The sequence below is a fragment of the Salipaludibacillus agaradhaerens genome (assembly GCF_002019735.1).
Taxonomy (GTDB): Bacteria; Bacillota; Bacilli; order Bacillales; family Salisediminibacteriaceae; genus Salipaludibacillus; species Salipaludibacillus agaradhaerens.
In genome coordinates, this window is sequence record NZ_KV917378.1 from 731,212 (window position 1) to 846,554 (window position 115,343).

Annotated in this window: 124 protein-coding genes, 1 pseudogene and 3 riboswitches (2 of these 128 only partly in view); of the genes and pseudogenes, 17 read left to right on the plus strand and 108 right to left on the minus strand. The window is 38.3% G+C overall.

Annotation, left to right across the window (positions count from 1 at the left end):
* The 7 genes from BK581_RS03385 to BK581_RS03415 form a co-directional block, all read right to left on the minus strand.
* Positions 1-627, minus strand: partial view of a biotin--[acetyl-CoA-carboxylase] ligase gene (locus BK581_RS03385; protein WP_078576840.1) — the 5' portion only. It extends 336 nt beyond the left edge of the window; 627 of the gene's 963 nt are visible here — the first part of the coding sequence; its start codon is at positions 625-627; the stop codon falls past the left edge of the window.
* Positions 624-1,766 (minus strand): hypothetical protein, encoded by a 1,143-nt coding sequence (locus tag BK581_RS03390; RefSeq protein WP_078576841.1) that lies wholly within the window; start codon positions 1,764-1,766, stop codon positions 624-626. The genes BK581_RS03385 and BK581_RS03390 overlap by 4 nt, the downstream gene beginning before the upstream one ends.
* A gap of 1 nt (position 1,767) precedes the next feature.
* Positions 1,768-2,901, minus strand: coding sequence for an N-acetyl-alpha-D-glucosaminyl L-malate synthase BshA (gene bshA / locus BK581_RS03395; protein ID WP_078576842.1), 1,134 nt, complete (start codon positions 2,899-2,901; stop codon positions 1,768-1,770).
* Positions 2,898-3,617, minus strand: coding sequence for a bacillithiol biosynthesis deacetylase BshB1 (bshB1, locus tag BK581_RS03400; RefSeq protein ID WP_078576843.1), 720 nt, complete (start codon positions 3,615-3,617; stop codon positions 2,898-2,900). The genes bshA and bshB1 overlap by 4 nt, the downstream gene beginning before the upstream one ends.
* Positions 3,604-4,023, minus strand: coding sequence for a methylglyoxal synthase (locus BK581_RS03405; protein ID WP_078576844.1), 420 nt, complete (start codon positions 4,021-4,023; stop codon positions 3,604-3,606). Before BK581_RS03405 ends, bshB1 begins: the two co-directional genes overlap by 14 nt.
* Positions 4,024-4,149: 126 nt before the next feature.
* The gene (gene dapB, locus BK581_RS03410; protein WP_078576845.1) at positions 4,150-4,944 is read right to left on the minus strand and encodes a 4-hydroxy-tetrahydrodipicolinate reductase; all 795 of its coding nucleotides are present in this window, start codon (positions 4,942-4,944) and stop codon (positions 4,150-4,152) included.
* Entirely contained in the window at positions 4,941-5,285 is a 345-nt protein-coding gene (locus tag BK581_RS03415; protein WP_078576846.1) for a nucleotide pyrophosphohydrolase, read from the minus strand. The genes dapB and BK581_RS03415 overlap by 4 nt, the downstream gene beginning before the upstream one ends.
* Before the next feature lie 151 nt (positions 5,286-5,436).
* Here BK581_RS03415 and BK581_RS03420 point away from each other — a divergent pair, with 151 nt between their 5' ends.
* Positions 5,437-6,309, plus strand: a complete 873-nt coding sequence (locus tag BK581_RS03420; protein ID WP_078576847.1) for a YitT family protein — start codon at positions 5,437-5,439, stop codon at positions 6,307-6,309.
* 175 nt (positions 6,310-6,484) lie between these two features.
* On the opposite strand, the gene BK581_RS03425 is transcribed toward BK581_RS03420, so the two are convergent.
* The 49 genes from BK581_RS03425 to prsW form a co-directional block, all read right to left on the minus strand.
* Complete coding sequence (locus tag BK581_RS03425; RefSeq protein WP_078576848.1) at positions 6,485-7,174, minus strand: zinc metallopeptidase; 690 nt, start codon at positions 7,172-7,174, stop codon at positions 6,485-6,487.
* Positions 7,175-7,257: 83 nt separating this feature from the next.
* The gene (locus BK581_RS03430; protein WP_078576849.1) at positions 7,258-8,070 is read right to left on the minus strand and encodes a sporulation protein YpjB; all 813 of its coding nucleotides are present in this window, start codon (positions 8,068-8,070) and stop codon (positions 7,258-7,260) included.
* Positions 8,071-8,148: 78 nt separating this feature from the next.
* On the minus strand, positions 8,149-8,754 hold the full coding sequence (lhaT, locus tag BK581_RS03435) for a lipoprotein heptaprenylglyceryl N-acetyltransferase LhaT (protein WP_095995586.1): 606 nt from the start codon (positions 8,752-8,754) through the stop codon (positions 8,149-8,151).
* 238 nt (positions 8,755-8,992) lie between these two features.
* The gene (locus BK581_RS03440; protein WP_078576851.1) at positions 8,993-9,814 is read right to left on the minus strand and encodes a menaquinol-cytochrome c reductase cytochrome b/c subunit; all 822 of its coding nucleotides are present in this window, start codon (positions 9,812-9,814) and stop codon (positions 8,993-8,995) included.
* A 32-nt stretch (positions 9,815-9,846) separates the two neighbouring features.
* Entirely contained in the window at positions 9,847-10,518 is a 672-nt protein-coding gene (qcrB, locus tag BK581_RS03445; protein WP_078576852.1) for a menaquinol-cytochrome c reductase cytochrome b subunit, read from the minus strand.
* A gap of 13 nt (positions 10,519-10,531) precedes the next feature.
* Positions 10,532-11,041 (minus strand): QcrA and Rieske domain-containing protein, encoded by a 510-nt coding sequence (locus BK581_RS03450; protein WP_372898149.1) that lies wholly within the window; start codon positions 11,039-11,041, stop codon positions 10,532-10,534.
* A gap of 132 nt (positions 11,042-11,173) precedes the next feature.
* Positions 11,174-11,653 carry a YpiF family protein gene (locus tag BK581_RS03455; RefSeq protein ID WP_095995525.1) on the minus strand — a complete coding sequence of 160 codons (480 nt, stop codon included), beginning with the start codon at positions 11,651-11,653 and terminating at the stop codon, positions 11,174-11,176.
* Between the two features lie 151 nt (positions 11,654-11,804).
* A complete protein-coding gene (locus tag BK581_RS03460) occupies positions 11,805-12,353 on the minus strand; it encodes a ReoY family proteolytic degradation factor (RefSeq protein ID WP_078576855.1) in 549 nt (182 codons plus the stop codon).
* 346 nt (positions 12,354-12,699) lie between these two features.
* The gene (locus tag BK581_RS03465) at positions 12,700-13,965 is read right to left on the minus strand and encodes a tetratricopeptide repeat protein (RefSeq protein WP_078576856.1); all 1,266 of its coding nucleotides are present in this window, start codon (positions 13,963-13,965) and stop codon (positions 12,700-12,702) included.
* A gap of 91 nt (positions 13,966-14,056) precedes the next feature.
* A complete protein-coding gene (locus tag BK581_RS03470; RefSeq protein WP_078576857.1) occupies positions 14,057-14,965 on the minus strand; it encodes a hypothetical protein in 909 nt (302 codons plus the stop codon).
* Positions 14,966-15,319: 354 nt separating this feature from the next.
* A complete protein-coding gene (gene aroA / locus BK581_RS03475) occupies positions 15,320-16,612 on the minus strand; it encodes a 3-phosphoshikimate 1-carboxyvinyltransferase (RefSeq protein ID WP_245828865.1) in 1,293 nt (430 codons plus the stop codon).
* A gap of 13 nt (positions 16,613-16,625) precedes the next feature.
* Positions 16,626-17,729 carry a prephenate dehydrogenase gene (locus tag BK581_RS03480; protein WP_078576859.1) on the minus strand — a complete coding sequence of 368 codons (1,104 nt, stop codon included), beginning with the start codon at positions 17,727-17,729 and terminating at the stop codon, positions 16,626-16,628.
* A gap of 10 nt (positions 17,730-17,739) precedes the next feature.
* Positions 17,740-18,822 carry a histidinol-phosphate transaminase gene (gene hisC, locus BK581_RS03485; protein WP_078576860.1) on the minus strand — a complete coding sequence of 361 codons (1,083 nt, stop codon included), beginning with the start codon at positions 18,820-18,822 and terminating at the stop codon, positions 17,740-17,742.
* A gap of 43 nt (positions 18,823-18,865) precedes the next feature.
* Positions 18,866-19,663 carry a tryptophan synthase subunit alpha gene (gene trpA / locus BK581_RS03490; protein WP_078576861.1) on the minus strand — a complete coding sequence of 266 codons (798 nt, stop codon included), beginning with the start codon at positions 19,661-19,663 and terminating at the stop codon, positions 18,866-18,868.
* Entirely contained in the window at positions 19,660-21,489 is a 1,830-nt protein-coding gene (trpB, locus tag BK581_RS03495; protein WP_078576862.1) for a tryptophan synthase subunit beta, read from the minus strand. Before trpB ends, trpA begins: the two co-directional genes overlap by 4 nt.
* A complete protein-coding gene (gene trpC, locus BK581_RS03500) occupies positions 21,489-22,265 on the minus strand; it encodes an indole-3-glycerol phosphate synthase TrpC (protein ID WP_078576863.1) in 777 nt (258 codons plus the stop codon). Before trpC ends, trpB begins: the two co-directional genes overlap by 1 nt.
* Complete coding sequence (gene trpD, locus BK581_RS03505; protein ID WP_078576864.1) at positions 22,262-23,278, minus strand: anthranilate phosphoribosyltransferase; 1,017 nt, start codon at positions 23,276-23,278, stop codon at positions 22,262-22,264. The genes trpC and trpD overlap by 4 nt, the downstream gene beginning before the upstream one ends.
* Positions 23,271-24,788, minus strand: coding sequence for an anthranilate synthase component I (gene trpE, locus BK581_RS03510; protein ID WP_078576865.1), 1,518 nt, complete (start codon positions 24,786-24,788; stop codon positions 23,271-23,273). The genes trpD and trpE overlap by 8 nt, the downstream gene beginning before the upstream one ends.
* Before the next feature lie 294 nt (positions 24,789-25,082).
* Complete coding sequence (aroH, locus tag BK581_RS03515; protein WP_078576866.1) at positions 25,083-25,460, minus strand: chorismate mutase; 378 nt, start codon at positions 25,458-25,460, stop codon at positions 25,083-25,085.
* On the minus strand, positions 25,457-26,551 hold the full coding sequence (gene aroB, locus BK581_RS03520) for a 3-dehydroquinate synthase (RefSeq protein WP_078576867.1): 1,095 nt from the start codon (positions 26,549-26,551) through the stop codon (positions 25,457-25,459). The genes aroH and aroB overlap by 4 nt, the downstream gene beginning before the upstream one ends.
* A complete protein-coding gene (gene aroC / locus BK581_RS03525) occupies positions 26,551-27,723 on the minus strand; it encodes a chorismate synthase (protein WP_078576868.1) in 1,173 nt (390 codons plus the stop codon). Before aroC ends, aroB begins: the two co-directional genes overlap by 1 nt.
* Before the next feature lie 139 nt (positions 27,724-27,862).
* Positions 27,863-28,636 (minus strand): CheR family methyltransferase, encoded by a 774-nt coding sequence (locus BK581_RS03530; protein WP_078576869.1) that lies wholly within the window; start codon positions 28,634-28,636, stop codon positions 27,863-27,865.
* 188 nt (positions 28,637-28,824) lie between these two features.
* Positions 28,825-29,268 (minus strand): nucleoside-diphosphate kinase, encoded by a 444-nt coding sequence (gene ndk / locus BK581_RS03535; RefSeq protein ID WP_078576870.1) that lies wholly within the window; start codon positions 29,266-29,268, stop codon positions 28,825-28,827.
* Between the two features lie 114 nt (positions 29,269-29,382).
* On the minus strand, positions 29,383-30,354 hold the full coding sequence (hepT, locus tag BK581_RS03540) for a heptaprenyl diphosphate synthase component II (RefSeq protein ID WP_078576871.1): 972 nt from the start codon (positions 30,352-30,354) through the stop codon (positions 29,383-29,385).
* Positions 30,355-30,369: 15 nt separating this feature from the next.
* Positions 30,370-31,227, minus strand: coding sequence for a menaquinone biosynthesis protein (locus BK581_RS03545; RefSeq protein ID WP_078576872.1), 858 nt, complete (start codon positions 31,225-31,227; stop codon positions 30,370-30,372).
* The gene (locus tag BK581_RS03550; RefSeq protein ID WP_078576873.1) at positions 31,224-31,835 is read right to left on the minus strand and encodes a UbiX family flavin prenyltransferase; all 612 of its coding nucleotides are present in this window, start codon (positions 31,833-31,835) and stop codon (positions 31,224-31,226) included. Before BK581_RS03550 ends, BK581_RS03545 begins: the two co-directional genes overlap by 4 nt.
* Entirely contained in the window at positions 31,832-32,692 is an 861-nt protein-coding gene (locus BK581_RS03555) for a UbiA-like polyprenyltransferase (RefSeq protein WP_078576874.1), read from the minus strand. Before BK581_RS03555 ends, BK581_RS03550 begins: the two co-directional genes overlap by 4 nt.
* A 264-nt stretch (positions 32,693-32,956) precedes the next feature.
* Positions 32,957-33,658 carry a demethylmenaquinone methyltransferase gene (locus tag BK581_RS03560; RefSeq protein WP_078576875.1) on the minus strand — a complete coding sequence of 234 codons (702 nt, stop codon included), beginning with the start codon at positions 33,656-33,658 and terminating at the stop codon, positions 32,957-32,959.
* A gap of 2 nt (positions 33,659-33,660) precedes the next feature.
* A complete protein-coding gene (locus BK581_RS03565; protein WP_078576876.1) occupies positions 33,661-34,461 on the minus strand; it encodes a heptaprenyl diphosphate synthase component 1 in 801 nt (266 codons plus the stop codon).
* Positions 34,462-34,842: 381 nt separating this feature from the next.
* Positions 34,843-35,061: a trp RNA-binding attenuation protein MtrB gene (mtrB, locus tag BK581_RS03570; RefSeq protein ID WP_078576877.1), complete on the minus strand. Its 219-nt coding sequence runs from the start codon at positions 35,059-35,061 to the stop codon at positions 34,843-34,845.
* A gap of 146 nt (positions 35,062-35,207) precedes the next feature.
* Positions 35,208-35,774 (minus strand): GTP cyclohydrolase I FolE, encoded by a 567-nt coding sequence (gene folE, locus BK581_RS03575; RefSeq protein WP_078576878.1) that lies wholly within the window; start codon positions 35,772-35,774, stop codon positions 35,208-35,210.
* Positions 35,775-36,012: 238 nt separating this feature from the next.
* Complete coding sequence (locus BK581_RS03580; protein WP_078576879.1) at positions 36,013-36,285, minus strand: HU family DNA-binding protein; 273 nt, start codon at positions 36,283-36,285, stop codon at positions 36,013-36,015.
* Between the two features lie 460 nt (positions 36,286-36,745).
* Positions 36,746-38,224, minus strand: a complete 1,479-nt coding sequence (spoIVA, locus tag BK581_RS03585; RefSeq protein ID WP_078576880.1) for a stage IV sporulation protein A — start codon at positions 38,222-38,224, stop codon at positions 36,746-36,748.
* Between the two features lie 581 nt (positions 38,225-38,805).
* Entirely contained in the window at positions 38,806-39,525 is a 720-nt protein-coding gene (locus BK581_RS03590) for a hypothetical protein (protein ID WP_095995526.1), read from the minus strand.
* A gap of 29 nt (positions 39,526-39,554) precedes the next feature.
* Positions 39,555-39,758: a DUF2768 domain-containing protein gene (locus BK581_RS03595; RefSeq protein ID WP_078576882.1), complete on the minus strand. Its 204-nt coding sequence runs from the start codon at positions 39,756-39,758 to the stop codon at positions 39,555-39,557.
* A 523-nt stretch (positions 39,759-40,281) separates the two neighbouring features.
* Positions 40,282-40,551, minus strand: a complete 270-nt coding sequence (locus BK581_RS03600) for a stage VI sporulation protein F (protein ID WP_078576883.1) — start codon at positions 40,549-40,551, stop codon at positions 40,282-40,284.
* Between the two features lie 83 nt (positions 40,552-40,634).
* Positions 40,635-41,684, minus strand: a complete 1,050-nt coding sequence (locus BK581_RS03605; RefSeq protein WP_078576884.1) for an NAD(P)H-dependent glycerol-3-phosphate dehydrogenase — start codon at positions 41,682-41,684, stop codon at positions 40,635-40,637.
* A 14-nt stretch (positions 41,685-41,698) separates the two neighbouring features.
* Positions 41,699-42,310 (minus strand): glycerol-3-phosphate 1-O-acyltransferase PlsY, encoded by a 612-nt coding sequence (gene plsY / locus BK581_RS03610; RefSeq protein ID WP_078576885.1) that lies wholly within the window; start codon positions 42,308-42,310, stop codon positions 41,699-41,701.
* A 17-nt stretch (positions 42,311-42,327) separates the two neighbouring features.
* Positions 42,328-43,644 carry a ribosome biogenesis GTPase Der gene (gene der, locus BK581_RS03615; RefSeq protein ID WP_078576886.1) on the minus strand — a complete coding sequence of 439 codons (1,317 nt, stop codon included), beginning with the start codon at positions 43,642-43,644 and terminating at the stop codon, positions 42,328-42,330.
* Positions 43,645-43,801: 157 nt separating this feature from the next.
* Positions 43,802-44,437, minus strand: coding sequence for a YphA family membrane protein (locus tag BK581_RS03620; protein WP_078576887.1), 636 nt, complete (start codon positions 44,435-44,437; stop codon positions 43,802-43,804).
* A gap of 296 nt (positions 44,438-44,733) precedes the next feature.
* A complete protein-coding gene (gene fni / locus BK581_RS03625) occupies positions 44,734-45,795 on the minus strand; it encodes a type 2 isopentenyl-diphosphate Delta-isomerase (RefSeq protein ID WP_078579837.1) in 1,062 nt (353 codons plus the stop codon).
* Between the two features lie 39 nt (positions 45,796-45,834).
* The gene (gene rpsA / locus BK581_RS03630; protein ID WP_078576888.1) at positions 45,835-46,992 is read right to left on the minus strand and encodes a 30S ribosomal protein S1; all 1,158 of its coding nucleotides are present in this window, start codon (positions 46,990-46,992) and stop codon (positions 45,835-45,837) included.
* 102 nt (positions 46,993-47,094) lie between these two features.
* The gene (locus BK581_RS03635) at positions 47,095-47,688 is read right to left on the minus strand and encodes a lysophospholipid acyltransferase family protein (RefSeq protein ID WP_245828866.1); all 594 of its coding nucleotides are present in this window, start codon (positions 47,686-47,688) and stop codon (positions 47,095-47,097) included.
* Positions 47,678-48,364: a (d)CMP kinase gene (gene cmk / locus BK581_RS03640; protein ID WP_078576889.1), complete on the minus strand. Its 687-nt coding sequence runs from the start codon at positions 48,362-48,364 to the stop codon at positions 47,678-47,680. The genes BK581_RS03635 and cmk overlap by 11 nt, the downstream gene beginning before the upstream one ends.
* Before the next feature lie 225 nt (positions 48,365-48,589).
* Positions 48,590-49,249, minus strand: a complete 660-nt coding sequence (locus BK581_RS03645; protein ID WP_078576890.1) for a flagellar brake protein — start codon at positions 49,247-49,249, stop codon at positions 48,590-48,592.
* A 124-nt stretch (positions 49,250-49,373) separates the two neighbouring features.
* The gene (ypeB, locus tag BK581_RS03650; RefSeq protein WP_078576891.1) at positions 49,374-50,720 is read right to left on the minus strand and encodes a germination protein YpeB; all 1,347 of its coding nucleotides are present in this window, start codon (positions 50,718-50,720) and stop codon (positions 49,374-49,376) included.
* Positions 50,721-50,738: 18 nt separating this feature from the next.
* Entirely contained in the window at positions 50,739-51,878 is a 1,140-nt protein-coding gene (locus BK581_RS03655; RefSeq protein WP_078576892.1) for a cell wall hydrolase, read from the minus strand.
* A 311-nt stretch (positions 51,879-52,189) separates the two neighbouring features.
* The gene (locus tag BK581_RS20015) at positions 52,190-52,357 is read right to left on the minus strand and encodes a hypothetical protein (protein WP_169837522.1); all 168 of its coding nucleotides are present in this window, start codon (positions 52,355-52,357) and stop codon (positions 52,190-52,192) included.
* An 89-nt stretch (positions 52,358-52,446) separates the two neighbouring features.
* Positions 52,447-53,118 (minus strand): glutamic-type intramembrane protease PrsW, encoded by a 672-nt coding sequence (gene prsW, locus BK581_RS03660; protein WP_078576893.1) that lies wholly within the window; start codon positions 53,116-53,118, stop codon positions 52,447-52,449.
* 114 nt (positions 53,119-53,232) lie between these two features.
* On the opposite strand from prsW, the gene BK581_RS03665 reads away from it, so the two are divergent.
* Entirely contained in the window at positions 53,233-54,201 is a 969-nt protein-coding gene (locus BK581_RS03665) for an asparaginase (protein ID WP_078576894.1), read from the plus strand.
* Between the two features lie 211 nt (positions 54,202-54,412).
* Here the strand turns inward: BK581_RS03665 and BK581_RS03670 are convergent, their stop codons facing one another.
* From BK581_RS03670 to BK581_RS03720, 11 genes and pseudogenes are all read right to left on the minus strand, one after another.
* Entirely contained in the window at positions 54,413-55,393 is a 981-nt protein-coding gene (locus BK581_RS03670) for a YpdA family putative bacillithiol disulfide reductase (RefSeq protein ID WP_078576895.1), read from the minus strand.
* Positions 55,394-55,703: 310 nt separating this feature from the next.
* Positions 55,704-56,288 (minus strand): adaptor protein MecA, encoded by a 585-nt coding sequence (locus BK581_RS03675; RefSeq protein ID WP_078576896.1) that lies wholly within the window; start codon positions 56,286-56,288, stop codon positions 55,704-55,706.
* A 128-nt stretch (positions 56,289-56,416) separates the two neighbouring features.
* The gene (locus BK581_RS03680) at positions 56,417-57,319 is read right to left on the minus strand and encodes a MerR family transcriptional regulator (RefSeq protein WP_078576897.1); all 903 of its coding nucleotides are present in this window, start codon (positions 57,317-57,319) and stop codon (positions 56,417-56,419) included.
* Positions 57,320-57,397: 78 nt separating this feature from the next.
* Entirely contained in the window at positions 57,398-58,147 is a 750-nt protein-coding gene (locus BK581_RS03685; RefSeq protein ID WP_078576898.1) for a metallophosphoesterase, read from the minus strand.
* Between the two features lie 372 nt (positions 58,148-58,519).
* Positions 58,520-60,211 (minus strand): annotated as a pseudogene (locus tag BK581_RS03690) (formate--tetrahydrofolate ligase).
* Between the two features lie 327 nt (positions 60,212-60,538).
* Positions 60,539-60,820, minus strand: coding sequence for a hypothetical protein (locus BK581_RS03695; protein WP_245828867.1), 282 nt, complete (start codon positions 60,818-60,820; stop codon positions 60,539-60,541).
* A 27-nt stretch (positions 60,821-60,847) separates the two neighbouring features.
* Positions 60,848-60,994: a hypothetical protein gene (locus BK581_RS20020; protein WP_169837524.1), complete on the minus strand. Its 147-nt coding sequence runs from the start codon at positions 60,992-60,994 to the stop codon at positions 60,848-60,850.
* A gap of 121 nt (positions 60,995-61,115) precedes the next feature.
* Complete coding sequence (locus tag BK581_RS03700; RefSeq protein WP_078576899.1) at positions 61,116-61,556, minus strand: DUF2663 family protein; 441 nt, start codon at positions 61,554-61,556, stop codon at positions 61,116-61,118.
* A 421-nt stretch (positions 61,557-61,977) separates the two neighbouring features.
* Positions 61,978-62,553, minus strand: a complete 576-nt coding sequence (locus BK581_RS03710) for a CPBP family intramembrane glutamic endopeptidase (RefSeq protein WP_095995527.1) — start codon at positions 62,551-62,553, stop codon at positions 61,978-61,980.
* A complete protein-coding gene (locus BK581_RS03715; protein ID WP_078576902.1) occupies positions 62,550-64,079 on the minus strand; it encodes a RecQ family ATP-dependent DNA helicase in 1,530 nt (509 codons plus the stop codon). Before BK581_RS03715 ends, BK581_RS03710 begins: the two co-directional genes overlap by 4 nt.
* Complete coding sequence (locus tag BK581_RS03720) at positions 64,063-65,130, minus strand: YpbB family protein (RefSeq protein WP_078576903.1); 1,068 nt, start codon at positions 65,128-65,130, stop codon at positions 64,063-64,065. Before BK581_RS03720 ends, BK581_RS03715 begins: the two co-directional genes overlap by 17 nt.
* Positions 65,131-65,474: 344 nt before the next feature.
* Here BK581_RS03720 and BK581_RS03725 point away from each other — a divergent pair, with 344 nt between their 5' ends.
* Positions 65,475-65,723 carry a ferredoxin gene (locus BK581_RS03725; RefSeq protein WP_078576904.1) on the plus strand — a complete coding sequence of 83 codons (249 nt, stop codon included), beginning with the start codon at positions 65,475-65,477 and terminating at the stop codon, positions 65,721-65,723.
* A 60-nt stretch (positions 65,724-65,783) separates the two neighbouring features.
* Here BK581_RS03725 and BK581_RS03730 read toward each other — a convergent pair whose 3' ends face one another.
* Complete coding sequence (locus BK581_RS03730; protein ID WP_078576905.1) at positions 65,784-66,422, minus strand: Crp/Fnr family transcriptional regulator; 639 nt, start codon at positions 66,420-66,422, stop codon at positions 65,784-65,786.
* 209 nt (positions 66,423-66,631) lie between these two features.
* Between BK581_RS03730 and serA the strand changes: the two genes are divergently transcribed.
* On the plus strand, positions 66,632-68,245 hold the full coding sequence (gene serA / locus BK581_RS03735; RefSeq protein ID WP_078576906.1) for a phosphoglycerate dehydrogenase: 1,614 nt from the start codon (positions 66,632-66,634) through the stop codon (positions 68,243-68,245).
* A gap of 187 nt (positions 68,246-68,432) precedes the next feature.
* Entirely contained in the window at positions 68,433-69,194 is a 762-nt protein-coding gene (locus BK581_RS03740) for a SurA N-terminal domain-containing protein (protein ID WP_169837526.1), read from the plus strand.
* Between the two features lie 332 nt (positions 69,195-69,526).
* Here BK581_RS03740 and BK581_RS03745 read toward each other — a convergent pair whose 3' ends face one another.
* The gene (locus tag BK581_RS03745; protein ID WP_078576908.1) at positions 69,527-70,072 is read right to left on the minus strand and encodes a cob(I)yrinic acid a,c-diamide adenosyltransferase; all 546 of its coding nucleotides are present in this window, start codon (positions 70,070-70,072) and stop codon (positions 69,527-69,529) included.
* Between the two features lie 114 nt (positions 70,073-70,186).
* Here BK581_RS03745 and BK581_RS03750 point away from each other — a divergent pair, with 114 nt between their 5' ends.
* Entirely contained in the window at positions 70,187-70,702 is a 516-nt protein-coding gene (locus BK581_RS03750; RefSeq protein ID WP_078576909.1) for a MogA/MoaB family molybdenum cofactor biosynthesis protein, read from the plus strand.
* A 191-nt stretch (positions 70,703-70,893) separates the two neighbouring features.
* Here BK581_RS03750 and BK581_RS03755 read toward each other — a convergent pair whose 3' ends face one another.
* The 9 genes from BK581_RS03755 to BK581_RS03795 all read right to left on the minus strand — a co-directional run bounded on the left by BK581_RS03755 (position 70,894) and on the right by BK581_RS03795 (position 80,207).
* Positions 70,894-72,684 carry an ATP-binding protein gene (locus tag BK581_RS03755; RefSeq protein ID WP_078576910.1) on the minus strand — a complete coding sequence of 597 codons (1,791 nt, stop codon included), beginning with the start codon at positions 72,682-72,684 and terminating at the stop codon, positions 70,894-70,896.
* Positions 72,684-73,400 (minus strand): response regulator transcription factor, encoded by a 717-nt coding sequence (locus tag BK581_RS03760; protein ID WP_078576911.1) that lies wholly within the window; start codon positions 73,398-73,400, stop codon positions 72,684-72,686. Before BK581_RS03760 ends, BK581_RS03755 begins: the two co-directional genes overlap by 1 nt.
* Positions 73,401-73,576: 176 nt before the next feature.
* Positions 73,577-74,761 (minus strand): c-type cytochrome biogenesis protein CcsB, encoded by a 1,185-nt coding sequence (ccsB, locus tag BK581_RS03765; RefSeq protein WP_078576912.1) that lies wholly within the window; start codon positions 74,759-74,761, stop codon positions 73,577-73,579.
* Positions 74,762-74,765: 4 nt separating this feature from the next.
* Entirely contained in the window at positions 74,766-76,442 is a 1,677-nt protein-coding gene (resB, locus tag BK581_RS03770; protein WP_078576913.1) for a cytochrome c biogenesis protein ResB, read from the minus strand.
* Between the two features lie 15 nt (positions 76,443-76,457).
* Positions 76,458-76,985 carry a thiol-disulfide oxidoreductase ResA gene (resA, locus tag BK581_RS03775; protein WP_078576914.1) on the minus strand — a complete coding sequence of 176 codons (528 nt, stop codon included), beginning with the start codon at positions 76,983-76,985 and terminating at the stop codon, positions 76,458-76,460.
* 89 nt (positions 76,986-77,074) lie between these two features.
* Positions 77,075-77,794, minus strand: a complete 720-nt coding sequence (locus tag BK581_RS03780) for a pseudouridine synthase (RefSeq protein ID WP_078576915.1) — start codon at positions 77,792-77,794, stop codon at positions 77,075-77,077.
* A 145-nt stretch (positions 77,795-77,939) separates the two neighbouring features.
* Positions 77,940-78,470 carry a spore maturation protein gene (locus BK581_RS03785; RefSeq protein WP_078576916.1) on the minus strand — a complete coding sequence of 177 codons (531 nt, stop codon included), beginning with the start codon at positions 78,468-78,470 and terminating at the stop codon, positions 77,940-77,942.
* The gene (locus tag BK581_RS03790) at positions 78,467-79,066 is read right to left on the minus strand and encodes a nucleoside recognition domain-containing protein (RefSeq protein WP_078576917.1); all 600 of its coding nucleotides are present in this window, start codon (positions 79,064-79,066) and stop codon (positions 78,467-78,469) included. Before BK581_RS03790 ends, BK581_RS03785 begins: the two co-directional genes overlap by 4 nt.
* Positions 79,059-80,207, minus strand: coding sequence for a D-alanyl-D-alanine carboxypeptidase family protein (locus BK581_RS03795; protein WP_078576918.1), 1,149 nt, complete (start codon positions 80,205-80,207; stop codon positions 79,059-79,061). Before BK581_RS03795 ends, BK581_RS03790 begins: the two co-directional genes overlap by 8 nt.
* 192 nt (positions 80,208-80,399) lie before the next feature.
* On the opposite strand from BK581_RS03795, the gene BK581_RS03800 reads away from it, so the two are divergent.
* Entirely contained in the window at positions 80,400-81,119 is a 720-nt protein-coding gene (locus BK581_RS03800) for a DUF421 domain-containing protein (protein WP_245828868.1), read from the plus strand.
* On the opposite strand, the gene spoVAE is transcribed toward BK581_RS03800, so the two are convergent.
* Genes spoVAE through BK581_RS03820 form a run of 4 tightly spaced genes read right to left on the minus strand, consistent with a single transcriptional unit; the run spans position 81,120 to position 83,402 of the window.
* Positions 81,120-81,470 carry a stage V sporulation protein AE gene (gene spoVAE, locus BK581_RS03805; RefSeq protein ID WP_078576919.1) on the minus strand — a complete coding sequence of 117 codons (351 nt, stop codon included), beginning with the start codon at positions 81,468-81,470 and terminating at the stop codon, positions 81,120-81,122.
* A complete protein-coding gene (gene spoVAD / locus BK581_RS03810) occupies positions 81,467-82,486 on the minus strand; it encodes a stage V sporulation protein AD (RefSeq protein WP_078576920.1) in 1,020 nt (339 codons plus the stop codon). Before spoVAD ends, spoVAE begins: the two co-directional genes overlap by 4 nt.
* Before the next feature lie 12 nt (positions 82,487-82,498).
* Positions 82,499-82,963, minus strand: a complete 465-nt coding sequence (spoVAC, locus tag BK581_RS03815) for a stage V sporulation protein AC (protein WP_078576921.1) — start codon at positions 82,961-82,963, stop codon at positions 82,499-82,501.
* Between the two features lie 13 nt (positions 82,964-82,976).
* On the minus strand, positions 82,977-83,402 hold the full coding sequence (locus tag BK581_RS03820; protein ID WP_078576922.1) for a hypothetical protein: 426 nt from the start codon (positions 83,400-83,402) through the stop codon (positions 82,977-82,979).
* Positions 83,403-83,613: 211 nt separating this feature from the next.
* Here BK581_RS03820 and BK581_RS03825 point away from each other — a divergent pair, with 211 nt between their 5' ends.
* Both BK581_RS03825 and BK581_RS03830 read left to right on the plus strand, forming a co-directional pair.
* The gene (locus BK581_RS03825; protein ID WP_078576923.1) at positions 83,614-84,132 is read left to right on the plus strand and encodes a hypothetical protein; all 519 of its coding nucleotides are present in this window, start codon (positions 83,614-83,616) and stop codon (positions 84,130-84,132) included.
* Between the two features lie 56 nt (positions 84,133-84,188).
* Positions 84,189-84,899 (plus strand): DUF421 domain-containing protein, encoded by a 711-nt coding sequence (locus tag BK581_RS03830; RefSeq protein ID WP_078576924.1) that lies wholly within the window; start codon positions 84,189-84,191, stop codon positions 84,897-84,899.
* Between the two features lie 42 nt (positions 84,900-84,941).
* Here the strand turns inward: BK581_RS03830 and BK581_RS03835 are convergent, their stop codons facing one another.
* Genes BK581_RS03835 through BK581_RS03845 form a run of 3 tightly spaced genes read right to left on the minus strand, consistent with a single transcriptional unit; the run spans position 84,942 to position 86,811 of the window.
* Positions 84,942-85,436: a DUF3907 family protein gene (locus tag BK581_RS03835; protein WP_078576925.1), complete on the minus strand. Its 495-nt coding sequence runs from the start codon at positions 85,434-85,436 to the stop codon at positions 84,942-84,944.
* Positions 85,426-86,061, minus strand: a complete 636-nt coding sequence (gene scpB / locus BK581_RS03840; protein ID WP_078576926.1) for an SMC-Scp complex subunit ScpB — start codon at positions 86,059-86,061, stop codon at positions 85,426-85,428. Before scpB ends, BK581_RS03835 begins: the two co-directional genes overlap by 11 nt.
* The gene (locus tag BK581_RS03845) at positions 86,062-86,811 is read right to left on the minus strand and encodes a segregation/condensation protein A (RefSeq protein WP_078579841.1); all 750 of its coding nucleotides are present in this window, start codon (positions 86,809-86,811) and stop codon (positions 86,062-86,064) included.
* Positions 86,812-86,946: 135 nt separating this feature from the next.
* On the opposite strand from BK581_RS03845, the gene BK581_RS03850 reads away from it, so the two are divergent.
* Entirely contained in the window at positions 86,947-87,474 is a 528-nt protein-coding gene (locus BK581_RS03850) for a DUF309 domain-containing protein (protein ID WP_169837528.1), read from the plus strand.
* 22 nt (positions 87,475-87,496) lie between these two features.
* On the opposite strand, the gene BK581_RS03855 is transcribed toward BK581_RS03850, so the two are convergent.
* The 17 genes from BK581_RS03855 to BK581_RS03935 form a co-directional block, all read right to left on the minus strand.
* Positions 87,497-87,850 (minus strand): GNAT family N-acetyltransferase, encoded by a 354-nt coding sequence (locus tag BK581_RS03855; RefSeq protein WP_078576928.1) that lies wholly within the window; start codon positions 87,848-87,850, stop codon positions 87,497-87,499.
* Positions 87,851-87,860: 10 nt separating this feature from the next.
* Positions 87,861-88,331: a 6,7-dimethyl-8-ribityllumazine synthase gene (gene ribH / locus BK581_RS03860; protein ID WP_078576929.1), complete on the minus strand. Its 471-nt coding sequence runs from the start codon at positions 88,329-88,331 to the stop codon at positions 87,861-87,863.
* Between the two features lie 16 nt (positions 88,332-88,347).
* Entirely contained in the window at positions 88,348-89,547 is a 1,200-nt protein-coding gene (locus BK581_RS03865) for a bifunctional 3,4-dihydroxy-2-butanone-4-phosphate synthase/GTP cyclohydrolase II (RefSeq protein ID WP_078576930.1), read from the minus strand.
* A 14-nt stretch (positions 89,548-89,561) separates the two neighbouring features.
* Entirely contained in the window at positions 89,562-90,221 is a 660-nt protein-coding gene (gene ribE / locus BK581_RS03870; RefSeq protein WP_078576931.1) for a riboflavin synthase, read from the minus strand.
* A gap of 2 nt (positions 90,222-90,223) precedes the next feature.
* Positions 90,224-91,309: a bifunctional diaminohydroxyphosphoribosylaminopyrimidine deaminase/5-amino-6-(5-phosphoribosylamino)uracil reductase RibD gene (gene ribD, locus BK581_RS03875; protein ID WP_322788416.1), complete on the minus strand. Its 1,086-nt coding sequence runs from the start codon at positions 91,307-91,309 to the stop codon at positions 90,224-90,226.
* 390 nt (positions 91,310-91,699) lie between these two features.
* Positions 91,700-91,849: riboswitch (FMN riboswitch) on the minus strand.
* Between the two features lie 102 nt (positions 91,850-91,951).
* Positions 91,952-92,386, minus strand: a complete 435-nt coding sequence (locus BK581_RS03880; RefSeq protein WP_078576932.1) for a peptidylprolyl isomerase — start codon at positions 92,384-92,386, stop codon at positions 91,952-91,954.
* Positions 92,387-92,486: 100 nt separating this feature from the next.
* The gene (gene lysA / locus BK581_RS03885; RefSeq protein WP_078576933.1) at positions 92,487-93,833 is read right to left on the minus strand and encodes a diaminopimelate decarboxylase; all 1,347 of its coding nucleotides are present in this window, start codon (positions 93,831-93,833) and stop codon (positions 92,487-92,489) included.
* 109 nt (positions 93,834-93,942) lie between these two features.
* Positions 93,943-94,123, minus strand: a riboswitch (Lysine riboswitch).
* A gap of 75 nt (positions 94,124-94,198) precedes the next feature.
* Positions 94,199-95,686 (minus strand): spore germination protein, encoded by a 1,488-nt coding sequence (locus BK581_RS03890; RefSeq protein ID WP_245828870.1) that lies wholly within the window; start codon positions 95,684-95,686, stop codon positions 94,199-94,201.
* An 80-nt stretch (positions 95,687-95,766) separates the two neighbouring features.
* On the minus strand, positions 95,767-96,522 hold the full coding sequence (sigF, locus tag BK581_RS03895) for an RNA polymerase sporulation sigma factor SigF (RefSeq protein WP_078579844.1): 756 nt from the start codon (positions 96,520-96,522) through the stop codon (positions 95,767-95,769).
* Between the two features lie 14 nt (positions 96,523-96,536).
* Positions 96,537-96,977, minus strand: a complete 441-nt coding sequence (gene spoIIAB, locus BK581_RS03900) for an anti-sigma F factor (RefSeq protein ID WP_078576934.1) — start codon at positions 96,975-96,977, stop codon at positions 96,537-96,539.
* Positions 96,974-97,327, minus strand: coding sequence for an anti-sigma F factor antagonist (gene spoIIAA, locus BK581_RS03905; RefSeq protein WP_078579845.1), 354 nt, complete (start codon positions 97,325-97,327; stop codon positions 96,974-96,976). Before spoIIAA ends, spoIIAB begins: the two co-directional genes overlap by 4 nt.
* 151 nt (positions 97,328-97,478) lie before the next feature.
* The gene (locus BK581_RS03910) at positions 97,479-98,642 is read right to left on the minus strand and encodes a D-alanyl-D-alanine carboxypeptidase family protein (protein ID WP_078576935.1); all 1,164 of its coding nucleotides are present in this window, start codon (positions 98,640-98,642) and stop codon (positions 97,479-97,481) included.
* A gap of 554 nt (positions 98,643-99,196) precedes the next feature.
* Positions 99,197-100,498, minus strand: a complete 1,302-nt coding sequence (locus BK581_RS03915) for a pyrimidine-nucleoside phosphorylase (protein WP_078576936.1) — start codon at positions 100,496-100,498, stop codon at positions 99,197-99,199.
* Between the two features lie 96 nt (positions 100,499-100,594).
* The gene (locus BK581_RS03920) at positions 100,595-101,416 is read right to left on the minus strand and encodes a purine-nucleoside phosphorylase (RefSeq protein WP_245828872.1); all 822 of its coding nucleotides are present in this window, start codon (positions 101,414-101,416) and stop codon (positions 100,595-100,597) included.
* Between the two features lie 12 nt (positions 101,417-101,428).
* Positions 101,429-102,613, minus strand: coding sequence for a phosphopentomutase (deoB, locus tag BK581_RS03925; protein ID WP_078576938.1), 1,185 nt, complete (start codon positions 102,611-102,613; stop codon positions 101,429-101,431).
* Positions 102,614-102,721: 108 nt separating this feature from the next.
* A complete protein-coding gene (xerD, locus tag BK581_RS03930; RefSeq protein ID WP_078576939.1) occupies positions 102,722-103,612 on the minus strand; it encodes a site-specific tyrosine recombinase XerD in 891 nt (296 codons plus the stop codon).
* Between the two features lie 31 nt (positions 103,613-103,643).
* Positions 103,644-103,880 (minus strand): YqzK family protein, encoded by a 237-nt coding sequence (locus tag BK581_RS03935; protein WP_407690329.1) that lies wholly within the window; start codon positions 103,878-103,880, stop codon positions 103,644-103,646.
* Positions 103,881-104,101: 221 nt separating this feature from the next.
* Here BK581_RS03935 and BK581_RS20025 point away from each other — a divergent pair, with 221 nt between their 5' ends.
* Entirely contained in the window at positions 104,102-104,239 is a 138-nt protein-coding gene (locus BK581_RS20025) for a hypothetical protein (RefSeq protein WP_169837531.1), read from the plus strand.
* Here the strand turns inward: BK581_RS20025 and fur are convergent.
* The 4 genes from fur to BK581_RS03955 form a co-directional block, all read right to left on the minus strand.
* Positions 104,236-104,673 carry a ferric iron uptake transcriptional regulator gene (fur, locus tag BK581_RS03940; RefSeq protein WP_078576941.1) on the minus strand — a complete coding sequence of 146 codons (438 nt, stop codon included), beginning with the start codon at positions 104,671-104,673 and terminating at the stop codon, positions 104,236-104,238. The two genes, BK581_RS20025 and fur, sit on opposite strands and share 4 nt — an antisense overlap.
* A gap of 198 nt (positions 104,674-104,871) precedes the next feature.
* The gene (gene spoIIM / locus BK581_RS03945) at positions 104,872-105,513 is read right to left on the minus strand and encodes a stage II sporulation protein M (RefSeq protein WP_078576942.1); all 642 of its coding nucleotides are present in this window, start codon (positions 105,511-105,513) and stop codon (positions 104,872-104,874) included.
* A gap of 78 nt (positions 105,514-105,591) precedes the next feature.
* Entirely contained in the window at positions 105,592-106,800 is a 1,209-nt protein-coding gene (locus tag BK581_RS03950; protein ID WP_078576943.1) for an endonuclease Q family protein, read from the minus strand.
* Positions 106,793-107,353 (minus strand): NUDIX hydrolase, encoded by a 561-nt coding sequence (locus tag BK581_RS03955; protein WP_078576944.1) that lies wholly within the window; start codon positions 107,351-107,353, stop codon positions 106,793-106,795. Before BK581_RS03955 ends, BK581_RS03950 begins: the two co-directional genes overlap by 8 nt.
* A gap of 289 nt (positions 107,354-107,642) precedes the next feature.
* Here BK581_RS03955 and BK581_RS03960 point away from each other — a divergent pair, with 289 nt between their 5' ends.
* Entirely contained in the window at positions 107,643-108,557 is a 915-nt protein-coding gene (locus BK581_RS03960; protein WP_078576945.1) for an aldo/keto reductase, read from the plus strand.
* A 132-nt stretch (positions 108,558-108,689) separates the two neighbouring features.
* Here the strand turns inward: BK581_RS03960 and BK581_RS03965 are convergent, their stop codons facing one another.
* Positions 108,690-109,301 carry a TlpA disulfide reductase family protein gene (locus BK581_RS03965; protein WP_078576946.1) on the minus strand — a complete coding sequence of 204 codons (612 nt, stop codon included), beginning with the start codon at positions 109,299-109,301 and terminating at the stop codon, positions 108,690-108,692.
* A gap of 252 nt (positions 109,302-109,553) precedes the next feature.
* Here BK581_RS03965 and BK581_RS03970 point away from each other — a divergent pair, with 252 nt between their 5' ends.
* The 3 genes from BK581_RS03970 to BK581_RS03980 all read left to right on the plus strand — a co-directional run bounded on the left by BK581_RS03970 (position 109,554) and on the right by BK581_RS03980 (position 112,600).
* The gene (locus BK581_RS03970) at positions 109,554-110,384 is read left to right on the plus strand and encodes an undecaprenyl-diphosphate phosphatase (RefSeq protein ID WP_078576947.1); all 831 of its coding nucleotides are present in this window, start codon (positions 109,554-109,556) and stop codon (positions 110,382-110,384) included.
* A gap of 180 nt (positions 110,385-110,564) precedes the next feature.
* Complete coding sequence (locus BK581_RS03975; protein ID WP_078576948.1) at positions 110,565-111,617, plus strand: permease; 1,053 nt, start codon at positions 110,565-110,567, stop codon at positions 111,615-111,617.
* 14 nt (positions 111,618-111,631) lie between these two features.
* Positions 111,632-112,600 carry a TIGR03943 family putative permease subunit gene (locus BK581_RS03980; RefSeq protein ID WP_078576949.1) on the plus strand — a complete coding sequence of 323 codons (969 nt, stop codon included), beginning with the start codon at positions 111,632-111,634 and terminating at the stop codon, positions 112,598-112,600.
* A gap of 86 nt (positions 112,601-112,686) precedes the next feature.
* Here BK581_RS03980 and BK581_RS03985 read toward each other — a convergent pair whose 3' ends face one another.
* Entirely contained in the window at positions 112,687-113,214 is a 528-nt protein-coding gene (locus BK581_RS03985; RefSeq protein WP_078579846.1) for a PTS sugar transporter subunit IIA, read from the minus strand.
* A gap of 331 nt (positions 113,215-113,545) precedes the next feature.
* Positions 113,546-113,647: riboswitch (purine riboswitch) on the plus strand.
* Between the two features lie 155 nt (positions 113,648-113,802).
* On the opposite strand from BK581_RS03985, the gene BK581_RS03990 reads away from it, so the two are divergent.
* Positions 113,803-114,387 carry a xanthine phosphoribosyltransferase gene (locus BK581_RS03990; protein ID WP_078576950.1) on the plus strand — a complete coding sequence of 195 codons (585 nt, stop codon included), beginning with the start codon at positions 113,803-113,805 and terminating at the stop codon, positions 114,385-114,387.
* 147 nt (positions 114,388-114,534) lie between these two features.
* Positions 114,535-115,343: the 5' portion of a uracil permease gene (locus tag BK581_RS03995; RefSeq protein ID WP_078576951.1), read on the plus strand. It continues 709 nt past the right edge of the window; the window shows 809 of its 1,518 coding nt (coding positions 1-809); it begins with the start codon at positions 114,535-114,537; its stop codon lies off the right edge, out of view.

The window sequence follows — 115,343 nt, forward strand, 5'->3', positions numbered from 1 at the left end:
TAAACCAATGCCAATAATAACCGATAATAACCGATCAGTATCTGCCTGCATTTCTGTCAGAATTCCACACACTTTCTTTCCATTGATTAAAAGGTCATTAGGCCATTTAATCGTTACGTTGACCTTTGACAGCTTTTCAATAGCACGTGTTACAGAAACCGCAGTTAGCAGTGTAAGTTGTGGCGCTTGTTCAAAAGCAATGTCTGGTTTGACGATTAAGCTCATCCACACACCTGAGTCCTTTTCAGAATGCCATGTCCTCCCCAGTCTCCCTTTTCCATTTGTTTGTTCATCAGCAACAACTAAAGTACCGTGAGTCATACCATCACTCACCTGCTTTTGTGCAGCCATCTGAGTTGAATTAATTGATCGGTAAAAGATGACATTTGTAAATAGAGAATCATTAGGCAAATATGACAAGATTTCATGTTCACTTAACATTGGGTACGTGTCTCTAAGTTGATAGCCCTTATTTTGACTAGCAACAATATCATAGCCTTCCTTACGTAACGCATCTATATGTTTCCAAATAGCCGTTCTACTGCACCCTATCACTTGACTCATCTTTTCGCCAGAGAGAAAAGTTGTATTATGTTCTCTGAGTAACTTAAGTACTTGCCCTTTCATTTATTCAACACCTCTTCAACTCTATCTAACAAAGCTTTTTCATGATTTTTTAAAACACCAGCTACGACATCTCTTTCTAACTGGTCTAATACTCTACCTAACTCCCGACCAGACAAGTCTGCGTAGTGAGAAAGGATGATTTTCCCATTTATGTACATATCCTCTTTCTTTTTTATCGGCAACATGAGAAATTTTCTTTGCCAAAATGTCGCGTCAAAGTTTCCTTTTGTTAAATCATTAAGAAGAGACATAGCAATATGAAGACGTTCCTCACCTAACCGATATACATCCCAGTCTTGCCAACCATGCTCAAAATAATCATTAACCGACTGTTGAATCATTAACACATTTTTAGAAAGCTCTTTAGATCGCTTATAAAAATTAAGAGCCTCTCGCATTTTATCATGAGATGGCTGATATAACACATATACCCACCAAGCTAAAGGACTATTAAAAAGAGTCGCCTCTTTATAGTTCTTTAATATATTTGAAATTTGTTCATCACTAAAAACGAACGGCAATTCTGCTATGAGTGGTTGAGAGAATAGCCTTTTCCAATCCCTTCTCAGCATAACTGGTTTAGTCATTTTCTCAATTTCATTAGCTATTCTTTCCACTGCCGTATTATGAATTAATTTCGCGTGATGATTAATATGGATTTGGGTCGTATGATCAATTATGAGGTTAAACGTCAACGCAAACCTTAAAGCTCTTAATAAGCGAAGAGGATCCTCAATAAACGGTGTGTCACTATTATGAATCGTTCTTAAAACACTTTTACTCACATCTTGCTGTCCGCCAAATGGGTCAATCAAGTGTCCATCTTTCCCAATAGCCATGGCATTTATAGTAAAGTCTCTCTTTGATAAATCTTCTTCAATTGTCTGACCTTTAAACGTACTTACTTCCACAGGTATTCCCATAATAGGAATGACGAGCGTACCGTGCTTTATCCCCACATCAATTGTTTTCGTAAAAAGAGTTTGGATGTCCTCCACGTTTGCTGAGGTAGCCACATCTATGTCTCGGTTTGTAACACCTCTACAATAATCTCTAACAGCCCCACCTACTAAGTATGCAGAGTAGCCCGCTGCTTCTAATGTCGTTATGACGTATCGGCCAGCCTTTTCCCCGTTCATATTACCTCAACTCTTTCAATGCATTATGATAAATTTGTTCATAATCAGCTACAATTCGATTTTGATGAAATGTGACGGTCGCTCGCTTTAATGCTTCCTGTGACATTTGTTTTCTTACCATCGGATTTTTAAGTAAATAAAGTGTTCGAGCTGCAATACTCTCAATATCCCCCACTTCGCAAATAAAACCGCTTTTCCCATCCTCGATAACTTCCGGTATTCCACCTATATTTGTCCCTATGACAGGGACACCGCATGCCATCGCTTCTAAAATGACAAGTCCAAAACTCTCTTTTTCAGAAAGCAGTAATTTTACATCACTCATTGAAACGATTTCTGCAACTCTCTTTTGATTACCAAGGAAAAAGACAAGGTGAGAGAGTTTTAAGTTTTTCACAAGGTCTTTAATGACTGGTAACTCTGGTCCTTCGCCAATCAACATTAAAACAGCTCTCGTTTTTTGTTGTACTTTTTCAAAAACACGTACCACATCTTGTACTCGTTTAACTTTACGAAAATTAGAGACATGTGAAATGATATGAACATCTGAGTCTATTTCAAAAGATTTTCTCAACTCGTCAGTTTCCCTAGGATAATAGATTCGTTCATCAACAAAATTATAGACTGGTGAAATTGATCGTTGAATATGTAAAAGAGATTTTGTTTGGTGAATTAAGTCACGGGAAACAGCTGTAACTGCATCAGATTTTTCGATTCCAAACTTAATCATATCGGACAACGAAGGGTCATAACCTAGCACTGTAATATCAGTCCCATGAAGTGTCGTGACTATTTTCACATCTCGATCGACCATCTCTTTTGCTAAATAAGCACTTATAGCATGTGGAATAGCGTAGTGAACATGTAAGATATCAAGTTCTTCACACTTTATTATTTCAGCCATTTTACTTGCTAAAGCAAGATCATATGGAGGGTAGCGAAAGACAGAATATTGATTAACAACTACTTCATGAAAATAAATATTTGCCTTTTGTTCGTCAAGTCTAAAAGGTAAACTAGACGTAATAAAATGAATCTGATGTCCCTTTTCAGCCAGTGCTTTGCCTAATTCAGTTGCTACTACTCCAGAACCACCTACGGTAGGATAGCATGTAATCCCAATTTTATAGGTCATTTTATTGAGTCTCCTAACAGATCATGTATAAGTGGTGGTTTTTCGCAAAAAAAACCTTCTGCTGCAGAAGTACCTGCTTCAGCACCTAACAGTTTTTCTCTTGCTTGCAATAAGTCTATATATCCAGAATTCAAAGGTGTTTTGAGTGAATTAGTCTCTTGATTAAATTGGCTCTTAAAGCATGCTAATGCCTTGTATTTCGTTTCTTGATCACCACTAATATCGATAAGAAAATCTGGTTGTGAGGTGCCGTTAATTTGATAGTAGTATAAAGCTTGTACGTAAAAACGCTTACTAGATTCAAGTGGTAAATAGTTTTTTATAGTAGCAGAGAAAACAGCTTCTCGACATATATCACCACAATGTCCGTGGTCAGGGTGACGATCTTTATGGAAAGGGGCAAACACGAGTCGTGGCCTATATTGCCTTATTAATGTCACGAGCTCATCAGTCGCCTGCTGGCGAGATGCTAGAAGGCCTCTATCAGGGAATCGAAGTTGTACACGTGCCTGTATCCCTAGTTGTTCACACGCATTTTCTGCTTCTTTTTGCCTGATTTCAACTGTTCCATTTGAAGATAGTTCAGCTTCAGTTAAATTAACGATCACCACTTTTTTACCTAAACGTGTATATTTCGCTATGGTACCACCCATCCCAATTTCAACATCGTCTGGATGAGCACCGACAGCCATGATATCGTATTTAAAGCTCGTCATATTGCTTTTCCTCTTTAATTATTTCTCGCCATTTGAATTCACCACGTTGTAAGCCTGACAATAAGATTTCCGCAGTCGCCATATTGGTAGCTAAAGGAATCGTATATACGTCACACAGTCTTATAAGTGCTGTAATATCAGGTTCGTGCGGCTGTGCTGTGAGAGGGTCTTTAAAAAATATAACTAAATCCATCTTGTTATCTGCAATAAGTGCACCTACTTGCTGATCTCCACCTAATGGTCCGGACTTGAATCGATGAATTTTTAAGGACGTCTCTGCCATGATTCGTTTACCTGTGGTCCCCGTGGAAAATAGCTCGTGGCTTTCTAATACTTTTTCATAAGCCATTGCAAATCGCACAATATCATCTTTCTTTTTATCATGGGCAATGAACGCTATATTCATAAAAGTACCCTCCATCTTCTATAATGAGTCGGTTTTATAAATTTTATTTTATTATATGCAACTATACTTAACGAGATTGAAAAATTATTTAGAGTATCAGTTAGCATGTCATTAAACCCGTTTGACCTAGTCAATGATCTGATCTAGACCATAAACAAGTCCCGGTAATGTCAACACTGTCTCACACGCTAGTTTTACCCCTGGCATAAATGAAGCTCTATTAAAAGAATCATGTCGCAGCTTCAGCGATTGTCCTTCACCACCAAAAATAACCTCTTGATGTGCTACAAGTCCTGGCAAGCGAACACTATGTATACGCATTCCCTCATAGTTTGCACCACGAGCTCCCTTAAGTTGCTCTGTTTCATCAGGATGACCTTGTTGTTTAGTTTCTCTCACTTCCGAAATCAGTTCTGCTGTTTTAACAGCTGTTCCAGAAGGCGCATCTAATTTCCGATCATGATGCTGTTCAATTATTTCCACATCTGAAAGATATTTAGCTGCTTGCTGAGAAAACTTCATCAATAAGATCGCCCCGATAGCAAAATTAGGGGCGATAATAGCACCTAACTCTTTTTCTTCCGCTATAAGAGAAAGTTCTTTAATGTCCTCCTCTGTAAAACCCGTTGTTCCTACTACAGGTCGAACACCATAATCAAAGGCAGTGAGCATATGTTTCTTACCTGATTCAGGACTGGTTAAGTCAATGAGCACCTCACATGACACCTGTTGAAAACATTCAGCCATATCTTCAAAAACTGGCACATCAAGGTCTGGCATTTCTTCTACGTCTTTCATTTGAAAACCATTATATTTACGATCAACGACAGCCGTTAAACGGAAGTCAGGGTCTTTTGTCACCATTTTCACTGCTTCCTTCCCCATGTTTCCGCGTGGTCCTGCTATGACTATATTTATCATGTCGTTTCCTCCGATTCCTCAATTTTTGTCCAGCGATCCTTATCCCTTTTTTGAAATTTACTCATCACGAGGCGGAAAGCTTCTTCAAGATCAATGTCTAAAGAATTTGCCATGCAAATCATAACAAATAATACATCTCCCATTTCCTGTTCCATTGACTTTTCTTCTTCGGAATGTTTCTTCGGTTTTTCTCCGTAGAAATGGTTTATTTCCCTTGCTAATTCTCCCATTTCTTCTGTTAGTCTCGCCATCATAGCCAACGGCGAAAAATAGCCTTCTTTAAATTGCGATATGTAAGCATCAACCTCTTGTTGCATGTCGGCAATAGATTTTTCTGCCATGTTTAAACCACGTTCCTTTCATTACTCTAAAGGCTCCCACGCTTATCGTAGCGAAAACAAACCTTTTTGACAAATATTTTTAATTAAATTGATCCTATTCCTCTGATCTTATATAATAAATCACATTGATGGTAACATAAGGAGGTGCGATATGATTGCAAAAATTCAATTTAAAAATATCTTTTTTATTTTATTAGGGACTGCGATTATGTCTTTTGGACTCGTTTATTTTAATATGGAAAATAATTTAGCAGACGGAGGCTTTACTGGTATTACGCTTATTTTATATTTTATTTTAAATATTGATCCCGCTTACTCAAATATTGTCTTAAATATACCACTGTTCATCTTAGGGTGGAAAGTTTTAGGGAGGAACGCATTTATTTACACGTTGATTGGCACTGTTGCCGTCTCCGTGTTTTTATGGCTTTTTCAGCGCTATAAGTGGTTTGCTCTCCCTTTGGATGATGACTTGACACTCGCTGCCCTTTTTGCTGGGGTATTTATCGGTACAGGGCTAGGTGTCGTCTTTAGGTTCGGTGGGACGACGGGCGGTGTGGATATCATTGCTAAGCTCGGTTTTAAGTACTTTGGCTGGAGCATGGGACGAACAATGTTTATCTTTGATGCGTTGGTCATTACTTCGTCTTTATTTTATTTAAATTATAGAGAAGCTATGTATACGTTACTCGCTGTGTTCGTATCTGCTAAAGTCATCGATTTCATGCAGCAAGGTGCATATTCAGGAAAAGCTGCCATGATTATTTCGGACCACGCCTCTGATATCTCCTCTACCATTATGCGTGAAATGGACAGAGGTGCCACCATTCTTAAGGGGAAGGGAACTTTTACAGGACATGATCGAGACGTTTTATATTGTGTTGTGGGCAGGAATGAAATGGTTCGTCTTAAAAATCTTATTGCAAAGGTGGATCCTCATGCCTTTGTAACGTTAACAGATGTACAAGACGTATTAGGTGAGGGCTTTACTCTTGACGAAAATAAAAAGCCTTTTGATTTATAAGGAGAACTCATTCTTTCTTTAAGGACTCCTTCTTAATAAATAACACTTTCAAAACTTAACAAGATTATGAATGTTTAAGGGTGGCTCCGCTATTCCCTCACACGTTTAAAAAGCTTCATGGACACATATCGTCCCCATGAAGCTTTTGATATTCTATATCTTATAATAGTCAACGTTAATCTCTATTCATCATGACATACATTAAAATAAAACGAACTAACTCGGCTACAGCCACTAACGCCGCAGCTACATAAGTTAACGCTGCAGCATCCAACACTTTCTTTGTTTCTCGCTCTTCATCATTACGGATAACCCCAAGAGACACTACTTGATCCATCGCTCTGCTTGACGCATTAAATTCCACAGGTAAGGTCACGAGTTGGAATAATACAGCAAAAGACATGAGAACAATCCCCGCAAGGAACAATTCAGTTATTGTTAAAAGCATCCCGCCTAATATTAAAAAAATAGAAATGTTTGATCCGAAGCTTGCAACCGGGACTAAAGCAGATCGAAATTTCAAGAAACTATATCCTTCTGCATCTTGAAGAGCATGCCCTACTTCATGGGCAGCAACTGCTGCACCAGCAACAGAATGGCCGTAATAGTTATGCTCTGATAGTCTGACTACTTTTTTCCTGGGATCATAGTGGTCCGTTAATCGACCTTTGATAGGTTCAACATTTACATCATAAAGACCATTATCATTTAAGATTTGCTTTGCAACTTCGGCACCACTCATACGAGATGATGAAGCTACTTGTGAATATTTACGATACGTATTTTTAACTCGGGACTGGGCCCATAATGGGATAATCATTAAAATGGCAATATATATTAGGTATCCGCCTAAAGATCCAAACATAATTGATTCCTCCTGTTTTTCACTGTTGTGAATTTATTATAATCTTAGTCAATCCGAACTAAGCTGTCAACAAATTTGACTTTTTACCCTCTTTCACTTTTCCGATTAGACATGTGTTTCTTTCGGTCCTTATGCCCTACATACTTTTTCCAACCGGCATATGTGAGACCGCTAAAAATGGCACTACTCACTGTGATAATAAACCAGTAAAGAGATGGATCAGTATCTTCTTCAACATTATTACCCTCGAATACTTCTGTAAATGATTGCTGTAGAAGCTCAATATGTCTTTCCCACTCCGTTTTTGATGGCGTACCTTCTGACATCTTTTTCAGAAATACCACTTGGGAATGCAAGCGTTGAAATTGCGAATCAGACAAACTCACATGCCATGCTGGTTCAACGGTTTTATAATAAGCGATTAAGCGAGTAATATTCGTCTCTTCAGGAAATGATTCGTTAGATATGTCTTCCAACATTTTTGACAGCTCGTTCTGAAATAGAGGCTCCGTTTGTTTCCACAATGGTTCATGGTTATTCAAAAAGACATCTGTAAGTAAACGTAATTTATATACTTGTTGGACCCTTTTCTCGTGTGGTAGTGATGTCCTCTTAACTGCTTCAACAGCATCTTCATATGTTTCTGTGATCACTTGTAATTGAGTCATCGTTAAGTCATTTTCATCACGTTCCAATTGAAGAAAATCATCAGAAAATTTTTCAAGAAGTTCTAAAGCTTCCTCGTAATGATAATCTTTGACATATTTTAAAATCGTATCAGTTGACCGATTTAACTGAACCCAATTGTGATCTTCACTTGCTCCGACAGTGAAATCGAGACAGAGAATTATTAATACGCATAGTATGCTTATTTTTTTCATCCAATCCATCGTCATGCCTGTCCCTCCTCTTTATCATAGTTCATCCTATGAAAAAAAGGACAAGAGTAGACCGAAAACAGAGAAGAAATATCGTTATCTGTTTGAAAACCCTTCAATTGTATAGTCGTTATATAATTTATTTAACCAGTATACAACTAAAAGACAACTAATGCTCAACCAAAATGTAAAGTAACCAATCTCTTGGATATAAGGCTGAATGGATGACGCAACCCACGGATGCATCCCATAGACATAATCAATCACATCATTGTGAAGTGTCCAAACAGCCACGACAATCAAATGCCAGCCTTTAATCCTGTAATAAGGAGTATATAATAATCCTTGTATAGCCATCCCCAAGTGAGACACGATCAACATATAATTAAGTATGCCAATTGGTGTTCCTGCTGCTGCTGCCGCTAATATCATGACGACAGCCCAAATGCCGTATTTAAGTAAGGTGACAGCGGCAAGTGCTTCAAACAGTGGTAAATTTCTCCCGAACAAAAAGGCAGCTAATACAAAACAGAAAAATAAACTAGCCGTCGGGCTATCTGGCACAAATATCATAAAGTGAATTGGCGTTGTTGCAAGCTGATTGTCATACCACATATATCCATATATAGTTCCGGCTATATTTATTATAAGTAATAAAGCAATAAACCAACGTTGACGTAAAATTGTATGTAAGTATATCATCATCTCTATCGCTTCCTTCTCAATCATTATGCTTTTTATTCTATCAATTTCTAATCTTTTTACCAACGATTTTCATGCTGAACTAATAACTAAAGATAAGTCACTAAAAACTTCAAATAGTAAAAATAGTCATAACTAGGCCCACAATAAAAAAAGAAGCCAGTAAATGCACGGTGGCACCTGGCTCCTTTTCTCCTAATGGAGGGGGCCTCACTCGGACGCTCCTCCTTGTTTGAAATTAGTCGTTTCCTGCTTCTTCGTCTTCCTCGCTGGCACCGTTTCCGTTCTCCGGATCCTGTCCGTCATTAGCAATGAAGGCCGCTAATATCTCAAGCTCTTCATCGGTCCCATCAAATTGATCTGCAGGCATATCACCAATACCATTTTGAATGATCTCCATCACGTCTTCTGTTTCATAATCACTCTCAAATATGTTTGGTCCTGCAGCACCACCTAACATGTCTCCACCGTGACAACCGATACAGGAATCTTGTGATTGATAAATCTCGTATCCTGCAGCGGATTCGTCAACTTCAATGTCTTCTACTATTTCTCCTTGCTGGGCTGCTGCTTCCCAGTCATGGTCGTCAACAGATTCCCACGTAAGGAAAATAATCGAAGCCACAGCCAGTAACATTAAACTACTAGCAATCGGGCGTTTGAGCGGCCGTCGTTCTTTACTAGTATCGAGCCAAGGAGCTAATAGCAATGCCCCAAAAGCTAATCCTGGAATAACGACTGCCCCAATAACGGTGTACTGACCAGCTGCAAATTCATACTTCAGTAACTGGTATAAAAATAGAAAATACCAGTCTGGCAACGGTATGTAACCAGAATCAGTGGGATCCGCCATTCGTTCTAACGGTGCCGGATGAGCAACAGTAAGAACTAAAAATCCAACGAGAAAAACAGCACCAACCATCCACTCACGAAGTAAAAAATTCGGCCAGAAGGCTTCTGTTTTCCCTGGGTATTCTGAATAATCCTTCGGTATATTCGGTTTCCGTTCTGCTGGGACACGTGAGTCACCAACAAACTTCATCCCTTTCCCGCGATGCATAGCTTTTCCTCCTTTTCACTTCCAACCATCTTTTACAGCGGTCCAGAAATTCCTTGCTTACGAATCATGTAAAAGTGGGCCCCCAATAATCCTAATAACGCACCAGGTAGGAAGAATACGTGAATTGCAAAGAATCGTGTTAATGTTTGCGCTCCGATAATCTCACCACCGGCTAACAATGTTCTTGCAAAACCACCAATTATCGGTGCACTTTCTGCAATTTCCAAGCCTACAACAGTAGCAAAATAAGCTTTCATATCCCAAGGAAGTAGGTAGCCTGTAAAGCCAAGTCCTAATATAACAAAAAAGAGCAAGACACCAACGACCCAGTTTAATTCACGAGGTTTTTTATATGAACCGGTAAAGAAAACCCTCAATGTATGAAGAAACATCATGACAATGACAAGACTTGCTCCCCAATGATGCATTCCTCGAACGATCATCCCGTGAGTCACTTCATTTTGAAGATAGTAAACAGATTCATATGCATGAATGATATCCGGAACATAGTACATTGTTAAGAACATACCGGACAGTATTTGAATGACGACAACGAAAAAAGTTAGACCGCCAAAACAATAAACAAAAGCTGAGAAATGATGAGCCGGATTGACGTGCTCTGGCACTTCATGATCCGCAATATCACGCCACATCGGTGTGATATCTAACCGCTCGTCTACCCAATCATATATTTTTTGCAGCATTTCTTACGCCCCCTTAAGCATTACGCTGAATGATTTGTCCAAGATAAATCGCTCCGTCACGGACTTCCACTTCATAGATGTCCAACGGTCGCGTCGGTGGCGTACCTGGAATGTTTGTCCCGTCTCTCTCAAATCGTCCGTCATGACATGGACAATAAAACTGCTCTGGGTAATTTTCGTTGGCATCCCAGTTAACTGTACAGCCTAAATGAGTACAGGTAGGTGATAATGCAATAATCTCATCGCCATCTTTATAAATCCATGCAGTTTGGGCTTGTTCTGATTGGTACCACGCATCGTCAACTTCGACTTGAAAGTTCACAAGCTGAGGCTCATCAGTCAGTTGATCTTCAGTAATACCGACCGATACAAAATCTGATTCTCCGGTTGCCCCTAACGCAGGGTCCAACGCCATTCTGACCATAGGGCTTATCATACCCGCCGCCATGAAACCGCCTACACCTGTTAAAGTATAAGTTAAAAATTGACGTCTAGACACCCGGTGTTTTTTCTCGTCACTCACGACCTTCCCTCCTTCACTTACAGTTCTTAACACAAACTCACACATAAAAACATACTAAGACAGTATTATGATAGCCCAAAAAAACAGGCTCTGTCAATAAAATCCGTATAATCATTTTAGAAGAATAGTATCCTATTCTCCTCTAGATTTTGGTTCCTCTTGCCACTTTGTCGTAAAAATGGGCATTAGCTCTTTTGCCTGCTGCTCTATTGTCGCTCGAAATTGCGTTTTATCCATTGATTCCACCGTAGAAACTGGTGTCCATATTAACTCATCTGGAAGCTGTGGGGCTATGGTTCGCCAAGTAATATCAGCCGTTATGTAAATGATATGTTTAAACCCATTATCAACAAGATGCTTATCCCACTGCTTTAACCTTTTCAACTTATCTTCAGTCTGCTCAATTGTTAAATAAGTGAAGGAGGGCATTAAAAACACTCTACCCGTAAACTGAGTTTCTAGATATTCTGCTAAGTAAGACGTGTATTCCCCTTTTATGATTGTTTGTTTCTCTTCTTCCCCCCACTTTAATGGGATAAGCGGTATTAAGGCAGTATCCACATACTCCTTAGCCTGCTCATACATAAGAAAATTTTCTGCTCGCCATTTCATCTCATTCACTCCTCGTATTATCATGAAGACCGATCATTTGAAACGTATCGTATTGATGGCCAATAGAATATCCTGAAAACATCTAAGAAAAAACTGGTAATAAGAAAAACAGCTTCATTAAGATATACATCCTTCTGCAAACTAAAAGCCCTTAATCAAGGGCTTTTAACTGAGTATATTTTTCTGCAAGTTCATAAAATCTAGATTCATTACCCGCCATTAACGCTTCATCAATTTCTTCTTCAATTTTTTTAATAGTGAATCTTCTTAGGGATTCTTCAATTATGATTTCAGCCAATACACCATTTAAATTCTCTTCTTCATTATTAACTGGTAAATATGGATTTTCTTCAAGTACTGCCACATATGAAGGGTTCATTTGTTTATCTTTAAAATTAAGTTGAATAAAAATGTCCTCGTTGCGATTTAAACGAATATCATGAAATGATTTCTCTGCATCCATCGTCACGTGTTGATTCTTATGAAAAGCAAATGGAACATGATCCACATCATTTGCGGAGATCATGAGTGCTTTTGGACAATGTTCTGCTTGTTCTACAAAATGTACCCGTTCCATCAAGATATCGTCACTCATCAAAAAGTTTAAAAGCCAAGCACATTCTCTTCGTTTTAGCTGATATGACTCAAGAAACCATTTTAAAAATTCTCTTTTATCCATAACCGGAACTGGATTTGTCATCATGAACCCCTCCCTATAAAATGTGGACAGGAACTCTTTTAGCTAAGTACACTTACCAATCTAAAATACAGCGGCTCTAACTTCCCAATTAAACGAACATGACCAATGTACGACTAACAGCCTTTATAGTGATAACTATTCGCCACGGTTTTAAAAAATCCTTCAAAAATTTATTTTTAAATTTCATCATACAAACGACCTATAAATACATTGAATGCACGGCTCCTCTTTACATCAAACCTTGTTAAAAAAAGATGTTAGAGACTAGTTATCATTGTTCACTTGTTAAACATTCAATTGTGACATCATTCAAACAGTTGTCTTACTATCATTATATCACAATTTGCTATTTTTTTAATTCAATAAGCCGTTCTTCTATGTCAAAGCGGTGAGGTTGCAACATTAGGAAGTCCTCCAATAATGTAACTGCTCGTGTTTTATTACCAGCTGCTAAGTACACCGTTGCCGCTTCTTCAAGAAGCACCTCATCTTTACTTAAAGATTCTAGCGCAATATCGTAGGCCTTCACTGCCCCTTTTATATCATTTTCCTCAAATAAGGCTTTTCCTCTATACCGTTCAAATAAAGGATCAAACTCACTATAGTTATCTAGAAATTCCAGTAATTCTATGAGCGCCTCATAATCCTCTTCCTCATCAAAGTAAAGAAGTAGCTCTTTTACAGCAGAGATATTTGATGGGTTGAGGGCGATGACTTTTTCTAAAAATTCAACCGCCTTTTGATCATTACCACGTGAAAATTGGAGCCTTGCTAATTCTAAGTATAAGTCTTCATTAAATTCATCTTTTTTAATTCCTTCTTCTAATACTTGCAAAGCCTCGTCTAACTTTTGCTGTGCTATATAGGCTTTTGCAAGATACGTGTAGACGGTCGTATAGTCAGGATCCATCTCAATAAGTCGATTAAAGACACTTATCGCTGTCTCATAATCGTCTATTTGAAGAGATGTAAAGCCATAACCGAATAAGCCATCAGGTGTTTCGTCGTCCTCAAGCCCTTCTTTATAATTAGCCACTGCATCTTCAAATTCACCTGTGGCACTATAGGCTTCTGCTAGTTTCAACTTTGGATTCACTGGCAAATCGTCGGGCAGCTCCCCTTGATAAATTGCCTTCTTATAGTAAGTAATCGACTGCCTGTATTCTCCACGGTTTAAATAGAATTCTCCTAATCCAAATTGAAGAACCGCATTATCTGGTTCATTCTTAATGGCTTCTAGCAGTTTCTGTTCCGCTACTTCTGATAAACCTTGATGTTCATATAAATCTGCGAGAAGAAGTTGCGCCTGTACATAAGCCGCATCACTACTCTTAATTTCTGTAAGCATATCAATCGCTTCATCTTCTTTTCCCAGTTCACTATAACATTCAGCAGCAAAGGCAAAAAGTTCCCCATGATCTGGATATGCAAACATAAGTGGTTCCACTAGTGATAATGCTTTATCCACTAAACCCAATTCATAATATAATTCACTGATTGTACGTTTTGTTTCATCATTCGCTTCTTTTTCTAGTTTTTCGACTTTTTTTAATCCTTCTTCATGTTGCCCTTGCTCGATTAATTGGATGGCACGTGCTAATTTTTCATTCATGTCTTACATGCTTCCTTTCTATCAACCTTTGCCCTCATTTTACCTCACGCTGTCGCCGAGTCAACCAAAAAAGCGATTAAACTCTCAATAATTATTTAACTGTGTATTGATGCACTTCATTAATTGACAAAAATTGTTCAGGCATTGTTGAAGTCAATTCGCCACCTAGTATTTCTTCAATAAACCAATAGGAACTCGCCTTAACAACCTCTCCTCTAAGAACGATCACATCAGGCACCCGTACTTCTTCAGTTGTGACACTTAAATCCTTTTCCCAATACATAAAATAATCTGCATGGGCCCCTGAATCAAACGTCCCTTTTTGTGGATATAAACCTAACCTTTTCAAGAATAAAAGAGGTAGTACTTCATGTTGTTCAGGCAGCTGAAAATAACTGTTTAAACGTCTATATTTAACCGTTTCTTCCCAGCGTTGTTGTATTTTAAGTTTTTGCCTCTCCGTTAAGTCTGAGTTTTTTTGATCAAGAATAAACATGGTCCTTAACGGAAAAGCTGCTTCGATTAGTCGCTGCCATGATGCCTTATTAATATCATTCATCGTTTGCACCGTAAAAACAATAAGTGGAACAGATAGTTTTTTTAATTTTCTCACCCAAGACGGTGTTAAGCGTCTCAAAGGGACCCTTATTGCATGGACATAATCTACTAGACAGTTTTTTAATAGCTGTCGTGATGATTCTAAAAGCTTATCAGTTTCACTTTCATATTTCATATCTATAAGATGAATAAAAGTTGAAAATCCGTGGAGAAGCATATGTTTTGAAAAAGAGATCATATCACCCTCGGTCATATGTGTCAAAACATTTTCTTTTAAAATAACTTTTCCTGGGAGAACGGTAAAACCTTCCGTGTCAATATTTTTAACCCGCTGAGAAATATTACTGTTATTAAATATTTGGACGATTCCGTTTTCCACAATAACCTTTTTCACGTTTGCAGCGGTATTATTCCCATCATGAACTTGAATGACATATTTCATAGCAACCAACTCCGTCCCTTTTAGTGACAAGCTATGATTTAAACATGTCGGATATGCTAGATACTTTAAGAAGATTCTAGACATGCGAATTAGAAAATATTTCTTTATACTCGTTAGCGAAAGCAATATTCCTCACCACAATTTAGCCTACATCAAAGCTTAAGCCAGTAAGCTTTCAAAAAGAAAGAGGGAAAATATACGTAGTCTTAATCCCGGTACTCAATATGACTAAACAAATTTGGAAGTCCCTTGTTCAAGAGAGAAAGGCTGTTGCAACTAATGCAACAGCCTAACATTAAAATCCCTCTCTATGAACAAAATAACGCAGACTATTTCACTAGACATGGAAAGGGTTTAATTGTCTGCTCTTAAGTATGTCAATTGTTCAAAAAAATCAGGGTAAGAGACAGAAATAGCTTCTGAACCTTTTATGGTTACAGGTTCAGTAGCGATTAAGCCACAAAGCGCCATAGCCATACCAATTCGATGATCATGAAAACTTTGTAACGTGCCACCATGAAGAGGTGTTTTTCCAGTAATGATCATACCATCTTCTGTAGGTTCTACAGCAGCACCAATTTTTTTCAGCTGACTCACGACTGTGTCAATTCTATTTGACTCTTTCACCTTTAGCTCCTGTGCATCTCTAATAATGGTCGTCCCATTTGCTTGAGTGGCAAGAACGGCTATTGCAGGAATCTCATCAATTAGACGGGGAATGAGGTCACCGCCTATTGTACAAGAAGATAATGTACTATAGCGAATTGTTAAGTCTGCTACCGGTTCACTTCCTAAATAACGCTCATTCTCAACAGTTAAATCCGCTCCCATAGTTTGCAGCACATCAATAATGCCAGTCCGGGTAGGATTCATTCCAACATTATTTAACGTGATATTACTCCCAGGAACAATGGCTCCTGCTACGAGTAAAAATGCCGCTGAAGAAATATCTCCAGGTACATAGATGGTTTGTGACGAAAGCGTTTGTCCACCTTCTATTGAAGCTGACAATTCATTACTCTCAACGTGCGCGCCAAACGTCTGTAGCATACGCTCTGTATGATCTCGGGACTTGTGGGGTTCAGTCACTTTCGTTACGCCATCAGCGAACATCCCTGCAAGTAATATAGCAGATTTTACTTGTGCACTTGCAACAGGAGAAAGATAATGAATACTGTTTAAACTCCCCCCACGTATGTGAAGTGGTGTATAAGCAGCATTTTGTCTTCCATCAATAGACGTGTTCATCATTTTTAAAGGGCCTGTCACTCTACCCATCGGACGCTTTGCTATAGATTCATCTCCTACAAGCACTGATGAAAAGTCTTGACCGGCAAGAATTCCTGAAAGTAAACGAATCGTAGTTCCTGAGTTTCCAACATCTAAAGGTTTCTCTGGTTCTTCTAGACCATTCAATCCTTTACCTTTTACAAGTATATAATCATCTTCCTCTTTAACCTCAATACCTAGTTGCTTCATGCACGTGATCGTACTCATGCAATCTTCACCTTTTAAAAACCCGTATATCTTTGAATCACCATCAGCTAGTGATGCAAAGAGGATTGCTCGATGGCTAATAGATTTGTCACCTGGAATTGTAACAGAACCTGTTAACCCATCTTTTACAGGGGGGATTGTTGTTGTCACCTTTTTTTCCTCCTTAAAGAACTTCGTATGTGTCATATAAATGTCTATTCAGTTTGTCTTTTGCAAGCGTTAAGTCTTCTTCAGAGCGAAAACTTAATCGCAATACACCCATGATATCTTCCCTTGCCTCAATGATCCGGATGTTCGTTAAACTAATTCTCTCTTCAGCAAGAATTGCTGTCACATCAGAAATGACACCTGGGTGGTCGGGGATGTCCACAAATAAATCGTAAAAGGGCATAAGCGCGCCTCTTTTTTTAGATGGGAGTAAATCACGTGATTCCTTAGCACCTGAAAAAAATGAGTAAATTTGCTCTTCATCAGCTCGCTGCAACATATCTTCTACTTGCGTCATGACAGCTTTCCATTCTTTTAGCATTGGAAGGAGCTCCTCTTTATTATGAAGTAAAATATCTCGCCACATCGAAGGGGAAGCAGATGCAATGCGTGTAATATCTCTAAACCCTCCAGCGGCTAACTCCATAACCATCGCATCTTTTTCTCCTGCTTTTGCTACTTGATGCACAAGTCCTGACGCTATGATATGAGGTAAATGACTAATAAGACCAGCGTAGCGATCATGAGTAACTGGATCTAACTGAATAAATTTTGCCTTTGTTCCTTTAAGTATATCTTGTAGTTCAATGAGCTTACTTGAAGGCACTTCATCTGTAGGCGTCAGTATGTAAAAAGCATTCTCAAATAGCCGCTCTCGAGCTGCTTCAACCCCTGTTTTATGAGAACCCGCCATCGGATGACCACCGATAAAATAAACCCCTTTATTAAAAAGGGGTTTACCAGCTGCCACTACAGACGCTTTTGTACTTCCTACGTCTGTGACTATTGCCCCTTGTTTTAAAGGTAAGGATTTTAATTGTTTAATAATATTAATTGTACTTTCTACCGGTGCAGAAATAATAATCATATCTGCAACCGGTGCTTCTTCAGCTAAGCTCTCAACAATTTCATCAATGATTTGCAAGCTTTTTGCAAGCTTACAGGCTTTCTTATTTACATCATAACCCATAATAATTGTTTCAGGATAACTATTTTTCACAGCAAGAGCAAGAGACCCACCGATGAGTCCCAAGCCAACTACCAATAATCGTCTAGTCACGGTGATCCTCCTAAGCGAGCCACTTCGTTAATTCAGAAATTATCTTATCATTCTGTTCAGGCATTCCAAGCGTAATCCTAACAGATGTTGAATAACCTAGTGCTTCCCCATTACGTGTAATAAAGCCATTTTTTAATAAGAAATCAAATATCTCACTACCAGATCGTTGAAAGTCAATTAGTATAAAGTTCGTTTGTGACGGAAAGTACTCCAACTGATTTTTCTGGCAAAAATCTTCGTACTTTTTCATTTCCTGTGTATTTTTTTCACGACACATTTTAATGAAAGAAGGATCATCAAGTGCAGCTATGGCAGCTGCTTGAGCCATTGAATTCGTGTTGAAAGGCTCTCGTCCTGGGTCAACAGCTTTTACAATTTCTTTAGAAGCTACACCGTAGCCTACTCTTAAAGAAGCGAGGCCGTAAGCCTTCGAAAAGGTTCGTAAAATAATTAAATTTGGATAAGAACTTAACATAGGCAAGGTATCTGGATAGTCTTCTTGTGTAACATATTCATAGTAAGCCTCATCACTAATAACAAGCACATCTTTAGGCACTTTTTCAATGAACGCTTTAAACGCCTGCTCATCTACATATGTTCCTGTAGGATTGTTAGGGTTACAGACAAAGACCATTTTAGTTTTCTCATCAATTGCATCAAGCATAGCATCCAAGTCGTGAACCCCGTTTTGAAGGGGCACTTCTTTTACTTCAGCTCCTTCTATCACAGCATTGTGCCGATATTGAGGGAAAGTTGGTGCTGCTGTCACAATATTATCTCCTGACTCTAAATAAGCACGGCATAAAATTAAGATAACTTCATCCGAACCATTTCCAAAAATGAGCTGTTCTTCCTCAACATTAAGATGTTCAGCTACTTTTTTACGCAACAAGCGGGCATATCCGTCTGGGTATATAGCAATTGTTTCAAACGCATGTGTCATCGCCTCTTTTACATGAGGTGAGCATCCATACGGATTTTCGTTTGAAGCAAGCTTAACAACCTCTTCTAAACCTAGTTCTCGCTTAACTTCTTCTATAGGTTTTCCTGGTTGATACGGTAAAAGACCAACCATTGATGATTTGACATTCATTTCAATCCCTCCACCTAACCGTTACTGTCTAGTTTCTATAGTATTATGAAATGAGCTGTTGTACAAATTGTTTTATCTCACTCAGAGCATTTTCTTTTTTGATAGGCGATGATAACTCTTTCTCTCTTTCAGCGATAAAACGCACTAAAGCACTTCCTACTATCACTCCGTCAGCGACCGTTTGGAAGAACCGTACGTGATCTCGTGTTGAAATGCCAAAACCAGCTAGCACTGGTACATTACTATAAGATGTGACTTCCTGCAATGTGTTTTCTAGTTCGTCCGAGAAATGTTCACGGGTACCAGTGACACCAAGAGACGTGACGAAGTATAAGAACCCATCACCAAGCTCACAAATCATTTTCATGCGGTGTTTAGAACTAGGGGCAATGAGAGAGATTAAGGAGATGTCTGCTGATCCACATAATTCACGCAAATCACGACTCTCTTCAAAAGGTAAATCAGGTATAATTAAGCCGTCAATATCAGCGTCCTTCATCTGATCTACAAGCCTGTCATTGCCAATTGACAAGACAGGGTTCACGTACGTAAATAAAACCACAGGAAGAGTTAAACCTCTTTTTCTCGCTTCTTTTATGCCTTCAACAGCTTTCGATAAGGACCCTCCAGAAGCGCGTGCCCGTTCACCTGCTTCTTGAATTACCGGACCGTCCGCTAGAGGGTCACTGAAAGGAACACCCCATTCAATTGCATCAACTCCTGCTTCTTGTAATGCTAGTGCAATCTCAATTGATGCTTCATAGCTTGGGTCACAACTCATAATGTATGGTACAAACTTGTCATGGCTAGTTCGAAAAGTATCAGCAGTTAAGCGATTCATTCCTCATTTCCCCCTAACACTTCTTGAATCGTGTGAACGTCTTTATCTCCTCTTCCGGACAAACAAACGAGAATGATCTCGTCATTGTGACGGTTAGCAGCCTCTCTTTTAACATAAGCGAGAGCGTGGGCTGATTCTATCGCAGGTAATATCCCTTCCAGTTTACACAAATCCTCTAAAGCAGCCATCGCTTCTTTATCAGTTGCTGCTTCATAGTGAACTCTTCCTATATCTCGTAAATGGGCATGTTCTGGTCCTATACCAGGATAATCCAATCCTGCCGAGATAGAATATGGCTCAGTAATATTGCCATTTTCATCTTGCAGTAAATACGATAACGACCCGTGAAGTACCCCTTTTCTCCCTTTTGTTAATGTTGCTGCATGATCGTCTGTCTCTATTCCTTTACCCGCTGCTTCAATACCTGTAAGGGCAATATCATCGTTTAAAAATGGATAAAACATCCCCATAGCATTACTACCGCCGCCGACACACGCCACAACTTCATGGGGGAGCCTTCCAAGGCGATCATATATTTGTTTTTTACTCTCTTCACCTATAATACTTTGAAAATCTCTAACCATCTGAGGGTATGGGTGTGGACCAACGACACTCCCTATTAGATAAAATGTATCATCAACATTTGCTACCCAGTGACGAATCGCTTCATTTGTAGCATCTTTTAACGTTTTACCACCAGAATGAACTTCAATGACTTCAGCTCCAAGAAGTCGCATTCTAAAAACATTTAAAGATTGTCTTCGCATGTCTTCTGCACCCATAAACACTTTACAAGATAGCCCAAATCGAGCGGCTACTGTAGCAGAAGCGACACCATGCTGTCCTGCTCCGGTTTCAGCAATAATTTGAGATTTCCCCATCTTCTTAGCTAATAGACCTTGCGCCAACGCATTATTTATCTTGTGAGCCCCCGTGTGATTTAAATCCTCTCTTTTTAAGTAAATCCGTGCACCACCGTAATAGTTGGATAAACGTTCAGCGTAAGTTAAGGCAGTAGGTCTTCCCGAATATTCTTTCAATTCTTTTAATAGCTCTTGTTGAAAGCTAGTATCTTCTTTAACTGATAAATAGGCTTCTTCTAATTCTTCCAACGCGTACATTAATGTCTCAGGAACATATTTACCTCCGAAAGGACCGAATCTGCCAAATGAATCTGGCGCTTGATACGTTTTTTTCACAGCTTTTGACATGCTATTCATCTTCCTTTCATCTTTTTGACCATTTGTTTCAATCCCTGAAGAAAGATCAATTCCTGATGGCTTATACGCTAATAGTTTCAGGACATTATCAGGGGTGACTCCTCCTGCGATTAAGCATGGTACACCTTGCCTCTTCGCTTCATGTTCATAAGTAGGGACAGCTTTCCAATCGAATTGAGCGCCTGTTCCTCCCCACGCATCAGCCGTTTTTGTATCCACTACAAAGCCATCTACAATGCCTTCATATTTTCTCATCTCAGATATGGATTCATCGTGATGATGAATTGTTTTGAAAACATCTAAACCACTTCGTCTCTTAATTTCTGCTACCTCATCTGGCGATTCAGTGCCATGACATTGAATGGCATCAACTTTGGCCACCTTCACGATCTCCAGAAGTTTCGACACGGGTTCATTGACAAACACACCTGAAAGTTTTTGTCTTTTAGAAAGAGGATATGCTTCTTTCCACTCAGCTACTTGATGTGGCATAACTTGCCGTTTACTTTTGGCGAAAATGACGCCAAGCATGTCAGCTTCTGATGCCACTGCTTGAGCAAAATCTGTTTTGGACGTGATACCACAAAATTTTAATAACGGTGCCATTACTTCTCCCCCTCATAAAATAGGGAGTTTAAGAGCTGCTGCTTATTTGCACTTCTCATAAAAGCTTCACCAACTAACATGCCATCTACTTGATTTTTCAAGAGACATTCTACGTCTTCTTTCGTGTGAATACCGCTTTCACTAATAAATAACGTTTCGTCATTAGTCACTAAAGGTCGTAATCGCTCTGTTGTGGATAAATGAGTGTCAAACGTTGTTAAATCACGATTATTCACACCGATCATGGTTGGGTTCGTATGTGTGAGAACTTTTTCTAATTCTTCTTCGTTATGCACTTCGACGAGTATTTCCATTCCAAGTTCCATTGCCTGATCATAGAGTTCAGCTAACTGATTCCCTTCTAAAATAGCTGCAATTAATAGAATAGCATCAGCGCCGATTCGTTCAGAATACAAGACTTGCTTTTCATCGACAATAAAATCTTTCCGTAACACAGGTAAGTTAACGTGATTTTTGACTGCTGACAAGTCATCCGCATGCCCTTTGAAAAACGTTTCATCAGTAAGCACTGAAATACCAGAGACCCCGATTTTTTCATATGCTGCTGCAATGGAAAGGGGTTGAAAATGATCGGTTAATAGCCCTTTTGAAGGGCTTGCCTGTTTTATTTCTGCAATAATTCCAAGTGGATGAATGGACGTTAGCAAAGCGTTTTTTAATGATCGAAATGGCGTATCAACAATTCTAGACTCTGGTATAGTTAACGATGATAGCTCATCCTTCTTTTTAGCAACAATTTTGTCTAGTATCGTCATAGTGTGGTCACCTCTTCCCTCTCACTTTGTAACGCAGCTAAGTGGTTTAATACGTGAGTTCCGAGCGCTTTCTTAGCCTCTTTCACACCATCCTTGATCGTTACGGCTCTTCCTTGTACATAGAGGGCCGCTCCAGCATTTAGTAATAATAGGTTCTCAGCGGCTTGCGCTCCTTTTTCAGCAAAAAGTTTTTTGATGAGGGTGGCACTTTCAGCTGGTGATGAGACCAATGCTTTATCAATAGCCTCCGTTTTTAACCCTACGTCCTCTGGTGTAACGATAAATTCATGTATGTGATCCCCATTCACTTCAATAATATAACTTTTACCTTGAACCGTAAGTTCATCTAATCCATCTTCGCCACATACAAACAACGCACGTTTTATACCTAAACGCTGAGATGCATAAGCCATTTTCTTTGCGACTACGTGATCGTAGACACCAATAATTCGGCAAGGCGCATTTGCAGGGTTTGTCAAAGGGCCTAATAAGTTAAAAATAGTTTTCATTCCCAGTTGTTTTCGCACTGGTGCGACATTTTTCATTGCAGAATGATAAATCGGGGCGAATAAGAATGCAAGATGGTGCTTTTGAAGCATGCGGGACACTTCTTGCTCGGTTTCTTGAAAAGGGACTCCTAATGCCGTTAGGACATCTGCACTGCCTGTGGTGGATGAAACACTTCGGTTACCATGCTTTGCTACTTTTACACCTATAGAGCTTAACAATATAGCCACTGCCGTTGAAATATTAAAGGTTCCCTTACCATCTCCACCGGTTCCACACGTATCTAACACATCATAAGGCAAGCTAATTTTTTTCCCTTTTTCTTGCATTCCCTTTGCAAATCCAACTAACTCATCAACCGTTTCTCCGCGATATTGCAACACGGAAAGTATACCTGCCATTTCTTCATTATTTAATTGCCCTTCCATCATGGCTATAACAAGTTGCTTTGCCTCATCCTCTGTTAGTGGTTCAGTTGACATTATTCTTTCTAGCGCTCTACTCATTCTCCTCTTCCTCCTCTTTTTCGTACCTCAGCTCAGCTAATTTAATGGCATAAATTAATGCCCTTGCTTTGTTTCTCGTTTCTTCATATTCGTTTTCAGGAATTGAATCTTGTACGATCCCTGCTCCGGCTTGCACATGGGCCACACGATCTTGTAAAATTATCGTTCGAATAGCAATACATGAATCTATCGCTTGATTAAATCCACAATAGGCAATTGCTCCGGCATAAATGCCACGTCTCGTCTGTTCTAATTCTTCAATAATTTCCACTGCTCTTACTTTTGGTGCTCCTGATACTGTGCCTGCAGGGTGAGCCGCAAATAGAGCTTCAAAAGGGTGGGTATCCTTTTTTAATTGACCCGTCACTTTGGATATAAGGTGCATAACATGTGAAAAATGTGTCACTTGCATCATCTCTTTGACCTTGACACTACCATATTCGCTCACCCTCCCCATATCGTTTCTTGCTAAATCTACAAGCATTAAATGCTCTGCTCGTTCCTTTTCATCTGCGAGTAAATCTTTTGCAAGTGCTTCATCCTCTGCCAGATTATTTCCACGCTTTCTTGTTCCTGCGATAGGGTGGATTTCCAATTCACCTTTTCTTTCAACCTTCACAAGTCTTTCAGGTGAACTGCCGATGATTTCTCTCTCATCAAGCCGTATATAATACAAATAAGGCGACGGGTTAATTTTCCTTAGCACGCGATATAACGAGAGGCCATCTGTCTGAACAGGCACTTTGAAGCGTTGAGACAGAACTGCTTGAAATATATCACCAGCAGCAATGTACTCTTTCACTTTCTGTACGTGATGCATAAAAGTCTCTTTTGTGTAATTGGAGCTAACATTGGCAAATAGATCGTCTTTTATATGATCTGTCATTGGCACCATTGATACAGGAAGAGAGTCATCAACTGCAATGGCCTTCAAAATGGATTCAATTTCATAAGCACCATTTTGAAAAGCCTCCTCTCCATTTATGTCAGCTGTATTTTGTAAATGAATCACCGTTAATTCTTCTTTCCCATGGTGATACGCTAAAATTGTTTGACAGAAAACAAATGACACATTTGGGTTCTCCCTATCCAAACTAGCTGCCAACCTTGGTTCATAACAACCATACGCTTCAAAACCCATATAACCAACAGCCCCACCTGGAAACGGCAACTCCAGCTGCGGATTCGGGGCGACGTTTAAATAGGTTAATACATTATCCCACGTTTCCTGGATATGTTCACCACGCAATATCGTCTCTCGCTTTTTGTTTTCAAAAATAAAACTACCGCCTTTGTCATATAAATAATAAATAGGATTTATCCCAATAAATGAATAGTTTGACCACGGCGATAATGGGTCTTTGCTTTCAAGTAAAAATGCTGCATCTTTGTTAAACAGGTGGAATAATTGAATGGGAGTTGTTGTATCAGCAAGAATATGCGCCGACATTAATACGGTGTTGTATTTAGCAGCCTTTTTAAGAAACTGCTCCTTCGTAATGGTTAACATTTCAATCACCTCTCATGTTTTGACAGGGACTGAAGTGTGAGGATTCACATCATAAATAAGGGGTAAAAAGTATGCTTGCGTTCTTCAAAATATAAATGGTAGAGAATGATTGCCTATTTATCTACCATTTATAAATAAAACGCCTGCCAAAGGGGCAGACGTGTTCACGCATAGCTACACTAAACTCCGCTCTCCTCAACTCCAACTCTGCTCTGCTCTTCATACATCACAATCGATAATACTTACATGCTCTTCGCTCTTCTCTCAACTAAACTTATAGTAATCCTAACGTGTTCACTGTTCGTTTGTCAAGGTTAAGTCTGGGCGAAGTTTTACTGCTTCGTTTAAATATATATGATGGATATCTGCAGGCCTTTTAGTTGTATTGACCGTTACCATTAATCGAATGCACTTTTTCAAGCTACTTGGAACAGGTATTTCCATCGCACACATTATTGGTACATATTGAAAGCCTTCCAAACTTCTTAACCCTTCGGCAGGAAATGCTGCATCTAAATCATTTGTTACTGTGATCAATATGTGACTTATGTCGTCAGGGCAAATATTGTTTTTTTGAATAATATGCGTCATAGCGTCTGCTGTAGCCTTATGGATTTCTGTTTTACTATTTGTCTGAACAGTTGTAGCGCCACGAATGCCTCTCGTCATCATCTTAAGTTTCCCTCCTCTTCAAGGAGTCTCAGTATGTCTTCTTCGCTGACTTTAACGAGTTGCGGTTGACCAATTGAATGCAAAAGAACATAATTTATGTCATTGTGCGACGATTTTTTGTCACGTCTCATTCGAACAATCAATTGATCATGAGCACACCCACTTGGTATTTGAAGTGAGTAGCCTAGTGTTTTCATATAATCCAATATTCTGTTATAGGAGAGCTTTGAACCGAGCAGACGTTCACTCAATTTCAAGGCAAACGACATACCGATAGCAACCGCTTCTCCATGAGTCATGTGACCGTAGCCAACCTCTGCTTCAATACTGTGACCTAATGTATGCCCAAAATTCAAGTAAGCCCTAACTCCTTGCTCCTTTTCATCCTCTTCCACTATATGTGCTTTTATTCGAATTGATCGTTCGAGCAACTCATTTATTATCTCAGATGGTATATGCGATAAGTCTGTAATATTTCTTTCTAACCAATCCAAAAGTTCAGGATCAGCAATAAAACCGTGCTTGATGACTTCTGCAAAACCTGACCGCCATTCCTGGATTGGGAGGGTACGCAACATCTCTGAGTCATAAATGACAGCAGCAGGTGGATGAAAAGCACCTATCAAATTTTTCCCGTGTGCATGGTTAATGCCTGTTTTCCCCCCAACACTACTATCATGGGCTAACAAGGTTGTAGGCATTTGCACATATTGAATACCTCGCATATACGTAGCCGCCGTAAATCCAGCTAAATCACCTGTCACCCCTCCACCAAGGGCTATAATAACAGATTGCCGATCCAACCCATTCTCCAAAGCTTCTGTCAAAAGCTGATGATACATATCAAATGATTTAGATGATTCACCACTTGGAATTAAAGACACAAATGGTTTCTTACTTTCTGGAAAAGACGATAATACATCTGTTAAATAATAGTCTGCGACGTTTTTGTCAGCCACGATCATATAGGCACTAGCAGGATGAGATAGTTGAGCATTTATAAGGTTAAATGTATGAAATCTGATCTCCTGATCAATATAAACAGGGTACTCATGTGATCTACTTGCTATAGTTAAAGTCGGGGACTGCATTAAAACGTCCTCGCTTCCTCTAAATAGTCTTGATAATGTTTTTTAATGTCTGACATTGTATCCGAACCAAATTTCTCTAAAAATGCATTAGCTAATTCCCAAGCTACAGCAGCTTCACAGACAACAGCGGCTGCTGGAACAGCACAACTATCAGACCGCTCAATACTTGCTGTGAAAGGCTCCTTAGAGTCAATATCCACGCTTTGTAATGGTTTATAAAGGGTTGGAATTGGTTTCATGGCTCCTCGTACAACAACAGGCATCCCATTTGTCATGCCACCTTCAAAGCCACCCAGTCGGTTTGTTTTACGAGAAAAACCATTCTTCTCATCATGAGTGATCTCATCATGCACGTCACTACCCTTCATTCGTGCAGCTTCAAAGCCCAATCCAATTTCCACACCTTTAAAGGCATTGATACTCATGACACCGTGAGCAATCTTAGCATCAAGCTTTCTATCATAATGGACGAAACTACCAAGCCCAACCGGTACATTTTCAGCTATTACTTCAACGATTCCACCAATGGAATCACCATTTTCTTTTGCTTCATCGATGGCTGTTTTCATTTTAGTTTCAGCTGAGCCATCAGCACAGCGAACTTCAGAAGCCTCAGTGACTTTTTTTAATTGCTCAACCGTTGTAAACTCCGGTTGTTGACTTACCACATCACCGATTTCTAGAACATGGCCACACAGGTGAATATTAAAGGCTTTTAACAAGGCTTGGGCCACAGCACCTACTGCAACACGTGCCGTCGTTTCCCTTGCTGATGACCGTTCTAAAACATTTCTCATATCACGATGCCGATATTTAATAGCGCCATTCAAATCAGCATGGCCCGGTCTAGGACGTGTTATTTTGCGTTTAATGTCTTGTTCCTCTTCGTCTGAAAGTGGCTCAGCACCCATAATTTTCGTCCAATGTGTCCAATCTTTATTTTCAATGTGCAGGGTAATTGGTGCTCCCGTTGTTTTACCGTGACGCACACCGCTTGTAATTGTTACTTGGTCTTTTTCAATTTGCATCCGTCTTCCTCGACCATACCCTTTTTGTCTTCTTGCTAAATGTTCATTAATATCTTCAACCGTCAAAGGCAACTGACTTGGAACACCCTCAATAATAGCTGTCAACTCAGGCCCGTGAGATTCTCCTGCTGTCAAGAATCGCATGCACTATCAACCTCTACTTTCTTTATCGCTTTTATGTGTTAAAAACTTATTATATCTATTGTTGATGATTTCCCGTTATTTTTCAAGAGAAAAAGCTAAATTTATTTAAAGTGCTCCTGAAATGATATGAAAAGTGACATTATTTTACTTTTTTATAAAAAAAAGTATCTTCCGTTTCGAAACCATATCGCTGTGCTTGAAAGATTTGTTCCGTACTTCCAACAAATAAAACGCCGCCAGGTTTTAATGCGTCACTAAACTTAAAATATAAGTCATCTTTTGCTTGCTCGGTAAAGTATATCATGACGTTTCTACAAACAATTAAGTCAAATCCTTTTTCATAACTATCTGAAAGTAAATTATGCTGTTTAAATTTAATTGCCTTTTTCACTTTGTCCTTTACATGATAGCCAACCATCTCTTTTTCAAAATAGTGATCCAACATGTCTTGAGGCACTTCTTTGAGAGAACGTTCTGGATAGAACCCTTTTTTTGCCCGCGTCAAAATTGATTCATCTAGATCTGTTGCAAGAAGATCAATCTGATCATATTTTAAATACTTATGCAAAAGCATCATGAGAGAGTATGGCTCTTCTCCTGTAGAGCAAGCAGCACTCCATATTTTTAATTTCTTCTGACCTGCAAGCAGCCTGGGGAGTATTTTATTCTCCAGTACCTTCCACCTTTGAGGATTTCTAAAAAATTCTGACACATTAATCGTCATTCGTTGTAGAAATTCATCAAACAGGTCGTGTTGTTTCGAGAGTGCATCAAAATAGTCTGAAAAGGTCGTAAATCCACGTTTATCTCTTAAAGATGTTAATCTACGCTTCATTTGTGCTTCCTTATATAAGGATAAATTGATCCCGGTTTTTTTATAAATCTGTTCTATAAACTTTTGATAATCGTCCATCGTCTGTCTCCTCACTTAAAATGTTTAGTGCTTACCTTACTTGTACCATAATTCGGACTTGAGCACTATATGTATAGTTAAAAAGCCACCTTTTAGGCAGCTTTTATTCTCATTAAATTGGTCATTTCTATCATAAAAGTAAAATAGAGATGAGTATTTTAATATATATTGTTTGCAGTTTCTTTAATCTATATCCATTTAGCTATTTCTTTTTCATATGAGACTAGTTCATCTTCAGTAAAATAGAGCTTTATTTCACGTTGAGCACTTTCTGGGGAGTCAGAACCATGAATAATATTTCTAGAAACATTAACCCCGAAATCTCCTCTTATTGTGCCAGGTGATGAGTCTGTCGGATTTGTTTTTCCCATCATCTTCCGAGCTTCATTAATGATTCCTTCGCCTTGCCATACCATAGCAAAAACTGGACCAGAAGTAATAAACTCAACTAATGAATGAAAAAAAGCTTTCCCTTCATGTTCTTCGTAGTGACTTCTTGCTGTCTCTTCTGTTAGTTGAATAAGCTTTGCCCCTACTAATGTATACCCTTTCAATTCGAATCGAGAGATAATTTCCCCAATTAAATTACGTTGAACACCATCTGGTTTTACCATTAGAAATGTTTTATCCATAATTCCCCGACCTCCACTAATTGTTTTTCGATCATGTTAATCATAGCAAAAATTGAAAAAAGGTACAATTTGGTTATGAAAAAACAAGTCCTTTTAGTCAGACTTGTTTCCAAATTAAAATTTCCTCTCACTGATATAGTCCGCTATTTGCTGTAAAGCAGCTTTTGCACGTAATTCGGGTAAAGGCTCCAGTGCTAACAGCGCTTTTTTTATGTACTTATCAGCTACCTTTTTTGCTTCTTGAATGGCTCCCGTCGCTTTAATATCCTCTATAGTCGCTTTCATATCGAACGGTATACGGCTCTCCATTTTTAGATAGGTGATAATTCTCTCATTCAATTCACTATTTTTCTCCATGGCGAGAAGAACTGGAAGCGTAACGTTCCCTTGAGCTAAGTCACTTCCAGCTGGCTTACCTAGCTCCTTTTCAGTCCCTACAAAGTCTAAAATATCATCCGTAATTTGAAAAGCCATGCCGACGTAATAGCCATATTTTTTTAATTGTAATTGGTGGAGAGGTGAAGCGTCAGCAACAATAGCACCGAGTTGACAGCTCACAGATATAAGAAGAGCTGTTTTTCGTTTAATTCGACGAAAATATATTCGTAAGTTTTGTTGCCAATTATATTGGTCTCGAATTTGCTCAACCTCTCCTATGCACATTTCTACCATAGCTTCAGATAAATATTTATGAAGATCTGGCCGATTACTGAGTGTAGCTATCTCTATTGCTTTTGCAAACATATAATCACCCGTATACATGGCAGTACGGTTATCCCACTTTGATTTAATGGTTTTTTTACCTCTTCTTAACTCAGCATTATCGATGACATCATCATGAACGAGAGATGCCATATGAATAAGCTCTAAGGGCACTGCTACATGTTTTACTTTTTCTATATTATAATCACCAAATTGTGCTGCAAGTAGTACAAATACCGGTCTAATCCGCTTACCTCCTGCTTTCAATAAATGTGAGGAAGCCTGCTGTAATACTTGGTGCTGTGCATCAATATTTTGCTCGATTTCTTTTTCAATTTTTATAATATCCGGCCTTAAATGCCAATATATCTCTGTTAATTTCATAAATTGTCCACCTTGCTAAACAGAATGAAAATTTTCTGTTGGATTCCATATCGACACTTTATTTACTTTTTTATTGAGAAGATTTAGTTCATAAGCTAAGTCATAAAAATGATGTAAACCTTTTAAATGCGTTTCCGTTAATTCATAGTTCAACCCTGCAAAATAAGTTTGCCAAAATTCTTCTGTACCACCGAGTTGGAAACGTATAGATGTAATCATGTCATTAAATCTGTTTTTACGGCATGCCTGCTTACTTTTTAAGAATTGTCGATGTACTTCTCTTAACAGTCCTTCATGCTTCTCCCATGCTTCTTTACGAATAGCAAATAACGCGAACGTCATGGGGAGCCCAGTAAATAGTTGCCACAAGTAACCTAAGTCATACTGATAGATAGCCTCTTGTTTAGAGAAAGAAGTAAGAATAGCATCATCTCCGATAAGAAGGCAAGCATCATGGTCGTTCATCATTAAGTCATAATTAGGGGCCATCGTCGTATATGACACATTTAATTGATAGAATTTGTTTAATATAATTTTCAACAAATTGACAGAGGTCGCAGAGCTAGACGTTAGAGCGATTGACGCGCCATTTAGCTCTTTAATAGGTTTCTTTGAGAACAAAAAAATAGAGCCAACTTGCTTCATTGCGGAAACAGATAAATCTGGAAGCACTTGATACTCTTCACTATGTTCTCCATAGGCAAAGGAAGAAATTCCTCCCACATGTACTTTTCCATCCGCCATATTTTGATTTAATTGTGAAGGAATAGCGGGGACAAATTCACATCCTGCATTTATTAATTTTTCTCTGTTTATATAATAAAACATCGGTAAAATATTTGTATAAGATATTTCTGCTATGACCAGACTCATCTGCTATCGTCTCCCCACCTTGTAAAGAGATTATGATCCACTTCTACCTGATCTAACACTTTACCTACTACAAAATTAATAAGGTCATCCATTGTCTTAGGGTTATGATAGTAGCCTGGCATAGCTGGTACGATCATACCGCCTAAGTCACTCACTCGCTTCATATTTTCAAGATGTATTGAACTAAGAGGCGATTCCCTCGGTACGATGATCAATTTACGTCGTTCTTTTAACATCACGTCTGCCGCCCGTTCAAGTAAATTACTTGAAATGCCATGAGAGATTTTAGCTAATGTCCCCATAGAGCATGGTACGATAATCATGGCATCGCTTTTCGCTGACCCGCTTGCAATCGGTGCTGAAAAGTCTTGTTGTGTATGATAATGAAAATGATCGCACTTTCCGAACAGTTCTTCAAGACATGCTTGCTCATCTGATGTATCAAGTCCCAATTCATAGTAAAGTACCTGCCATGCCGCACCTGTTAATAAAAAATGGACTGTGTGACCTTCTGCCAACAAGGCTTGCACACACCTCACCCCATAAATAGCACCACTAGCTCCAGTTATAGCCACAGTCACCTTTTTTTTATTGCTTATACCTTTCATAAAAGTAAATCTCCTATCGTAAATGCTAGCATGACCATACTAATAATGCCATTCATTGTAAAGAACGCTACGTTCACCTTAGACAAATCTTGAGGTGATACAAGAGAATGTTCATAGACCATAATTGTACCCACAATCAAGATTCCTATTAAATATAGCCAACTAAGTGGTGTAATAAAAAATAATGACAGCATAGCTATAAAGCTTATAATGTGAAAACCTCTAGCAAACTTTAATGCTTTCGTAATACCAAAAAAGCTTGGGATAGAAAATAACTTTACATCTTTATCATAATCAGCATCTTGAGTGGCATAAATGACATCAAAACCGGCTGTCCACAGAGCGACTGCAATAAAAAGCATCATAGCTTCCCACGTTAAAGTGCCAGTAGCCCCTACCCATCCTCCAAGCGGAGCAAGACCGATAGTAATACCGAGGAAAATATGACACAGCCAAGTAAATCGTTTCGTATATGAGTAGAACACGAGGAAAAAAACAGCTAGTGGAAGAAGATAAACGGCTAATAAGTTTAATTGAAAAGCCGATACAAATAGTAATGCAAATGAGCCAACAATAAACATGACCGTTTCTAATCTTGATAAAAGGCCAGCGGGAATCGCTCTATCTTTTGTCCTCGGATTTGCTTTATCAATTTTTGCATCAATTAATCTATTTAAAGACATAGCAGCACTTCTTGCCCCTACCATCGCCAATGTAATCCAAATCCAATCAGTTAATTCAGGCCACCTACCTTCGATTAATAAGCTGCCTAAAACAGCTCCGATGAAAGCAAATGGTAATGCAAATACAGTATGTTCAAATTTAATCATTTCTAAAATTATTTTTAACTTTTTCATACTAAAACCCCACTTTTAAGCCTTCAGTTACTTATTTGTAAAAAACTATTAATATCAATTTCAGTTATAAATGCTGTCATTCTGATCAGTAGCTGTCTATCCACCTAGAGACAGTTACGTGTGTGAGTACGCCTCGTTAAGTGAAAGATGAATCCCCTTATTACAGCAACCCTTAACTTAGAAACGTTTACACTTGTAAACTCGCAAAATATCGCAGTGAGTACGATGAAACCCACTGACATAATTACTGACTAAAATTCCCCCCTACTTAGTCGCAAAATGCGACGCCACCGCTCCTCCAGAATATGATTTATATTTAACAGATGTAAAACCAGCCTCATAAAAAAGTTGCTTCAACTCTTTTTTTCCAGGAAAATGACGACTGGATTCTTGCAACCAAGAATATTCTGCATAACTTTTCGCAAATATTTTTCCAAAAAGGGGCATCACATACGTGAAATAAAACCAGTATGCTTGTTTAAATATCGGCATAGTCGGTTGCGACGTTTCTAAACATACAGCCAATCCACCTGGTTTAACAACACGATGCATTTCACGTAACACTTGTAAATAGTCGGGAACATTTCTTAAACCGAAACCGATGGTGACATAATCAAAATGATTATCTTCAAAAGGGAGTTCCATCGCATTTCCCCACTTTAACGTGACATTAGGAACATGATTCTTTCTAACTTTCTCCCGACCTACTGTAAGCATATTTTCACTGAAATCAACGCCTGTGACTTGGCCTTCTTCCCCCACCGCTTCGGCAAGAGTAATCGCCCAGTCAGCGGTTCCACAGCAAATATCGAGGGCTCTTGTCCCTTTTTCTACATTCATTTTTTTCATTGTATCTTTTCGCCACGTGTTATGCTGTTTAAAACTAATAATACCATTCATTCTGTCATATTCTTTGGAAATGCTCTCAAATACATCGTGTACCCGTTCTTCTTTTGTTCTCCCCATAACTAACCTTCCTCCACAACACAATGCTCTTCAATTTGAAACCTTTTAATCAACTCATACATTCTTGCTTTTACATAGCATGTCATGTCATTTTCTTCACGTGCTTCTTCTTCAATTCCCTCACACGTCACATTAATTAAGTGAGTTAATTGCCTTAACACTTGCTTTTTACTGAAGGAATCAGTAAAATCACCAAAAATTGATTCTTTGGAGCAGTGCCCACGTTCAATAATTGACGCCTTTTCCCTGCATAAAAGCTTTAATAAGAAAAACTCCTCAATGATTCGGGACCAGTGAGACAAATGAAATAGGTGAGCAACATTTTTTAATAAAGAGGCTTGTATCACTTTTATGTCAGTTAAATTTAAATGCTCACTTCTATTCTCTGAGTGATACACTTTCATTTTTGACTCATTTATTTGTTGTATGGCTTTTGCTAGCACTCTAATCAAAGCTATATCTTCATTTTTAGATAGCACATTATAGTACAAGCTACTGTAAAAATCACCTGCTAAAACAGTGAGCTGATTTTTTGTTTTTAAAGATTCAGGTCCTAAGCCATGTATAACGACTCTTTCATGAGTATCCAGAGCAGCCTGTACAAACAAGGTCGTTAAGATACAATCATGTATGTATTTTTTAGAGTATTTTTTTTTCTGAAGAATAATCAACAGCATATTGGCTTGATCATGGTCAATCACTGGATTCTCAATAAACTTATTTAAATAAGCGTGTTTAACACTTTTATAAAAACTATCAAACACAAGGTTTAATTCTTCGTTGTGGCCATCATATGCCGTCATCAGAAATCCCCCAGCATCAAAGTCTTATCCTAAATCGTCATCTAACCCCATCCACGTCTAGTATATCACAATTATTTCTCTCGAATAAACATTCCTTTAAGAAAAGTCCACCTGTCGTAACACTCTTGAAAGCGTGAGGAAAACATTAAAGCAGGAATTAATCACCCATTAATGAATCACTGTTTAAAAGAGGCTTTTAAAATTTAGAAAACTCGCCATATGGCGAGTTCTAAAGTGATGGCATTTTCCATGTAAACTTTTATCACAGATAAGCGTCCGTAAAACTCCTGCCTCGAAATAGAGAGGAGAACGACGTCTATTAGGAGAGAGATAACGGACGCTCATGTCCTGATTGAAGGTTCGTCTTATGTGTCCCGACAGTTATTTTAGATTACTAATATCACCATGAGCTGTTTGAAGCGTCGCTTTACCTCTAATTTTAATTGCTGATGTATGTTCTGTAAATTGTGCAATCATCATTTCATCTTTGTCCAATTTTTCTGAATGATGGAAACGTGTATCTGTTCCCCTGGTGAGTCCAATGACGTTAACACCATCTTCCTCAGCTTTAATGACAATATAGCCATTATTGTCTGTCATAGGATCTCCTCCCCCCTTTTTTTTATTCACATAATAATAGTAAACTGCGACTAATTCCCCCGCATAAGTAATGTCTATAACAATCTCTTTTTACTATTTCTACACTGAGGTAGTTCAGCGATCACCGCGCTCTAAAATCAAGGTAATTATTCTTTGATTAAAGATAATACTTCTGCTCTCGCAGCATCATTACGCTCAAAGGCTCCTCTCACAGCAGAGGTAACGGTTTTAGAGCCAGGCTTTTTCACTCCTCGCATCGTCATGCACATGTGCTCAGCTTCCACTACGACAATCACGCCTCTTGGTGTCAAAGTTTCCACGATGGCATCTGCAATTGTAGAGGTTATTCTTTCTTGTAGTTGCGGTCGTTTCGTGACGGCCTCTACAGCCCTTGCAAGCTTACTTAAACCCGTTACCTTGCCTCCTTTTGGGATATATCCTATATGGGCTTTACCGAAAAAAGGTACGAGGTGATGCTCACACATAGAATAAAAAGGAATGTCTTTCACTAAAACGAGCTCTTCATGGTCTTCACCAAAAACTGTTTTAAAGTGTTCCTTTGGATCTTGTGAGAGACCTTGGAACACTTCTTCATACATTCGTGCGACACGTTTAGGTGTATCTATCAAACCTTCTCTAGAAGGATTTTCGCCAATTGCTTCCAATATCATTGTTATTGCTTCTTCAATTTTTGCATGATCCACATTACTCATAAGTAGGACAGCCTCCATTTCTATTTATAACTATTGGGTCGTAGAAATTTTAGCATAATTATTTATATAAAAACAAGAAAACGCTCCCGACCAACTAATAGAATCGTGAATAGTTAAAAACTGTAATCTTTATACTGAATAATAGTACGTAACATGTAAAATAATACGATACAGAAATGAAAAAAGCTCCCGCCAGTAAAACTGGTGGAGCATTTTTTTCATATAAGCCCTATATGTACTATTTTACAGCATCTTTAAGGGCTTTACCTGGTTTAAATGCAGGCACGTTGCTTGCAGGGATTTCGATTTCTTCACCTGTTTGTGGGTTACGGCCTTTACGAGCCGCACGCTCACGTACTTCAAAATTACCAAATCCAATAAGTTGTACTTTCTCGGATTTTTGAAGTGAACCAGTGATGACTTCAAAAACTGCATCAACAGCACTTGTTGCATCTTTTTTAGAAAGATCCGTTTTTTCAGCAACTGCATTGATAAGTTCTGTCTTATTCATACTATTCACCTCCTCCCAAACTTATAGTTGTGTTATTCCTTTTGTTGCACAATCATAAGCGTTTTATACGTCTACCCCAGTAATTCATGGGATAACAAGGCTTATGTTAAACGATAAAGCTTAATAATTCAACATTTTTTGCGTATTTCTTAGCATTTTTATTACTTTTTCACCTAAAAGTCCAGTAAAAAGTAAATCTAATGACATTTTATGGATAAATATACCATCTTTTTTTTGTGTTGTTAGTTAGCAATAAAACCCAGTGTTTTGACTTAACTTTCACACGTCATATTTAAAAATTGAAGGATAAATTTTTGTTAACGTCATTTTTAATGCTTAATAATATGAGACAATTTCATCATAAAATAGACCTATAAAATGACTCATGTAATGAATTTCTGAAAATTCTTACACATTCGAGTTGTACGTAAATAGAAAAATAACCCTCCAAAGAGAAGGGTTATAAAATAATTGCTATAAGTCCGCCAGATCCTTCATTTATTATCCTTTCTAGTGTTTCTTTTAACTTATACCTTGCATTCTCCGGCATAAGAGAAAGTTTAGCTGAAATCCCTTCTCTGACAATGGAATTTAGGGACCTTCCAAATATATCTGAATTCCAAATTGATAAGGGGTTTTCTTCAAAATCTTGCATTAGATACCGTACAAGTTCTTCACTCTGCTTCTCAGTACCTATAATTGGAGCAAATTCTGATTCTACATCAACTTTGATCATATGAATAGAAGGCGCCACAGCCTTTAAACGAACCCCAAACCTTGACCCCTGCCTTATGATTTCAGGCTCATCCAAGCTCATATCCTGTATAGTAGGAGCTGCAATTCCATAGCCAGTTTGTCTAACCATTGTGAGGGCATCTGCTACTTGATCATATTCAGATTTCGCATGCGCTAAATCTTGCATAAGCTCAAGTAGGTGATCTTTCCCTCTAATTTCTGTTCCTACTACTTCCATTAAAATTTGATCATATAAATCATCAGGAGCTCTCAGGTCTATTTCTGCCACTCCTTGACCCATCTCTATGCCAGACAGTGTTGCTTTTTCTATAAAATCGTAATTATAAAATTGGCCTACAACACGATCAACATCTCTCAGGCGTTTAATGTCTTTCACAGTTTCGCGTACCGATGTTTCATAATTCTCTCTTAACCAATGTTGCTCTTTTAATACCATGACCCAGCTTGGCAAATTAACATTCACTTCATGAACTGGAAATTCAAATAAAACTTCTCTCATCACTGTGTGAATATCATGCTCAGTCATACTTTCTATATTCATTGAGAGGACAGGAACATCATGATTTTCTTCTAATTGAGACCTCAACCCTTCAGTTTGTGGATTCGTGGGATGAATGGAATTAACAATCACAATAAAAGGTTTACCTACTTCTTTTAATTCGTCTATAACACGCTCTTCAGGTTCAACATAATCCGTTCGTGGAATTTCCCCAATAGAACCATCCGTTGTAATGACAACACCTAGTGTGGAATGGTCTTGAATAACTTTTCGTGTCCCAATTTCGGCTGCTTCTTGAAATGGAATAGCTTCTTCATACCAAGGGGTTTGAATCATTCTCGGACCATTTTCATCTTCATAGCCTTTAGCTCCTGCTACTGCATAACCCACACAATCTACAACACGTATATTCACATCTAACCCTTCATCCACATGAATCGAAACGGCTTGGTTAGGGACAAATTTAGGTTCTGTTGTCATAATTTGCTTACCAGCAGCACTTTGAGGCAGTTCATCTTGAGCTCTTGCCCGATCCGCTTCCGACTCAATATTCGGTATGACAGCCAATTCCATAAATTTCTTAATAAACGTTGATTTCCCCGTTCTCACGGAGCCGACAACACCGAGATAAATGTCACCACCTGTCCGTTCTGCAATATCTTTAAAGATATCCACCTTTTCCACAAAATCGCCTCCTGCTCAAATTCTAGGTAAACTCATTCCACTACTTACATAATTGAAGTTGAAATCATAGTCTCTATTACTCTATGATGTTGTCCAACGTTTATGACAAGGTTATTCAAAGATTTCAAGTTGAATAGAAAACTATCTCGTCTCCTTGGATATTTATGCCTTCCTCGAATAAATTAGAACGTCAAAAATAGTAGTTAGTTTTTCTCTCTTTTGTACCAGCCATTAACAACGTCTTTTACTTTCTCACTGACCTTTTCTAACTTGTGACTACGAACACCATCGTCTAACAAAGATAACTACTAAAGTTTACTAAGCTATAGCTTTGTACCAAATCAATTAGTCATGTTATTTAAACCATAAAAAAACATTTTCAACTGCTAACTATCACTAACAGTTGAAAATGCTCAGATCACCATAAACCTATTCTTCTATAAAACGAACCTTCAATCAGTGGGTGTTTTGGTTCTTCTCCAACTGATTGTTAGTTGAGTTAATCAGGACATTAGCGTCCGCTAGTTCCCGCGTATTTTTACCTCTCCAACCTATTTTGTTGAGCCTTTTAATTAAGGACGCTAATCTGTGATAAAAATGACTTCACCATTTTCCATCGTTTGTGGGATTGAATATACTGGTACAAAAGGGGAATGTGCTACAAGTAGCCATCTTAAATCGTCCCCTTCTTCAAATTCCCCTAAACCATACTCTTCAACGTAATGCTTAATATCAAGAGAATAATCAATCACAACAGTCCCATCTGTTTGCAAATAAAGAGGAAGTCTATGACTCGGATGAAAAGGACTCTCCACCACAGGGGCTTCATCATAATTTAATTTTTCGTGATCAAGTTGAAGTAATTCATTACCTATCACCATCTCAATCGGGGCGAAACTATGTTCACTTCGATACTGAAAGATCTTTCTTTCTAAGTCTTGAATCGCCCTCACGTTTCTAAGATCGATCAACTTCACTTCAGCTGTTTCTTCAGGATCCACAATAACATACTGATAAATACCACCATTCTCGAATGAATTTCCAGGAGGCGCTTGCAAATAAGACGGCATGAGCTGTGAAAAATCCACTGGATATTTCTTAAATATAGGTGTATCTGCTTCTCTCGTTTTAATAGGTAATACACCAGTATCTTCACGATATTGTGTGACTGCATGTTGTACAGACTGCAATTGATCTTCATATGGCATTTGATTTTCTTTTCTTTGTTCATCTGGATAAAGACATCCTACTAATAAAAGTGGTAAAAACAGAAGGCTTATATGCTTAGTAGATAACAACACAATCACTACCTTATATTAGTCAAATTTAATTATTCGGGCACCGGTCCAGTAAAAACAACAAGTAACATGATTAGGCCTGCTATTATTATACTAATAAAACTTATTGTTAATAAAATATATCTTAAAACCCCAGACAATTTTTCTTTTGTGAAAATTGTCAATATTACAGAGAAAAACATTAACCCCATTCCTATAAATGAAACCCACATTTTAACTAAGCCATCCTCAAACATTTTGTCTCCCCCGTCTAGTCATTTTAAATGCTTGTCTATCATGTCTCCTTCATAAGCAAAACATATTGATATAAACGTCACACTTATTCACTCTAAGATCATCTCATATCAGTGGGTGTTTACGTTCTTCTTCCATTGATTGCTAGTTGAGTGAATCAGGACATTACCGACCGTTACCTCCCACCTAAATAGATGGTGCTCTCCTCGAGCAGGGAGTTTTACGGCCGATTTTATCTGTGATAAAATCCTGATTTATTATAGCATAATCGTACATCCAATGCATGGATATCACAGCTAAATTCTTTAATCTCCTATCTTTGTAAATGCTATATGTAAGGCTAGCTCCTATCATTGGCTTTATTACATTCTAAACATAAAAAAGACTGAAGATAAGGGGCTCTCTCTTCAGCCTAATATGACTAAACACTGCCTGTTTAAAGTGCTACAACTATGACAGCCATGCATCTGTCTGTAATATATTTATTCAGAAACGCTCTTACATGACTGATACGAAAGCCTAAATTCATTTAGGTTTTTGAAACATTTTAGCCAATGAACCGAAATCCATAGGCACCTTATTTGACGTAATTGCTTTTACGAGTTCATCTTCTTTTTCTTTTGAGACAGATACATTAGCTAATTTAGCAACTTGATGAATAAGTTGTCTCACATTTTCTTCATTAGATAAATCTGTCTTATTCACTGACTGAGCCAACTGAAACAAATCTTGATGTTTCACATTGGTCTTCTTCTCTAGTTGATCAAAGAACGACCCATTATTGTTTCCTTGCACGCCATTTCCCTCCTCATGCTCGTATGTGTTATCTTATGCATGAGATTAAAATGAGTGAAGGTACTTATAACTAAACGACGCATTTAGGGCTCTAACTCGTTCAATGGATCTCCATCACCAAGATTTAAATCTTCTACTTCATGCTTTTTAACTCTTCCCATAAGTTCAGAAACGGCTTCTTCTACTGGTTTTCCGTGGAAAAGTACCTTGTACAATTCTGTTGTAATAGGCATATCCACCCCTAATTGTTCCGCCAATTGGAAGGCTGCTTTTGTCGTTCGAATACCTTCAACAACCATTCCCATTTCCCTTTCAACTTCATCCACTGATTTCCCTTTACCAAGCATATGTCCTGCACGCCAGTTTCTACTATGTACACTTGTACACGTCACAATAAGATCCCCTAAACCTGACAAGCCTGCGAACGTTAAAGGGCTAGCCCCTTGCTTTAAACCAAGCCTAGTAATTTCCGCCAGCCCTCTCGTCATCAGAGCTGCTTTAGCGTTATCACCAAACCCTAATCCGCTCGTCAACCCAGTGCCAATAGCTATGATGTTTTTGAGAGCTCCACCAATTTCTACGCCAAGCAAATCAGGGTTAGTGTACACTCTGAAGTGACGATTCATAAAGAGGTCTTGTACTTTTTCGGCCATCGGCATATCATTGGAAGATGCAGTGACAGTCGTAGGTTGTCTAAGGCACACTTCTTCGGCATGACTTGGACCAGAAAGTGCTACTACACCTGAACGATTTTCTTCTAAAATTTCTTCTTCAATAATTTGCGAAATCCGCAGATGTGTTTCTGGTTCAATCCCTTTACTAGCATGAATAATTAATACGGGCTGATTTAAGCAATCATTTACCGATTTCAAAACATCACGTAACGCTTTAGTAGGAACGACAATTAAGACAGCATCCACACCTTCAAGCGCCTCTTCCAAACGCGAGAATGCAATAATATTTTCTGGTAAACTCACATCAGGTAAATAACGACTATTTTTTCTTTCATTGTTAATTGTATCGATTTGTTCTTTGGAACGTCCCCATAGCTTCACATCATGTTGATTATCTGCCAATACGAGTGACAAAGCTGTCCCCCAGCTACCAGAACCTAATACAGCAATCGTAGACATCATTACCCCTCCTTCTAGTTAGCAGTGATTTTCTCGCCAATTTTACTTTCAGTCCCATTTATTAATCGTTTAACGTTTGTACGATGTCGCCAAATAGAAAGAAGTGAAATCATTATAAGAAAGTAAACGTAAACGAACGGGTAATCTAACTGTTGATAAAAAATAGCGGTAGAAAGTGTGGTCCCCACTACAAATATAAGGGATCCTAATGACACAAACCGAGTAATAACAATAGAAATAATAGCAATAATCCCTGTTGTTAGTGCTAATGTAAACACTAGTGAGGCAAGAACACCAATTGTTGTGGCGACACCTTTCCCCCCTCTAAAGCCATAATACACAGGCCAATTATGGCCTATTATTGAGGCTAGTCCAGAAGCTGCACCAGCAACCGGGTCTCCACCTGTTAAATACCACCCTAAAAATACAGCGACAATCCCTTTAGCACAATCAAGTATCAGAACCGCAATAGCAGGTAAAATGCCCATCACCCTCAGGGTATTGGTAGCACCTGCATTTCCACTGCCATGGTCACGAATATCTAATTTCTTAAATTGTTTGCCAATAACATAACTAAAGCTAATTGCTCCTAAGAGGTACGATATAAAAATCGCTACTATAATCATACTAATCCCCCAATCTGCTAGTCACTCTTCTTACGTGCAATGATATGAACAGGTGTACCAGCAAATGTAAAAGCCTCTCTTATTTTATTTTCTAAATAGCGTTTATAGGAAAAGTGTAACAATTCAGGATCATTTACGAATAAGACGATTGTCGGCGGCGCAACAGATACTTGTGTCGCGTAACTAATTCTTAATCTCTTACCACCATGGTCAGTAGGTGTTGGATTCATTGTTACTGCGTCCACAATAACATCATTTAAAACATGAGTCTGGACTCTCATATTATGTGACTCACTAACCTCGTTAACAAGCGGAAGAAGGTTATGTAGTCTACGTTTCGTTTTAGCTGACAAAAACACGACTGGTGCGTAATCAAGAAAACGGAAGCCATTGCGGATTTTCTCTTCAAATTCTTTCATCGTCTTGTCGTCTTTCTCTACAGCATCCCATTTATTGACGACGATCACGATCGCTCTTCCCGCTTCGTGAGCATAGCCCGCAATCTTTTTATCTTGTTCAATGATGCCTTCTTCTGCATTTATAACGACTAAAACAACATCTGAACGTTCAATCGCCTTTAAAGCTCTCAATACGCTATATTTTTCTGTCGCTTCATATACCTTTCCTCGTTTACGCATCCCCGCTGTATCGATCACGACATAATCTTGATCATCTTTCGTAAACGGTGTATCAATTGCATCTCTCGTAGTACCAGGTATATTACTTACAATAACTCTTTCCTCGCCTAAAATAGCATTTACTAAAGAAGATTTCCCCACATTAGGGCGACCAATTAAACTCATTAGTATAGTATCTTCGTCATACACGTCCTCTTCCTGCTTAGGAAAATAAGTGGCTAATTGATCCAATAAATCTCCTAGTCCAAGTCCGTGAGAACCAGAAACAGGGTAAACATCCCCAATACCAAGGCTATAAAAGTCATAAAGTTGCTCATGCATGGAAGGGTCGTCCATTTTATTTACGGCCACTACAACTGGCTTTTTAGAACGCTGCAATATTTGTCCTACTTCTTCATCAGCACTTGTTAAGCCTTCTCTACCATTGACGACAAAACAGATCACATCTGCTTCTTCGATAGCAAGTTCAGCTTGATACCTCATTTGATCTAACAGAGGTTCATCACTTATTTCAATCCCACCTGTGTCTATAATAAAAAATTCATGAGTGAGCCATTCAGCCGAACTATATATTCGGTCTCTCGTTACACCCGGTCTATCTTCAACGATAGATACTCTTTCTCCTACTATACGGTTAAAAATTGTTGATTTTCCTACATTTGGTCGACCAACAATTGCTAATACTGGTTTTGGCACCGTATTTTCCTCACTTTCATATCAAAAATTCATACGTTATTTATTATACGTGTAACTTGTTCGGAAAGAAACCTTCCGTTCGTAACAATTATTTTTTTATGTGAAAAACTTTGGCTTAACAAACGACTTAACTTATTATTAGTAGTAGTCAATCGCCTTACACATTCACGTTTGTTTTAGAAGAGGTATATGACCTTTGTCTTGCCATAAGCTGGCCCTTAAATTTCTTTGTAATTTGCTCAGCATAAGACCATAACACAACAAGAACCATTAATGCAGTCAGCACATCTAGGAAAAATAAACTATTCGTCATAACGGCCTGAACCTCTTGACCATTAGCCATTATTTGAGAAAGAAAAGATAATATAAGTCCTTGGAATAACCCTAGTGTTAAACTGAACACTCGACAATAAACGTCATTCAGAAAAATAATCAATGCAACTAAACTTAGTACAATAATGGACCACTGCGGAGATAGAATCAACCACACCGGCTCAAAATACACCGCTTTATGAATAGAAAAAAATAAATAGGCAATGAATAAGCTTATAACATAGCCTTTTAGTTTCCCAGCTAATGAAAGGTTTCTCATAGTATACAAGCCAACCAACAAGAAAGTGCCCCAAGCTAAATTCCATTCTATAACTGAACTAGAATAAGTAACAGACGAGCACATAATTGTTAAAAAGCACACTAATAACAGTTGAGCACGGCGCGTTTTATTATCAATTAAAAAAAAGCTATATATTATAGTCAGCCATATTACCCAAAAAAAGATGGCACCTTCTATCATTTTTGCTCCCTCCTTCTTTTATAAGCATTCTCACCCGAATCATGCAGGTTCATACATTAAGGAGGATTTAATAGGATAAAAGATAGCAAACCTTTAAAAAGTAATATACACCATGAGTTATTCAGCAACTTAACGATTGAAGGTCCTTTTACTTGTAAGATTGGGATAAAACAAATAAACTCACCAATTGGCGAGTTCTTAGTTCTTTATGGACATGCGATAAGCCTCTCAAGGCTCTACATAAAAGGCTAGGGATAGATGCCACCATCTATCCCTAAGTTATGCGTTCTCTTTAATTATCCCCGGTTCGCAAAGACCGTTGTATCAATTCCTCTTTCGATTAGCCACTCTCTTGTGGCGCCTGAGATAATAATAGGGGATTTTTTTAAATCAGTTATCGTTTCAGCTCCTACTGCAGCCATTATAAATTTTAAATCCGTTAACAAGCTATTTAAATTATCTATTGTTCGGTCGACCCCATCGTCTTTAACCCACTTTAGAACTGTGCCTGCCAATCCAGCTGCATTCGCTCCCAACGCTATAACCTTTGCGATATCAAGTGCATTTTGTATGCCTCCTGACGCGAAAATAGTTAAGTCTAAAGTATCATTATTATAAACTGCTGTTTCTGCAACACTGACAGCTGTAGGAATTCCCCAGTGATCAAAAAAATTCATTTGTCTAGTGCGTCTAGAATTTTCAATAAGAGAAAAATTAGTTCCACCAAATCCTCCAACATCTACATAAGAGGCCCCGATATTATACAACTGCTTCACCGTTTCTCTGCTCATTCCAAACCCAACTTCTTTAACGATGACTGGGATGTCTATCGCTTTTATAATAGACTCTACTCGTTTAAGTGCTCCTTTGAAATCTCTGTCACCTTCAGGCATGACGAGCTCTTGTATGACATTCATATGAATTTGCAAGGCATCTGCTTCAAGCATACTTATACAAAATAAAGCTTCGTCTACAGTTGCTTCACTACCGACATTAGCAAAGACGAGTCCACGAGGATGGTACTGCCTTACAACTTTATATGACGGTTGTTCACTTTTATCTTTCACAGCGGACATTTGTGATCCGACAGCCATAGGTATGTTTAAAACATTAGCAATTTGGGCTAGCTGACGATTAATCTTTTCAGTTTTTCGACCGCCACCGCCTGTCATAGCATTGATATAAATAGGCGAACTAAATTGAAGTTCGCCAACTTTTGTAGAAAGTGAGATTTGATTTACGATCGTGTCAGGGAAGCTTCGATGGAGAAAGGTAATATCATCTAGTCCTGAAGCACGAGTTTGGCCAACTTGCATGGCATATTCAATATGATCTATCTTTCTTTTTGCACGGCTCAAATTCTCACCCTTTACTTTCAAGTATTAAACTCACCATTATTAGTTTTTGTATTTTTTTAGTTGATCACCAATGACATCACCTAATGAGAAACCACCGTGATCATCATCTTTCTCGTATTCTTGCTTTACCTCATTTTCGGCTTTCGCTTCCTTTTCCTCTTCTAATGCACGTATGCTTAACGAAATCCGTTTATCTTTAGTATTTACATCCAACACCTTGGCTGAAACCTCTTCATTTTCTTTTAAAACTTCCCCTGGTGTTCCAATATGTCTATTAGCAATCTGTGAAATATGAACAAGGCCTTCTACACCAGGCGCCACTTCTATAAAAGCACCAAATGACACTAATCGCCTTACTGTCCCTTTAATAACTTGACCTGGTTGAATTTGCCCTTCCAACAGTTCCCAAGGTCCCGGGAGTGTATCTTTAATAGAGAGTGAAATACGTTCATTGTCCGGATCTACACCTAACACTTTTACTTTAACTGTATCTCCTTCACTCACTACATCAGAAGGCTGTTCAACGTGATGGTGAGCCATCTGTGAAATATGAACAAGGCCATCTACACCACCTATGTCAACAAATGCCCCAAAGCTCGTCAAGCGTTGCACAGTCCCTTCTATGATTTCACCCTCATTCACTGAAGAAAGTGTTTCTTTTTTCTTCTCATTTACTTCCTCATCTAATACGGCCCGCTGAGATAAAATCAGTTTGTTTTTCTCGCGGTCCATTTCCACTACCTTAAGGCGGAGCATTTTACCTTTGTAGTCAGCAAAGTCTTCTACATAATGACGTTCAACTAATGAGGCAGGTATAAAGCCTCTAACACCAACATCAACCACGAGACCGCCTTTTACTACATCAGCCACTTCAGCCTCAAATGTATCACCCGATTCAAGTTTCTTCTCAATATCATCCCAAGCCTTTTCAGCGACGACTGCTTTTTTAGAAAGCACTAGCTCTTCTTCCGTTAATTTAATTACTTTGAACTCATGCTCTTCCCCTTCTTTTAAAACATCGTCAACTTTTTCGACGTGAAGACTAGACAGTTCACTAATTGGTAATACACCGTCCATTTTATAGCCAACATTTACGAAAGCTTGTTTGTCCTCAACCTTTGCCACTGTTCCTTTTGTCAAATCTCCTACTGACAAGGATTTGAATTCGGCCATTTCGTTATTCATCTCTTCTACCATGCCATTAACCTCCCTAAGTACCGGCACTAATCACCGGATCCATAAATGCTAAGTATTTATGCTTATCCTTCACTATAAGTGAAAGATATTACCTAATTTCAGTTAGTGCGTTTTATGCGTATCAAGAAGCTGTTGAATACTTGCCATTATTTGCTCAGTTGCTTGCTCTGCGGATGCTTTTTCATTTCTTAAAGTCGTCATATCAATCGGTTGACCATATACAAGTTTCAATTTCGAAAAGGGTTTATAAGTACCAATAACAGCACATGGAACAACAGCAGCCTTAGATCGAAGGGCGAAAAATCCAACCCCTGTCAAACCTTTGCCCAATGTGCCAGTTTTACTGCGAGTTCCTTCTGGAAAAACACCGATTAATTCGGAATCACTTAATAATTTTAACCCTGTTCTTAACGCTTGACGATCACTCATCCCTCTACGAATTGGAAATGTCCCCAGTTTCGGAAGTAGCGTTTTAAGAATGGGTGCCTCAAATAATTCGGCTTTAGCCATAAATCTTGTCTTTCTCTTTAAAAAACAGCCGACTAATGGAGGATCCAAGTTATGTATATGATTGCTACAAAGCAACACGCCATCGTCAACAGGAATGTTCTCTTTACCAATTAGTTCAACCCGATAAAAAATACGGAAAAATACTCTACATAGAAATTGACCAAATGAAAACAATTTAGTGCTCAACGGTCCCATCCCTTTCAACAATAACGCCATATATATTTTCTACAACTTCTTCGATCGACATCGAAGTTGAATCAAGCACAATAGCATCTTCAGCTTGCTTTAATGGTGCTACATCTCGTTCTGAATCTATTTGATCTCTTTTAGCGATATCCTCTTTCAATTTCACGAAGTCAGAAGACATGCCTTTCGAAATATTTTCCTCATGCCGTCGCTTTGCTCTTTCTTCCACAGAAGCAGTGAGGAATATCTTCACATTTGCTTCAGGCAGAACAGCAGTACCAATATCTCTTCCATCCATCACGGTCCCGCCATTGGCAGCTAACAATTGTTGCTTTGTTACCATTTCCTTCCGGATGAGCGGATGCTTAGCTACATAAGAAACATTGTTTGTAACTGACGCATTTCGGATCTCTTCAGTTACATCTTGTCCGTTTAATTTTACGAGCGAATGACCAGAATCATTAACAAGTGCTATATCACACTCTTTTAGAAGTTGATGTAACACTTTCTCGTCATTGACGTCCACATTCTCCTTGATCGCCTTCCAAGTTAATGCACGGTACATGGCGCCAGTATCTATATAAACGAATCCCAATTTCTCAGCAAGCAACTTAGCGACAGTACTTTTACCAGCCCCTGCTGGTCCATCTATTGCGATATTCATTTGAGTATTCATGCTGCAACCCTTTCTAAAATAACTATGAAATAATGTGGATATACTCCCCATGTTATCATATTTATGCTGTAACGGTCTATTTTTTAACGATCATTTATTATATAGCAACGTCTAGTAAATAGTACTTTTGTATTAAGATGTATAGTCGAAGTCGTTTACACCCTTTATCACATTTTACACTATTTTAATAATAGTCACTGTTAACGAATCACTAACAGACTCTATTTATGACAGTTTTTCCCGACGCTTTAGCTCCAATTGCTGTTCAAAGCAAAAACGAACAATCTTTTGACGGTCGCTTTCATCTATTTCCAAAAATTGAAAAGAACCAATCTCTCGCTCTTGTTCTTTATACGCCCTTATAAACTTTGCTTTTACAGCAATAAAATGTGTTTCTCCTGATTGATAACCGAGCGCTATCCACGTTTTTAGATGATCGTCTGGACTTAATTCATGAGAGGATGGTAACACGAGTGCCATACCCCCTCCGCTTAAATCAGATGTTACTGTAGTAAATGGCTCGAAACGATTATCGGGCGAATAAACTGCACAATCTACATTTGAGTCTACTCTCACATACTCCCGCCTTTGAATTTTTATATACTGTTCTTGACCAGGATCTTTTATGACAAGCATTGGCACTTTTCTTTCAGCTTTTCCTAACACTTCTGTTTCAAATAAATAAACAACATGGTTTGCACCAAGGAAAATTGCTCTGAATTGGGTACCTTCTAAGAAATAGCGTGGCTTAGAATTCACTTCATCTACTGGAAAATCAATGAATAAGCGGCCATCTTCAATATCAAGAATTTTACTTCTTAGCCTCTTCGTTTCCCCTTCATCTTCTTTTAATTCTAAATAAATTGTTTCGCCAACTTTGATCAAAGTGACCCTCCTAATAAACCACATTGTAAAGTTTATATTTTTCATTCGATATGCATGACGCAATATCCTTCTTCTTATTATGAAAAGAACGAAGGGCCTCGTCAAGGCTCTTCGTTCATAAATTTTAGTGATAGACAGGTTCAGGGTTAGGAAGTTTTTCTACTTGTTCTTCACTGCCCGTTTCTGCATTGATAAAGATACGAAATGTATCATTATCAATTGTTCCATAAAATTCGTGACATGTCACTTCCTCCCCAGCCTGGTTTTCAATCACTGCCACATGATGCTCCTTAATATCGAGATTGCCATTTGCTTTTTCCTCAGCTTCTTCTTTTGTCAATTCTAAGTTAAAATCACGATCATCTTTATGGTTTGCTAAATAGGAGAAATTTTCAAACCCGATAACATCCCCTTCATCCAAGGCTACTTCTACCACCACTTCATCTGGATAAATTCGAATCTTGTCGTCCACAAATACGAACTGAAAGACTCCCACGTTATCATATTGCTTACTATCAACCAATTGCATGTTATCATAGTCGTTAGTGTCTAGAAAGCTTTTAGCGTTATCAGCTGCCTCACTCAAGCTTAAGACATCTTTATCAATATCTCTTTCGTTCAACATCCATACTGGATGGCCACCATTTTTAGTAATATCCATTGTTATATTCGTATTATGCTTCTTGTCTGCTATCGTTAAGCTATATGCTTCATAATCTAAACCTTCTCCGGTTTCTGTTACTTTCACATCGTCTAACCTAGATCGCCCTAAGAATTTTTTAGCAACCTCTTGCGCTTCTTGTTGGCTAATCGTCTCCTCATTTTTGACTCGCTCATATATTTTTTCATCATTTCCAGCTACATGCTCTGTTTCAGAGTCAAAATTCACTTCTGAAAATCCGGATACCTTATCATCAATAATCTTAAAGCCATTTACTATGGCGTTATTTAAAGGCTCTTCTCCTGCTTTCATGGCCATCTCAGCATCCATCCATCTTAAATGATCTTTTAAAACTAATGATTGAACACTTCTTAATTCGTTTTGTATATCTGCCGCTTGACCATAGAGAGTTTTTAGATCATCATAGTTTTCATCTGTTAGAGGCTCGTGATCTTGATTCCTGATAGAATGCTGATAGGAGAAATCACCAACTTTTTTTAAAAACTCCTCGGTTTTACTAAAAGGCATTAACCCTAAAGGCAATTGCCCTAGATCATTTTGAGCTTGCGAGCTTACTCTCCACACTTCCGCTAACGATGGTGAAAGCTTTTCTGTAGAATTCATGGCTAATGTGGACCCAATTTCATCGTGCAACAAATCAATCTGATACGTCAAATCATGAAAAGCTCGTTGATAAGTGTTCTCAGTATGATTTAAAATCGCATTTTTCTCCTCATGTTCTCTATAACCCCAAAAACCTGCACCTACAACAACTACAACTAGTATAGCGATAATGATATTACGTGCCATTAGCTTCACCTCCAAAGATTATTCACAGAAAATGTGTTTACCTATTTGTTTAATTTGTGGGCGGGACCAAATCCATTTATTCGTTGCTGTTTGTGGGTTAAAATAATAAATCGCATTGCCTGATGGGTCTTGGCCGTTAATAGCATCCAGTACAGCCTTCCTTGCCCGATCATCAGGTTCCATCCATATTTGTCCATCTGCTACAGCCGTGAATGCCAATGGCTCAAATATGACATCAGATACAGTATTAGGAAAGATCGGACTTTCAATGCGATTTAATATAACTGCTGCCACTGCAACTTGTCCTTCATATGGTTCTCCTCGAGCCTCCCCATATACAGCCTGAGCCATTAGTTGAATATCATTATCCGAAAACCCTTCTGGAACATTCATAGCTTTCTCAATATTCATGTCATCATCTTGCGCTTCCGGTTCTTCTTCTTCAGGAGTCACGATCTCTTCTTCTGGATCCACCTCAGGAGGGGCTTCTTCTGCTGGATCCTCTTCTACTTCTGGCGGCTCAGGGGCTGCTGGTGTTGGTTCTTCAGCAGGTTCCTGTTCCTCAGGAGAGGGTTCTTCTGCTGGTGCTTCAGGTTCCTCTTCTGCTGGTCTTTCTTCCGCTGGAGGGGGCTGTTCTTCTTTAGGAGCCGGCGCTTCCTCTTGAGGTTGTTTTTGTTCTTCCTGTTTGGCTACACCATCTTCTTTCGGCTGTTCTTTCGGTTGTTCTTTTGGTTGTTGCCCCTTGCTACCTTTAGGTCCACGTTGAATATTTTTATCTACACCCCCATAATACGTAAATTTTCTTCCTTCTCTAAGATTTTGATGAACAAATTCCTTATCAAATTTCGTAGCACGTTCGAGCATTGCTTTTGTTTTTTCTCCAACTACACCATCGACTACTTCCAGTCCAAATTGCTTTTGAAACTCTTTAACAGACCAATATGTCTGCCATCCAAACACGCCATCAATTGTTCCGTTGTAATACCCGTTATACTGCATTCTCGCTTGAAGCTCCACTACATCATCGCCAGTTGCCCCTCGTTGCACAACTTGTCCTGAAAATGCTTCGGCACTTTGATGAGTCGTAAAGCTCATCAGGCAAAAAAGCATCAATATTATCAACTTTATAACCGAAAGCTTAGTATAGTTTTGTTTCATAGAGATCCTCCTTTAGTCTGGCTGTCTGATTGAGAGACATGTGAATAAGCTTAGTTTTATCCAAAGCATTATATTTATTCCATAAAAACAATCACTAGCTACAAGAGGTCTCACATCTTATTAAAGAAAGTGACTTAAAAACTCGGCCAATTTATCTTAATGCACTATGAAATGTACTGTCTTTTTAAATAGCTTTAGTCCAGGTATTATCTTTCGTATTATTAAACACAAAACTGCACCTCTACTAAGGTGCAGCTCAGACAATGCTTAATTTTCGTTTATTTCGTTCATTAATTAAGGATGAAACGTCCCTATTCCGGCGAAACATCCATATCAAATTGCGACTCATTACCGCAAATACAACGTTTAAAACCAGTGTCGAATCCTCCCATTTCATTTGGACGTCCTCGGAGAATATATTTTTCTCCACACTGTTCACAGCGAATGACAATTTTATACCGATGACTTATTTCAGGCAAATAGACCACTCCTTATTGACCAAAATATCAAACCTGTTGCAGTTTACTATACAACGAATCTTTATCCATATTCAACATTTCACTATAAACTAACTTATTTCTCGTTTTACATGATGAAGTGCTTGTAATCGATTAGCTTTTTTAATATGCCTTAATGCGACTATCCATAGAACGATCATAAAAGGAATTAGTACATACATCCACGCATTGAAAAGCACGAGTATTAAATTATATAAGCTGTGTAACAAGTATGGGAAAAAGAAAGCAAGAAATAAATAACGATATCTTTTACCTTTATTAAATTTTGCCTTTCCGAAATAGAACCCCATAACCACTCCAAACAGAGCGTGACTTGTTACAGGAAATATAGCTCTAAAAAAAGCCATATCGACCCCATTAGCAAGCAAGTACAACACATTTTCAACGGATGCAAAGCCAAGCGCCACTGCAGTCGCATACACAATCCCATCGTAACGCTGATTAAAATGAACATGATAGAATATAGTTATAAGAACGATAAACCACTTTAAAAATTCTTCAATGAATGACGCTTGAAAAAAACTCAGTACGAAAGGTGAAACTATGTCTGTTTCATGCTGAATCGCAAATTGAATGAACATCACAGGAAAAACGAGTAGAGCACCAAATATAAAGCTTCTAACTACCATTATGATCGGTTCTTGTTCAAATTCGTCTTTTAAATAAAAAAATGTCAAAAGGGCTACAGCGGGTGTAATAGCCACCGTTATAATTGAAATCATCGGGTCGGTGTCCTTTCGGTGAACTCACACCATTAGCATTAGTTGGTGATATGTACTATATTAGAAAACAGTTGAACAATTTTCAATATACGACAGAAAAAAAGGAGAAAGAATATGAAAAAAATATTAATTGTACATACGGGTGGAACGATTGCCATGAGTGAAGATAAAAATACTGGGGAAGTTAGACCGACCAGCGCTAACCCTCTAGCTCTTCCGATTGACAGCTTACAAGGTGTGGAGATTAAGAGCGAAGATTTTCTTAATGTGCCTTCCCCTCACATGACTATCGATTTAATGATGTCTTTAGCACATTTTATTGATCAAGAAGTAGCTAATCATCATTATAGTGGTGTCGTTGTCACACATGGTACGGATACTCTTGAAGAAACAGCTTATTTACTTGATCTCGTGTTAAAATGCACGTGTCCAGTTGTTGTAACAGGGGCTATGCGTTCTAGCAATGAACTCGGTTCTGATGGTCCACCTAATTTACTATCCGCTGTGAGAACTGCTATGAGCGAGACTGCTCATAATAAAGGCGTATTAGTCGTCTTAAACGATGAGATTCACACAGCTAAAAATGCGACTAAAACGCACACGAGTAATATCGCAACCTTTCAAAGCCCTCAGTATGGGCCAATTGGTATCGTGACTAAACGTGACATTCATTTCCACCATGCGCCAATAGTACAGGAGAAATTCCACTTAACCTCTTTAACGAAAAAAGTCCTACTTATTAAAGCCGTGGCAGGAATGGAGAAAGAGATCTTGGAAGCAGTCTGCCATATTAATATGGATGGGCTAGTTATTGAGGCTTTGGGGCAAGGCAATATGCCACCTGAAACGGTAGCACCCATTGAGAAATTGGTAACGAAAGGTATCCCTGTTGTACTCGTATCAAGGTGCTTTAATGGTATTGTTCAGGACACTTATAGTTATGATGGAGGGGGCAGGCAACTTAAAAATATTGGTGTTATCTTTACTAATGGATTAAACGGCCAAAAAACACGTATTAAGTTAATGGCAGCTCTTGAAGAAACATCAGACCTTCTGAAGTTACAGGAAATTTTTCAACGGTAATTTAGACAACAGAAACACCCTTTAATAAAAAGTGAGAGAGCTTCCACCACATAGGTGAGGAAGCTCTCATGCATATAAGCTTCACTATTTTATCAGAGATAAGCGGCCGTAAATCTCTCGGTTTCAAAATAGAGTACCTAGCCAAATCTATTTTAGTGTGAGATAACGGACGCTAATGTCCTGATTGAAGGTTCGCATTATAGGACACCTATTATTTAGATGCAATACTGTGGGCAATTAATTTACCGTGCTCTCGCCCATTTTCGATAAAAATTTCATTAGCATTATTTCCTGCCGCAATGACGCCAGCAATATAAATGTTTTCAATATTCGTTTCCATTGTTTCCTTATCGAATGTCGGTCTGCCAGAATTCCTATCTATTTTAACACCCATTCCTTCAATAAAAGAATGATCGGGATGGTAACCTGTCATAGCGAATACAAAATCAGCATCTACATGTTCTCTTTCCCCGTTTTTCTCTACAACCACCTTATTCGGTAAAATCTCACACACAAGTGTATTAAAATGCATCTTTATCACATTCTTTTTTACTAGCCCATCAAATTCTGGAAGTATCCATGGTTTGATACTTTGTGAATAGTCCTCTCCTCGGTAAACGACCGTCACTTCAGCGCCTGCTTTTTCCAATTCCAATGCTGCATCAACTGCGGAATTTTTTCCGCCGATTACTACCACTTTTTGGTTAAAAAACGTATGAGCTTCATGGAAGTAATGATAAACATGTGGTAAGTCTTCTCCCGGAATGTTCATAAAATTAGGCGAATCATAATAACCAGTGGCTATAACGATATGTTTAGCTAAGTACGTTAACTTTTCCCCAGTTTTTCGCTTTGTTTCTACGATAAATTCACCAGATCTTTCCGTTCCCACTGAAAGTACTTCTTCAAATGCTTTTATCCGCAAATCTTTCTCTTTTACGACCTCACGATAATAAACTAGGGCTTCGTTCCTTTTTGGTTTTCTTTCTGTGCTGTAAAAAGGAATGCCACCGATAGCTAATTTATCACTCGAACTAAAAAACTGTTGATGAGTAGGATATTTAAAGAGAGAATGAACAATATTTCCTCTCTCAATAATAAGAGGGTTGTAGCCTATGTTTTGTAATTCAATGGCTGCTGATAGACCGCACGGACCTGCTCCTACAATTAAAACATCTTCCTTTTTTACCATTTTATCATCACCTCATTCAATCAAAAAGATCCCCTTTAGTGTAGAAAGGGATCCAGTTACCTAATCTTATTCTAAATCAGATATCCTATTAAATCCAGCCAAGGAGCCTGTTCACTTTTGATAGGCAATAAAACATTATTTTAAATGAACGTCGCTTCTCCCACAATAGTCACCAGCTTCCTTTCGTTCCAATCCTTCATTGCAATCATGACTCGTTCATTCGTACTTTCTAATCTTATATTGAACCTTGACATTGTATTATGACATTCATTTATAAACAAAAATAAGAAGCCTTGTATCCATAGGCTTCTTAAGAAAAATAGTTAGTTATACGCTTAATGGCTTGAGATGGGACAATGATTTTACCGTAATCGTTTAGTTTATGAACCGATAAATTGGCAGGTTCTCCAAACTCACAACAAATGGCATAAATTGTTTTTTCTCTCGCCGCAGGAAGTTCTTTATCACCAAAAGCTAAGTAATAGGTTTGACGGTAATGGAATAACTTTCCTCCTTGAATATTTTGTGTATTCAATGTTTGACACAATTGAATCACGTCTTCAAATTCATTAAACTTAAATAATTTTGCGTCATGTGTTTTAGTTTCAAGTGCCTCCCATTGCATAAATGGCAAATCTGCATCATCAAATACATCTTCTGTTTTAGTTACAATAATGACAAGTCCTTGAGACGGTATAGAAAATACTTCTACTACCACTGGTCCCTCAGGCTCGAAATTTAATTCCTCACTGGCTTCCGTGATCATTTCTTGGAATAACTCATCTATTACAGGGACGTCAGACCAAGCCTTATCAGTGGAAATTCCCCTTTGTTCAAGATCTTCATATGATAAAGAAATTTTCATTTTATCATAAGCCAGTCGTTCGAGGCGCATGGATATTCCTCCCTCTTTTATTCCGGCATATAAAGAAGAGTACCTTTACTTACCTTTAGTGTTTAATGTAAATTATGATTTTATCACTAAAAAGGTTCGGTGTTATGCCTAAATTCCATTCCTATCCTTTACGAATAACGTCTTAACCAAGTTAACCACTGTTCTTCTGTTTCCCCAACTAAGTATGATTCGTAGGCGTTGTGATCATCTGCTGATAACTGTTTTAAAGCAGGACCCTTAAGTCCTATTAAAAGGTCAGGGAAATTATAATTTAACTCATCTGTATGCTTAAGTGTTGTAACGAGATGTTCGTCCATCGTGCAACAAATAATGATCATTTTAGGCGTGATCTCTCCAACTATCTGTATAACATCTGCTTTAGAAATGCCAGTACCTATAAAAATGGTTTCATATCCTCTCCTACGAAGAAAGAATGCAAATATTAATAAATCGAGCTCGTTTTTTTCATTTGGAGCACATACACATAATACTTTCGGTAATAGGCTGTTTGTCGGTAAATGGTGCAAAACCATTCCTATCCTTGTTCTCATATAAGAGGTGACATAATAGTTATGAGCAGCTGTAATCTCGTTATTTTCAAACTTTTCTTCTAAGTTCATTAGCATGTCCCCTAATATAGTTATAACCACCTTCTCCATACTGAAAACATTAAATGCATGATCCAACAGCTCATTCGCTTTTGTTTCGTCAAAAGCTAAAAGTGCTATAAGAAGATCCTGTTTAATCTTCTGCATTTGCGTCCTGTTTAATGCATTAACGTCAGCTAGGTTTACCATATTATTTTTACTAAACAAATCCACAGCCTGTCCTATGGTAAAGCCTTCATTAACCTTATTTACAAGCCATTTTAAAATCGTCAGTTGCTCATCCGTATACAATCGATGACCAACCTCATTCCGATAAGGCTTCATAATGTTATAACGTCTTTCCCATGCCCTCAATGTACCAGGTTGAACACTAAGCATGTTTGAGACAGCTTTAATAGTATATTTCCCTTCAGCCTGTGTCACATTTTTCACCTTCCGCTTTGTAGGCTTTAATAGTATATGGATAAGATAGGAATCGATCGTACGCTACTACGTTCATTTTTAATTTTTTCGACCTGCTATCGTCATGATATGCACTTGTGGGGGCGCTCCTAACCTCAGGGGTACATGTCTCGTTCCAAACCCATTACTAATAAAAACAGGTAATTGATTCTTCTTTTTCCAGCCGCCTTTTTCCCCTAGAGCTAACCAACTTAATCTTATTTGACCTCCGTGGGTATGCCCTGACAACATAGCACATATAGAATGGCTATCGTCTTCTAATGCTTTAGCAATTTCAGGGTTATGACTTATTAAAATAGCTGGTTTTGACGTTAAATAAAGGGTCTCCAAAAGCGCATGCCCCGTTCCGAAATCTTCAACTCCTATAACTGACCACTTACCATCTATTTCAATGACTTCATTGTTCAGTTGTTTGACATTAAACTCATCTAAAATAGCTGTTAGGTGATCCATTCCAAAGTGATAATCATGATTGCCTCTGACAAAAAAAGTTTTGCCTAACGACGTAAGTATTCTTAGATTATGTCTAACATCTTCCTCAGGTGTTCGTCTTTCAGCGAGATCCCCTCCGATAATGACAAAATCAACTTGAGCGCTTTTCCACCATGTTGTCAATTCAATCCTTCGATTGTGAAGATCAGATATAAACAGTATTTTTTTAGTTGTTATGGGGATAGGCAGTAAGATGGTTTCTTTAGTAATATCAAGCTTTTTAGCTTCTTTCACCATATAATAAACAAACGGAATCATTATTAAAAAAATGAATACTAGTAGATAAATAGCTGCCATAACTGCACTCCTATGTTGTTATCTAGTCACGTCACATAAATACTGCTAAAGTATAGCTGAACAATTATCAAAAAACAATAAAACGCCTATCTGTAGGCGCTTTCCTTCTTCTTGATTGGTAGTTGAGTAGGTCAAAACATGAATGGCCGTTCTCTCTACTCTATTTTGAGGAAGAAGTTTTACGGACAATTATCTATGATAAAATGTAACTTCAAAGTTATCTTCAGTAATAAAGAGAGTGCTGTCAGACTAAATAAAACGTTGATTAAAATCATCATGTACGCTAACTGTCTAAAGAAAAATACCGAGGGGGGACCGTTCTCCCATCGGCATTTCACATCTTAGAAAAGAGTATTTATACTTAAACGATTTTTAAAACAGCCCCACAGCTTTTCCATCACTGTCTACATCCATGCGAAGGGAAGCAGGATTTTCCGGTAACCCTGGCATGGTTAAAACATTACCCGTTAATACGACGATAAATCCGGCTCCAATTGAGGGTTTGAGCTCACGTATAGAAAGAGTAAATTTTTCTGGACGACCAAGTCGGGCAGGATCATCAGAAAGGGAATATGGTGTTTTTGCCATACAGATAGGATATTTCCCCCATCCTAATGTTTCAAATTGCACTATTTGCCTTTCAGCTTCAGTAGAAAATGATACATCTGTGGCACCGTAAACGATCGTTGCGATTTTTTAAATTTTCGTTTTTAGTGAGTCATTAAGCGAATAAATCGGGTTAAAATGATTAGGTTTTTTAGTAATTTCGGTTACGACTCGCTCAGCTAATCGTTTTCCTCCTTCCCCTCCGTTTGCCCACACATCTGCTAATTCTACGTTAATTCCTTGATTCGCACACCATCTTGTCAACAGGGAAATCTCGGCCTCCGTATCATTCATAAATCTGTTTATTGCCACGACGTGCGGAAGACCAAAGGCTTTAATTGTTTCCACATGCTTATGTAAATTGGCAAGTCCAAACTCAAGTGCTGACAAATTTTCTTGCTTTAATTGATCTTTTGGAACACCCCCATGCATTTTTAATGCTCGTATAGTGGCAACAATAACGACAAGACTTGGTTCAATATTCCCCGCTCGTGTTTTTATATCAAGGAACTTTTCCGCTCCGAGATCTGCTCCAAAACCAGCCTCAGTTACAACAAAATCACCCAGTTTAGCTGCCATTTTTGTCGCAATCACACTATTGCAGCCATGGGCAATATTAGCAAAAGGACCGCCATGTATAATCGCTGGTGTATTTTCAAGGGTCTGTACGAGATTAGGCTTTAATGCCTCTTTTAATAGTAAGGTTAGCGCTCCTTCAGCTTGTAAATCTTTCACGGTCACTGGGTGGTTTTCATACGTGTATCCGACAACAATCCTTGACAGACGTTCTTTTAAATCAGTTAAATCTAAGGCGAGACAAAGAATGGCCATTATTTCAGACGCCACAGTAATATCAAAACCTGATTCTCGAGGTACCCCTTGTTTAGGGCCGCCAAGCCCAATAACAACCTCACGTAGGGCACGGTCGTTCATATCTAGTACCCGTTTCCAAACGATACGACGTGGATCAATATTTAGCTTATTACCTTGATGGAGGTGATTATCAATTAATGCAGCTAACGCATTATGCGCGGACGTTATCGCATGGATATCACCTGTAAAATGTAAGTTTATATCTTCCATTGGGACAACTTGGGAATATCCTCCCCCCGCTGCTCCTCCCTTTATCCCCATCGTAGGACCAAGTGAGGGCTCTCTTAAGGCTATAACGGCCTGTTTATTAAGTTTGTTTAAAGCTTGACCTAATCCAACGGTCACCGTTGATTTACCTTCGCCTGCAGGAGTAGGGTTAATTGCTGTTACAAGAATGATTTTCCCGTTAGGACGATCTTTTAGCCGTTCCATCACGGAAAGGGATAATTTTGCCTTGTAACGACCAAATGGCTCCCATTCTTCATCTGATAACTGTAATGTTTTTACAATGTCACTTATAGGTACCATTTCACTTGCTTGGGCAATCTCAATATCGGATCTTACTTGTTTATCTACCTTGGTCATTTTCCACTCTCCTTCTCTCTACTCTAATACGTTAATATTTTACCATTTTTTTATCTTTTGGCGAGCTATCCTTAACATACTTCGTTCACCTATAAATTAAAGCTATTCTTATAAAAAAATCGTGCTCAAACATAAATTTGAGCACGATACCATTATCATTAATAAATTCGAGACTGAAATTAGTTTTTACAGGTGGACATTGCTTCGAGAATTAAGGATAGTGTTATTTAAAGATTTTAAGTTACACCTTCAACTGGTTAGCTAAATTCAATTAATCAAAAGAAGAACGATTAATAACACACACTAAATCGTATTTTTAAAATAACCTTATGACTTATTGAACTTTTGTAACATTGCAAGCCATTTTTCTAATGGGATGTTGTTCAATTCTTTCAGTAAGGTATTCACTTCATTCCCTTTCAAATTACCTTGCAAAACCACTTCCACATTTTGATCCACATCTAATAGAACAGCCCTCACCCTTAGGGCATCTGTCAATAAGGCGATAATGATCGCTAGTTTCTGCGGCGTCATTTTTTTAAAAAGCTCTTGTGTTTCTCTGTCTAATTTATAAGTGCCTGTTCCCGTTCCTTTCTTACGATTTGACACAGTCATCACACCTTAGAACGGCGGTAATCAATTTTCTAATGTTTCGACTATTAAAAGGTTTTCTATCTCCGGATCATTCACTTCTTTTCCTAAATCGAAGATCATGGCTAAAACAATAACGATAAAGACCGTTGTCATAATGGGTTCAAATGACGTTTCACCTGGAGCTGCCATAGTTTCACCTCACACTCTCACTACTTGTCATAATAGTATATGATCAGATGCGCTATTTGTTATTACTTTATTTGACGTAGTGATATAGTGACAGCGAGGAAGCCGTTCAAATTAATTAAATTTATTTATGGTAAAGGTTTATATCATGCTTTTCTTTTAATTCTCGAAACACATCCGAGCGTTTCTTCCATGCTTCAGGGGACGACCAAATATCTGCAGCACGGTCAATCATATCTTCTTTTAATTGATCATAGTCTTTTTCCGCTTTTTCAAACTTTACTGTCACTTGCTGCAACCAAGCAAATGTTATGATAAACACAATTGTTAAGAAAAGTATGAATGGGTCTGTGATGATTTTCTGAAAGATAGAGCCTTCCGCTTGAAACCATTGTATCCAATTTTTGAAGGCATAGACAGTAAGGCTTATTAAACTCAAAATAACGAGAAAACCGACTCTCATAAGTTTTTTTTCAGCAGCTTTTTCTTTATTTTTTGCTTTAATGATCGCTTTGATCATAAAAGTATCAATCTCCTCTTGCTCAGTGGAAACTTTTTCCTCCATAATAATCCACCCCCATATATATCCTATGCAAGCATATATGGGAGTAGGACAACTTGGTCAAAAGATTAAGCATTATATCCTCGTAATCCAAAAGGGATATGTTAATACGAGGCCAACTATGAGTAAAAAAAGAAAAAGCCAAATGGTAACAAGAGGAATGCGAAACTTTTTCCGCCTTTTTCTTTTTGCTGCCCGAGAAAAAGGGCGCCTCACTTTTTTGTGAATCGTACTTCTAGGCGGGAGTTCATGACTATGTAAATGAGGTACTTCTCTGCCCATCTCATTCTTTACGTCGTCATTATTCCTGTCATTTTCATTAATATGTGACAAAGGTACCACCTCATTTGTCGTTTTATCGTTGTATACATCAATAGTTACACATACAATGTACCATGATAAAACTCATACGACTAGTTACCTTTTAATGTTTATTATCAAAGTAGCGAATATGAAGACCTAGTAAACAATCGATTATAAAATGAGCAACAATGACTGTAAGTAAATTGCTTGTTAATTCAAAAAGCACACCTAACGATATACTTAACAGAATCGTAAAGATAAACAAAAAACGATTGGCCAAATAACGAAAGTGAATAAGTGTAAACAAGATGGAGGCTACCCATAAACCAGCATAGCTTTGTATAACACCACGAAACAGGACTTCCTCACTAATCGCCACAACCGCCGATAATAAAACGATATGAACAGGATGTCTGCTGGAAAAAACACGTTTATTAATGCCCCCATCATCAAACCAAGATGATGGTAATATAAGGGATAAAAAAAGTTCAAAAGTCACGATGCCTATGCCGAAAATTAAACCTATAAGAAGATGATCCCCTCTTAATTGGAAAACGTTGAATATGGCGAATATATCACCTGCGATGAGCCAACTAGTAAACAGCGCAATAATGAACATGATCAGCTGGGTGGCATACAAATTGATGAGCAGCTCTTTATCTGAAATATGCTTTATTATTTCGGCCTGATTCTTCACATTGATCCCCTGTCGCATACGGTTAACATACGCTTCAAAACCGTTTGCCAGGATTGCTCACCTCTCTGTTGCTCATCCTCATCTTTTTGGGATTTATTGAGCGTTTGATCATACATATCTAACGAGTCACATTTATTACAGCACCAATTAGGTTTGTCAACCACTGTTTCATGAAAATAGTGAGCTACTTTTTCTCTGAGACATTGTGTCGTTTCTGCAAGCTGTCTCATCTGCCATAATAGGTGAAGTTTCTCTTTTTTTCTTTCCTCAAAATAATCAATTAGTTCATCAACAACATTCGTTTTATTAGCAGCATAGTCAGCAAAAATACCGTCTGTGATCAAGTGGCGTGTTTCCAATTGATAATAGAGCATTTTTTCTTGTTTTTCAGGAAGTTGAAGAAGATGGGTTACTTCCTTGAAAGTTTTCCCAACAATAGCCTTTTGTGAAAACATCTCTTCAAGTAATCTGCTCTCCGGAAACTCTTCTTCAATGAATGCCACAGGTAAGATGACATCCTCTTCACAAAATATCATATAAGCTGTACTCTGCCTTCCATCTCTTCCGGCACGACCTATTTCTTGAACATAGTGTTCCACGGATGATGGAACATGCAAGTGAAACACACTTCGAACATCTGGCTTATTAATTCCCATCCCAAAGGCGTTCGTACAACAAATGATGTCAATGTCATGATATAAAAATTGTTGCTGTACTAATAAGCGATCTTCTTTAGTCATACCACCATGATAATATGCAGTGCGCTTCAATCCTTGCTTTTGTAAGTATTCAGCTGTATATTCTGCTTTCTGACGTGTGCCTGTATAAACGATGGCTGGCGTCTCTGTTCCAATGATAAGGTCGCCAAATCTTGCTTCCTTTTCAGCTTGATCCTTGTATTTCTCAACTGTCAAAAATATATTATTTCTGTTAACTGGCAAACGGTAGACACATTCATTTTCCAAATTCAAATGATAGCAAATGTCTTTTTCAACTTTAGGTGTGGCCGTAGCAGTTAAGGCTAAACATGGGGGATTTCCAAATGTTTTTCTAATATCTTTCAGCCTTAAATAATCTGTTCGAAATTCATGGCCCCATTGGGAAATACAGTGTGCCTCATCTACCACAAAAAGTGAGATAGTCGTTCCTGCAAGTTTTGATAAAATAAATGGCATTGTAAGCATTTCTGGAGAGATAAAAATTAATTTAAACCGATTCAAATGATTTAATATGTCATACTTCTCCCTTGTATCTAACATGCTACTTAGATGAGCTACTCTTTTCTCTCCATTAGCCCTCATTTGTGTCACTTGGTCTTCCATTAGTGATACAAGAGGGGAAATGACAACAGTTAATCCGTTGATTAATTTGGATGGTAAATGATAACAAAGCGTTTTCCCAGTCCCTGTAGGCAATATGGCTAGTACATCTTTTTCATTTAATACGGCCTCTATAATAGGCTGCTGGCCTTCTCGAAAAGATGAATAACCAAACTCTTCCCTTAAAATATCATGTATCGCTTGCATGGAGTTCTCTCCTTTGTCGTGATAATGCCAGCCTAATTTGAAAGTAACTCACATCTTCATTTAGATGATCTTTAATCAGCTTTAGCCTGTTTGTTTGCAGTTTTCTAGCTGTATTTTCAATCAGTGTTATCTGTTCATTCGTCATATATGACTGATAATCAAAATGCTCATCGTGAATCGCAATTTCAATGATATGATCTTCTATCGTGCTCTTTTTTAAGTTTCTTTTCTTAGCTATTTCATCCCCTGTATATCCGCTCATTAAAAGTTTTCGCGTTATTTCAGCTGTATGTGTTAAATTAAGAGACGTTCTCTTTTCTGGTACCAATTGAGATAAGATAGGGTATTTAGAAGCTTCTTCGATTTGACTTATAAATGTATGAAGAATCCCTCTAAATTGAACAAAAGTATATAAAGGATCGTCATGAAAATCACTAGCTAGCTGTTCATATGTTTTGCCAATTTTATCACTAGACGTTAATCGATCCACGAAAAGAGTCGCTTTTTCGTCCGGCAGCTTTTGTAACATATCTGTTAATTCGTTATACACTTGTTCCCCCATAGTCGATACATTGCCATGTTTCAATAAGATATTTCTTACTGTAGCCTGTGCTGAATGATGATAACTAATGGGTATAAACATCGATTGATTCAATTTTAAGTAAGAAATGGATTGAACAAGTAAACTGATACTTTGCCACACATAATCAGCAGTATTATCCCATTCATATTTTAGCCCGTTAAACTGAGCAGGCATCTCATATCGTAAGGCACCGTATTCCATTTCCTTCATACCTTCTTCAGTCAGTAACGTTATTTTTTCAGCCTCATTTATCCAACCCTTCACTTTCAATTCAGTGACAATGTTATCTAACTCACTTGGCTTCCATTGCTTTAACATAGCTGCATAAGCTTGTAAATTAAAGAGCATAATATCTTGGATTGTTTGGGCTGACCGTTTTCCTTTTAAAAGGTGAATAACACCATTTAAGCTTCGTTCACCTCGACATTTATGAAGAAGCTGTAAAATCAAAAATTGAAGAAAACTCATTACTTTTCTCCTCTCTTTATCATCATAAGTATAATTGATGAACAGAAGCTAAGCTAGCAAAACCCTTGGCTGATAAGCATTCTCAATTATTTTTTTATTGAAATGTTAAGTAAGAACATTTACAATGTAGAGTAAGAAGAACAAACTTCTTGTGAATTTGTTCTCGGTTAAAACACCCTTTTTATATAAAGAGCGTTCAAACTATCGGTAGATCTTAGCATAAAATTTTAGTATATTTGATAATATTCCCTTGTTTTTTCGGTCGGTTTATCGATTATTTGAATACACTCTATAGAGAGAATCATGAAGGGTTCATATAATAATTTTAATGGGAGGCTTTTGTTATGGCAAAGTACACGATTGTAGACAAAGACACCTGCATCGCCTGTGGAGCATGTGGAGCCGCTGCTCCAGACATTTACGATTATGATGATGATGGTATTGCATGGGTAATTCTGGATGATAATCAAGGAACGAAGGAAGTTCCCGAGGAGCTTCATGAAGATATGGAGGATGCGTTGGACGGATGCCCAACCGACTCAATTAAGATTGCAGATGAGCCGTTTGATGGCGATGCTTTAAAATTCGAATAGATAAATGATTAGCCACCGGTATTAGCCGGTGGTTTTTTAGTCTTTATACGCGTCTAATATCTATAATTCAGCCGTTGAGTTAAGAATTATTTTATCTTTTTTAACTTCAAGCCAGCCTTCTCTTTCCCATTTTTTAAGTTGTCTGCTAACCGTTTCACGTGAAGCTCCGATAATGTTCCCTAATTCTTGATGTGTCAAAATAATATGTTTTCCCTGAGTATCATGTAAATAAGCCATGGCTGCTTTTAACCGTGAGGCGACATTTAAAGACAATACTTCATTTAATTTCTTTTGTAAATAAATGATTTTAGAGTTCATCATATCTATAATTCGAAACATAAGTTCTGGATTATCTCGAACAAACCGTTCGAATTTGTCTATCGGTATTGCCAGGACTGTGACATCTTTTTTAGCAGTAGCAGTACCAGGATAAAAAGTTTTTTTAAAGAAACCGGTATGAGGAAACGCTTCTCCTTCCCCTAACACGTTAATGAGACTTTCACTACCTTCCTCTGTCAGCTTACTAATAAGTACTGTCCCTTTACCTAATATGTAAAATGCATTTTTTTCTTCCCCTTCAAAAAATAACGTTTCTTTATCTTTTAAACGTATTTTTCTCCCCATAGCAATAACTGGTCTTAATTCGTCACCTGATAACCCTTCAAATAGAGCTGATTTTTGCATAATATTCTCCCACATAGGCTGTCTCCTTTTACATGTTTAACTAGCCTTCCTCTTTTTAAGTTTACATGCTACATATGGCAGTTTCAATTCCATTTTTAATGTGTCGTTATATGACAGTTAATTGAACTTTTCGACACTTTATTAAATTAATGTGCTAAATCTATAGATTCATTCCTACCTTTCATGTTACTATAGTTTAAAATTAGCACGTTAGGAGATGGACCATGGTACACGCACAGCAAGCTGTTAAAACTAATAAAGAATTATTTAATATCCTTGTTTCTGATCAGATGGATCAGGATGGTTTAAAGCCTGTTATGGATAGTTCACTCATGAATGTTATTTTCGAATCAGTCACAACAACAACGACCCCACTGGAAGAAGTAGATGCCCTTCTGATCAGAAGTGCCACAACTGTGACGAGAGAGGTCATTGAAAAAATGCCTCGCTTAAAGATTATTGGTCGAGCTGGCGTGGGCGTAGATAATGTGGATATGGAAGCTGCCACCTCAAATGGTGTTGTTGTCATTAACGCTCCGGATGGAAATACTATTTCTACCGCGGAACATACCTTTGCTATGCTCGCCTCCCTTGCAAGGAATATTCCTTTAGCAAACCAGTCAATGAAAGAAGGGAGATGGGATCGAAAGAAGTTTCAAGGAACTGAGCTTTATGGCAAAACACTTGGTATACTTGGTTTTGGTCGAATTGGAGCAGAATTAGCCGCTCGTGCTCGCGCTTTTCGTATGAACATTCTTGCATTTGACCCGTTTTTAACCCAATCACGGGCAGAAAAACATCATGTTCAACCAGTTGATCTTGACGAACTTTTATCGCAAAGTGATTTTATTTCAATCCATACCCCCTTAACGAAAGAAACTAAAGGCCTTTTAAATAAAGAAACATTGCAACAAACAAAACCTGGCGTTTATTTATTAAACTGTGCAAGAGGCGGTATTATTGACGAGCAAGCCTTATATGATGCGGTAAAAAGCGGACATGTTAAAGGAGCAGCTGTAGATGTCTATGAATCGGAACCTGCCCAAAGCCATCCATTAACAGAATTAGATGCCGTTATTACGACACCACACATCGCCGCCTCCACAACAGAAGCACAAAAGAATGTGGCAGCACAAGTAGCTGTTGAAGTGATGGACTATTTAAATGGTAAACCTGCTCCTCACGCATTAAACTTGCCTTACCTAGATGCAGATGTTTTTGAAAAATTTGCACCGATTACACAACTCACACGAACTCTAGGTGAAATGACAAGCCAATTATTTAGAGAACCCGTTAAAAAGGTTCAACTTAGCTATGCTGGGGAAATATCCCACCAAGAGACAGGCCTGTTTAATCGAAGTTTTTTGGCTGGATTTTTACGGCATCGTATAGATGGCTATGTCAATGAAGTAAACGCTTCTTGGATTGCAAAGGAACGAGACATTGAAGTCATCGAAAAGCATGAAAGTGAATCTCGTGGTTATTCAAATTTTATTAAAGCGACCATCCTCGGCGAAAAAAATACGCTTGAAATATATGGTACTTTCAGTAGAGAGATCGGGCCGCGTATTGTTCAAATTAATGAGTTTTCTCTTGATTTTCAGCCTGCAAAACATACGTTATTCATCCAGCACAATGACCAACCTGGTGTCATAGGGAAAGTCGGTTTACTCCTCGGTACACATGATATCAATATTGCAACGATGCAAGTGGGGCGGAAACATGAAGGTGGGAAGGCCATCATGCTATTATCTACTGATAAGGAATGCGAAGAAAAAGTCATTGAAGAGTTCCAAAAAATCACCGACATTGTCTCTGTTTCAAACATAGAATTATAATACTTTTCTATAAAGAGTTCTCCAACATACGACGGTTGGAGAGCTTTTTTTTGCTTAATCGACAGGACCTTACACACTTTCCCCTTGGAGGCCATATTTTTATAGAATTCAAAAATTGAAATTACCAATATGCCTATGATAAGCTGATAACCAATGTAAGACAAACAGTGAAAGGTTGATGATGAAAATGAAGCGTGTAGACAAAAAAGCTTTCCTTGCTATCCCACTTTCTACAATGCTGGTTTTAGCAGCATGTGGTGGAGAAAATACAAATGATGCAGAGAATGACCCAAATAATACGAATGAAACGACAGAGAACGCCCCAGAAGAAGGAGAAAATAATAATGAAACCGCTATGGACGAAGAAGGAGCTGTAGATGCAGACCCTGACGAGCCAATTGCAATTGTTAACGGAGAAGAGATACCAATGGAAGAATTACAAATGCAAATGTCTCAGTATGAAATGCTTTTTGCTCAGCAAGGTATGGATCCTGAAGATGAAGAAAATGCCGCAATGATACAAGAACTCCAACAAGATATCCTTGACTTACTTGTGAATCAAGAGTTGCTTAGCCAAGAAGCAGATGCTCAAAACATCGAAGTCAGTGATGAGGAAGTTGAAGAAGAGCTCGATCAAATGCGTGAGCAATTCGAAGAAGAAGAAGAATTTGAACAAGCGTTAGAAATGCAAAATTACACACTAGAGCAATTAGAAGATGACATTCGTCAAATGAAGCGCGTCCAAGAGCTTCAAACAATGGCGCACCTTGATGAAGACCAATACACAGTTAGTGAAGATGAGGCGAGAGAATATTATGAAGAAATCGTTATGAGCAACCCAGAAATTGGTGAATTTGAAGACATTCAAGAAGACATTGAAAATGAATTAAAATTAGATCTATACTTAGATGACCTGCGGGAACAAGCTGAAATAGAAATCCTTATCTAAATGGAAAAGACCGCCTCTTAACTTAGAATTGTGCTTAAAAAGAGGCGGTCTTTTAATTTTTTGTTTTTAGAACCCATCTCATAATATCAAACAAAATAAAAAATTAGACGTTGACCTTATACAGACGGATGCTTTCGCTGCTTTCCCGTGGGTTCGTTTGCTTCAGTTAAGTACTGCGATAATCATTTCAAACCTTTGGACTTGAAGCGCTGCTGGGCCTCGTTTTTTCTCAATCTTTTTAAACGGCCATTTGATATCATTTATTATCATTGGTTAATTTTTCGTTTCAACCATTTGATTATAGATATTCTTTAACTAAACAGTTTCGCTTTTTAATCCTTTTCACGCTCATATAAAATATCTTCAGTCCCATTCCTAGCATTCACAGCTCGAGCTACAGCAAAAAAATAATCAGATAGTCGATTTAGATATGGCAAGGCTGTTGGAGGAATACGGTCTACTTCTAAATTAACCGTTAATCGCTCTGCTCGCCTAGTAACCGTTCGACATACGTGAAGTTGAGCAGCCAACCTCCCACCTCCTGGAAGAATAAAAGTTTTTATCGGTGGTGCTTCCTTCCAATACATATCTATTAAACTCTCCAGTTTCTCTGGCGCATGTAAATCTATCTTCCAGTCTTGTGTTTTTGTGACGTTAGCTAAATCGCCACCTAAATCAAATAATTCATGTTGAATGGCTGTTAAGTCAGCCACAATATCTCCATGCTTTTCCTCCATGGCATAGACTACCGCTAAACCTATACAACTATTTAATTCATCTAACGTACCATATGCTTCCACACGGCCATGTGTCTTTTTCACTCTTTTGCCAACTAATTGTGTTTGTCCTTCATCACCTTGTTTCGTGTAAATCTTCATATGAATACCCTCACTTTCTTCTCACTTGCTATCATTTTACTTATTTTTGTCCTTAGAGGTTTTCTACTGTTATAATATTAAATACCATTACTTTTATTATAAGGGGAGAGACACATGAGTGTAATTGAACATAAGCAAGAAGCCCCACATTCCATCAACTGTATGGTTCTTACAGTCTCTGATACACGGACGCTTGAAACTGATAAAAGCGGGCAGTTTATGTCTAATGCCCTTCAAGAAGCAGGACATCGTGTGTTAAAACATGTTATTACAAAAGATGATTTTACAGAGATTCAAGAATACATAAGATTTGCCGATCAAGACAAAGAGATTGAAGCATTATTAATTAATGGCGGAACAGGATTAGCATTGAGAGATACAACTTTCGAAGCTGTAAAACATATGCTTGACAAAGAGATAAGTGGCTTCGGCGAGTTATTTCGCTATTTAAGTTATGAGATAGATATTGGGCCTGCCGCCATGTTAAGTAGAGCTACCGCTGGTATAAGGGGTTGCACAGCTATCTTTTCCACTCCTGGCTCTAGTGGCGCTGTAAAGCTAGCTATGGAAAAACTTATCATTCCTGAATTGTCACATGTCATTCGAGAAATTTATAAAGATAGAAAATAGTTTGCCGTCCACCTTGTAGACGAATTCTTCTTAACAACAAAAAACGCGGCTAAACTTCCTTCAATCCTTTATAAGGTGGCACAAAAACGTATACCTGTCTTGATGAAAACTTCAGTCTATATCATAAAAAACAATCCACTCGATCTAAGCAGCTAAAGCGGATTGTTTTTTTATGATTTTCAAGATAGTCTTCATTTATCAGAAGAGATATAAGGTAAATAGACAGAAAATGTTGTGCCTTCATTTACTTTACTATGAGCTGATACTTTTCCTTTATGTGCTTCTACAATATTTTTAACGATAGCTAGTCCTAAACCGGTGCCAGATCTTCCACGTGTTCTCGCTTTATCTGCTTTATAAAAGCGTTCAAAAACAAACGGTAAGTCCTCTTCTGGTATGCCGGCTCCCGTATCTTCTACTTCTAACTTGACGCCATTAAGAAACGCTTCTACTCTTAAAGTCACAGTGCCAGCCTCTGGCGTATGACGTATTGCATTATCTATAAGGTTTGTTAAGATTTGCTCTAGCCGATCAGAATCAGCCATCAACGTTTTTTCAATAGGCTGAATATCCCCTTCGAGCTTTACTTCGTGTTCTTTTGCTACACCTTGAAATTTCCGGATCATCTTTCCTGCTAAGGTCTCTAAATCGAGCTCTTCTATTGTTAACTGAATATGCCCAGCTTCCATACGAGCTAAGTCAAGTAACTCATTAACAAGACGGCCCATCCTTAATGATTCATCGTAAATAATTTTAGCCAATTCTCTTTTCTCTTCTTCGTTTCCTGCTATATCGTCAATAATTGCTTCGCTATAGCCCTGTAACATCGAAATAGGCGTACGGAGCTCATGAGATACGTTGGCGATAAAATCTTTGCGCAATTTATCATGCCTTCGTTCTTCGGTCATATCACGAAGAACAGCCACTGCTCCTCTCACATGCTCATGGTCATACAAAGGCGTCATTAAAATCACCCAGCTACGCCCTTGTACATCTACCTCACCCATCTGCTCCATTTCTTCAGTGACCACTTTCTCAAATAAAGATTGCAGCTCTTCAGGAAGGTGGCCAGATTCCTCCACTTCATAACCTTGTTCATATAGCCATGCTCCAATAAATTCATTGGCAGGCGGGTTTGTTACCATTACTTCTCCGTCTCTATCTAACGTAATAACACCATCTGCCATCGAACTTAATATCCTCGACAATTGCTCTTTCTCTTGGTTAAGTGCATTTAAGTTCGTATTAAGTGCCCTCGCCATTCTGTTAAAAGCAATAGCAAGCAACCCTATTTCATCGGTAGTTAATATCGGAACTTTCGTGTCGAAGTTTCCTTTAGCAACTTCTAAAGATGCTTTACGCATTTTTCTAAGTGGCGCTGTTATGCGTGTTGTCAAGAAAAAGGCGAAGACGGTTGTTAAAATAATAGCGATTCCTGCTGATAAATAAATAATATTTTTTGTTTGGTTTGAAGCTTCTTCTACCACATCTAGTGATTGATACATAAAGAGTGCGCCATATTCCCCATTATTAAATTCAACTGGAAGCCCAACAACCATCATTTCTTCACTAATCTGTTCTCCTCTCACAGGGAACGTATAATCCGATTCTGTAACGATGGTTTCATGAAATTCAATCACGCGTGACAGCACATTATCTTCATAGAAGATTGTAATAGGCATGTCATAGGAACCGCCTTCAGTTGTATACCAATAGTCCTCTTCATTTTGAATAATTAACGCCTCGGTTTCATAAGTAGCAGAAATGTTTCGACTCATGGCAAGTGCTGACTCATCCACACCTTCTTCTTCTAATAAAGAAACAATTAAGTGTGCATGGTTCATGAGTTCACTTTCAGCTTGATCAGTATGAAACCGCTCGAAATATTGTAGAAGTAGTACGGTTAGTATAACAAGGACAACCGAGACGAGAAGAAGTATTGTAAACCACAATTTCCCTACGACGCTCCGCCAAAAAAACATTAGTCTTTCACTGCCTCAAATTTATAGCCAACTCCCCAAACAGTGGAGATCATATTCGCTGCCTCAGGGGACATTTTGTTTAACTTTTCGCGTAGTCGTTTAATATGAGTGTCGACTGTACGTAGGTCTCCAAAGAACTCATAATTCCACACATCTTTCAATAACTGCTCCCTTGCAAACACTTTGTCAGGTGCTTGAGCAAGATAATGTAACAGTTCATATTCTTTAGGTGTTAAATTAATATGGTTGCCATCTGCTGTCACTCTGTGTGCATCATTATCAATAGTTAAATGAGGAAATACGAGTACATCCTTTGTCGTTGTCTCTGTTTGCAAAAATTTAGTAGAAGATGCTCTACGTAAGAGAGCCTTGACACGTAACACCACTTCACGGGGGCTAAACGGCTTCACAATATAATCGTCCGTTCCCGCCTCAAAACCTTGAACTCTGTTAGTTTCTTCCCCTTTTGCAGTTAGCATGATAATGGGTGTCGCTTTATGTTTCCTAATCTCTTCACATACTTCAATGCCATCAATACCAGGCATCATTAAATCTAAAACAATTAAGTCATAATCCGTATCTAAAGCCATTTGGAGCGCTTTTTCTCCATTTTCTGCATCATCCACATCATACTCTTCACGTTCTAAATACATTTTTAACAGCCTTCTTATACGCTCTTCATCGTCAACAACTAAAATTTTTGCTTCATCAGCCATATTTTAATCCCCCTTAAGCTTAAACCACACCCTGTGGTTTATACTTTTTACAGTTGTCAGGACCTTCCGTCCACTTTGTTCACAATTTATTGTAACATGTTCATCGCACGGCGTGTATACTCTTTCATAAGACTAGTACAAGAGCCCGCTCTTATTTAAGAGCAGGCCAATAATGACTAAGCATATGAATGTAATCCGGCAATAACAAGATTAACGAATACAAGATTAAACATAATCAGCGCGAAACCTACAACACATAGCCATGCACTTTTTTCTCCATGCCAGCCTCGTGATAAACGTAAATGCAAGTACGCGGCATAAAATAGGAATGTAATAAGCGCCCATACTTCTTTTGGATCCCAGCCCCAAAATCTCGTCCAAGCAATTTGAGCCCAAATCATCGCAAAAATCAGGCCGCCGAGTGTAAATACAGGAAAACCGATGGCAATCGCGCGATAACTAATTTCGTCTACTAATTGTGGATTTACATTTTTTACTATCGGTTGAAGAGCCCCACCGAGTGGCTTACGTAGAACTAATCGTAAGAGCCAATAAATTATTAATCCTGTTAACACGGACCAAACAACCATATTAACTCCCCCACTCCTAACATTTGCAGGTGTAGAAATAAGGGGACTCATGCCTTGATCAGAAATTAGTTCTCCTTCATGAGGACCAATAAGCGGAGGTACATGATAGACCATCTCTGCTACATTTTCTTGCTCATCCACATACGTGAAAACAGCTTCATAATTAGCCAACCCAAAACCGATATTCACTAACACATACGCTAGCACTGCAATTAATGAGAACATGATAAACTCGACGCCTTTTACCTTTTTAGAGGCTTTAGTAAAATCTATTACCCGCACTAAATATAAAAGACCAGCAGCAAATCCAATAGCTAATATGCCTTGTCCAATAACAGTTGTAATAACATGTATTGTTAACCAGTGTGATTGTAATGCAGCAATCAAAGCCTGTTTTTCGGTTGGAAAAAGCGAGGCGTAGGCAATAATTAACATGGCTACAGGCATTGTAAACAGGCCTAAATAATTTATTTTGTAAATTGGGTAAATAATGACAAAAGCTAGCGAGATAGCAATACCTAAAGCGGTAGTATACTCAAACATATTACTGACTGGTGCATAGCCTACTGCTATCCAGCGAGTAATAAAATATGTTAGTGAAAAGACAAACCCACCAATAGAGAAAAAATAACCGATCAAAGCAGACTTATTATGTTCTTCTCCTCGACGATTTTTAAATTTTTTCCCTGTGATTGATACCGCATAAAAAATAGTGGCAAGTAAAAAGAAGAAAAACGCTGTATATAACATATTCATACTTAACTGAAACATGGAGTCACTCTCCTCCTTTTTGGCTATCGCTCTGTTCAGATATTTTGGCTTCTGTTTGATCAATCGGTATATCTATCTCTGTATTCTCTGAGAGATAAAGAAAGTCTTTCTTTAAACCATGCCAATTTTTATTAGCATGTCCAGCTACTAGTAACGTGCCATCACGCTCCTGCAACCATATACGTCTATGAAACCAATATGAACCTTGTACAAGTCCAATCATAAATATAATCCCACCAACAATTATAAAAGGCAACGTATTGTCTTTCCTCACAGTCAACCCTGTTACGTCTACCATTTCAGCATCCGTAAATCGAATCGTATGGTCATGAGCATCGCCATCAGGATTTAAATGCTCATTCATTTGAATACCAATTAAACTGAGTTCACCTGTTTCTTCTTCTGGATCCATATCAGGTGTAAACACTTCAAATACGATAGCTGGATTATCTGGTATACGGTTAATTGTCGTCGGTTCTCTGTCTTCATTAAACGTGAAGTTAGGAAAATATTCTCTTATCTCAATCCTATAACCATTATCAAATTCATACACATTTTGAGGGTCATTTAAGTCCACTTTAAATTCCATGTCTGATAAATCTTCATCTGCCGTATCGCTTTCCAACCTAAACGTAAACGTTGATAATTCATTTAACTTATAGTCTACCTGATAAAGTGAAAAGCCATTAAACGTAAGCGGTTGATTAACACGAATCTCAGCTTCCTTTACTTCCTGAAGTTCTGTTTCACTGCCAACGGTACCTTCGTTTGTCCGTTTTAATAACGTTGCATTCGTTTGATAATTTCTAACTATAACGCCTCCAGCTCGTTCAATAGCTTCAGCATAATGTTCCTCTTCTTCTTCATCATATAATTCCATAATGAATTCATTATTTCTTAAGAAGTACTCGCCATCAGTCCCATTAATAACCTCTTCTTCACCTTCACGTACCCAAATATACTCATCCAAATACATGCCAGGAAAAAAGCGTAGCATACCACCGATAAGAAAAATAATCAGACCAATGTGATTGACATATGGCCCCCATCTGGAAAACCGTCCTTTTTCTGCAAGAATATTGCCGTTCTCTTTACGAATTTTATAACGTCTCTCTTTAAGAAGTTTCTCAGCTTTCGTTAATTCCTCACTAATATCAGTTATCTTCTTTGTCTCAAGAAAAAGACGCTGTCGTTTTAAAAAACCTTCATGTCGCGTCACTCGTTGCGTTTTTAAAGCTCTATATAAAGGAACAACGCGATCAAGACTACATATAACAAGAGAGATACCAAGTGATGCAATAAGTAGTATGTACCACCAAGATCGATAAAGGTTATGGAAGCCTAATTGGTAATAGAGCTTCCCTAAAATACCGTACTCCTGTTCATAATAAACGGTTGGGTTTTCCCCAGGTGGTATGTATATTTCTTGCGGGAAAATAGTCCCTAACGATGATGCTAAAAGGATGGCGACTATTATCCATATACCCACTTTTACAGAAGAAAAGAAATTCCATATTTTATCCACAACCGTCCTCTGATATGTTTGAGAACGGCGGGCAACCCCTTCATAACGCATATTGGCCAGTTTATTCGTATCTTCTATCAATGGCTTCCCACAGGATTCACATAAGTAAGTTCCGTAAGGGTTTACGTGTCCACACTCGCATTTGACTTTATTCATATTAATCCCCCATTATTAACTCTCGGGTATTAGTTCGTCTAGTGCCTCTATGACTTCTTCCTTCGTCTGAGCTCCAACTTGTCTCTCAATAACCTCTCCATCCTCATCAATTAAAAAAGCAGCAGGCAGACTATGGACCCCATACGCATTACTGACAAGCATATTACGGTCGATATACAAAGGATAACTTAGTCCTTGTCTGTCTTTATGCCTTTCTACTTGAAGGGTCGTTTCATCTACATTAACAGAGACGATCTTCACCCCTTTTTCAGCATACTCTTCATAAAACTCCTCAAAATAACTCATTTTCTCACGGCAATACCTACAATACGTTGCCCAGAAGTTAACATAAACACCTTCTCCACGAAGCTCATTGAGCTCCAATCGATTGCCCTCCATATCTTCTAGTACAAAGTTTGGCGCTATATCCCCTGTATCAACAACGCCTCTTTCTTCTGAGAATTGATTATATAGAGTGTATCCCACAGCGATAACCATCACAAGAAGGATGGCAGAACGTATAATTAAACGTCGTCTTTTCATACTCTTCCCCCATTAAACGAGTTGTCTCCCTCTATATTAACACTACAAAAATAGTGTTAATAGTTAATACAGAAGAGAAAATGTGAACATTATGTGACAGCTAGATCTCTAAGTTGTTTCACTTCATGCGGCCTTAATTCACGACACTCTCCTGCATTTAAACCTTTTAAATTTAAAAAACCGTAATGTTCCCGTTTAAGCTTAATAACTGGGTGACCAATGGCTTCAAACATTCGTCTCACTTGGCGATTACGTCCCTCATGAATCGTCATTTCAATCACAGAGGTATTTTTTTTGCTATCAGCTTTTAATACTTTCACTTTCGCTGGGGCAGTCTTACCATCTTCCAGTTTCACGCCTCTTTCAAGTTGTTTCAGCTGCTCTCTAAAGACAATTCCTTCGACTTTGGCAATATACGTTTTAGACACTTTGTATTTCGGATGCATGAGGATATTAGCAAAATCTCCATCATTTGTCAGCAGGAGTAACCCTGATGTATCTGAATCTAAACGTCCTACAGGGAAAATTCTCTTATCGGTCGGGATATACTGGGTAACTACTTTCCTACCATGTTCATCCGAGACACTAGAAATGACCCCTGATGGTTTATAAAGCATATAATAAACCGGTTCCTCTTTATCAATAGGAATCCCTTCCACAACAACGTCGTCTTTTGAGGAGTCAACTTTTGTACCAAGTTCAGTGACCTTTTTACCATTTACTGTCACTTTCCCTTCTATAATTAACTCCTCTGCTTTTCTTCTTGAGGTAATCCCTGCTTGTGCAATGACTTTTTGTAAGCGTTCCATCTATCAACCACTCCAGTTCCGACTCTTTTTTTCAGTGTCGTCGAAAATTGTTGTATTTCAAACTTTAATTTTATCTTTTTTTATAAAAAGATACAATAAAAAGCCCTTCTATCAAATGATATAGGGCGAATTTGCGTCCTAGCTGTTATAAAAAAACGGCTCTTACGATTAGTATAGAGGCAATGACACCAATCACATCCGCTGCTAGACCTACTTTTAGTGCATCTCCCATTTTTCGTACGCCTACTGCGCCAAAATAGACAGTTAAAACATAAAAAGTCGTATCAGTACTCCCTTGCATCGTAGAAGCAAGTCTGCCAATGAAAGAATCTGGGCCATACGTAGCAATGAGATCACTCGTCATGCCGAGCGCCCCATTTCCTGAAAGGGGGCGAATTAACGCTAACGGAATGATCTCTGCTGGAATATAAAACAGCGATAAAACTGGTTCTGATAAAGTGATGAAAAAATCTAATGCGCCAGATTCTCTAAATACTTTAATAGAGACTAACATCCCTGCCAAAAAAGGTACGATTGAAAATGCCATTTGTACACCTTCTTTTGCACCGTCTACGAACGCTTCATACGTAGGAACCTTCTTCCAAGTCCCTACGAGTAATATGACTAAAATTAAGGTGGGGATCAGCCATATAGATACCGTTGTTACCCAACTCAATTGTCTCCACATCCTTTTCTCAAACGTCTATAATAAAAATACCGATCAATAAGAATAGCTCCAATAGTGGAACATGCTGTTGCCATGATCGTTGTCATGACAATTTCTGTAGGAGCTGCCGATTGGTAATCGATGCGTAAGGATATGACTGTCGTAGGAATTAACGTAATACTTGCTGTATTGATAGCAAGTAGAGTGATCATTGAACGGCTAGCTTCATCTTTATTATTATTTAACTCTTTTAATTCTTTCATAGCTTTAATCCCCATCGGAGTTGCGGCATTACCTAATCCAAATAAATTGGCACTCATATTTGAAATAATGTAGCCGATAGCCGGATGGTCTTTAGGAATGTCAGGAAATAATTTCCTTACAAATGGTTGAAGCACTCTACCAACAGCTCTTAACATACCTGCCACTTCGGCAATTCTCATCATGCCAAGCCAGAAGGTAAGAATACTAATAAGACCAATACATATCGTGACAGCTTCTTTAGCCCCTGCAAATACAGCTTCATTTACTTGTTCCATGTTTCCATTTATGGCAGCAAACATAAAGCCTACAACAAATAAACCAACCCATATTATATTAACCATTTGTTCCTGCCTCGTTGAACTTCAACCACGGCTCTACCCATCTTTCATAAAAGCTCGGTTTTTTATCGTTTTCATATATATATTTTATTGGTACGGTGCCGATTATATCGTCATATAACTCGATTTGTACGCTCCCGATTGGATATGGCACCCCTTGTTTTTCCCATTTTTCTAAGTTAGGCCTCAATAAAAGCAAACGATGAGTTAAATGGTCCTTATCTTCCTTTGACAACGGGTAACCAAACGTATACTGAGCATGAAGCTTATTTTCATAAAACGAATCATTCACATTAGCGACGATGCCCTCTGAGACAATCGTATTCATTTCAAAGTTGCCAAAAGCCCATTCAAATAAGTTTATATGATCATTCCAATCGCTAGGCGCATTTATGGTAACAGCGATTAATGACATACCCTCTTTTTCCGCAGTCGAGACCAGTGTCCGCTTTGCACGCTTTGTATATCCTGTTTTTCCGCCAGTAGAATGTTTGTAAAGCTGCGTTAACAATTTGTTTTTATTGTTAAAAACTCGGACCCGCTTTTCTGGCGTTGTTGATCGATAAGTGGTTGTCCCTGATATCTCTCGGTAAACCGGATTATCCATAGCATATTGTGTTAATATAGCCATATCATACGCTGTTGAGTAATGTTCTTCATGATCATCTAAGCCATGAGGATTTGAAAAAACTGACTGCTCCATACCAATTTCACGTGCCTTTTCATTCATTAAATAAACAAACCCATCCACACTTCCCCCAACATGTTCCGCAATAGCTACCGCTGCATCATTACCAGATCGCAACATCAATCCATAAACAAGATCCCTTAGTATAATTTTTTCCCCTTCAGCCAAATAAATCGACGAACCTTCAGTTCCATAGGCATGTGATGAGATCGTCACTTCTTCATCAAGCTTTCCTGATTCGATCGCTAGTATCGCCGTCATAATTTTCGTTATGCTAGCAATTCTCATCGGTGTTCTTGCTTGTTTCTCATACAACACTCTACCACTCTCTTGCTCTATTAACACAGCTCCTTTTGCCGACGTATGACCTGCAAATTGCTGCTGTGCCTCTACAGAAACCTGAGCAGGCAATACGAGAAAAATAAAACAGAGAACACATAATAGTAATACTCTCATACCCTTCCTCCTAATCCGGTACTTCCAGTTCAATCATGCACCTCTTCATTAATAAAAGAACCTCTAAATGATGTTTATGCATGTGACGGACAAGTATGTCCACGTTTATTACAAGAATAAAATGAACATGACTGAGGTAAAACTACATCTATTGATTTATTACTATTTAATGAAAACTTGGAGGGATAATGAGTGAACCAATTTTTTGAATTCTTTGTTGTGATTGCACGTATCTTTACAATTCTCCCTCTCTTATTAGTCGTGACTATGTATATGGGGAAGCGCGCTATCGGGCAACTCCCATTATTTGATTTCCTCGTTATTATTACACTTTCCTCTGTCACAGGTGCGGATATAGCCGACCCAGATATTCAACATATACATACAGTTATAGCTATTATTACTATCGCTTTATTACAGCGCATTATTAGCTATCTCATCATTAAAAAACGTTGGTTCGGCCATGTTATGACCTTTGAACCAACAGTGGTGATCGAAAATGGTGTGCTCCTTATTAAAAACATTGAACATATTCGCTATTCAATTGATAATATATTACAGATGTTAAGAGAAAAAGATATTTTTGACCTTTCTATCGTGAAATTGGCAATCATTGAGGCAAATGGAAAACTGACTGTTTATCGATTTCACAGCAGTACGCCTGTGTCACTTGAAGACATTAATGTGACGAAACGCACGTCTAATTTAGCGTACCCTGTAATGATGGAAGGAAAGGTGTATACTGAAGTATTACAAAACCTCGGCTTATCTGTCTCTTGGCTTCATAATGAACTCATGAAGAAGGGCATTAATCATCCAGAGAAGGTCCTATTTGCAAGTATAAATGATGATCATCAGTTACATATTTCAACGATCGATGCAACCCCCACAGGCCCTCCCTTTAGACATTAGTTATCCTTTAGGTTTAAAAAGGAGGGCCGCAATAAAGCTGAAAATGATCGCCGATGAAATACCAGCACTTGTCACCTCGAAAATGCCTGTGAGGATACCGATCAATCCAGTACTTTTAGCTTCCGTGATCGCACCATGAACAAGTGAATTACCGAAGCTCGTAATAGGAACAGTGGCCCCAGCGCCAGCAAAATCGATTAAGGGTTCATATAACCCTATCCCATCGAGAATAGCCCCACTCACAACAAGCGTGCTAAGTGTATGAGCTGGTGTCAATTTACCTACATCTAGCATAAGCTGGCCAATGACACAAATTAAGCCTCCAACAATAAATGCATTCACAAAAATCATTGAACAAAACCTCCTTGTCTTTCAATTGAAACAGCGTGGGCGATACAAGGAATGGACTCTTGCTGTTGAAAAGTTAGTGGAGAAAGGAGAGCCCCTGTGGCAACAATCAGTACTTTGTTCAGTTCACCTTGCTTTAATCGATTATATATGTGACCATAAGTGACTGCTGCCGAGCATCCTGCACCACTAGCCCCTGATTGAACAGGTTGTTCTTCGTTATAAATCATCAACCCTGCGTCTTGAAAACTATTTTGATCAATTTGCATATTCTCATTCTGAAATAGTTCCAGTGCCACAGCATGACCAATTTTACCTAAATCCCCAGTGAGAATGAGATCATAATAATCTTCTGGCAAACTCCGATCTTCAAAATGTGCTTTTATTGTATCAACAGCAGCTGGTGCCATGGCGCCTCCCATATTATAAGGATCCTTTAATCCTTCATCTATGACTTTACCTATGGTGGCAGACGTTACAATAGGTCCTGTTCCCGAAGATGACACGACTCCTACCCCTGCAGCTGTTACGGTCCATTGTGAGGTGGGAGGTTTTTGAGAGCCATATTCTGTAGGGTACCTAAATGTTTTTTCTACAGCCGCATTATGACTCGCCGACCCTGTTATAACATTATTAGCTCCTTTTCCATTAACGATAAAAGCCGCAAGAGCTAATGCTTCCATCGATGTAGAACAGGCGCCAAATAACCCAAAATATGGGATGGAAAGACTTCGACAAGCAAAACTTGTAGAAGTAATTTGATTTAACAGATCACCTGCAAAAATAAATTGAATATCTTCTTTCTGTAAATTTCCTTGATTCAAGGCTTCATGACATGCCTCTTCTAAAAATTTCTTCTGAGCTTTTTCATAACTATCTTCTCCGAACCACAAGTCATCCGAAAAGCTGTGAAAGTCCGCAGTCAATTTCCCCTTTTTTTCAAAAGGTCCGCCAACAACCCCTGTACTTGTTATGACCGGCCTGTTTTCAAATAGCCATGAGCGATTTCCGATTAACATAGTGCCACCTCCTTAAAGTTGAAAGAAAATCATTTTAATAAGCACAATCACAAAAGCTGCGAACACGCCAAATACAATCACAGAGCCAGCTAGTTTAAACATATTTGATCCGACTCCAAGAACATAGCCTTCTGTTCGGTGTTCAATCGCGGCGGAGGCCATGGCGTTTGCAAATCCCGTTACAGGGACAGCAGAGCCTGCTCCTGCAAAGTGTCCAAATCTGTCATAAACACCAAAACCAGTGAGGAGACTGGCGATCAACACAAGTGTTGCCACAGTTGGATCTCCAGCTGTTTTTTCAGTAAAGTCAAAATAGTAAATGTACCCGTTTTGAATAAGCTGGCCAAATGTGCAAACAAGACCGCCGATAATAAATGCTTTTAAACAGTTTTTTCCGACAGGTCGTTTTGTTTCATGTTTATCGGCTATTTTTTGGTAAGCTTGCTGTGCCGGTGTTAGATTTGATTTTTTACTCATGCTGACATAACACCTATCCTTCCATGTCCTTCTTAATTTTTTTCGTATCCTTTTCCACGTTTTTTTTCGTAATTTGTTGAGCATCCAGCTTCTGTTTTAATTCTTTAATTTCCATTTCAATTTTTTTATCTGTAGAAACGTGGACTTTTCCTTCAGGTAAAGATGTTTTTAGCTTCTTTTCTGCCTGACTTCGAATATCTTTTAAGAAAAAACGGTCAAAACCTGTGACATTTAAATACACATATACGTCATCATTAAAAGACACGGCTTCAGCCTGCTCCACACGCTGCAACACTTCAACTGTTTCTTCAGCTTTTTCAGCTAAATCCTGAGAAACAGTTTCGTTAGTCGTTGCAAATTTTTCAACAGAACCTTCTTCTGCTGTTTGACAAGCGGTTAAAGTCTGCAACACCAACAGAAAAATCAGGATTTTTTTCATGTGTAAGCCACCTTTCTTATATCATACCGTTAGTATCGTTCTTCCTAGCTGTTTTATGTTGGAAAAAAAAGTATTTATAAAGAATGATGGGTAGAAGACACTTGAATTAATCGTTATTAGTCATCTGTAAAAAGCGTTATTATCTCTGTGATAAATATGAGATAATATAACTTTAACCTTTATCATTTTAACGAATAGGAGAGAAAATAAAATGTGGTTATGGGTGATCAGTAGTTTACTTCTCGTCATTTTTTTGACTCAGTTATTTATTGTGTACCTTCTTTTAAAAAGAGACAAAAGAATGAAGGCCGAAAAATTAGTAGAACAACACAACAAGCTAAATGAGTCACTAGTTGAATCAGAAGAGGACAAAGATGAAATGAGACGAACTGTGGAGCTTCAGCTACTTAGAATAAGAAATGCTGTTCAAAAACAAGCAGAAGGAATTCACCAAAAGGAAATGGAACTCGCTCCAAAAGAAACGATTATTCCTGAGGGAAAACTTGAAGTTATTTATTCTGAAGAGAAATTTAACACTATCATGACTTTTATGGACATCTTTAATAATTACTTAAATCGTTTTTGGTACACAAAAAATGGTCAGCTAAAAACTGTATTCCCAGGTACACCTGACAATAAAGAAAGTGAAGCAGGTCGACTTATTCAGCGTTCCCATGAACTTTGTCATGAAATGGACATCTTACTTAGTAGTCTATTCAACCGCTCATAATTTTTTCACTACCGGCTCATTCTATACTTATCTTGTAAAAAAGGTAGGTATCTTGATTGAATACAAATTTTTATTCGTTAACCATCGAGCTACTAGTCGGCTTTATTGCATTACTTGTATTAACGAAAGTGTTAGGAAAAACGCAAATTACACAATTAACACCGTTCGATTTTATCTCTGCATTAATCTTAGGTGAACTTGTGGGAAACGCTATTTATGATAAACAAATTGGTATTAATTATGTTTTATATGCTGTTATGCTGTGGGGGCTTTTAATTACGCTTGTTGAAAAGATTACACAAAAATGGAAGCGATCACGAAGCTTATTGGAAGGAAAACCCGCTATTATTATTCGTAACGGAATGATCGATCGGGAAGAATTGAAAAATAATAATCTCGACCTTCATCAGTTACAAAATTTATTAAGAAATAAAGACATTTTCTCATTTAACGATGTAGCATTCGCTATTCTTGAATCTAACGGGACGGTAAATGTGTTAAAAAAAAGTCTTCAACAAACCCCTACGAGAGACGACTTTTCTTTAACGCCTAGTAGTGTTACTCTCCCCATGACACTCATTAGTGACGGCGAATGGATAGAGGATAATGTCTATCAAGCAGGAATGACCATAGAAGAACTCAATAAAAAGTTAACTAATGAAGGTCTTCATGTCTCACATATTCTAGTCGCTGAATGGGATAAAGGAAAACCCCTCTATTTACAATTAAACCGTGCTCCTTTTATAAAAAATATTACTATAAATTAAACCTGACCTCTTAAAAAGGGGTCAGGTGATGAGGAGGAGGGACTATTTTCCCTCTCTCTGTTTTATTTTTGTCCTATAGTCCGTTTCATAGTATTCTAATTCTTCACGAACTTCTTGTAGTGGGCCTTCAATTTCGCAAGTAAGATCTTTAATTTCTTGTGGAACATCAGTCCGAAAGCGGATAGCGTTTCTGCCAGTATATGCGGCCCTACTATCTTCATACCATACGTCATAATGCGGTTGAAAAAATTCCTCCACACATTGATGAAAAATCCAATACAATGTTTTCTCTGCGGCGCCTTTCCTAAAGTTTTCGCTGCGAAGTAAGACATTTCCTGATTTTAAACCTTCATCAAAAAATACGAGTAATCGCCTAAATTGATCTAAAATTAATTGAAAATCTTCTTTAGAGGTAGACTGATTCTCCATTAATTTTGAGAGAGTTGCCTCATTTAAATATTCCCTTAATTTTTTCGATGCTTTCTCAATATGCGCTGTCGTTAATTCCAATTGTTGCTTTACTAAGTCATTCCCCATCGTCAGTAATCTCTCCTTCTTCATTTAACACTAGCTGTGGATCAGCGGAAAATTGTTCTTGAAACTTTGTGAAAAATAAATCCACTTCTTCTTCTACATCTTCTTCAGACACATTGTCAGGTAACGGTGGGAGTTCATCTATAGAACGTAATCCAAATTGTTCAAGAAACAACTTGGAAGTCCCATATAAAATCGCTCTTCCAGGCCCTTCTGCTCTGCCAACTTCTTTAATAATCCCTTTTCCGTTTAACGTACGAATTGGACGCTCAGATTTCACCCCTCGAATATCCTCAATCTCGACACGTGAAATCGGCTGTTTATAGGCAATAATTGCAAGGGACTCCAGAGCTGCTTGAGATAGCGTTGCTGAAGATGGTGACTGTACTAGTCGTTTAAAAAACGGCGCATGATCTTGCTTCGTTGTTAATTGATAGCCGCCAGCTACTTCCACAAGTTGAATGCCTCGTTGCTCTGACTGGTACATGTCTTTCATTTCTGCTAAATAAAATTTAAGTGATTTCCGATCTATTTGTAAGACATCCATTAGTTGTTTTTCATCGATACCTTCTTCCCCGGACACAAACAAAAGTCCTTCTATCACAGCTTTTATTTCATGACTTTTCAACTAGTGAACCTCCCTTTTATAAATTAAAATATCATCAAAATTATTCGCTTGTTCACACCTGACGGCATTGGACTTCATTAATTCCAATAGGGCTAAGAAGGTCACCACTAAGTGTTCTTGTTGCTCATCATCGCTAAAAAGCTCGGAGAACCGACTTCTTCCACCGCTTAAGTGGATTTTACTAAGTACTCGTGACATCATGTGTTCAATCGGAATTTCTTCTCGATGAATTTTAGAATAGACTGGCTCTTTCTTCTTTTTACGTTTTGTCATTTTTTGAAAAGCTTGCAGCATATCATATATAGACACATTTATATTCACTTGCTCTGCTTCCTCGTTATCATCTAACAACGTGGTTAAATCGGTCATAGGCTTTGTAAAAAGATCGCTGCGAGCAAGTTCACGGTCTTTAAGTTCTCCTGCCGCTTCTTTATATTTTTTGTATTCTATTAACCGCAACATCAAATCTTCTCGCGTATCTTCTTCATATTCTGCAAACTCATCATCATCAATATTCTCCTCTACTGGAAGAAGCAGCTGACTCTTCATATGTAAAAGTGTGGATGCCATCACTAAATATTCGCTGGCAATGTCCAGATGGAGTACTTGCATAGCATGAATATATATCATATATTGTTCAGTGATTTCTTTAACCGGAATATCATATAGATCAAGGTCATTTTTTTGAATGAGGTGAAGCAACAAATCTAACGGCCCTTCAAATGCGTGCAATTTTACACTATATTGCATAAGTTCATCAAACCCTTCCTTACATGAAAGCATTATACCACAATCTGCCCGTGTTAAAGAGGGACGTTTCTTCACATTCATAAAAATATCGTTTATGATAATATAAGTATGAATCATGATTGTTTGGAGGACACTATGACAGTATACCCGAAAGAATATATTGAATATCTGATTCACTTTCATGGCTCACGTGATTATTTCGAATGTCATGAGATAATGGAAGAATATTGGTTAGAGAATAACCGTCACGTCACATGGTTAGCCTTAATTCAGCTTGCTGTCGCGGTCTATCATGAAAGGCAACAAAATTTGTCTGGAAGCCTTCGATTATATCGCAAAGTCCTTACTCATATGAGAGCAAATAAAGATATTTTCCACGGCCTTCATATTCATCATAGTGATACAGAACAGTTAATTAAATCTAGAATTAAAACGATCCTGCATGAAGGAACGTACGAACCGTTTAACCTCCCCTTGTCCGACAGTGATCTCATAACACAGTGCAAAAAATTATGTCACACATACGGGTGGGAGTGGTTATCAGATGATCGCGTGCAAGCAAAAGACCTCATTTATAAACATAAATTGAGAGACCGCTCAGATGTTATTCAAGCAAGGCAGCATTCTCTATTAAAAAAGAAAAGAGAAAGGGAAGAGCTCTAGTAAAAGCTCTTCCCTTCTTTACTTAACACCCATTTTTTCGGCAATGCTCTAAAAAATGCTCTGTTACCTTCGTGCCTTTTAAAGGGGTTTTATATAGATGCTCTAATTCATCAACCATTTGTTTTGCCACCCCTTCATTACGATAAGAAGGATTTAACGTTATATCATGCAAATAGATATGTTCATTTGCCTCTTCTATTCCGGCGACACCAATGATACTGCCATCTTTATGTTTCCATAAGTAGAGTTTCCATTCTGTAGAAGACCGATACGTATCCAACGTTTTTTGAATATCCTGCACCCGCTTTTCACCTGGCATAAATGAGAGCAGGCCCATCGCAATCTTTTCGTATTCTTTTTTGTAAGGTATGAGCATACGTCACCTTCTACTCATTAAAATTCTTAGTTAGATTCGCCATTTCTATAGCTCCAGCGGCTGCTTCCCATCCTTTATTACCTGCTTTTGTTCCCGCACGTTCAATTGCCTGTTCAATCGTATCTGTGGTAAGTACCCCAAAAATGACTGGAATACCTGATGATAAAGAGATAGAAGCTACTCCCTTCGATACTTCTCCACACACATAATCAAAATGAGGTGTCGAACCTCGAATAACGGTACCGAGAGTAATAACAGCATCATATTTTCCTGAGTCCGCCATTTTTTTTGCAATTAACGGAATTTCAAATGCACCAGGCACCCACGCTACATCCACGTCATCATTGGCTACGCCATGCCGTTTTAAAGCATCCTCTGCCCCACCTAATAATTTACCTGTAATAAACTCATTAAACCTTCCTACAACAATCCCTATCTTTAATCCTGTCCCAACAAGATGTCCTTCATACGTATGTCCCATAAAATTTCCTCCTATATTAAAAATGTAATAAGTGACCTAATTTCTCTTTTTTTACTTTTAAATATTTTTCATTACTAGCACTATGCGGTAATTGCAAAGGCACTCTGTCCACTACTTCTAGATCATAGCCCTTTAACCCAGTAATTTTACGAGGGTTATTCGTTAATAACTTCATTTTTCGAATACCTAAATCTCTTAAAATTTGGGCACCGATCCCATAATCCCTTAAATCCGGAGCAAATCCCAATTTTTCATTAGCTTCCACCGTATCATAGCCTTCTTCTTGAAGCTTATAAGCTTTCATTTTATTTAGTAAGCCTATACCGCGTCCCTCTTGGCGCATATAAAGCAGCACACCTGAACCTGCTTCTTGAATCTGGCTCAATGCCGCATGTAATTGTGGCCCACAATCACAACGTTGAGATCCGAAAACATCCCCTGTTAAACATTCAGAGTGTACACGCACAAGTGTGGGCTTTTCACCCCCGATATCACCTTTCACAATAGCTATATGTTCTTTGCCATCAACAACATTTGAATAGCCAATTGCTTTAAACTCTCCAAATTCTGTCGGTAATGAGATCTCAACTTCTTTTTGCACTAATTTATCTTTTCGATTACGATATTGAATCATGTCTTTAATTGTGATCATTTTTAATTGATGTTCGTCGGCTATTTGGCGTAATTCTGGGACTCTTGCCATTGTACCATCTTCTTTTATAATTTCACAGATGACACCTGCAGGAGCTGCTCCGCACATTCTAGCCAAATCGACAGCAGCCTCGGTATGTCCGGCACGGCGTAAAACACCTCCATCCTTTGCGATCAATGGGAATATGTGACCAGGGCGTTGGAAGTCAGCTGGTTTTGCTGTCTCATCAATAAGCGCTTTAATCGTAAACGACCTTTCTGGGGCCGAAATTCCAGTTGTTGTATGTTTATGATCAACACTGACAGTAAATGCTGTTCCATGAGGATCAGAGTTACGGTCAACCATCGGCATTAAATCAAGCTTTTTTGCCCGTTCTTCAGTTATAGGCGCACAGACAAGCCCCCTCCCATGAGTAATCATGAAATTAATTACCTCTGGGGTCGTTTTTTCAGCAAGAGCGACAAAATCTCCTTCATTCTCTCTATCCTCATCATCACATACAATAATGACTTCACCTTGGGCTAGAGCATATATAGCTTCTTCTACGGGATCAAATTGTGTCATGTCACCGCACCTCCTTATAAATTAAATCCATGTTCTTTTAGAAAATTATCCGTTATTTTACCAGGTGTAGACTCTACTGTTTGAATACGATTGGTTAAAAGACCTTCAATATATTTAGCGAGCATATCACACTCGATGTTCACATTGTCACCAGAACCTTTTTCACCTAATACTGTTCCCTCTAGTGTGTGTGGTATGAGTGACACCGTTACACTATTATCGGATACTCCAAATATCGTTAAGCTAGTGCCGTCCACACATATACTACCTTTCATCATCATATACTTTCGTAACTCTGGGGATATTTTAATATCGTAATAAACAGCATTGTGCTCTGGTCGTTTAGTTATAATCGTCCCCATCCCATCCACATGTCCACTGACAAAGTGACCACCGAAACGGCCATTTGCAGCCATTGCGCGCTCTAAGTTCACGGAAGAAGTCACTTTTAAATCTTTTAAGCTTGTGTGTCTAACGGTTTCTGGCATGAGGTCCACAGTAAACAACTTGTCATTAAAGTAGGTCACTGTTAAGCAAACGCCGTTAACAGCGATACTGTCTCCTTCCTTCACGTCTGTTAAAATTTTTGAGGCTTCAATCGTCATCACGATCGCATCGCCAGTCTGCCTAATATTGTGTATTTTACCTTTTTCTTCAACGATACCGGTAAACAAAGTTATTCCTCCCTTTTACGAAACACAAATTTAACATCTAGTCCAATAAGTTCCATATTAACTAACTCTAATCGAGGAACATCACTTAAATTTGAAAAGCCCTTGCCTGAAAAAGAAGACCTCGCTTGTTCCCCACCGATGATCATCGGCGCCATATATTTGATGAGACATTGAAATTCTCCAGCCCGTAAAAAGCTGTCATTCACAGTGCCTCCCCCTTCCACAAGCAAGGAAGAAACCTGTTGTTTACCGATGATCGTAAGGAGCTCAGTAATTTCAATCGTATCACCTGACACTGTAAAAATAGTAACACCAGCTTGTTCAAGCGCTTCCTTCGCCTCTTCACTAGCTCTGTTTGTCGTTATAACCCATGTGTCAGCTTGTGTGTCCGTTACAACATGACTTGTAAGAGGTATCCTTAGTGTGGAATCAAGTATGATGCGTATTGGATGATGGCCACCATTACTTAACCTAGCCGTTAACATCGGATTATCTTGAATAATCGTCTCAACACCTACTAAAATGGCATCGTTCTCATGCCGCAACCGATGACCGTCTTTTCTTGCTTCTTCTCCAGTAATCCATTGACTTTCACCTGAACTGGTTGCTATTTTCCCATCAATACTAGATGCTGTTTTAAGGGTGACATATGGCTTGGAAGTTCGTATGAAGTGAAAAAATTCTTTATTTAATGCGTCGGCTTCCGCTTTATGTGTCCCTGTTTCCACTACAATCCCTGCTTGCTTTAGTTTCGCTATTCCATTCCCACTAACTTTTGGATTGGGGTCTATAGAAGCGATAAAAACTTTAGAGATACCTGCTTCAATAATTGCATCGGCACACGGGGGGGTTTTCCCGTAATGTGAACAAGGTTCTAATGTGACATACATAACAGCCTCTTTTGCTTTCTCACCTGCCATCGCTAAAGCATGCCTTTCAGCGTGAGGGTCGCCTGCTTTCAAATGAGCCCCCAAACCTACAATTTCAGAATCTTTTACAATCACACATCCCACAACTGGATTTGGTACTGTTTGGCCTTTTGTTTTTGCAGCCATTTGAATCGCTAGTTCCATATAATCAGTCTCCAACAAAACTCCCCCTCTGACAGCTATTACTTGACTAGTTAGTTGTTCTATATGTGAAATTATGACACGAGATGTGAACTCATTTGTAAAAGGTAAAATAATCGATAAGACTCACCTATTTTACATAATCTCACGAAAAAACATATTCCGTAGTCACTTTCTTACTCCTCAAATTGAGAGGACAACATTTCGCTGTAAAATGAAAAAACCCTGAAAGTAGGTCCTTTCAGAGCAGATAATCTAGAATATGAATCGTTTAAAAACATAGGGTTATGAAAAAGACAGAATGGCAGAAAATCCCATACTCAATTAACAATACTCCCCTATAAGTTATAGGAAAGAAAGTTTAGATACACTGTCCTACTTGGTTCAATCCCCAATATTTTTATCCATCATATCCTTCTCCCATCCAGACTATACTGTCGGCTTTGGATTTTCACCAAATCCACCGTTATTGCAATGAGCAAAATAACGGGTCACGGACTAAGAGGTATATACCTCATCACCGCCGGTTGGGAATTTCACCCTGCCCCGAAGGAATGATTCTTATTGTGTTTTGTTTATTATATCACATGTTATTTCGGTGTCACTAAAATTTGCTCAAAAAAAACAGTGAAAGTGTAAAACTCTCACTGCTTGTCCTTATTATGCATCATAGACAGTTACTTTTTGCATGACATCCCCTTGCTTAATGCGATCGACCACATCAATACCCTCAATAACTTTACCGAACACAGTATGAACACCATCTAGATGGGGCTGAGGATCAAATACGAGGAAAAATTGACTTCCCCCCGTATCTTTTCCTGCATGAGCCATTGATAAGCTTCCTTTTTCATGTTTGTGGGGATTACCTTCTGTTTCACATTTTATCGCATAACCAGGACCGCCTGTGCCTGTACCTTGAGGACATCCGCCTTGAGCTACAAAGCCAGGAATAACACGATGGAAATTTAATCCGTTATAAAAACCTTCATTTGCTAATTTTTCAAAGTTAGCCACTGTGCCCGGTGCTTCATCTGGAAAAAATTCAATAACAACTTTTTCTCCTGTTTCAAATACAATTTCGCCTTTTTTCATGTTGGAAGACCTCCCATTATTGTGTAAATCAGTCAGACTTCTTTATTCTACCTTACATTGAGTTAGAATGAAACTCATGAGACTATATCTAAATGTTATATTATTTATTTACAGTTGAATCCACATCTTTAAGTTGACACTGATGACGGTATGATCGCTCGTGGCGCACTAAGTCACTAAACGTCTCTCTCTCAATAACACATGTGTGTTCTCCACCTTCCACAAAAACCACAGCAGGACGAAGAATACGGTTATAATTATTGGCCATAGCATAACCATATGCACCTGTAGAAGAAACTGCAAGAATATCACCTTGAACAGCTGGTGGTAACTTAACATCCCAGATAAGCATATCGCCACTTTCACAGCATTTGCCTGCGATAGATACGAGTTCTGTTTTTTCATCGTTTGCTTTATTCGCTAAAACAGCTTCATATTCTGCCTGATATAATGCTGGACGAATATTATCAGTCATCCCCCCGTCTACAGATAGGTATGTCCGTACATCGGGAATATCTTTTCTAGCACCTATACGGTAAAGTGTCGTACCAGCTTCCCCGACTAGTGCCCGCCCTGGCTCAATCCAAATTTCTGGAACTGGCATTTTCAGTTTAGCTGCCTCGCTTTTCGCCGTTTCTACCATTTTGTCAACATAGACATGTAAAGGCAATGGATGGTCGTTCTCTCCATATCGAATACCAAAGCCGCCCCCCACATTTAACACATCTGGATAGTAGCCCATTTCCTGATGCCACCGGGCTATTGATAAGTAAATTGCTTTCACCGCTTCTTCAAAGCCTTCCGCTCGAAAAATTTGTGATCCTATGTGTGAATGGACACCTTGTAAGTAAAGATACTCATGATTAAGTAACATTTTAATCGCCTTTTCAGCTTGACCACTGTTCAGATCAAATCCAAATTTGGAATCTTCCTGTCCAGTTGAAATATATTCATGTGTGTGTGCTTCTACACCCGGTGTAATTCGAATAAGAACTTTCATCGGCGTTTTCATAGATTCAGTCATAGCCATTAGCCAAGATAGCTCTGTAAAGTTGTCAACAACAATACACCCAATTCCTTCTTTTAAAGCCATTTCCAACTCATCAGGCGTTTTATTATTACCATGAAAATGAATTCTCTCGGCTGGAAAACCTGCCTTCATAGCGGTAAACAGTTCCCCACCAGAACAGACATCTAAACTTAAACCCAGTTCTTCAGCTAGCTCTATCATAGCAATACAGCTAAATGCTTTACTTGCATAAGCTACTTGATAATCTACACGTTGTTGTTCAAAAGCTTTCTTAAAAGCTAACGCGCGATCGCGAATGTCTTTCACATCATATATATATAACGGAGTGCCATAATACTCTGCTAATTCAGTAACATCGACGCCACCTATCGTTAAATGTCCAAAGTCATTAATATAGCTCGTGCCGTATAAACCCACATTAATCCACTCCTTTAGTCACTCGTATTACTAATATAAAACAAATAAAAAGAGAAATGAATATGAAACACATTCATTTCCCTTAAGCTCAACGCAAAGAACAGTGTGCTTTCAGGGTAGTGCTCCACCACATTTATAAGCAGTGACAGTGTACAGAATGTTCAACTGTACCCCAGCTGGTGGAATGTAAGGAGGCATTCTCCAACTTCGGCAACTCGGCCTTTCCATTGTTTTCAAAGCCTCCTTAGCTCCCACAATGTACTGTTCCTCATTGCACCTCTACCTGTTTCAGAAAAGGTGAACCTTTTCTTGTCAGTTTTATAAACATTATCATACTCAAAGACTTCATGCAACTGCTTTGCGTGTTAGCTTTGTTTAATCGGGTCTTTTGGTTTAACGATACTTGGTCTACGTCGTTTTAATGGAATTGGTTGACGGATTAAAATATCCCAAAAGGCTTTCGGATAAAAGGGCAGAAAGGGCCACAAATACGGTGCATTTAAAGGCTTCGTTCGAGCTATAAGGATGAAAAAGACTGTTGTAGCAATAACAAAGCCTGGTACTTTAAACAATGCAACAGCTATGAGGACGGCTATCCTTAAAATTTTTAATGCAATCGCCATTTCATAACTTGGTGTTGCGAACATACCAATGGCAGCAAAGGCTACATATAAAATAACTTCTGGGACTAACAAACCCACCTCAATGGCAATTTCACCAATTAGTAAAGCCGCTACTAACCCGAGAGCTGTCGCTAAAGGTGAAGGTGTATGTATTGCAGCCATCCTTAATAATTCAATTCCTAATTCAGCAAAGACCATTTGAGCAAATATAGGTACATTTGTTGTTTCTTCAGGCCCAATGTAGTGCAATTGTTCAGGAATGAGTGATGGTTCTAGCACCATCAATAGCCATAATGGCAAAATGAATAACGCAAATATCATACCTGAAAAGCGTACCCATCGAAAAAAAGTGCCAACTATAGGGGCTTGGCGATATTCTTCCGCATGCTGCACATGATGAAAAAAAGTAGCTGGAAACACGATGATACTTGGGGATGTATCCACAAATAAAATAACATGACCTTCCAACAAATGAGTAGCTGCTACATCAGGCCTTTCTGTATAGCGTACCATCGGAAACGGATTAATTCCTTGCTTCACGACGAACTCTTCAACCACTTTGTCTGCCATTGTTAACCCGTCTATATCGATCGCTTCTAATTCTTTTCGAACAATGTTCACAAGGTCTGGGTCAGCAACCCCTTTAATATACGATAAACAGATATCTGTCTTTGATCTTCTTCCAACTTGCATCATTTCATTGCGTAATCTTTCATCCCGAATTCGACGTCTAGTTAACGCCGTATTTTCAATAATATTTTCCGTATACCCATCGCGGCTTCCCCGTACAACTCGTTCTGTATCAGGTTCTTCAGGTCCACGTCCAGGATAACTTCGTACATCTATGACAATGGCTTCTGCTTCACCTTCAATGAGAATAAATATAAGCCCCGAGAGCATTTGCTTAATAGCTGTATCTAGTGTATCAGCATACTCAACTTGTACGTGGGTCAGTCGATTTTCAATCTGCTCTCTGACTTTATTAGTTCGCTTTCTTTCTGTAGCGTCTAAAAACATGAGCTCTTTTAACAGCTCAATGATATATTCGATATCGCAAAGACCATTAACAAAATAAAATTGGACTTCCTTATCGAGTACATGAATCTTTCTAATCCCTACGTCAAAGCTTTCACCAATACCCACTCGTTCTATTATCCGGCGCTCATTTTCGTGGATATCTGTAACAAATGGATGATCAATTTTTGTTTCATCCAGCTCATCACGACTCAAGTCAATCTCTCCTTTCCATAATTACATGTGACATGTTTAGTATGAGTGAAAAACACAATTCAATACAAAAACAGCTCAACTTAATCGTTGAGCTGTTCTTTCAATTGAATGAGAATTTTCTTTTCAAGTCGTGAAACCTGTACTTGAGAGATTCCAAGTCTTTCTGCTACCTGAGATTGTGTTTGATCTTTATAATACCTTAGAAAAATAATTAACTTTTCACGGTCTGATAGTCTGTCAATTTCATCTTTTAACGCTATTTTATCGAACCACTTCGTATCATTTTCATCAGAAATTTGGTCGAGGATAGTAATAGGGTCACCATCATTTTCATAGACTGTTTCATGAATAGAGGCTAGTTGCCGATTGGCTTCTTGAGCAAATACAACTTCTTCAGGGCTGATGTCTAACTTATCGGCTATTTCTTGGATAGTTGGTACTCTACCAAACGTTTTTGCTAGCTCATCACTCATTTTGCGAATATGATTCGCTGTTTCTTTAATTGATCGGCTTACTTTTACTGTGCCGTCATCTCGAAGAAAGCGTTGAATTTCTCCAATAATCATAGGGACGGCATAAGTAGAAAATTTGACATCAAAAGATAAATCAAACTTATCTACTGATTTAATTAAGCCAATACACCCAATTTGAAATAAATCCTCTTGGTCATAACCCCTATTTAAAAAACGTTGTACGACTGACCAAACTAGTCGCGTATTGTGACTGACGATACGGTCACGAGCCTTTTGATTACCTTGTTGCGCTTCTGCGATCAATTTTTTTACTTCCTCATCTTTTAAATACTTCTTCTGATTATCTTTAAATTCTACATTCATCATAGGGAGTCCTCTCAATTACAGAGTACATTTTGTTTTGACAGGCGTTTAACGAGTGTGACAGTCGTGCCCTCTAATCGGCTCGATTCAACTGAAACGTCATCCATAAAGTTCTCCATAATTGTAAATCCCATACCACTTCGTTCCAGTTCTGGCTTCGATGTATATAATGGCTGCCTTGCCTCTTCCAAATTTGAAATACCTAAACCCTCATCACGGACTACAAGATGGACTGTTCCGTCTACTAACTCAACCTCGACATAAACAATCCCTTCATCGTTTTCCCCGTAACCATGAATAATCGCATTCGTAACGGCTTCACTCACAACCGTTTTTATTTCAGTGAGTTCATCCATTGTTGGATCTAATTGGGCTACAAAAGCAGCTACTGAAACTCTTGCAAATGATTCATTAGCACTGACAGCTGTAAAGGATAACGCCATTCGGTTTCTCATGAAGCAGCCCCCAAACTGTTCAACGCTTCCCTTTCATTGGCCGTGAACGTCACAATTTTAAATAGACCCGATAATTCGAATAATCGTCTCACTTGCTGTGACAAGCAGCATACCACCATTTCCCCATTAACCGCTTGAACTTTTTTATAGCGACCAAGTACAACCCCCAAACCAGAACTATCCATAAAGGTTAGTTTTTCTAGATTAAGCAGCACATGTGTTAATCCTTGTTCATTCAAAGCTGTGTCTACCCTGTCCCTTAACTTAACAGCTGTATGATGATCTAATTCTCCTACGAGTCTGACACAAAGAATGTCACCTTTTTGCTCTAAATCGATCAGTAAACTCATGCTTTCACTCCTTCTCATAAATTCTTACTCCTCCGTTCCCCCTCCCGGGAATCTGGTGAGTCACGTTTAGTACTTCACTTTTCACACTTTTTATTCCTGCTCTTGAACAAAACTAGTGTTGATTCGGCAAAACCATTAACAATTCGGTGAATTACGAAGCACGGCCCGACAACGCATCTTTCGCACGCTTCATGAGCTGCCATATACTAGCTTCTTTTATATCTTCCTGGGCTACTAACGGTTGACTAAGAACCTCTTTGCCATCTTGGTGAAGAGTGATAATTCCTAATTGATCTCCTTTTTTCACCGGCGCTCTGACATGATCACTAACTGTCACCTTTTCAGTCAAACCATCTAACGATTGTCCTTTTTTTATAAGTAATGAGACAGGAGTTGCAGGAACTAGGTTTACATGTCTCCTCGCTCCTTTATCTATTTTTGCTTCAGCAAGTATATCTTCTGGTTGATACCGATTGTGTAATTCAAATTGGCTGTAAGCATAATCGAACATTTCAGTAATGTAACGATTACGGTCTTTTGTAGCAGGTGCTCCCATGACGACTGAAATCATTCTCATCCCATCTTTATTTGCGCTGGCTGTGAGACAATACTTTGCTTCTTCTGTATAACCAGTTTTTAAACCATCTACCCCTGGATAGAACTTTATGAGCTTATTCGTATTGACGAGCCAAAAAGGGTCTGAAGTATCTTCCCGCAAGTAATCTTCATAAATACTTGTAAACTCTGTTATCTTTTCATGTTGCAATAGTGCTTTTCCCATTATTGCAAGGTCATAAGCTGAGGAATAATGATTATCTGCTGGCAGGCCGTTTGAATTAGCGAATAAGGTGTTCGTTAACCCTAATTCTTTTGCTCTATCATTCATTAAACGAACGAATTCCTTTTCAGACCCTGCTAAATGCTCTGCCATGGCAACAGATGCATCATTACCTGAGACAATTGCAATCCCCTTCATCATTTCCTTTACTGTCATTTCTTCTCCCGGTTCAAGAAAAATTTGCGAGCCTCCCATAGAAGCAGCTCGTTCACTTGTTCTCACTTTATCCTCCCAGTTAAGTCTCCCATCATCGATGGCTTCCATGATTAACAACATGGTCATAATTTTTGTCATGCTCGCTGGAGGCAACCTTTCATGACTATTTTTATCAAATAATACGGTTCCAGTATCTCTTTCCATCAATATAGCTGAAGTCGCTTCTTCTGCGAACTCAAGAGTCGTTTCTTCTGCTGAAGTGAAACCAATATGAGTCAAAAAGAAAAGTACACTTAAACATCCTGTCACTAGTTTCTTCACACGTATCCCTCCATTTTAATCATTATCACTCCCATCTATTTTTTCCATTTTTTTGTGATAGTATTCTTTCAAACGTAAAAGAAGCAAAGGTTTATACTTAAATCAAAACCTTCAAGCCGTTTTCAAATTTTTTTATTAGGAGAGGCACGTGAATAGATTTCATAAATCATGGTTGTGTCGTTATTTCAGACGGGATGATTCATTTCCATTACAGATGGACGCTTTCCGCGGGACTCGTCTTCAACTAATTGTTCAATCAGAATGGATTTTCAGACGTCGCATCTTCCCACATGGGTCGCCATCTTTCGTTCCAATTCTTCGTTTCTATGGCGAAGTTTTATTATTAATTTCCAATAATAGTTATTGAGCGTGACATCACATTCATGCACATAAGAATAATTCCACATCTGTCCACAATCATATAATTCAACATCATTTTTAATAAAACTAGTCCTCTTTTTGTATAAAAAAATGAGACGAGGAATACTACATCTCGTCTCATTACAAATGCCTTTAGAGGCTTTTATATCAAGCTTTCCCCTACAGCACTTTTATCATGTCAGCACATCATAAATTAACTCAGGTGCCTCTACTTCTAAAGGGGTTATTTTATAAGATTTAAGAATTTTCGATTTAACTTCGGAAATATTTTCATTATTAGCATGAATCGTCACAAGGGGCTCTCCTATTGAAATTGTATCTCCAATTTTCTTTTTCAGTTCTAGTCCCACAGCTAAATCAATTTCAGATGATTTGGTAGCTCGTCCTGCACCTAAAAGCATAGCCGCAGTGCCAATTTGATCAGCAACAATACCTGAAACGAACCCTTCGCTTTCACTTAACACATCAATTTTATAGGAAGCTTGGGGAAGTTTTTCCGGATAGTCTACTACTGTAGCATCTCCTTCTTGAGCTGCAATAAATACTTTAAACTGCTCAATCGCTTTCCCTGAATCAATCGCTTCTTGTAGGATCTCCTTGGCCCTTTCTAACGACTCGGCCTTTCCCGCTAAGACAGCCATATGACTACCTAGAGTTAAACATAAGTCTGTTAGATCTTCAGGGCCTTCTCCCTTTAAAGTATCGATGGCTTCTTTAACTTCAAGGGCATTTCCTACCATAAAACCTAATGGTTGACTCATATCTGAAATAATTGCAGAGGTTTGTCTGCCAAGGTTATTTCCGATAGTCACCATTGCTTCTGCTAGTTTTTTCGCCTGAGACAATTCTTTCATAAAGGCACCTGCACCCGTTTTAACATCTAGTACGATTCTATCTGCTCCAGAAGCAATTTTTTTACTCATGATAGAACTTGCAATAAGGGGAATAGAATTAACGGTTGCAGTCACATCACGTAGCCCATACAACTTTTTATCAGCAGGCGTTAAGTTTTGCGTTTGACCGATAACCGCGGCCTTATTTTTATTAACAAGTTCAATGAACGTGTCATTTGAAATTTCCACATTAAATCCTTTTATTGCTTCTAGCTTATCAATTGTTCCGCCCGTATGCCCTAGTCCACGTCCACTCATCTTAGCTACTGGCACACCGATACTTGCTACTAGCGGCGCAAGGACAAGTGTCGTGGTATCTCCCACTCCTCCTGTAGAATGCTTATCAACTTTGATCCCTTCAATAGCAGACAAATCTATTGTGTCACCAGAATGAACCATAGCTTCGGTTAACCATGCTTTTTCTTCTTCTGACATATCTTGAAAAAAAACAGCCATTGCCCATGCACTCATTTGATAGTCAGGAATCGATTCATCTGTATATCCCTTGATGATGAACCTTATTTCTTCCTTAGTATGAGATTGTCCGTTCCGTTTCTTTTCTATTAAATCAACCATTCTCATGCTTTAATCCCCCTTTGTTTCTTTAATTCACTTATCCATTATAGAAAACTTAACCTTGTCATTAATAAATAATTGGGGTGTCCCGATTTTATGACTTTATAGTCTTTTAATAGTTGCTTTTACGAAGTTAAGAAAGTTTACTTTGACTCGTTCCGTCGTTTCCATAACTTCATCGTGAGTTAACGGCTGGTCAAGAATACCAGCTGCCATATTAGAAATACAAGAAATCCCTAAAACGGACATATTACTATGTCTTGCCACAATAACTTCTGGTACTGTAGACATCCCTACTGCATCTCCTCCAAGAGTACGTAACATCCTAACCTCTGCGGGGGTTTCGTAAGCAGGACCTGTATTACCAACATAGACCCCCTTATGAACATCTATGCTTAAAGATTCTGCCACATTTTCAGCCAATTCTACTAATTTAGGGGTGTATGCTTGAGACATATCTGGAAATCTTACACCTACTTCTTCTTCATTCGGCCCTATGAGAGGGTTCGTACCAAACATATTAATATGATCTTTAATTATCATCAAGTCACCCGGCTGATAAGATTCATTAATGCCTCCCGCAGCATTCGTTACGATTAAATTGTCCACTCCCATCGCTTTCATGACACGAACAGGGAGCGTTACTAATGCCATCGTATAACCTTCATAATAATGGAACCTTCCTTGCATGGCAGCTACAATCTTACCTTCAAGCTCACCTATGACAAATTGTCCTTTATGCCCCGTTACGGTTGACTGTGGAAAGCCTGGGATATCCTTATAAGGAATCGTAACTGGATCTTTAATATCATCTGCTAGAACACCGAGACCTGATCCAAGAATAAGACCTATAGTTGGCTTAACAGTTAACTTACTTTCAATATATTCTTTTGCTTCTTTGATTGTATTTGCTGTTAGATTCACTTTTTTCATCTCCTATTCAAGCTCATTTAGAAAACTCGTGCCAATTTCAGGCGCTTTCACCTTAAAATTCTCTGCAATACTCGCGCCAATGTCAGCGAATGTTGTTCTAGTACCTAACGATTTACCGCCATTCAAGTTAGTATTGTATACAAGTAATGGCACATATTCTCGAGTGTGATCCGTCCCGTGATGAACAGGATCATTTCCATGATCAGCTGTAATAATTAATAAGTCATCATCACGTAAATTGTCTATTATTTCTGGCAAACGTGCGTCGTATTCCTCCAAAGCATGACCATAACCGAGTGGATCTCTCCGGTGGCCGAATTTAGCATCAAAGTCAACGAGATTAAGAAAACTCAACCCTGTGAAATCCATTGCCACTGTTTCGTTAAGTTTATCCATCCCATCCATATTAGACGTGGTTCGTAACGCTTTCGTAATCCCTTCTCCATCATAAATATCCGAGATTTTCCCTATGGCTAATGAATCCAATCCGTTATCTTTCAATTCATTCATGACTGTGCGCCCAAATGGCTTTAAAGCATAATCATGTCTATTTGGCGTCCTCTCCCAATTGCCGGGAGTACCAATAAATGGTCTAGCAATAACACGCCCTACCATATACTTTTCATCTAGAGTAAGTTGTCTTGCCATTTTACAAATGTCCCATAACTCTTCAGCTGGTATTACCTCTTCGTGGGCAGCAATTTGTAAAACAGAATCAGCAGATGTGTAAATAATTAAATCACCTGATTTTAAATGCGCTTCACCAAGTTCATCAAGAATTTCAGTACCTGATGCAGGTTTATTACCAATTACTTTTCTCCCTGTTTTTAATTCGATTTCTTTAATAAGCTCTTCAGGAAAGCCGTCTGGAAAAGTTCGAAAAGGCTTGTCAATATGAAGGCCCATTATTTCCCAATGCCCTGTCATCGTATCTTTACCTACAGATGCTTCTGCCATCTTTCCATAAAAAGCTTTCGGAGCGGTAGGTTTGGAACCGCCTTTATAAGGTTTAATATGAGATAACCCTAGTTGATCCATGTGTGGCATACTAAGCCCTTTCATATAGTCTGCTATATGCCCAAGTGTATCAGCACCTTCATCGTTAAATGCCTTTGCATCTGGTGCTTCTCCTATTCCTACAGAATCCATGACAATTAAAAAAATGCGTTTAAATTGATAATTACTCATTATTTTCCTCCTTAAGCATCACGTGTCTCTTTTACTATACCCGCTAATTCTAACTGTATCATATAATGATGTCTGAGGTCAGACATCTTAAAATAGATCACTATCCCATCAGGCTCGCGGATGGTATTTAGTGTAAACCTCTTTCATTCTCACTTTTGTTACATGTGTATAAATTTGTGTTGTTGATATGTCAGCATGTCCAAGCATTTCTTGAACCGCTCTTAAATCTGCGCCATTTTCTAATAAGTGTGTCGCGAAAGAGTGCCTTAACGTATGAGGCGTCAATTCTTTGTTAATTTGTTTTTTTAAAGCTAGTTGTTTTAGCATTTTCCAAAAGCCTTGTCGGCTTATAGGTCTCCCGTGGTGATTAACAAATAATAAGTCATGGTCTTGCCTTTTCACAAGTTTGGGGCGACTTTCTTGTAAGTATGTATCAAGAGCACGAGCTGCCATTTGTCCTAACGGAATAATACGTTCCTTACTTCCTTTTCCTATACATCTAATAAAACCCATTTGCAAGTGGATATCTGATAATTTTAAATGACACAACTCACTTACTCTTAAACCACTGGCGTAAAGGACTTCTAGCATTGCTTTATTCCTCAAACCAAGGGCTGTATGCGTATCCGGCGCTTCTAGCAAAGCTTCAACTTCTGTGGTGGAAAGAATTTTAGGTAACTTCTTATCAGGGCGTGGCATTTCTACATGAAGTGTTGGGTCGTGCGTTGTATATTTTTCTCTAATTAAAAACTGGTGGAATGAACGAATAGATGACAGCATTCTTGAAATAGAACTTCCCGCTTTTCCACTGTCGTTTAAGTATTGTAAAAAATGTAGAATGTCTGACTTTTTAATTGTTTCAAGTTCTACAAGTTTTTTTGTCTTTATCAAAAAAGAAGTATAAGCTTTTAAGTCTCTTTCATACGCTTTTATAGAATTTTGTGCAAGACCCTTTTCTACAATTAAATAATGAATAAACGCTTTCAATTCAGTTTCCAACCATCTGTTCACCCTTCCTCAACAAGTCTTACTACTCACCAGTCATAAAAAAAAGGCGTAACCGATCAGCAATTGAGAAGTCTCCTTCTACATTGTCTTCTATAGATGAATTAAACACTTTAACTGCCCGTCCCTGCGGTTCTTCATAACGATGATAGTCTCTATATTCTTCACCTACCCATAGAATACCATAATAAAACAGTACCGTGCACCCTATGAATAAGAAAAAGATCCATAATGTCTGTAAAGCTTGTTTAAATTTTGTCATCATTCTCCCTCATTTAATTAAACTCTGTTAAACTGGCTTCTTGTGATAATTAAAGTATATGCCGATGATGAGATGGGATATACATGCTTCTTATGAAAATATAGTTTAATTAGGCGAGGTTTTCGTATGTTAATAGTTGTTTTTGGATGTGACGGAGTCTAGCAGCAGTTCAACAACATGAAAAAGCACCTAATTATGACTAGATTACGGTTCAGATGGTGATGACTACCAAAATCCTTCTAAAAGCATACCTCATTATTTTTATTTCCAACCAATTTAACTTTAAGCGTTTAATCAAAAAGCCTGAAAAAGCAGCTGCTTCTTCAGGCTATGACAAGCTATTAGGTGGTGATCTCTAATCCTTACATCGATGGCAAATACCATGAAATGTGAGTCGATGATCTTTAATGGCAAAATTCCACCGATCCTCTACCACTTTTTCCACATCTTCTAATAAATCTTCTTGGATCTCATCAACAGATCCGCATTCAATACATACTAAATGATGATGAAAATGGGTGGCTCCCTCTTGGCGAAGGTCATATCTGGATACACCATCACCAAAATTAATTTTATCAACAACCTTTAATTCTGTAAGTAATTCCAGTGTCCTATAAACAGTAGCCAAACCAATTTCAGGATATTTTTCTTTTACTAACATATAGACGTCTTCTGCACTAAGGTGATCATCTTCGTGTTCTAAAAGCACGCGTACAGTAGCTTCTCGTTGAGGTGTCAATTTATAACTTTGAGAATGTAATTGTTTTTTTATCCGCTCTATTCGTTGTTCCATTTTTTTCCCCCTACTACATTATCCGTTGCCCTCTGCCTTCTATAAAAAAGGAAGTAACATCTTTCCACACTTCCTTAGTTTATCCTCAGGGTGATCTTTCATTATATTATACTCTGGGAGAAAATAAGGTGTCAAATGAGAAATGAGAATCGTTATAAAAATCATTTTAAAATTATTATCATTTAATTTACAATATCATTAGATAACCACTTCAATTATCAATGACATAATGCGAGGAGAAATAAAGGCTTCATAGCTTGCTACAAGAAGAAGGATTAAGCCAATACATAAAATAAAAAAGCTGTAATGGACAAAATGAGTGATAACAGGCTCTCTTCCCTTTTTGACGATTTGCCTCCATAACCTCACTGTAAATGCCGTTGCCATCGTAGCTACAGTTATAAAAACAGGAATCAGGACAACATTTTGCGGCAAGACGGACGTGAACGCAAATAGAAAACCATTAACCCCCATTTGATCAACTAGTATTCCAACAGTAAAACCAACCATCACGCCTTTTACAAATAGAAGAATATAAATGATCGGTAATCCAATAACCGAGAGGCCTAAAAACCAAATAAAACCTAGCATTTTACTATAATATGCAAAACTTTGTACAAATACCTCTTTTGAGCTTGCAAACTCCCCCTTACTTGCTTCGTTAAAAAAGAGTGTTAAGTATGCATATAGATCATTCTTTTGTGTAAACCCCATACTGTTAACAATAATAGCACCAAAAATAACGCCCATAATAAGTAATACTGTTGTGAAAATATATGTAGCTCGATTGGCCTCTAAATGATGAGTTAATATATTTCTTCTGAAAGATAGTTTAGGCATGATTAAAACCTCATTTCTGACATGATTAGCTTTCTATCAGAGTCTATGAAATGAGGTGTAAAACTATGATTGTTATTTTTAAAACGTTATTTTGCCGTATATCCCGCCTCCACCCGAGGTGATCTTTACTGTCTGCTGTCGGATACTGGTGAGGTTTTCTAGTTGTTTTTCATTAAGATAGTGAGCTAAATCTTCAAGTGGGGCTTCATGGATAATGACCATTTCAGACTGGAAGCGAGTGATTAGCTTGTCGATCGTCTTGGGACCAATACCTGGAATAAATTCTAAAGGCACATGTGGTCGATATGGTGGCCGTTGCCCTTTCATTTTACAAGCATTAAGCTGCCCCTTCTGTGCTTCAGCAAGCTGAATAATTCGGTCATAAACGCCTCGAATAACCCTATTATTAGGATGATCAGGGCATATTTCGTTCTTTAATGACTTAAAGCAAACCCCACATACTGATTGATAATATTTCCCTAATTGTGGATACAAACCACAATTGGCTATAACTTTTCTATCTGATTTCTCTTTCAAAGCCTTCTCTATTTCCGAAAATGTCGGAGCCTTCGCCTGAATAATTTGATGTTCTCGCCCGATTTTTGGAATTGAATGCGCGTCCGAGCTCGTAATAAAAGGAAAAGAAGCTAATTCAGGCAATAAGTCAGCCATTGAGGTATCTGAGCTTAGGCCTAATTCAACAGCATCAACAAGCGATAAGTCAAACACTTCCTCCATAAACGTGTTTACACCTTTACCATATACACTTTTAAATGGAGTAAAAATATGTGCAGGAATAAACCAGCCCCCTGCCTCTTTGACTCGCTTTTGGAGTGTTTGAGCCTCTACATAAATACGTTGTGTGCTTAGTGAGAGATTTTTAATCGCCTTTCCGCACCAATCCGAAAACTCTTTCATATCTGCTAACGTAGGCAGATAACAGAGGACATGAATAGGCCCTTGTGACTTCTCATCAACTATTTCCAATTCCGCCCCTAAAATTAAAGTCGTTTCTCCACGATAAGACAGTCCTCCCCCACTTAACTCAGTAAAATCTCCTTTGGACAGCCCCAGCTCGAGTTCATCTAGTACAGTTGGCGATAGACAGTCTATCACCCCAACTATGCCAAGACCCTTTCGCTGCGAGGCTTCTACCATAATATTATCTACTGTTAGCTCATTTGAAGCTGTTATTTTAACATACTTCCCTTCCATATCTTTACCGATATGAATATGTAAATCCATGTAATAGTGCGAATAGGGTTCGGTTAATTCATGTTTAGACATTGCCTTTCTCTACTTTCTCCTTCATTAATTGCCAATATTGAACAGCATAAAGGGTTTTTGCATCATGGATCACTTCATTTTCAACTAATTTCTCAGCCTCTTCCTTCGTCACTTCTATTTTTTCTACAAATTCGTCTTCATCTAAATTAATGGTCCCTTTGTTGAGATCTTTTGCTAAATATACATGGACAATTTCATTTGCAAAACCCGGGCTTGTATAAAAAGAGTGCAGCTTCGTCCAAGAATGGGCTACGATACCTGTTTCCTCTTCTAACTCACGTTTCGCACATTCAAGAGGATCTTCTCCTTTTTCTAGTTTTCCTGCGGGAATTTCTGCAATAACCTTATCCAGTGCTTTTCGAAACTGTTTCACTAAAATTAATTTTTCTTCTTTTGTAAAGGCAATTACCGCAACTGCTCCTGGATGATAAATGATTTCTCTTTTACTTTCGTTACCGTTTGGTAATAAAACATCTTGAACCTCTAATTCAACAACCTTACCTTTAAAGATTTGTTCTTTTTTAACCGTTTTTTCCTCTAAATTTTTGCTCATGTCTACAACTCCTCATCGTCCAACTTATTATTCCAGTTTAGCATAAAGCTAAGGTCCAATCATTGGAAGTTTTCCTTCATCCCCACTGATTGTTAGTTTAACTTATCGGCCCTATAAGGGCAGTTTATCCCCCACTTAAACTTTCCAATCTTCTTAAGTTTTGAGGTGGGGGTTTTACTGCCCCTTAAGAGGGAAATAAAGGAATCACCGAACTCATTTAATTTTAATCTATTAAAATTGACGGTATAATTACTTATTATAAAGGGTAAAGGGAAGTGGAGGTGTTCACGTGAATAAAACTCAATTAGGTACATCTGATTTATATGTATCAGAACTCGGTTTTGGCTGTATGTCATTATCAGACGATCATTTGTCTAATCAATCATTAATTGATGAAGCGATCGATAGAGGAATAAATTTCTTTGACACTGCTGATTTATATCAATTAGGGTTTAATGAAGAATCTGTCGGTAAAGCCATAAAAGGAAAACGCCACAACATTATTTTAGCCTCTAAAGGGGGAAATGAATGGGGAGAAGGCATTGATGGGTGGCGTTGGAACCCTGATAAAAACTATCTAAAAGAGGCGTTAAAACGCTCACTTCAGCGATTAAATGTGGATTATCTAGATCTTTATCAATTGCATGGTGGAACGATTGATGATCCGATTGATGATGTCATTGAAGCTTTTGAAGATCTAAAGCAAGAAGGACTCATTCGTTATTATGGGATCTCATCTATTAGGCCGAATGTGATAAAAGCATTTGCCGAAAAGTCCTCTATCGTCAGTGTCATGATGCAATACAGTCTGTTAGATAGACGACCAGAAGAATGGTTTTCATTATTTGAGAAATATAACATTTCCGTTATTGCCCGTGGGCCTGTAGCAAAAGGACTTCTGACTGACGAGTTTGAAAGAAAGCTCAGTACTGATGGCTACTTAGATTATACAGAAACAGAGTTATTACAGCTTTTACCTAAACTAAAAGCCCTTGCAGAAGAAGCTGGCCTTTCTATGCAGCAGCTGGCACTTCGTTATGTGATGGATCAATCCCCAGTAGCTACAGCTATTGCCGGAGCTAGCAAACCTGAGCAACTAAAAGAAAATGTTAAGAGTACTCACGCTTCACCTATTTCATTAGACATAAGACAACAACTTCATGCGTTAGTAAAAAAATCAACATACGACAACCATCGCGTATAACTAATCGAGAGCCAAAACGCCCTTTTGGCTCTCAGTCTTATGACGCCACAAACACTCATATTTATTTTCACAAGAAGACTCTAACAGCAGGTTAGTGAAATGATCATATTATCTTCACTTCGTTTCCGCGTCTTATTCCATTTCCTCATAATAGTCTACTAGCATGTCATAGTTAAGATGTCCTGGACGACGGACGGCTACCTTTCCATTTGGATCAATGATTAATGTGGTAGGCAAATAATGGACGTCATAGTTTTCTTTAACTTCCCCTTCTTCGTCTAGTAAGATATAAAAGGGAATGTTAAAGTCATTCACAAATTGTTGAACATTGTCTACTGATCGTTCTTCGGTGGTCATGTTAATTGCCACAATGACAACATTATCATCTTGATACTCTTCATAGAACTTTATAAAATCAGGCATTTCATCGCGGCATGGCGGGCACCAAGATGCCCACATGTTTAGAATCACATAGTTTCCCCTTAAATCAGACAATGTGATTGTTTCCTTACTATTTAATTTTGTTAACGTAAAATCTTTGGCAGTTGTGCCTGGCTGCATTGCTGTTTGGTCATCTTCTAAGTCTTCAACGCCTTCTCTTTCAATCCCTCCGCTTTCTAAATAGTCGTTGAGTAATTGTTCATTTTTATCATTATTATCTTTTACCTCTTCATAGATCACATAGCCCCCTATTACGATAGCTGCTACAAAAATCATTATTGACAAAATTCGGCGGCCTCTCATTAAACGACTCCTTTTCTTTTAAAATAATATTCATAATTCCTTTTAGCAGACATAGAAGTTAAGTAAGTTTTCCTTATTGAATCATATCTCTTTTTCTAATTATAAGACAACCTACTCGTTTTTTAAAAGTTGGTCTTTTTTTAAGATAATACATATTTTATTCCCTGTACTTCATGATAAAATATAAAATGGTGTGAATTTAAATCGTAGGTTAACAAACTATTACATAAATACTAGAGAGGAAGATTTATTTTGTCACTTATAGAAGCGATTATATTCGGGATTGTTCAAGGGATCAGTGAGTTCCTTCCCATATCAAGTACAGCTCATATTGTCATTACTCAACTAATGTTAGGCTACACATTCCCAGGACTTTCATTTGAGATTTTTTTGCATCTTGCATCTGTACTAGCTGTCATACTTTATTTTTGGAAAGATCTTTGGGAGGTTATACGGGGATTTTTCGCCTTCCTTTTTCGCCGTTCCACTGAAGATAAACCTTTGTTTTTCTTCGGAGTATACTTATTAGTTGCCACGTTTATTACGGGGATTTTAGGGATGCTTCTATCAGATGTGATTAGTGATGCAATGAAAACACCTGCTATGATTGCAAGTGCTCTAACAGTAACTGGTTTAGCTCTTATTTTCATCGAACGATTCCATAAGACAGGGGCAAAAGATGAATCATCGATGACTATGATCGACGCCATTCTTGTCGGCCTAGGTCAAACGCTTGCTGTTATTCCTGGTATTTCCCGCTCTGGGTCTACCCTTGTCGTCTCATTACTAGCCGGTTTAAACAGAGAAACAGCTGTAAGATATTCTTTCTTACTTTCCATACCTGTTATTTTAGGCTCAACTGTTATGGCCCTGGACGAATTTACAGCAGAGATGGTCACTTATATTGGACCATTAAATTTATTTGTCGCTTTTGTTGTTACATTTTTCTTTTCTATTTTAGGGATTATCTGGCTAATTGAATTTCTTAAACGTAGTAAGCTTATCTATTTTGCCCTCTACTGTTTCGCACTAGCCATTTTTGTTTATCTATATATCGACCCTAGTACTGTCATAGACATTTAACCGTATGAAGCGAGTCATCCTTTCAGATGCTCGCTATTTTTATATCCTAAGTTTTAGTGACTACTTATCTTCATATAATAGTCACAGAGCAAAAAGGAACTTAACCTCATTTACTAAACGACTGGGATTTGTTAAGATGTTGTAAGTTTAATAGAAAATAGTCGTCAGGAGTTCACTATTATGAAATCTTCACAAGGAAAGATTATAGGAAAAGACCTATTAGGCCTTGGATTACTTTTACTCTTTCTTATCTTATTTTTGTTTAGTGATAGAGTGAGTACAAGTGACTATGCTGAAGCTCTTCCATCTGCATGGATTAATGTAAATACTATTTTTCTAAGTATCGTATTAGAAGCTATTCCTTTTATATTACTAGGTGTTTTTGCCTCTGCTCTTATACAACTTTATGTATCTGAGGAAACCATCAAGCGATTTCTACCGAAAAATGCCTGGGTATCATTAGTTCCTGCGGCAATGCTTGGGGCTATTCTCCCTCTTTGTGAGTGTGCCATCGTGCCAGTCGTGAGGCGGTTAATTAAAAAAGGAATGCCCCTTCATGTTGGAATCGTTTTTCTCGTAGCTGCACCTATTTTAAATCCAGTCGTCTTTGCTTCAACGTATTATGCATTTAGAACGAATCAAACGATACTGTACACTCGTATGGGACTAGCTTTCGTATTAGCGATTATTATCGGCGCTATCCTTTATAGTATTTTTAAATCGCGACCTAATCAGCTACGAAGTCAGATAAACGTCTCCCTAGCAAATCATCATGTGCATTTAGATGGCGGCGAAGATCTTAAACAAGTGAAAAAAGCCAGTGCGTTAACTCAATTACGAAATACACTGTATCATGCTGTCGATGAATTCTTTATGATGGGAAAATACTTAATTCTCGGGGCCTTTATAGCCGCTCTCTTTCAAACATTTCTTGACAGAAGTTTACTAGAGGCAATTGGTGGCAATGAATACTCTTCAACCTTTGTGATGATGGTATTTGCGTATTTACTATCATTATGTTCTGAGGCAGATGCGTTTGTCGCTTCTTCATTCGGCTCCTCATTTACAGATGCCTCACTTGTGGCATTTCTCGTCTACGGGCCGATGCTTGATTTAAAAAATACGTTTATGCTATTTGCATTTTTTAAAGTGCGTTTTGTTCTAATCTTTATGGTGACAGTGACGCTTTGTGTGTTTACTGCTGTTATACTGTTATCAGGCTGGATCTTATAATTAGGAGGTTTCTTATGAAACAACCATATGATCACTCATTTCACGCCTTCATACAAGGGATTATTCTTGTTGGATTTGCTATGCTCATGCTTCATTTAATTTTAACAGGCAACATTGTCTATTACATTGCGCCAATGATGATGCCATTCATTTATTTTGCCCTTGTCGTTTTCTTTCTGCTTGGAATTATACAAGTATTTAGAAGTACAACAAAAACGGATCACGACCACCATGAATGTGCATGTGAGCATGATCATCATATTAAAGGCCCTTCTTGGGTTAAAACGATAATCTATAGCATTTTCATACTTCCTATCGTACTAGGATTTGCTCTTCCAGACAGATCATTGGATAGCTCTGTCGCTGCCAATAGAGGGATACAACTTGGAGGCGGTGGTAACGCCTCCTCTTCAGCAACAGATAATTCTATTAATGAAACTGATCAAAACAATAACGGCAGTACCTCACGAGCAGAGGCTTTTTTGGAAGACCCTGAAGGTTATATGGAGAATTTAACTACCCAATCTGGTGAGGAAGAACATTACCAATTTGAAGACATTTACGATGAAGGCTGGTTTGATGATTACTATGCGGAATTGTACGAGGAATTAATGAACAATACGGTTATTGAAGTTACTGAAGACAACTACTTAGATGTAATGACTGTTTTAGATCTTTACTTGGATGATTTTATAGGGAAAGAAATGGAGATTGTTGGTTTTGCTTACCGTGAAACTGATTTTCACTCAAACCAGATAGTTGCGGCGAGGTTTGCTATGACATGTTGCACGGCTGATGCTTCTGTATATGGGACTATGATAGAAAGTGAAGAAAGTAATAGATTTGACGAGGATACATGGATCTATGCGAGAGGAACAATAAAAAAAGATCATTATAATGATCAACCAATACCTGTTCTTGTGGATGCTCACATTCAAGAAGTGGAAGAACCAGATAGCCCTTACGTCTATCCTAGCTTTTAATAGATCTTTATAAATTCACAGATAAACCGGCAGTGTGACGAAGGTCATCACTACCGGTTTATCTCATACATAGGTTTTCTTATTTATTACTTACTAGTTAACATCATAACAGCCGTTTCCCCTGCTTTTGCCACCTGATTCTCATACTTCTCCACAGACTCTACAGCTTCTCCGTTTGTAATGATAATTGGTGTTATGAGACTTTCTGCTTTTTCTTTGACGACGTCTATATCAAATTCTATCAGCTTGTCTCCTGGAGCAACTTTACTTCCTTCTTTTACGAAAGCTTTAAACCCTTCCCCTTGTAAAGTAACAGTCTCAATTCCAATATGAATGAGAATCTCAATACCATTTACCGTCTTTAATCCTACTGCGTGCTTAGTTGGAAATACTTGAATCACCTCGCCATGGACCGGGGCCACAATATGACCGTCAGTAGGCATCACTGCAATACCATCACCCATCATTTGTTTAGAAAATGTTGGATCAGGAACCTCTGAAAGCGGTACGATTTCCCCATTAACAGGACTTAAAAGAGTATCTTTTCCATCAGCTTGGGGCAACTCTTCCCCAGACTTTGTCTTTTTATCTAAACCAAATAATTTTTTAAACATAGTCATCACCTTCCTCTTATAATCACTATAAATAAATTCGTTTACCGGTTAAATCTTGTGACCCTAGTTTAATATATTGCAATTACGAACTAGATCCATTCAAGATTATTACCTGCTACTTTTATAAAACGGCCCTTCAATCAGTGGGTGTTTTTGTTCTTCTCCCACTGATTGTTAGTTGCGTTAATCAAGACATTAGCGGCCGTCTAGAATAGATCTACCTCTCCTTTCTATTTGGATCAGGAAACTTTACGGACACTTATCTGTAATAAAATTCTACATAAACGTTCAAATTCTCTCTTGCAGTGCATCGCCATTATGATATAATCAATCCATCTTTAAAAATTGAACTCGTATAACTGTGAGAATATGGCTCACGAGTCTCTACCAGACGACCATAAATTGTCTGACTACGAGTGATCAAACTGAGTTAGGGTTAGTGAGCAAGTGGAACACCTAAGTGTACTCTTGCAAATCGCTTTTCCCTGTAGGAGCATACTTCAAACACTCGGCATTTTGTTCACTCTATTAGAGATGTGAGCAAAATGTTTTTTTGTGGTTTTTGCGAGTTTTTCAGGAGGCATTTTCATGAAACATTTATATGAAACCATTTTAACAGAAGGTACCGTCATTAATGACAATGTATTAAAAGTTGATTCATTTCTAAATCATGGCATTAACCCTCACTTAATGAAAGAGATCGGTGAAGAGTTTGCAGATAGATTCAAAGGTGAAAACGTCACCAAAATATTAACTTTAGAATCTTCGGGAATAGCACCTGCTCTTATGACATCCCTCGTAATAGGGTGCGAATTGGTTTTTGCCCGTAAACGGCAATCGCTCACTATGATTGATAATCTTATCTCAACGACTGTTGAATCATATACAAAAAAACAAAAAAATACTATTTCGGTTAGCGGTGATTTAATTAAACCGCATGATAGCTTGTTAATCATTGATGATTTTCTCGCTAATGGTCAAGCCGCAAAAGGACTTATCGACATTGCCCAACAAGCTGGTTCCTCTATTGTAGGAATCGGGATTGTCATCGAAAAATCCTTTCAACCTGGTCGAAGTGAACTAGAGAAACAAGGTATTCGGGTGGAATCTTTGGCACGCATCGCCTCATTAACAAATAATCAAGTTCAGTTTGAAGAAAAAACCTGTCTTTAATCTGACTTAATACATACCGAACCAATATCATACAAAATACATCTGGAAATACGCCTAATATAATAATCTTTAGCTACGCTACACACGAAGACTTTTGAAGGCTTGTCCCAGCTAATGATGCCATTAAAAAATAAAAGGAGTGGTTACATGCCTGCAAATACTGGCCATTACCCTATTTTTAAAAGAGAAGATATAGATGCTTTTTTTGCCCTTTTTCAAAATAATTTAGCCAACTTTGTCATTATTACTGTTACAATGCTCGGCTTGGGCTTCCCCGCAAATCTCGTGTTCGGTCACGTTATCCCTGGTGCAGCGGTAGCAGTCATTTTTGGAAACATTTATTATGCCTATATGGCTAAACGCCTCGCAAAAAAAGAAAACAGAAGCGATGTGACAGCTTTATCTTACGGAATAAGTACCCCTGTTATGTTTATATTTCTATTCGGGGTTCTCGTTCCCGCCTACTCATTAACAGGTGATTTTGAGTTGGCATGGAAGATTGCAGTGGCTGCTGCCTTTTTAAGTGGTTTAATTGAAGTACTTGCTAGCTTTACAGGACGATGGATGCAAAAAAATCTCCCTCGTGCCGCTATGCTTGGCGCTCTAGCTGGTGTTGCCCTATCTTTTATAGCAGGCGAAATGCTCTTTATGTCTCTCGAAATGCCTGTCGTTGGATTATTTGTTCTAGCGGTTATATTAATTGGTATTGTCGGCAAGGTTAGCATGCCCTTTCGGATACCCGCCTCATTATTTGCTATGATCATTGGGACAGCCTTAGCCTTTGGATTAGGATACTCAGAAATATCAGCTATTCAAGAAGGATTTTCCCATCTAGGCTTTTATCCATTTCTCCCTTCATTAGCTGTTGTAGAAGGTTTTCAGTACTTATTTGGGGCTATGATTGCCCTATTAGCTGTTATTTTACCCATCACAATTTACAATGCTGTCGAAACGAT

Excerpts from the sequence above, each read along its gene's own strand:
- BK581_RS03390 (WP_078576841.1), bottom strand. The coding sequence starts at position 1,766 with ATGAACGGGGAAAAGGCTGGCCGATACGTCATAACGACATTAGAAGCA.
- bshA (WP_078576842.1), bottom strand. The coding sequence starts at position 2,901 with ATGACCTATAAAATTGGGATTACATGCTATCCTACCGTAGGTGGTTCT.
- bshB1 (WP_078576843.1), bottom strand. The coding sequence starts at position 3,617 with ATGACGAGCTTTAAATACGATATCATGGCTGTCGGTGCTCATCCAGAC.
- BK581_RS03405 (WP_078576844.1), bottom strand. The coding sequence starts at position 4,023 with ATGAATATAGCGTTCATTGCCCATGATAAAAAGAAAGATGATATTGTG.
- dapB (WP_078576845.1), bottom strand. The coding sequence starts at position 4,944 with ATGATAAATATAGTCATAGCAGGACCACGCGGAAACATGGGGAAGGAA.
- BK581_RS03415 (WP_078576846.1), bottom strand. The coding sequence starts at position 5,285 with ATGGCAGAAAAATCTATTGCCGACATGCAACAAGAGGTTGATGCTTAC.
- BK581_RS03420 (WP_078576847.1), top strand. The coding sequence starts at position 5,437 with ATGATTGCAAAAATTCAATTTAAAAATATCTTTTTTATTTTATTAGGG.
- BK581_RS03425 (WP_078576848.1), bottom strand. The coding sequence starts at position 7,174 with ATGTTTGGATCTTTAGGCGGATACCTAATATATATTGCCATTTTAATG.
- BK581_RS03430 (WP_078576849.1), bottom strand. The coding sequence starts at position 8,070 with ATGACGATGGATTGGATGAAAAAAATAAGCATACTATGCGTATTAATA.
- lhaT (WP_095995586.1), bottom strand. The coding sequence starts at position 8,754 with ATGATATACTTACATACAATTTTACGTCAACGTTGGTTTATTGCTTTA.
- BK581_RS03440 (WP_078576851.1), bottom strand. The coding sequence starts at position 9,814 with ATGCATCGCGGGAAAGGGATGAAGTTTGTTGGTGACTCACGTGTCCCA.
- qcrB (WP_078576852.1), bottom strand. The coding sequence starts at position 10,518 with ATGCTGCAAAAAATATATGATTGGGTAGACGAGCGGTTAGATATCACA.
- BK581_RS03455 (WP_095995525.1), bottom strand. The coding sequence starts at position 11,653 with ATGAAATGGCGAGCAGAAAATTTTCTTATGTATGAGCAGGCTAAGGAG.
- BK581_RS03460 (WP_078576855.1), bottom strand. The coding sequence starts at position 12,353 with ATGACAAATCCAGTTCCGGTTATGGATAAAAGAGAATTTTTAAAATGG.
- BK581_RS03465 (WP_078576856.1), bottom strand. The coding sequence starts at position 13,965 with ATGAATGAAAAATTAGCACGTGCCATCCAATTAATCGAGCAAGGGCAA.
- BK581_RS03470 (WP_078576857.1), bottom strand. The coding sequence starts at position 14,965 with ATGAAATATGTCATTCAAGTTCATGATGGGAATAATACCGCTGCAAAC.
- hisC (WP_078576860.1), bottom strand. The coding sequence starts at position 18,822 with ATGAATGTCAAATCATCAATGGTTGGTCTTTTACCGTATCAACCAGGA.
- trpA (WP_078576861.1), bottom strand. The coding sequence starts at position 19,663 with ATGAATCGCTTAACTGCTGATACTTTTCGAACTAGCCATGACAAGTTT.
- trpB (WP_078576862.1), bottom strand. The coding sequence starts at position 21,489 with ATGGCACCGTTATTAAAATTTTGTGGTATCACGTCCAAAACAGATTTT.
- trpC (WP_078576863.1), bottom strand. The coding sequence starts at position 22,265 with ATGACGATACTAGACAAAATTGTTGCTAAAAAGAAGGATGAGCTATCA.
- trpD (WP_078576864.1), bottom strand. The coding sequence starts at position 23,278 with ATGAGTAGAGCGCTAGAAAGAATAATGTCAACTGAACCACTAACAGAG.
- trpE (WP_078576865.1), bottom strand. The coding sequence starts at position 24,788 with ATGTTAACCATTACGAAGGAGCAGTTTCTTAAAAAGGCTGCTAAATAC.
- aroH (WP_078576866.1), bottom strand. The coding sequence starts at position 25,460 with ATGATGACGAGAGGCATTCGTGGCGCTACAACTGTTCAGACAAATAGT.
- aroB (WP_078576867.1), bottom strand. The coding sequence starts at position 26,551 with ATGCAGTCCCCGACTTTAACTATAGCAAGTAGATCACATGAGTACCCT.
- aroC (WP_078576868.1), bottom strand. The coding sequence starts at position 27,723 with ATGCGATTCTTGACAGCAGGAGAATCTCACGGGCCTGAGTTGACAGCT.
- BK581_RS03530 (WP_078576869.1), bottom strand. The coding sequence starts at position 28,636 with ATGGACGATTATCAAAAGTTTATAGAACAGATTTATAAAAAAACCGGG.
- ndk (WP_078576870.1), bottom strand. The coding sequence starts at position 29,268 with ATGGATAAAACATTTCTAATGGTAAAACCAGATGGTGTTCAACGTAAT.
- hepT (WP_078576871.1), bottom strand. The coding sequence starts at position 30,354 with ATGAAATTAACAGAGATATATTGGCATTTAAGGCCGGATATTATAAAA.
- BK581_RS03545 (WP_078576872.1), bottom strand. The coding sequence starts at position 31,227 with ATGAGTCTGGTCATAGCAGAAATATCTTATACAAATATTTTACCGATG.
- BK581_RS03550 (WP_078576873.1), bottom strand. The coding sequence starts at position 31,835 with ATGAAAGGTATAAGCAATAAAAAAAAGGTGACTGTGGCTATAACTGGA.
- BK581_RS03555 (WP_078576874.1), bottom strand. The coding sequence starts at position 32,692 with ATGAAAAAGTTAAAAATAATTTTAGAAATGATTAAATTTGAACATACT.
- BK581_RS03560 (WP_078576875.1), bottom strand. The coding sequence starts at position 33,658 with ATGGGGAGAACAAAAGAAGAACGGGTACACGATGTATTTGAGAGCATT.
- BK581_RS03565 (WP_078576876.1), bottom strand. The coding sequence starts at position 34,461 with ATGACGGCATATGATGGCCACAACGAAGAATTAAACCTTGTGTTTGAT.
- mtrB (WP_078576877.1), bottom strand. The coding sequence starts at position 35,061 with ATGACAGACAATAATGGCTATATTGTCATTAAAGCTGAGGAAGATGGT.
- folE (WP_078576878.1), bottom strand. The coding sequence starts at position 35,774 with ATGAGTAATGTGGATCATGCAAAAATTGAAGAAGCAATAACAATGATA.
- BK581_RS03580 (WP_078576879.1), bottom strand. The coding sequence starts at position 36,285 with ATGAATAAGACAGAACTTATCAATGCAGTTGCTGAAAAAACGGATCTT.
- BK581_RS03595 (WP_078576882.1), bottom strand. The coding sequence starts at position 39,758 with ATGTTTGAGGATGGCTTAGTTAAAATGTGGGTTTCATTTATAGGAATG.
- BK581_RS03605 (WP_078576884.1), bottom strand. The coding sequence starts at position 41,684 with ATGTCTACGATTGCTGTATTAGGTTCTGGTAGCTGGGGGACAGCTTTG.
- plsY (WP_078576885.1), bottom strand. The coding sequence starts at position 42,310 with ATGATTATAGTAGCGATTTTTATATCGTACCTCTTAGGAGCAATTAGC.
- BK581_RS03620 (WP_078576887.1), bottom strand. The coding sequence starts at position 44,437 with ATGATAGAAGGTGCCATCTTTTTTTGGGTAATATGGCTGACTATAATA.
- rpsA (WP_078576888.1), bottom strand. The coding sequence starts at position 46,992 with ATGGTAGAAGAGATGAATAACGAAATGGCCGAATTCAAATCCTTGTCA.
- cmk (WP_078576889.1), bottom strand. The coding sequence starts at position 48,364 with ATGAATACTCAAATGAATATCGCAATAGATGGACCAGCAGGGGCTGGT.
- ypeB (WP_078576891.1), bottom strand. The coding sequence starts at position 50,720 with ATGGCACGTAATATCATTATCGCTATACTAGTTGTAGTTGTTGTAGGT.
- BK581_RS03655 (WP_078576892.1), bottom strand. The coding sequence starts at position 51,878 with ATGAAACAAAACTATACTAAGCTTTCGGTTATAAAGTTGATAATATTG.
- prsW (WP_078576893.1), bottom strand. The coding sequence starts at position 53,118 with ATGATTTCAATTATAACGGTGGCTATTACACCCGCTGTAGCCCTTTTG.
- BK581_RS03665 (WP_078576894.1), top strand. The coding sequence starts at position 53,233 with ATGAAAAAAATATTAATTGTACATACGGGTGGAACGATTGCCATGAGT.
- BK581_RS03670 (WP_078576895.1), bottom strand. The coding sequence starts at position 55,393 with ATGGTAAAAAAGGAAGATGTTTTAATTGTAGGAGCAGGTCCGTGCGGT.
- BK581_RS03675 (WP_078576896.1), bottom strand. The coding sequence starts at position 56,288 with ATGCGCCTCGAACGACTGGCTTATGATAAAATGAAAATTTCTTTATCA.
- BK581_RS03685 (WP_078576898.1), bottom strand. The coding sequence starts at position 58,147 with ATGGCAGCTATTTATCTACTAGTATTCATTTTTTTAATAATGATTCCG.
- BK581_RS20020 (WP_169837524.1), bottom strand. The coding sequence starts at position 60,994 with ATGGCAGCTCCAGGTGAAACGTCATTTGAACCCATTATGACAACGGTC.
- BK581_RS03700 (WP_078576899.1), bottom strand. The coding sequence starts at position 61,556 with ATGGAGGAAAAAGTTTCCACTGAGCAAGAGGAGATTGATACTTTTATG.
- BK581_RS03715 (WP_078576902.1), bottom strand. The coding sequence starts at position 64,079 with ATGCAAGCGATACATGATATTTTAAGGGAAGAGTTTGGTTATTCATCT.
- BK581_RS03720 (WP_078576903.1), bottom strand. The coding sequence starts at position 65,130 with ATGAGTTTTCTTCAATTTTTGATTTTACAGCTTCTTCATAAATGTCGA.
- BK581_RS03725 (WP_078576904.1), top strand. The coding sequence starts at position 65,475 with ATGGCAAAGTACACGATTGTAGACAAAGACACCTGCATCGCCTGTGGA.
- BK581_RS03730 (WP_078576905.1), bottom strand. The coding sequence starts at position 66,422 with ATGTGGGAGAATATTATGCAAAAATCAGCTCTATTTGAAGGGTTATCA.
- serA (WP_078576906.1), top strand. The coding sequence starts at position 66,632 with ATGGTACACGCACAGCAAGCTGTTAAAACTAATAAAGAATTATTTAAT.
- BK581_RS03740 (WP_169837526.1), top strand. The coding sequence starts at position 68,433 with ATGAAGCGTGTAGACAAAAAAGCTTTCCTTGCTATCCCACTTTCTACA.
- BK581_RS03745 (WP_078576908.1), bottom strand. The coding sequence starts at position 70,072 with ATGAAGATTTACACGAAACAAGGTGATGAAGGACAAACACAATTAGTT.
- BK581_RS03750 (WP_078576909.1), top strand. The coding sequence starts at position 70,187 with ATGAGTGTAATTGAACATAAGCAAGAAGCCCCACATTCCATCAACTGT.
- BK581_RS03755 (WP_078576910.1), bottom strand. The coding sequence starts at position 72,684 with ATGTTTTTTTGGCGGAGCGTCGTAGGGAAATTGTGGTTTACAATACTT.
- BK581_RS03760 (WP_078576911.1), bottom strand. The coding sequence starts at position 73,400 with ATGGCTGATGAAGCAAAAATTTTAGTTGTTGACGATGAAGAGCGTATA.
- ccsB (WP_078576912.1), bottom strand. The coding sequence starts at position 74,761 with ATGTTTCAGTTAAGTATGAATATGTTATATACAGCGTTTTTCTTCTTT.
- resB (WP_078576913.1), bottom strand. The coding sequence starts at position 76,442 with ATGAATAAAGTCAAATGCGAGTGTGGACACGTAAACCCTTACGGAACT.
- resA (WP_078576914.1), bottom strand. The coding sequence starts at position 76,985 with ATGAAAAGACGACGTTTAATTATACGTTCTGCCATCCTTCTTGTGATG.
- BK581_RS03780 (WP_078576915.1), bottom strand. The coding sequence starts at position 77,794 with ATGGAACGCTTACAAAAAGTCATTGCACAAGCAGGGATTACCTCAAGA.
- BK581_RS03790 (WP_078576917.1), bottom strand. The coding sequence starts at position 79,066 with ATGGTTAATATAATATGGGTTGGTTTATTTGTTGTAGGCTTTATGTTT.
- BK581_RS03795 (WP_078576918.1), bottom strand. The coding sequence starts at position 80,207 with ATGAGAGTATTACTATTATGTGTTCTCTGTTTTATTTTTCTCGTATTG.
- spoVAE (WP_078576919.1), bottom strand. The coding sequence starts at position 81,470 with ATGATTTTTGTGAATGCATTTATTGTTGGAGGCTTAATTTGTGTCATT.
- spoVAD (WP_078576920.1), bottom strand. The coding sequence starts at position 82,486 with ATGTTAATCGGAAATCGCTCATGGCTATTTGAAAACAGGCCGGTCATA.
- spoVAC (WP_078576921.1), bottom strand. The coding sequence starts at position 82,963 with ATGAGTAAAAAATCAAATCTAACACCGGCACAGCAAGCTTACCAAAAA.
- BK581_RS03820 (WP_078576922.1), bottom strand. The coding sequence starts at position 83,402 with ATGAAAAAAATCCTGATTTTTCTGTTGGTGTTGCAGACTTTAACCGCT.
- BK581_RS03825 (WP_078576923.1), top strand. The coding sequence starts at position 83,614 with ATGTGGTTATGGGTGATCAGTAGTTTACTTCTCGTCATTTTTTTGACT.
- BK581_RS03835 (WP_078576925.1), bottom strand. The coding sequence starts at position 85,436 with ATGGGGAATGACTTAGTAAAGCAACAATTGGAATTAACGACAGCGCAT.
- BK581_RS03845 (WP_078579841.1), bottom strand. The coding sequence starts at position 86,811 with ATGCAATATAGTGTAAAATTGCACGCATTTGAAGGGCCGTTAGATTTG.
- BK581_RS03850 (WP_169837528.1), top strand. The coding sequence starts at position 86,947 with ATGACAGTATACCCGAAAGAATATATTGAATATCTGATTCACTTTCAT.
- BK581_RS03855 (WP_078576928.1), bottom strand. The coding sequence starts at position 87,850 with ATGCTCATACCTTACAAAAAAGAATACGAAAAGATTGCGATGGGCCTG.
- ribH (WP_078576929.1), bottom strand. The coding sequence starts at position 88,331 with ATGGGACATACGTATGAAGGACATCTTGTTGGGACAGGATTAAAGATA.
- BK581_RS03865 (WP_078576930.1), bottom strand. The coding sequence starts at position 89,547 with ATGACACAATTTGATCCCGTAGAAGAAGCTATATATGCTCTAGCCCAA.
- BK581_RS03880 (WP_078576932.1), bottom strand. The coding sequence starts at position 92,386 with ATGAAAAAAGGCGAAATTGTATTTGAAACAGGAGAAAAAGTTGTTATT.
- sigF (WP_078579844.1), bottom strand. The coding sequence starts at position 96,522 with ATGAATGTAGAATTTAAAGATAATCAGAAGAAGTATTTAAAAGATGAG.
- spoIIAB (WP_078576934.1), bottom strand. The coding sequence starts at position 96,977 with ATGAGAAACCGAATGGCGTTATCCTTTACAGCTGTCAGTGCTAATGAA.
- spoIIAA (WP_078579845.1), bottom strand. The coding sequence starts at position 97,327 with ATGAGTTTACTGATCGATTTAGAGCAAAAAGGTGACATTCTTTGTGTC.
- BK581_RS03915 (WP_078576936.1), bottom strand. The coding sequence starts at position 100,498 with ATGAGAATGGTTGATTTAATAGAAAAGAAACGGAACGGACAATCTCAT.
- deoB (WP_078576938.1), bottom strand. The coding sequence starts at position 102,613 with ATGAGTAATTATCAATTTAAACGCATTTTTTTAATTGTCATGGATTCT.
- BK581_RS03935 (WP_407690329.1), bottom strand. The coding sequence starts at position 103,880 with ATGACAAAATTTAAACAAGCTTTACAGACATTATGGATCTTTTTCTTA.
- BK581_RS20025 (WP_169837531.1), top strand. The coding sequence starts at position 104,102 with ATGACTACCAAAATCCTTCTAAAAGCATACCTCATTATTTTTATTTCC.
- fur (WP_078576941.1), bottom strand. The coding sequence starts at position 104,673 with ATGGAACAACGAATAGAGCGGATAAAAAAACAATTACATTCTCAAAGT.
- spoIIM (WP_078576942.1), bottom strand. The coding sequence starts at position 105,513 with ATGCCTAAACTATCTTTCAGAAGAAATATATTAACTCATCATTTAGAG.
- BK581_RS03950 (WP_078576943.1), bottom strand. The coding sequence starts at position 106,800 with ATGTCTAAACATGAATTAACCGAACCCTATTCGCACTATTACATGGAT.
- BK581_RS03955 (WP_078576944.1), bottom strand. The coding sequence starts at position 107,353 with ATGAGCAAAAATTTAGAGGAAAAAACGGTTAAAAAAGAACAAATCTTT.
- BK581_RS03965 (WP_078576946.1), bottom strand. The coding sequence starts at position 109,301 with ATGAGAGGCCGCCGAATTTTGTCAATAATGATTTTTGTAGCAGCTATC.
- BK581_RS03975 (WP_078576948.1), top strand. The coding sequence starts at position 110,565 with ATGAAATCTTCACAAGGAAAGATTATAGGAAAAGACCTATTAGGCCTT.
- BK581_RS03980 (WP_078576949.1), top strand. The coding sequence starts at position 111,632 with ATGAAACAACCATATGATCACTCATTTCACGCCTTCATACAAGGGATT.
- BK581_RS03985 (WP_078579846.1), bottom strand. The coding sequence starts at position 113,214 with ATGTTTAAAAAATTATTTGGTTTAGATAAAAAGACAAAGTCTGGGGAA.
- BK581_RS03990 (WP_078576950.1), top strand. The coding sequence starts at position 113,803 with ATGAAACATTTATATGAAACCATTTTAACAGAAGGTACCGTCATTAAT.